Raw genomic sequence first — 98,275 nt, 5'->3', positions numbered from 1 at the left:
CCGATGGCCGCATGCACGCAGTCATGGCGGGACTCGACGACCAGCTCTGGCACAACGAGCAGACGGCCGTCGGCGTCTCGGCGCCGTGGACCGACTGGCATGCGCTGTCCAACCCTGGCAACAAGGCCAAGGCGCTGTCGCTGGCGGCCCATCCCGATGGCCGCATGCACGCAGTCATGGCGGGACTCGACGACCAGCTCTGGCACAACGAGCAGACGGCCGTCGGCGTCTCGGCGCCGTGGACCGACTGGCATGCGCTGTCCAACCCTGGCAACAAGGCAAAGAGACTGGTGTTGGCGGTCCATTCAGACGGACGCATGCACGCGGTGATGGTGGGATGGTAGACATGGGCAGTTGCACTGCGACGCAGGAGATAAGTACCCGCGCAGAAATATATGTGAGATTTTGGCGAACATAGCCGGATGCGATGCAAGGCGCCCGACGCGACGCAGTGCGAGCACTGCAAGCGGAGGGCAACGCCGCAGTGCGCCAGCGATGGAAGACAAAAATCACAGTTATCGCTTGTAGTGGCAGGCTCTGGCCATGGCCTGGTGCCGCCGTCGCCAGAGAGACCACCCAATGACGGCGATCAGGTCGGGGGACATGCCACCATGCCAGGCGCCACAACAGTTTGCGAATCTCCGGCACGGTCAATGAGATGCATGGAGCCGCTGCCGCTTCCATTGCCGCATCGGGCTCGGCGGCAGTTTTTTTTGACCGGCGCCGAAGCGGCATTGGCGCACAGGGCCGCCAGGTACGCATGCGCCAGCATCGCCAGCGTAATGTGCCGGTATCCGGCCATACGTACTGATTTCCGCGCACGGCCAGAACGAAGTGCAGATCCCGCTGTTCAAGCCATACGCGCAGGCTGCGTTTGTCGCCATACACTTCGTCCCCGCTGATCCATGCGAACGGCACCTGTGCCGCCACGGCGCGTTCGATCATGCTTTGCGCCAGTTGCGGCTTGGTGGCAAACGCCACTTCGGCGGGCACCTTCGCCGCCTCGCGCCGTTCCCTGTCCTCCGCCCACTCCTTGGGCAGGTACAGTGCCCGGTCCATCAATGCACGGCCGCGCCCGCTTGCACCTGTCCCCTGATCCGGGACCTGAGGTTGAGCCATCCCCCGTCCTCTCCCTGAAGGCGCATCGCACTGCATGCGGCCAAGGTAGAAATTGTCGTTGAGGTAAAGATCGGGCGCAGTGGATTTTCATGGAAGTTTGAGACGGTCGTCAATGTCGACTGTTCTGCACCCGAGTACGGGCGCCGGATCGTTCGCAGTGATTGTGGGCCGGGACCGGCGTAAAACGCGAGCACGCCATTTTCGAATGCGAGCCGCTACGACTACGCCGTGGTCAACTCCGCCACGAAATCATACATATCCCCCCTGAAATACGAGCGGCAAAACTCCACCGCCCGGCCATCCCGCAAAAACGCCAGCCGTTCCACGCACAATCCCGCATCGCCTTCCTTCGATTGCAGCAGCTTGGCCTGTTCCGCATTGAGCAGCAGCGCCGATAAGCGTTGCAGCGCGCGCGTGGGCCGGTTGCCGGCCGCTTCCAGCGCCTCGTACATCGACACGCCCACCACATCGAGCGACGGCAAACAGGACGCCACGATGGTCGCGTACTCCAGGCACATCGGCAGTTCGTCCGCATAGCGGATCCGGTTGAAACGGTACACCGGCGCCCCCGGCGAGAGGCGCAGGCGCAGGGCTTCGTCCGGCGTCACCGTGCCCTCCGAACGTTTCAGCCACACGCTGCGCGGCGTGCGTCCGCGTGCCCGCATATCCTCCGAAAACGAGGTCAGCTTGGCAAAATTCTTCTCGATCCGCGTATTGATGAAGTTGCCCGAACCGGGCCGCTTGACCAGCAAGCCCTCGCTCACCAGTCCGTCGATGGCCTTGCGCACCGTGATGCGCGAGATCGACAGGTCCAGCGCCAGTTGCCGTTCCGCCGGCAAGGCTTCGTCCGGCCCGAACAGGCGCTGGTCGATCGCTTCGCGCAAGGCGCGCTGCAATTGCTGGTACAGCGGCTGGGAGCTGGTCTGCGCCAGCGTCTGCATGATCTGGGCGAGCGATGTCATACCAATGGCGCTTTCTTCTGTAAGGATGGGACCACTTTTCCCGGTCAATGGCGCAAATCCGCCACATCATGCAGTTGTCGAATTTGCATATAACGATAATACCAAAAAAAGACCGCCGAAATACCCCTCCCTCTCACAACTAGGCCAAATTCCCCGCGGATGACCAGACCACTTGGCCAATTTCCCAGTCCACCCCTGTATTAACGAAACAACATATGAAAAAAATCACTTAACTGGTAGTGTTCTGGTATTAAAGAGGAGTATATTGGCGTTAGATTGGTTTTAGACGTGGTGGTACCCGTAGCACATAAAAAGTCGTTGTTAAAAATGAACTGGCTTACTCACGGAGCCAACATCAAGGGGGAAGTAATGAAGCGCAATCAGTCAGTAGTGAATAAGAACGCAGAGCGTCCTGTATCGACCAGCCTGACGCCGGTAGCGTCGGCGGCAGCTATTCTGGTGTTAAGTATTGCGATGTCGGCCCAGGCCCAAGCGACCGTGCCGGCCGTGGACCCGGAAGCGAAGACCGAAGTAGTGGTCGTGACCGGTATTCGCGCGGCCATGCAGCAGTCGCTGAATCAGAAGCGCAATTCGGACACGATGGTCGAAGTCATTACTGCTGAAGACGTGGGCAAGATGCCCGACAAAAACGTCGCCGACTCCCTGCAACGCCTGCCAGGCGTGAGCGTGGCCGCGGCCGGCGGCTCGGAAGGCAGCTTCGGCGAGAACGACCGCGTGGCCCTGCGCGGCACCCCGTTCGGCCTGACCCTCACCACCCTGAACAGCCACACCGTCTCGAGCGGCGACTGGTTTGCCGATAACATCATCGGCGGCGGGCGCAGCGTCAGCTTCTCCCTGTTCCCGTCCGAACTGATCGGCCGCGTCACGGTGCACAAAGGTTCGCAGGCCAACCTGCTCGAAGGCGGCGCCGTCGGTGTGGTGGACATCGAAACGCGCAAACCGCTGGACTTCAAAAAAGGCATCAGTGCACAGGTCAGCCTGGGCGCTGTCAATTCGCAAAACTCCGGCAAGAACGATGGCCAGTTCAACGGCCTGGTGAACTGGAAGAACGAGGCCGGCAACCTGGCCGTGATGGTCCAGGGTTTCCATGAAAAACGCACCCTGAGCCGGGTCGGCCAGGAAAACGGCCTCTGGTACGATCCGGTCGATCCCGGTTCGTCCATCGACAAGGGCGTGCCCGGTTCCTCGACCGCCATCAAGACCGATCCGGTCAAGGGCGCCAAGGCCAACTACCTGGGCGGCACCGCCTGGTTCGAGCAGGAGCGCACCCGCAAGGGCGGCCTGATCGACGTGCAGTTCAAGCCGACCAGCGACATCACGCTCGACCTGAGCGTGTTCCGTTCGCACCTGGACGCACCGAATATCAACCACAACTTCATGCAGTCGCTGGGCCGCTTCCTGGCGCCCAACTGGACGGCCAAGGATTTCCCGGCCGGTAACGTGAGCGGTACTGTCAACAACGGCGTGCTGACCCAGCTGACCGGCACCGTGCCGGCCAACTGCGGCGCGGTGTGCGGTACGATGTCGAGCGCGGTGCAGGAAGAATTCAGCCGCCCGATCGCCGAAAGCCAATCCAAGTTCGTCAACCTGGACGGCAAATGGCGGGTCAACGACAAGCTGACCCTGGCCGGCAAGGTCGGTTCGACCAAGGGCCTGGGTAATACCAAGAGCGGCGCGCTGGGCATCTGGATGCCGTACGCCGGCGGCAGCTACACCATGAACGGGATCGACAAGGCGGTCACCTACGTGATTCCGGGCGCCGACAAGTTTTCGATCGGCGGCGGCCCTGACGGCAGCGGCAATGTGCCTTACACCTACGGCTCGCACGTGACCGCGATCGACAAGGAAGTCTACGGCCAGATCGACGGCACCTACAAACTCGACCTGGCCAGCGTGCAGTCGATCCAGTTCGGCGTGCGCGGCGCGGAGCACAAGCGCGACCTGACCGCCATCGGCATCAACGCCTTGCCGAGCCTGAGTTTGGTCAGCAACCTGCCGATGGGCGGCCTGACTTCGTTCCCGACCGAGTTCAACGACCTCGACGCCAACGGCGCCGGCTGGTGGACCTTCTCGCGCGAAGCGGTCAACAACTGGCTGAGCACCCATGCCAAGTACGAAGGCCACCTCAAGCAAAACGAATTCAAGATCAAGGAGCCGACCCGCTCGGCCTACGTGATGGCGAACTTCGGCGCCGACGGCATTTCGGGCAATATCGGCGTGCGCGTGGTGCACACCAAGGAAGAAGTCGAACGCAACGAGATCGCGCCGAGCGGCACTTTCGAGCCGCGCCTGTACACCAATACCTACCTCGACTTCCTGCCAAGCGCAAACTTCCGCATGGACCTGTCGAAGAACCTGGTGGCGCGCTTCTCGACCAGCCGCACCATGGCGCGTCCGGAACTGGGCCAGATGGCCGGCACCGACCTGCTCGATGTGCAGGGCACCGGCAAAGCGGGCAATCCGAACCTGCGTCCGATCCGCGCCAATAACTTCGACCTGGGCGTGGAGTGGTACTTTGCCGAGAAGTCGCTGCTGTCGGCCGGCGCGTTCTACTCGGCGCTGGACGGCTACGTGACCTACGGTTCGGGCACGGCGACCTTCTACAACCAGCTGCAGAAGAAGAACACCGAGTACAAGATCGACACCCCGCTCAACACCACGGCGGAAGTGAAGGGCCTGGAGTTCTCGTATCAGCAGGCGCTGCCGGCAGGCTTCGGCGTGAACGCCAACTATACCTACACCCTGGGTAAAGAGACCGGCAAGGCGCCGGGCTCGATGTGCGGCGCGCTCACGTATGCCGATTGCACCCTGATCGGAACGTCCAAGAACGCCTACAACGTCGGCGCTTTCTATGAGCAGAACAAGATCAGCGCGCGGTTGACGTATAGCTGGCGCTCGGGCTTCCTGAATGGCACGAGCCGCAGTTCGGCCTCGTACCAGGCCTCGGTGGGATCGCTGTCGGCATCGCTGGCGTACCAGATCAACGAGAACTTCAGCATCACGCTCGATGGCAAGGATCTGAACAATCCGCTGGTGCGTTCGGTGATTCATACCGCTGGCGCGATGGATGTGCCGGGTTCGCTGTACAAGAACGGCCGCCAGATCTACCTGGCGCTGCACGGCAAATACTAAGCCGATGATGGAGGGACTTCGGTCCCTTTGATAAAAAACGGGACGCTTGTGCGTCCCGTTTCTTTTGAGAGGACATTGTGCTTAATCCTTCCCGGCTTGCATTGGAGAACCGATACCGCGATCTGCGGCAGGTCGCGCGGCAGGCTGTGATGGAGGAGTTCTCCGGAAAGGCCAGCCCGGATATGCGGCTTACAGAAATTGGTGAGGCATCCCTCGTCGCCGTCGCCGGTTGGAAAGATCGCCGCGTAAACTGGGATTGGGAACGGCTTGTGCGAAAATTCAGACGTCGTCACCGACGTGTCGAGCTGGCGATTTGGATAGATCCACTCTTGTGCGGTCTCGTTATCGGCAAAATTAGTGATGGGAGAGTTGTTGCACGAATTGATTTTATAGAGCGTGCTCCAGGCAATCACCCGCTTGTCGGCATGGTCGGAGAGATTGCGACTGTGTATCTGGAAATACTTGGTGGCCTCGCCGGTTGTCGGGAAGCCGTCATTTCCTCCCCAGTCCATGCGCTGCTTGATTTTTACCGCTTGTTGGGCTATACCGAGGTGATTACGAGGCGCGGTAAGATCACTGGCCTCAAAAAATTTTTGCCCGCACCATCTGGGTGGGATGAGGACAGACATGAAAAAACATACACGTGATGGTCATGTTGAGCAGAGTGTCTCGGACACGCCGATTCCGCGCCGGAGCAAGATAGCTCCGGCGGTCGACTTGGAGGTAGAGCTTGCGCGAGCTCGTGCTTATCTTGCGGCAAATCGAGCTGACTTCCTGGTTCGGTCTGCAAAAGCAAGACTTGCATTGCCCGATTGCGAGATAACCGTCATGGCCGGCCCGGTGCCTGAAGAATAGTTCGATAGGAACACATGAAATTCACCGACGACATGGCAGCCGCGTTTCCAAAACGCAATCCGCTGCCGGACGTGTTGCGGCACGCCCTGCAATTCATGGAAGAACACGGCTGCGTCCAGACGCGCCGCGATGGGGTCCGCTATATGACCGTGTACCCTGAGCCCGAATATGACGATGTCACGGCAAACGCCTTCCACGTGCCCGACCCTGCCGCTACCGCCGGCTGGACCCACCGTGATGATCCCGAGGTGAACGACCGGCTGGTGATATTTCTGAGAACCGGCGGCGATGGATCCTGGGCCGGGCTTTGGCTGGACGACGATGGGCACCAGCGAATCGTGCATGTGGGCTCGGGGTCCGGGTCGGTGATGCTTTGTGTGCTGACTGAAAATATGGAGGACCTGTTGCGCCTGCTGGCAATTGGCTACGCCGAACTCTGCTGGCCAGACGATTTCCAGCGAACGCCCGCTGAGGTATTTGAGGAGCATTGCGACGACGAGGACGATGACACTCCACCACCGCTGCTGTTTCAAGACTATGTTGAAGGGACACTTGGACTGAGCATTCCGGAACGGGCATCGGAGATCGTTTCAAGTACTGTCAGCATGGACGACCCGGAATCGCGTGACCCATTCTGGAATTGGATCAAGCGCCTTCAAGATCAGTGATGGGCCTTTGCAGCGGCCAGGAGCGCCATCAACGACTGTCCACCGACCTCGGTCACGCCACTGTTCAACAAGCGGTCGCTCATGAGTGCATTGAAGGGAACCGATGCGGGCCCGACCGATTTGATCAGCATCGTTTCGTATCCGGTACATGGTTCAAGCAAGTGAACGATGGACGAAAACAGGCCATCGCCATCATGGTCCGGAAATCGCTCGAACACGTTCAGCAGGGCACGGCATTCGCGCGGGCCGCAGCCTTCCGTACTCAGGGAAATGATTGAGTTGTGCAGCGCTTTCAATTGATCGTCGTCTGGTGCGCTGAATCGTGCGAGCGCGTCAAGACTGTGTTGGATCATGCCGGATATTCCCGACCTTCAGGTGAGGGGACGGAAACGCGCCATGTTCGCCAGTACTTGGGCTCTGGCCTGACTGCCTTGTCGTGCATGAGGCGCTCGCGCAGATACGCGCGCACGTCTTCAGCATCGTAGCCCAACCCGGTTTCCCGCATGTCGGCGAGCGCAGCTTGGGCCTGCGCAACGAACTCCGCTCGCTGCTCAGCGGCATCTGTAGCTTGCCTGATCGCTCCGACCATGAACGCGTGCGTGCTGATTCCCAATCTTTCGGCTGCCGCAACGACCCGCTCCTTAAGTTGCGCAGAAAGCTCTAGTGATGTGCTTGGCATAAGCAAAAACTCCGTAAAGAGCGTCACTAGGATAGCACCTTTTTTACGTGCGGCTAACCCGCTTCAAGGACCGCGATGACCAAGGTGGCTATCAAGGTCAGATGGCGCCAACAGGCAATTGATTCAACTCACCTTCATCCTGTTTGACTTCAATAATCTCAGGCGGCACCAACGAAAAAGGGCGGGCCCGGCTTGCGCCGGAACCCGCCCGATCAAACAGCGATGCCGTGAATTACTTGGCGACTGGCGCTGCTGCCGCTGCCGTATCGGCAGGACGCTTCAACCACATCACCCAGTAGCGCGCCAGGTCGCCGATGCCGTCGGTGCCCTTGATGCCCTCAAACGTCTTGATCGCATCATCCTTGCGGCCGGCCTTGGCCAGCGCCATGCCCAGCTTGAGCTTGGCTTCTTCAGGACGCTTCAGGCCGCCTTTGGCGATGCCTTTTTCGATCAGGTCGATGCCCTTGTCGAACTCGTCCATGGTCGAGTACGCATAACCCAGGTTGACCAGGCCGGTGCCGTCCTTCAGCTTGGACGCGCTGGCTTCGCCCGAAGCGATGTTCTTGACGTCGTCGGCGGCGTTCTTGTTGGCGCGCTCGCGCAGCGACTTGTGCTTGGCGGCGTTGGCGCCGGTGCCCAGCACGTTGGCGGCGAAACCGGCGTCAACCGCCTTTTTCGCTTCGATCGGGAAACCGGCCAGCAGCGCCAGTTCAGCCATCTCGACGTACTGTTCCGCTTCCATCTGCTTGAGCACGGTCGTCTCGAGACGATACGCGTCCAGTTGCAGTTTGCTGTTGAAGCTGGTCTTGCCGTACATGCGGTGCAGCAGGTCGGCCCACAGTTCTTCGGTCGGATACGAGGCCACCAGCTTCTCGACGGTGGCGGTGTAGGTCGCCATGTCCTTCTGCTTGCCGGCGATCGTGGCCAGCAGGCGCAGGTCGTCCGCAGGCGGCACCTTGCCGGCTTTTTCGGATTCGGCCAGCATGGCCGTCACTTCGGTCTTGGCCGCGGCGAAATCGTTGTTCAGGAAGTAGGCGCGCACGATCGAACCGCGCACGCGGGTCGGCGAACCGCCGTCGCTGATGTAGCGTTTCATCCATTCAATCGCCTTCGGATAGTTCTTGGCGTTGAACTGCATGTTGCCCATCGCCAGGATGAATTCCGGCTTGTCGGCCGCCGGCGTGCTCGGCGAGTTGATGATCGCTTCGAGCGAGCTCATGGCCATGGCATCGTTGCCGCTGGCCGAGGCCAGGGCGAACTTCATGCGTTCGATGACGTAGGTTTCGTACGGCGTGCGGTTGGCGAAGGCTTCGGCGGCGGCGACTTTTTCCTGGACTTCGGCGAATTTCTTGCCGTCGATCAAGCCCTTGATCATGCCCGGTTCGAGCAGTTTGTACAGATCCGGACGAACGGTGTCGGGTTTGGTCGGAGCGGCGCTGGTCGCAGGCGTAGCCGGGGCGGTTTGTGCGCTGGCGCTGGTCATCAGCGCGGGGGCGGCGTTGAGGCCAATGGCGGCCAAGATCAGGCTGATACGAGCAAGACGAAACTGGGACATGGAAAATCCTTCAATCAAAGACATAAAGACAGCCTGACGCTATAACGCATCAGAGCGCCGAACCGTGGACACGTGACCTGCATACGCGACATCCGACGCAGTTGCATCTCAACTGCGAATTTCGGACGAAGCGCATATTGTTACATAAACTTTATCTTTGCACGCTGATTTCCGTGCGGAGCGGTTCATGCACGGGCAAACGCGCGTCCGTGGGCGTCGAAAAGATGGCAATGCGCGGGCGGCAGATGCACCGCGATGCGTTCGCCCGCGCGCAGCGTGGCGCCGCCCTGCGGCTGGCGCAGCGCGATCAGGGCCGGGTCGCCCGGCATGCTGGCATAGACGATGGTCTGGTCGCCCAGGTACTCCACATGGCCGACCACGGCGGCGACCGTATTGGCCTGCTGCGCGGCCTGCGCCAGCACCGTCATGTGCTCGGCGCGGATGCCGAGCGTGAGCTTGTCGCCGATCGTGGCGGCGCCGCCGTCGGCGTCGGCGTCGACCACGGTGCCGTCGGCCAGGCGCACGCGCACGCCGATGGCGCCGATATGCGCCACCTCGGCGGCGATGAAGTTCATCTTCGGCGCACCGAGGAAACCGGCCACGAACAGATTGCCCGGATTGTTATACAGCTCGTAGGGCGTGCCGACCTGCTCGATGCGCCCTCCGTTGATGACCACGATGCGCTCGCCGAGGGTCATCGCCTCGACCTGGTCGTGCGTCACGTAGATCATGGTGGTCTTGAGTTCCTTGTGCAGGCGGCTCAGTTCCACCCGCATCTGCACGCGCAGGCTGGCGTCGAGGTTCGAGAGCGGTTCGTCGAACAGGAACACCTCGGGTTTGCGCACGATGGCGCGCCCGATCGCCACGCGCTGGCGCTGCCCGCCCGATAACTCCTTGGGCCGGCGCTGCAGCAGGTGGGTGATCTGCAAAATGTCGGCGGCGCGCCCGACCTGGGCCTTGAGCTCCTCGCCCTTGTGGCCGGCCAGCTTGAGCGCGAACGCCATGTTCTCGAACACCGTCATGTGCGGATACAGCGCGTACGACTGGAACACCATCGCCAGGCCGCGCCTGGCCGGTGCCACATCGTTGGCCAGCAGGCCGCCGATATGCAGTTCGCCCGCGCTGATCTCTTCCAGCCCGGCGATCATGCGCAGCAGGGTCGACTTGCCGCAGCCGGACGGCCCCACGAAGACCACGAATTCGCCATCGGCGATAGCCAGGTCGATGCCGTGGATGATGGTCTGCTTGTCGTCGTAGCGCTTGACGACGCCCTTGAGGGTCACAGCGGCCATGTCAGCTCGCCGTCGATGGCCGCGCGGCCGCCAGGTCGGCCTGCTGGCGTTCGCTCGCGCTCATCGGAATGATCTGCGACAGGATCGCCACCGGCACGGCGGCGGCCAGCACCCACAGGAAGAAGTTGTGGTAGCCGAGCGCGATCTGGATATCGCCGCTGACCCACTTGAACAGCGAAAAACCGAGCTGCATGATCCCGGTCGCGAACGCGTAGTGCGCGGTCTGGTATTTGCCCGGCGCGACCACCTGCATCATGTACAGGATCAGGCCCACGAAGCCGAAGCCGTAGCCGAACATCTCCAGCGCCAGCGCCGCGCCGATCAGGGTCAGGTCGGTCGGCAGGGTGGTCGACAAGAAGTAGAACACCAGGTTGGGCAGGTTCACCGCCAGGATCAGCACCAGGATGGCGCGCTTGAGGCCCAGCCACGAGGTGAAGTAGCCGCCGGCGATGCTGCCGATGACGAAAGCGACGGTGCCCGCCGTGCCGTATACGGCGCCCACTTCGATCGTCGTCAATCCCAGTCCGCCCAGGTTGCGCGCCTCGCGCAGGAACAGCGGGCCGATGGTCTGCACCTGTGCTTCGCCGGCGCGGAACAGGATGATGAACAGGACCGAGACCCAGATGCCGGGCTTCTTGAAGAAGTCGATGATGACTTCCTTGAGGGTGCGTGCAATCGCGCTTGCGGTGATGTCGGCGCTGACCGGATTTTTTGCCAGCGGCAGCGCCCAGCCGTTGTACAGGCCGAGCGTGACCATCATCAGCGCCAGGATGCAGAACACGATGGTCCAGGCCGAGGTGACGCCCATGGTCTTTTCAAAGTACCCGGCCAGCAGCAGCAGGCCGCCGGACGAGATGAAGCGCCCGGCGTTGAAAAAGGTGCCGGTCCAGCCAGCGTAGGCCGCCTGTTCTTTTTGCGTCAGGCTGGAGATATACAGGCCGTCGCAGGCCACGTCGTGCGTGGCGGACGAAATGGCGACCAGGGTGAGCATGACCACGCAGGCGGCGAACCAGAACGGCATGTGCAGCGCCAGCGCCACCAGGCCGAGGCAGACGCCGCCGATCAGCTGGAAGCTGACCACGACGATCTTTTTGCTGCTCGCCAGTTCCAGGAAGGGACTCCAGAGCGGCTTGAAGATCCAGGCCGACATGATGGCGGCGGTCCAGTGGGCGATGTCGTCGTTGGCCACGCCCATGCTCTTGAACATCTGGCCGGCCACCATCGCCACCGCGAAGAAGGGCAGGCCCTGCGCCAGGTACAAGCTCGGTACCCATGCCAGCGGGCTGCGTTCTTTTTTACTTGTTTTAGTCAGTTCCATCGACATCCTTGGTGAGATACTTAACTACGTTTCTTAACGGCCTTACTTGACTGCGCCGTCCATGCCGCGCATGAAGAAGCGCTGCGTGAACAGGAAGGCGGCCAGCGTGGGCAGGATCGTCAGCACGGTGCCGGCCGCGATCACGCGGGTACTGCTGCCGAAGGTGCCGCGCAAATACAGCACGCCCACCGACAGCGGAAATTCGTCCGGCTTGCTCATCACGATCGACGGCCAGATGTACTCGTTCCAGGCTTCGACCGCGGTCAGGATGCCGACCGTGGCCAGCCACGGCGCGATCAGCGGCAGCATGATCTTGCTGAAGATGATCCATTCCGAGGCGCCATCCACGCGGGCGGCGTCGATCAGGTCTTGCGGCACCTCCTCGAAGGCCTGCTTGAGCAGCAAAATGGCGACGGCGGTCACCACGTTCGGCAAAATCACGCCGGTGTAGGTGTCCACCAGCGAGAGCTTGGTGACGGTGATGAAGTTCACCAGGAAGTTCACTTCGGACGGCAGCACCAGGGTGGCGAGGATGATCCCGAACACCAGTTTGCGGCCACGGAAGTGCATGCGCGCCAGCGGGTACGCCGCCAGCGAACACAATGCCAGCTTCCAGAACACGGTGCACACGGCGATCAGCACCGAGTTCTTGAAGAACGCCAGGATGGGAATCGCGCGGAACACCTCGGCAAAGTTTTCCAGCGACGGCTTGCGCGGCCAGAAGGTGGGCGGGAAGGCGAACACATTACCCTCGGTCGAAATGGCAGTCACCAGGGTCCACCAGAACGGGAACACGCACACCACCGCGAGCACGCACAGGATCAGGTAATGGCCGAACGTGGCCAGCGGACGGGCGCGCATCAGCGGTGCTTCGGCTTGAGGTAGCGCAGGCACACCAGCGCGATGCCGATGCAGATGCTCGACACCACCAGGCTGGCGGCCAGTGCGCGCGGCAGCTTGAGGTGCTTGAGGCCCTGGTCGTAAGCGTAGTACAGGGCGGTAAAGGTCGAATTCATCGGCCCGCCCTGGGTCAGTACATCGACTTCCTGGTAGGCCTTGAGCGCGGCCAGCACCGACAGGATGGTGCAGACGGCAATCGTGGGCCTGAGCATCGGCACGGTGATCTTCCAGAACTGCTGCCAGCGGTTGGCGCCATCGAGCATGGCCGCTTCCTGCATGTCGGACGGGATCGATTGCAGCGCCGCCAGGTACATCACCATGTACCAGCCAAGCCCGCGCCAGAGCGTGACGAACATGACCGCGAACAGGGCCAGGGTGTCGTCGGTCAGCCAGCCGATTGGCGCATTGGCGAGGCGCAGCTGCATGAAGACGTAATTGAGCGTGCCCTGTTCGTGGAACATGAAGCCCCACATGATGCCCACCACCGACACCGTGGTCACCACCGGCACGTAGAAGGCGGCGCGGAACCAGCGGATGCCGGGCAACTGGTTATTGACCAGCACCGCCAGCGCCACCGCGCCGATCTGCACGAACGGCACCATCACCAGGAACAGCAGCGAATTTTTCAGGCCCGTGACGAACATCTCGTTATCGAAGATGTAGCGAAAATTATCCAGTCCGACGAACGAGGTTGGCCGGATCAGCGAGTAGTCGGTGAACGCGAGGAAGGAGCCGTAAGCCACCGGCCAGAACGAAAACACCGCCAGCAGCACCAGGGCCGGTGCCAGGAACATCCATGCCTGCAAGGTGTGGCGCCGTGTCTTCATCAATGCAGCCTCTGTTTGGACAGCTTCTTGTTCCAGATCGCGACCGCCTGGTCGAGCGCTTGTTGCACGTCCTGCTTGCCGGTGACGCCGGCTTCGACCGCCTTGACCAGCGAGCGGCGCAGTTCGTCGTAATCGTCGATGCCGGCCACGTACAGGGTGTGCGAATGCGCCATCGAACGCGCGCCCGCTTCCACGGCCTTTTCGGCTGCGCCGGCGTTGGCTGGCAGCGCCAGAAAATACGGATCGGCGGCCGCCTTGACGGTGGTGGGAAATACGCTGGCCTGCCTGGCAAAGGCGAGCTGGTTGGCGTCGCTGGTCAGGTACAGCGCGAACTTGCCGACCGCGGGCAGCAGCTTTGCATCGACGCCCTTGGGGATCGCAAAGTGAATCAGCCAGCCGCCATCGGCGATGCCGGTGGGGCCGAGCGGCGCCGGCGCTACGCCCGTGATGGCGTAGATGTCTTTTGCGTCGCCCTGGATGCGTTTGAGCGCGGTCGGAGGCGCGAGCAGCATGCCGAGGCGCCCGCCCTTGTAGGCGTCGATCACGGCGGGGAAGTTATCTTCGGCGAACAGGCTTTCTTTCAGCAGCCCGCCGGCCTTGTAGGTGGCCGCGAGTTTTTGCACCAGCGCCACGTGCTGCGCCGAATTGAATACCGCCTTGCCATCCTTGATGACGGCCAGGCCCTGCCACATGAACAGGCCATCGATCTTCGACAGCGCCGGTGCGATGCCGGCCTTGCCGGTGCGCGCCGCGATCTGGCGCGCGAACGCCAGCTGTTCGTCGAAGCTTTGCGGACCGCGCGTCAAGCCCGCATCCTTGAAAATGACCTGGTTGTAGGCGATCACGGCGACATTGCTGTACATCGGGAAGCCGTAGGTCTTGCCCTTGAAGCGCAGGTCTTCCAGCGTGCTGGGGATGTAGCTTGCCCTGGATGCGCCGAGCAGGGCGTCGACGGGCGTGAGCAGTTCGTCGCGCGCGTATTCGTCGGCCCAGGGCACGTTCAGGTTGACCAGCGCCGGCGGCGTGCCGGCCACGATGCGCGTGACCAGCTTGGTCTGGATGACGTCCCACGGAAAATCGATCCACTCGATCTTCACGCCCGGATTGGCCGCCTCGTAATTGCGCGCCACCGACTCGAAAAACGGCGTGAACTTGGGCTTCATGCTGAAGGTCCAGAATTCGATCCTGGTTTCGGCGGCGGCGGCGGAAGCCGCCAGCCCCAGTGCCATCAATGCCGTCAGCAGCGTCTTGAGCTTCAACTTGATCTTCATCGATGGCAGGGGAGGGTCAGTTGGTCTTGGTGACTTTGCTGAGGTGGCGCGGACGGTCCGGGTCCATGCCGCGCGCTTTCGACAGGTTCGCCGCCATCACATAGAAGGCTTGCACGGCGACGATCGGGTCCAGGTCCGGGGTGGCGGCGGTCGGCAGGGTCAGGTCGCGCTCCGCTACGTCTGCGGGCGCGGCCAGCAGCACGCGCGCGCCACGGGTGCGCATTTCCGCCGCCAGTGCGATCAGGCCGGCCTGGGTTGGCCCGCGCGTTGCGAAAATCAGCAGCGGATAGCCGTCTTCGATCAGCGCCATCGGACCGTGCTTGATTTCGGCGCCGCTGAAGGCTTCGGCCTGCAAGGCCGAGGTTTCCTTGAACTTGAGCGCCGATTCGAGCGCGATCGGAAAACTGATGCCGCGTCCGACCACCATGATGTTGCGCGCCGGCGTGAGCACCTCGAGCGCCGGCGACCAGTCCACCTCGGTGGCGCGGCGCAATGCCTCGGGCAGGGCGGCCAGGCCTTCGCTCAGTTCCGGGTCGTTCTGCCACTGCGCCACCAGGCGCGCACCGGCCACCAGGCTGGTGATGAAGCTCTTGGTGGCGGCCACGCTCTGTTCTTTACCTGCGCGCAGCGGCATGGCCCATTCGGCGGCGTTGGCCAGCGGTGAATCGATATCGTTGACCAGCGCGATGGTGGTGGCGCCGCCGTCGCGGAAGTAGCGGATCGGTTCGACCACGTCCGGGCTCTGGCCCGATTGCGAGATGGCGATGGTGAGCGTGTCGCGCGTGACCAGCGGCGACTTGTACAAGGTCACCAGCGACATCGGCAGGGACGCGACGATGCGTCCCATGCGCGCCATGATCAGGTAGGCGCAGTAGTTGGCGGCATGGTCGGAACTGCCGCGCGCCACCGTCAGCGCGGTATTGAAGGTGGTGGTCCTCAGCTTGCGGCCCAGTTCCGCGTAGCGTTCGACGTCGTTTTCCAGCTGCAGGGCGACGCAGTCGGCGGCGGACAGGGCTTCTTTAAGCATCAGTGAGGTCACACTTTTCTCCTTCGATATAGACAGCTTTGATTTTCAAATCGCGGTCCAGCACCACCATGTCGGCAAAGGCGCCCGGCGCCAGGCGTCCGCGTTCGGTTTCGCCGAGGTAGTCGGCGGCATAGGTGGAGACGCGGTGCGAGGCGTCTTCCAGGCTCAGGCCCAGGCTGACCAGGTTGCGCAGCGCCTGGTCCATGGTCAGCGTGCTGCCGGCCAGCGTGCCGTCGGGCAGGCGCACGCCGCCCATGCATTTCTGCACGCTGTGGCGGCCAAGCTTGTAGTCGCCGTCGGGCATGCCGGTGGCGGCGGTGGAATCGGTGACGCAGTACAGATGCGGGATCGCGCGCAGCGCCACCTTGATGGCGCCCGGGTGCACGTGCAGCAGGTCGGGAATCAGTTCGGCGTACTGGGCATGCGCCAGCGCCGCGCCGACCATGCCCGGCTCGCGGTGGTGCAGGCCGCTCATGGCGTTGAACAGGTGCGTGAAACCGGCCGCGCCATGCTCCAGCGCCGCCACGCCATCTTCGTACGATCCGAGCGTGTGCCCGATCTGCACGCGGATGCCGGCGTTACTCAGTTCCCTGACTAAATTGAGGTGGCCGGCGATTTCGGGCGCCACGGTAATCAGGCGCATCGGCGCCAGGGTGCCGAGCTGCTGCACTTCGGCCAGGGTGGCGGCGCGCGCGTAGTTCGGCTGCGCTCCCAGCTTGCCGGAGTTGATGTACGGGCCTTCCAGGTGCACGCCGAGGACGCGCGCGGCGCCTGGCCGGCGGGCGCCGCAGGCCGCGCCGATGGATTTGAGCGCGGCCGTGATTTCGTGCGGCGGCGCCGTCATGGTGGTGGCCAGCAGGCTGGTGGTGCCGTGCCTGGCATGCATGGCGGCGATGATGTGAGGCGCGTCGCCGGCCTCCATGATGTCCTTGCCGCCGCCGCCGTGCACGTGAAGGTCGATGAAGCCGGGGATGACGTAGTCGTCGCCGTTCGTCACTGGATCGACCGCGCCGCCGCTGATGGTGGTGACGCGTTCGCCGAAGCTGATCGCGCCGTTGATCCAGCCGCTGCTGGTCAGGATATTGCCCTTGATTGCATCGTTCATCGGCGCGACTCCGCTACAAATTCATAATAATCGCTGCGGCAGAACGAGTGGGTCAGTTCCACCGCCGCACCGCTGTCCAGGTAACTTACTCGGGTAATGTGCAGCATCGCCGCTCCCGGCGCCAGGCCGGCCAGGCGCGCCTGCTCCGCATTGGCGTTGACGGCGCGGATATGCTGCAGTGCGCGCATCGGAATCGCGCCGCGTGCCTCAAGGTAGCCGTACAGCGAATCGGTCACGCCGTGCGGGTCGGGCATGTGGATCGCCGGGATGGTGGTCGTTTCGATCGCCATCACCACATCGTCGGCGGTACGCAGGCGGCGCAGGCGCGCCACCGGCATGTTGGGCGAGAGCCCGAGCGAGAGCAGTTCGAGCGGCGCGGCCACGCCGATTTCGCGTTCCAGCCAGCGCGAGCCGGCGGTAAAGCCGCGCTGGCTCAGTTCTTCCGAAAAACTGGTCAGGCGCGAGAGCGGCTGTTCCAGCTTGGGCGTGATATAGGTGCCGGAACCGCGCCGGCGCGTCAGCATGCCGCGCTCGCACAGCATGTCGATGGCTTTGCGCGCGGTCACGCGCGAGATGTCGAGCATGTCCGAGAGCATGCGCTCGGACGGCAGCGCTTCGTTGGCGCGCCAGTCGCCGCTGGTGATGCCGGCCGATAGCTTGTTCGCCAGCTGCATGTAGAGCGGGGTGACGCTGTCGGCGTCGGGCTTGAAATCGCTAAGCTGCGCAAGCATGGTTAGTGTCCTCTCACGTGGAGTTCGATCATGCGCAGCGCGCCGCTGGCGGAGTCGCCCAGCGGAGCGACGCTGCGTGCCAGCAGGTCTGGCGGCAGGTAGGCGCGCAGCGGCGCGCCAAGGCCGCCGCACAGGGCCAGCGGCAGTTGGCCGGTCGGGTCGAGCGCGTGCGCCATCAAGGCCACTTCGCGTCCGGCGTCGGCCAGGATGGCGCGCGCGGTGTCGTTCGATTCGGCGTGCGCCACCACCAGCGGCGCCAGCGAGGCGAACACGGTCTGGGTGGCGCCGCCGATCCATACCTGGATGGCATTGCGTTCGCCGCCGCAGGCGTCGATCACCGCTTGCGCAAAGGCGCTGTGCGGCGCGCGGCCGTCAATGACTTTTTCGATATGGGCGATGGCGCGCAGGCCCATCCAGCCGCCGCCGGCTTCGTCACCGGTCGGAAAACCCCAGCCGCCCACTTCGCGACAGCTGCCGTCGGCCAGGATGGCCTGGCCCACGCTGCCGGTGCCGATGGCGACGATGGTGCCCGGTTTGCCGCCGTGCGCGCCGATCAGGGTGGTGTAGCCGTCGTTATCTAAACGCAGGGCGCCGAAGCCGGGATCGGCGGCGATGAATTGTTCGGCCCACAGCGGATTGTGCACGCCCGCCAGTCCCAGTCCGATGGCGATGGCGGTGTTGGCCGGCTGCGCCATGGCGGCCGCGCCGAAGCCCGAGGCGATCGCGTCGGCGACCGCGTTCCACGCCTGCGCAATGCCGAGCGAGAGGCCGGACGGGCCGCCCTGGCCTTGCGCCAGTTCGCTGCCGTCGGCACGCGCCAGGCGCACTCTGGTACCGGTTCCACCGCCATCGACGCCGATGAGATATTCGATCATGTTTGCTGTTGTCCGGGTTCTGAAGTGGGGAAGGTGTGGGCACTATATGATCGACAAACCACCTTGTCAACAGGTATTTAAGTGGTATTATAGAATACCGAATTGGCATGCTGTCACGGATCGCCATTATCCGTTTAACTGATTGTTTTTAAACGATTTTTAAAGTAACGGAAATGGTATTGCGCTGGCTCTGGTTTAGTGCCAATTTGGTATGCAAGGAGGAGGGGCTCCGGCGCCCCGGGCGGGTAGCGGCGTGGTGGGGCGAGCGATCGCTTCAGAGTTCCAGGCCGTTCTCTCGTGCCACCTTGGACGATTTCAGGCACGTTTTTATCGCCAGCTGGAAAGCCGGAGTGGAAACATGCGCACCATAGCGCTGGAAGGCGGGATTTTGATAAATAGACACGACCTCCGCGCGCTCGGCAGGGGTGATTGACGACCAATCCGCAGGCGCAGGCGTGCCTTTCTCGAGACTGTCGATCACCATTGTTTTCGATATGTCGATCACCTTTTTTCCAACGGGTGAGGTGAATATTTGAACAAGGTTCACTGCGTCCGATGACGTCATCGACCCGCTGGCATAGGCCCGGCCCATGCAGCCGCGCATATCGCTCAGGTCAGCGACAGCGACTTTAGCCATGAATGCTGCGTATTGGCTGTCGCTGCCTTGCGCGCGCGCGCCGAAAACGCGCGCCGATACTGCCGCCATTTCCTTGTAATTTGCTAAGAACCGCGTGGCGTCAACGAACTGGAGGAAAGCCGTATCGGGATCGGCCTGGATTGTGCCGGTTTCCGAGCCAAGCGCTGCGTTACCGGCGCTTGTGAGAATCAGGAGGGCGGCAGAGCGCACGGTTGTTTTTAACATGCGCCAATTGTATCCCGCTCGGACTTCCCGGGGGCTTGCGTTAACGCGTTCGCTTCGATGTGGCTTAAGGTGCGCAGGGTGTTACGGGCTGTACCGTCAGCCGCGTGTCGCTTTTGCGCCCTTGCGGTCATAGCGCATCAGCTGCGCGGCGCCATTGCCGGCTTGTTTGACGCGCACTTCCACATTGCCCGAGCCGCGCACGGACACATTGGCCTGTTGCGCCACCAGGTTTTCGGCGTCGATGCTGCCTGAACCGTTCAGGTCGGCGGTGAGGGTGCCGACGCTGCCGTCGATGTCGATTTCGCCGGAACCGGTCACCACCAGGCGTGCCTTGTCGGCCTGCAGTTGCTTGACCGTCAGCTCGCCCGAACCGTGCAGCTCGCCCGAGAATTCCTCGCTGCCGCCGGGGACGCAGATTTCGCCCGATCCGCGCAGCATGGCGCTGGTGCGCTTGACGCCCAGGTTGCAGGCGTCGAAGTCGCCCGAGCCCTCGACGCTGGCCTGCAACACGCCGGCGTTGCCGCCCAGGTCGACGTCGCCCGAGCCTTTCATGGTCAGACTCAGCTTGTCGGTCTTGAGTTGGAACATCTCCACATCGCCGGAGCCGCTCACGTTCAGTGCGAATTGCGCGCTCTCGACATTGCGCGCCGAGACGTCGCCGCTGCCGGACTTGGACAGGCTGCGCAGGCCTGGCGCGGTGATCCTGACGATGATGCGCTCCTTGTTGTTGAAGCTGATGTTGATGCCGCTGGTGGAGCGCGGGCGCACGATCAGGGTGTCGCCCTGGACGACGGTGTCGATGCGGTCGAGTTCCTTGCGCGGACCCGACAGTTCGAGCGCTTGCGTGCCCTGGCCCTGGATCTCAACTGTATAAGGACCGGACACTTCGATCGCGTGGAAGGGCGCGACCTTGCGCACGTCGGACGTGTCCTGGGCGCTGGCGGCCGCTGCGGCGCAGAGGAGGGTGGCGAAAGTAGCTTGCTTGAATAAGGTGGTCATGGCATGTGGCCGCTGGGCGGCGTTGAGTACGGAGCATCAACAATACGGCCACGGACGCGCGCACACGAGCACAAACCGATGGATCGACAATTCAAAGGTTTGAACGGTCGGGATGCGGTGTCGGAAGGAGGGGAGGAGGAGGTCGGAAAACCCGAGGGGGCGTCGGGTTTTCCGGTTTGAACTGTGCTGCGAGGGTGCTGCGCGCGTGCGGCCGGGGGCTGGCCGCTGCGCTTTAGTGCTTGCTTCTTGCTTGCTTAGTTCTTGTACTGTTCCAGCTGGACGGCGAACGCGGTCTTGTAGTTCTTGACGAATTCAACAGCTTCGGCGCTCACGTCGGCGCGGTTGCGGCTGGTCGACTGGCTGATGGTGACTGCTGGCACGCTCAGGCTCGATGCGGCGGCAGCGGAAACAGCGGTGCTGGCGGCAGGGGCGTCGGCGGCGAAGGCCGAACCACTCAGGACCAGGGCTGCTACGGCGGTAAACAATGTCGATGCTTTCATAATATTTCTCCAGTATTAAGTCAACGTCGCATTTGTCTGCGGCGGCAAGAGCGGTGCTCTTTGATTAAGGTCAGTGTAGTCCGACTGATTGATTCGAAAAAGACCGAATGACGCAATGCACAATTGCTAAATTCGGAATAATCAATCTTAGTTCGCGGTCAGGTCGAGCTGGGTGCTCAGGGTTGGCCTGGCATTCTTGGCTGCGGCCAGCGCTTCGGCGCGTACGTCGGCGCGGGTGCGGGTTGATGCCACGGCCAGTTCCGGCACGTTCAGGCGGGTGGCGGTGATGCTGCTGGCCGCCGCGCTGACGCTGGCATTGGCCACGGTGGCATCGGCGGCGACAGCCGAACCAGCGAAGGACGCAACAACGACGGCAACAGCAGCAATGAAGGATGATGATTTCATGGTGTTTCTCCAGTAATTGAGTGGACGTCGCTGGTGGCTGGCGGCGCTGACGAGTTGCTTGTTTGCGTTTGCTCGTCCATGTGAAGCAGTCTATACGTTGCGGTATCCGCAAAAAAGGCGAATAATCGCAATGCAATGTTGCGCCATTTGGGATAATCCAGAATCGGAGGCGGGGATGGACAGGCTTCAATCAATGCGCGTGTTTGCCAAGGTGGTCGAGCAGGGCAGCTTTGCGCGCGCGGCGCAGGCGATGGATATGTCGAATACCGTGGTCACGCGCAATATCGCCGACCTGGAAGCCCATCTCGGCACGCGCTTGCTCAACCGCACCACGCGCAAGCTCTCGCTCACCGAAACGGGCAAGCAATACCTGGAGCGCGTGCGCCAGATCCTGGCCGATATCGACGATGCCGACGCCATCGCGTCCTCGTCCTCGCGCAAGGCGAGCGGCACGCTGCGCATGTATTGCCATCCCGGCTTCGGCCAGTACCAGCTGTCCAGGCTGCTGCCGCTGTACGCGGCCACCGTGCCCGACGTGGTGCTCGACGTCACCATGGCCGACCACGCGGTCGATATCGTCGAGGAAGGTTTCGATGTCGGCATTTTCATGGGCTTGCAAAAATTCGACGCCAGCCTGATCGCGCGCCGCCTGGCCACCTCCAACGTGGTGCTGTGCGCCTCGCCCGAGTACATTGCGCGGCGCGGCGAACCGCTCACGCCGGTCGACGTGTCGTCTCACGACTGCCTCAATTTCGCCTTCGAGCAGTTGCGCCACAGCTGGCCGGTGACGTGGGAGAACAAGCGGGTCGATGTGCCGATCACCGCGCGCGTGATATCGAACAATATCTCGGTGCTGCGCCAGGCGGCTATCGCCGGCATGGGCATCATGGTGCGCTCTTCGCTGACCCTGGAAGACGACCTGAGCAGTGGGCGGCTGGTGCAGCTGCTCAAGGGCCACCACCTGGGGCGCCTGGAAGTCTCGCTGGTCTATCCGAGCCGGCGTTTGCTGTCCTACAAGGTGCGCAGTTTCGTCGATTTCATGACGGCCCAGTTTCCGCGTCCGGAAAGCGATCCGTGGCTGGCGCATGTCTGAGGCGTTTCTTTCTCGCCACACTCGCTGACATTTTGTTCATGTCACGCCGATGTCATGTGCTATATTTCTAGTCGGAATTTAGTGATTCCAGAGTGGCATGAGCGATATGCTTTCTGGCAAATTTTACAAAAGCAAGAAGTTTTACGGGCACTAGCGGCCCAACTCGAAAGCCCGCCTCCGTGCGGGCTTTTTTTCGTCCGCAAAATCGACCTTGGGTAGCGAAATCGCGCCGGGCGGTGTCATAATGTGGCGATGTGAGATAACAGAGGTTATTCGCTCCGCTCACGGATCAAGAGGAGGAATAATGATTCGCTATATTGGCACACGACAGAATGACGATGGTGCCGTCGTATATGTGTTTATTATCAACGGTTTGCAGAAAGAAATCCGCGAGCACGCGCTCAAGCAGTATCCCGGCTGTTACGAGATGCTGCCGGCCTCGGCCAAGCAGAAAATCGCTGCGAACCGCAATTGGCTGTCCAAGCTATAAATCGTTATCAGGAGCCCCCAATGAGTAAAGCGCAAGACAACAAAAAAGAAACGAAAAAAGAGCCCGCCAAGACCTTGAAAGAGAAAAAGGAAGCCAAGAAGGTCAAGAAGGAAGAGCGCGCGCGTCAGTAAGCACGCTCTCCACCGGAGGTCGGATGCGCCTGGCGATCGGATCGAAACAGCTTTCACCTGGTGCAGCGCGCTCGCGTGCACTGCCCGGGCGAAGCTGCGCCATGGCACTGCTCGCGCTGGCCGCCGCCGTCCCCCTGGCCGCGCCGGCCGCACCGTCGACTTTCGGCCCCGTGATCGGCAGCGCCATCCTGTGCCGCAGCCAGCTCGACAATGCTTACTTCCACGATTACCTGGTGAACGCCTTCGGACCGTCCTACAAGCACGAGGGCGGCGCCTACTGGTTCAAGGCCGAGGGCACCCTGTGGGGCGCGCCGGTGACCGACATCATGATCAGCGACGATACCAGCGAGCTGGTGTTCGTGGCCGCCGTGGCCGATACCACGCCCGACAAGCTCGAAGAGTCGATCCGCAACGCCGTGGGCGTGCGCCACCTGTCGGTGGACAACTCGCGCTATCCGGTGCGCGCGTCCAATCCCGGCAGTAAGATCGTCTACTTCAAGACCAGGTCCAAGATTTACTGCGCCAAATACAAGCCGCTGCCCGTCGGCCGCTAGCGCGGGTGATGCACTTCCAGGGAATCCATGTACAAGCAATTCTTCAGCCTGAAGCAATCACCGTTTTCCATCGCCCCCGATCCGCGCTACCTGTTCATGAGCGAACGCCACCGCGAGGCGCTGGCGCACCTGCTGTATGGCGTGGGCAGCGGCGGCGGCTTCGTGCTGCTGACCGGCGAAATCGGCGCAGGCAAGACCACCGTGTGCCGCTGCTTCATCGAGCAGATTCCCCCCGACTGCCGCCTGGCCTACATCTTCAATCCCAAGCTGACGGTCGAGGAATTACTGCTCTCGATCTGCGACGAATTGCGCATCGACCTGCCGCCGGCACCGGCCGGCGCGGTCAGCGTCAAGAGCTATGTGGACGCCATCAACCGCTACCTGCTGGCCAGTCACGCGCAGGGCAAGAACAATGTGCTGATCATCGACGAGGCCCAGAACCTGTCGGCCGACGTGCTTGAGCAGCTGCGCCTGCTGACCAACCTGGAAACCAGCGAGCGCAAGCTGCTGCAGATTATCCTGATCGGCCAGCCGGAGCTGCGCGCGATCCTGGCCCGGCCCGAGCTCGAACAGCTGGCCCAGCGCGTGATCGCGCGCTATCACCTCGGTTCGCTCACCGAAGCCGAAACCGCCAGCTACGTCGCGCACCGGCTGGCGGTGGCCGGGGGCGGGGCGTCGCGGCCATTCCCGCGCTCGCTGATGGGCCAGGTGTTCCAGTTGTCGCAGGGGGTGCCGCGCCGCATCAACCTGCTGTGCGACCGCGCGCTGCTGGGGGCGTATGTCGAAAACAGCCGCGAAGTGACGCGCCAGATCCTGCGCCGCGCCGGCAGCGAAGTGTTCTCCGGCGGCGCCAGGGCGCCCGCGTCCCGCATGCCCTGGCAGTATGTGGCGGCCGGCGTGCTGGGCACCGCTGCGATCGGCGCGGCGGCGGCGTGGCAACTGCGTCCAGCCGCCGAACTGGTGGCGGCGCAGGCTGCGCCAGCGCCGCTCACGGCCGTTGCGCTTGCCGCTGTTGCGCCGCCGGTGGCGCCGGTGCCGCGTGCGCCGGTCGCGCCGCTCACGCACGCCAGCGAAGCAGCTGCGCTGCACGCCTTGTCGGCGCTCTGGGGCGTGGTGCTGCCCGCCGGCGCGAGCTGCGACGATGCGTTGAAACTGAATCTGCGCTGCCATCAGGGCAAGGGTGGGCTGTACGAACTGCGCCTGCTCGACCGTCCGGCCGTGCTGACCTTGCGCGATGGGCCGGTGGTGAGCTACGCGCTGCTGACCGGCATGGACGAGAGCACGGTGCGCCTGAACGTGGACGGCAGGGAGCAGACGCTCGACCTTGGCGCGCTCGCCACCCGTTCGGACGGCAGCTTCGTGACCTTCTGGACCATGCCGCGCTATTTCCGCGACCAGGTCAGCGCGGGCGAGCAGGGCGCCGATGTCGACTGGATCGCGTCGCGCCTGGCCAAGATCAACGGGCTGGTCCCGCCGCCGGCGGACCGTCCGCTGGGCGCGCCCACCCTGGAACTGCTGCGCGCCTTCCAGACCCGTCAACACCTCAAGGCGGACGGCGTGGCCGGTCCGCGCACCTACATGCGCCTGAACCAGCTGACCGGCGTGGCCGAACCGCGCCTGCTGGCGGCTGGCGCAACGGGGAAACCATAAGATGTCCTACATTCTCGAAGCACTCAAAAAGGCGCAGGCCGAACGCCAGCTCGGCAACGCCCCGACCATCCACGCCACGCCGATCCATGCCGCCGAGCCGGAGCGGGCCGGCGCCGGCGGCAAACCGGTCGTGATCGCGCTGGCGCTGCTGGCCTTGGGCGCCACGGGCGCTGCCGTGTATGCCTGGAAGCAGACGGCAACGCCGCCGGCGCCGGTGGTGCAGGCGGCCGCGCCGGCTACCGCGCCGGCTACCGCGCCGGCTACTCCGCTGGCCATGCCTGCGCCCGCACCGGTTCCCGTGCCGGCCCCGCCGCCGGCGCCAGTGGTGGAAGTCGCGCCACCGCCCAAGGCCGAGCCGGTCAGGGTGGCCGAGGTCAAGCCCGAGCCGGTCAAGAAGGAAGCACCGCTCAGGAAGGAAGAGCCGGTCAAGAAAGAGGCGCCGCTCAAGAAAGACGAGCCAGCCAGGACCGACACGGTCAAGGCCGAAAAGCCTGTTCCCTCTCCCGAAGAGAATCTGCGCACCCTGCGCGAGCTGCCAGATGCGCTGCAGCACGAGATTCCGCCGATCGCGGTCGGCGGCTATATCTATTCCAGGAATCCGGCCGACCGTCTCTTGCTCATCGATAAAGTCTTGCGCCGCGAAGGCGATGAAGTGGCACCCGGCCTGATCCTGGAAAAATTGCTGCCCAAGTCTGCCGTGATGAGCTACAAGGGCCAGCGCTACCGCCATCCATACTGATGCGGTCGACCTTTGTATAATTGCAGTCTCACTTCTCGGCGGAAAGGCCGCGCATGCACAACTTACTCGGTGTGATCGGCTGGTCCGGCAGCGGCAAGACGACCTTGCTGGAAACGCTAGTCGGCCAGCTGGCCGCCGACGGCCTGCGCATCAATGTCGTCAAGCACAGCCATCACGATGTGATGCTCGAACCGCCCCACAAGGACAGCGCGCGCCTGCGCACGGCCGGGGCGGCGCAGGTGATGATCGCTTCGCCCTTCCGCGTGGCCATCATTCGCGAACTGCGCGGCGCGCCGGAACCGACCCTGGCCGAGCAGTTGGCACGGCTGGACCCGGCCGACCTGACCCTGGTCGAAGGCTACAAATGGGAAGCCATCCCCAAGCTGGAGGTGCAGCGCCCGTCGCTGGGACATCCGCCGCTGTATCCGAACGATCCGCATATTGTCGCCGTGGCATCGGATGCGCCGCCGCCGGATGACCTTCCCGATAACGTGGCCTGGCTCGACCTGAACGCCCCGGCGACCGTGCTGGCATGGCTCAAGGCCAGAATTAATTCGGCGCCAGCCTAAAGTTCGGGCAAACGGCGTCGTTACCATCGGTGATAGCCAATTAAACGGGAGAACTCTCATGGACGTTTCATCAATTGCATCACTGGCCACCAGCATGGCCGAAACCGGCGTCAAGCAGGAAGTCGGCTATGCCATGTTGAAGAAAGCGCAACAGATGGATGGCCAGGTTGCTGCCCAGCTGATCAACGCGCTGCCGCAGCCGCAGCGCCTGCCGGCCAATCTCGGCAATACGATCAATACGACTGCCTGAACCGGCGCCCAGCCGCGTCCGCGCCGCCCGGTGTCCTCCCGTCGACGGAGGAACCGGGCTTTTTTGCGTTAAAATTCGCGCTGGCACGGAGAAGTTGTAAGGAACTGAAAGCCACGCCGGACAATCGCGTGGCTGGCTTTACAATCGCCTTCAAGCTGGCAGTTCCTGCTTCACTTCAAACACTCTCAAGGAGATTTACGATGAACAAACGTCAAGCCCTGATCGCCGCCGCCCTCGCTGGCGTGTGCGCAGTTTCCTCCGGCATGGCCGCCGCGCATGATGCGCCCATGTCCAAGGGCGATAAATCCGACAAGGAGAAGTGCTACGGCATCGCCAAGGCCGGCCAGAACGATTGCGCCAGCGCGACCGGTTCGCACGGCTGCGCCGGCGCATCGACCGTCGACAAGGCGCCGGAAGAGTGGAAATGGGTCGCCAAGGGCACTTGCGAAAAAGCCGGTGGCAAACTGTCCGGCAAGTAAGTTGAAGTAAGTCCAGGCAAGTCATGACGGGCGGGGCCATACCGGTCGATGCTGTTGCCGGTCCCGCTTCGCCGGGCGCCGGCGTCGGCTTGCGCGCGCCCCATTACCGCCAGTTTCTCGAACAGCGGCCCGCCATCGGCTGGCTCGAAGTGCACACCGAAAATTTCCTCGACCGCGCCGGCTGGGACTGGCATGTGCTGCAAGAACTGCGCCGCGATTATCCCATCAGCCTGCACGGCGTCGGCCTCGGCCTGGGCTCGGCGCGCGGGTTTTCGACTTCCCATCTGGATCGTGTCTGCGCGCTGGTCGAGCGGGTCGAGCCCATGCTCGTGTCCGAACACCTGTGCTGGGGCGCCGTCGCCGACCGCCAGCTGAACGATTTATTGCCGATGCCGCTCAGCCAGGCCGCGCTCGATCTGCTGTGCGCGCGGGTGGAGCAAGTGCAAGACCGGCTGCATCGCCGCATTTTGCTGGAAAATGTCTCCACTTACGTGCGTTTTAACGACGATACGATGAGCGAAGCCGAGTTCATGGCCGAGCTGGCCAGCCGCACCGGCTGCGCCTTGCTGCTCGATGTGAACAATCTCTACGTCAACCAGTGCAACCACGGCGAAGACGCGCTGGCGGCGATCGCGGCCATTGCGCCCGGCAGCGTCGGCGAAATCCACCTGGCCGGCCATCTGGTCACGCCGCAGGCGGTGGTCGATCACCATGGCGACGTGGTGGCCGCGCCGGTCTGGGCCCTGTACCAAGCGGCGCTGGCGCGCTTTGGCCGCCTGCCGACCCTGATCGAATGGGATACCGACGTGCCCGCGCTCGAGGTGCTGCTGGGCGAAGCGCGCAAGGCCCAGCTGATCGCCGGCGCTTACCCGGCGATCAGCGTCGCCAACCCCTGGCGCGGCCGCCACCGCCTAGCGCAGGCTGCGGGCACCCTGGCCGATACCCAGCAATGTTTCGCGCAAGCCCTGTTCGACTACGACAGCGAAGCCGCTGCGCTGGCGCGGTTCAAGGGCGGCGCCAACGCCGACCGTTTCGGCCTGTACCGGGGCAACCTCGGCGTGACCTGGAACAAAGCCCTGTCGGCCGCCTGCCCGGTGCTGCGCCAGCTGGTCGGCGAAGAATTTTTCGGCGCGCTGGCACGGGCCTACGGCATGGCACATCCCTCGCTCGACGCCGACCTGAACCGTTTCGGCGGCAGTTTTGCCCGCTTCCTCGATGGGTTTCCCCACATCGCCGATTATCCTTACCTTCCAGACATGGCGCGCCTGGAATGGGCCGTGCACCGCGCCCATTACGCGCCTGACGCCGACCCCATCGGCGCCGACGCGCTGGCCGCCCTCGCGCCCGACGCGTTCGAGAACGCGCGCTACGCCCTGCATCCGGCCTGCAGCCTGATCGCATCGAGCTGGGCCGTGGTGCCCCTGTGGCAAGCGCACCAGCCGGACAGCGGCGTCGCTTTCCCGGCGGCCATGGATTGCCCCAGCGCAGCACTGGTCGCCCGCCCGCGCTGGAAGGCCGAACTGGTCGCGCTCAGCCCCGCGCACGCAGGCGCGCTCGCCGCGCTGGCCGGGGGATATACAATGGGCGAGGCGCTCGATGCCGCATTCGCCCTCGATGAGCAATTCGACATCGGGGCGCATCTGGCGCAGTGGATCGCGCTGGGCATCCTGCTGGCGCCGGCGGGGCAGGACTGACCGGTTCCTCCCGCCGCGGACTGCCTGTCTTCCTGTGCGGAATCACGCAATTTTTCCCGGGTCTGGCCCTGGTGCAAAAGGCTTGCGTTTTACTCAAGCTATAATCATCTTTTAAATCGATTTCATTCATGTTAATGAGCGCTGATCAAGTTATCGCCGAGTACCAGAGCAATGGCAATGCTGTCTCCCCCGCAATCGCAAGCGCGCTGCTCGCGCCGGAACTGAGGCGGGCGATCTACAAGCAACTGGTCGGCGCGACCCTGGCGCCGTACCGCGCGCTGCTGATCCAGTTGCTCGACGAAGAAATCAACTTGCGCACGGCCCTCTGGGACCACATCGTGCAAGACGAGATGGATTACTACGAAGGCATCTACCAGTGCGCCTTCCTGCTGTACCGCGCCGGCGACGTGGCCGACACCTTGCTGCTGTGGAAAGCCAAGCACATCAACATGGACGTCGGGACCTCGCTGGGGGCCGAGTATTTCGTCGGCGCCGGCCTGGACGCCACCATGGCTTACCTGTCGGCCTCGCCCATGCCCGAAGCGGCCGAGATCGCCGACTACCTCCAGCAATGGTTCGAGAAGCCAGGCGCGATTACCTGGCAGGAAGCCTGGGAGCAGGAGCGCGGCTCCGCCATCGCCAACGCCTGAGCCGGCCATGCTCGACCTCCCCGCACGGCCAACTTTTCTTGACGTCAATGACCGCGCGCTCAGCGCCGCCGACATTGCTTTATTGCTCACCAAGCCTTCGATCCGCGGCCTGACCTTTACCGGCTGCGACATTGGCGACGACGCCGTGCGCGCCCTGTGCGCGCTGCCGAAGCTGGAACGCCTGTGGCTCGACGGCAGCGCCATCACCGACGCCGTGCTGCCCGATATCGCCCGGGTTCCCGCCCTGAACTGGCTGGTGCTGGACAACACCGGCATCGGCGGCACTGGCCTGGCGGCCTTGTCCGGCCATGCCAGGCTGCGCCATCTGTCCCTGCGCAATACCCCGGTCGACGATGCCTGCGTGCGGCATATCGTCGGCATCGCCTCCTTGTCGTATCTGGATGTGAAGGGCAGCGCAATGACGCGCGCCGGCTTGCTGGCGCTGGCGGCCCACCCGACCCTCAAATTATGTGCGGACGACACCCGGCCCGACGGGCTGGACCAGGAGTTCGTGCGCGAACAGCGGCGCCTGGCCAGCCGCACGCCGCCCGGCTTTGTCGCCGGCGCGGGCGAGGAGGCGGCGGCGCTGGGCGTGCTGCATGGCTTCTGGGATGCCATCAGCGCCTGGGAAACCGAACTCGCGCTCGACAGCCAGAAAACCCCGCACCTGAACGACTGGCGCCAGCCGGCCTGCGCCGCGATTTTTCATCAGTTCTGCACGCCCAAGGACCGCAAATTCGGGCGTCCGAACGCGCTCAGCTTCAGCACGCCGCCCGAATACCGCCAACACGCCATCATCGCGGTGGAATGGCTGTCGGCGCGCAAGCTATGCGTGTACACAAGCAATCGCGCACACGCGCAGTGCCGCTTCCTGCTGGTGAAAAAAGGCAGCACCTGGCTGCTCGATCACGTGCAGAACCTGTTCGATGGATGGACCACGGGGTATTTGTAGCAGCCCGAAGAATAGCGCGGGCGGGGACGAAAACAGCGGCGGCCGGGGAAGACGCCGCTGGCTTGGTTTCATCAATGAAACGCACGCATGATGCGCGCTTCGCCGGACAGATCGGCATTTTCCGCATTGGCGGTCCTGGTCGCTTCGATCATGCGTCCGAGTTGCTCGTCCTCGAAGCGGGTGAGTTCTTCGGTGGCCGCGTTCAGCGCCAGCGCCAGCTTGGCGCGGGCACTGCGGTATAACACGCTGGTGTACTGGTCCGTGTTCTTCAGCAATTCTTCCGCATTTTCGATCACGAGCCGCAGGTCGCCGATCAATCGTTCCTGGGTTTGCTGGTTTTCTTCAGGGTTATCCATGGTGGCCACCTTGAATCGGTTAATCACGTCTTAGAATATATACAAAGCATGCAATTTCGTGTTTGTCGCCGCGCAAGAACACCCGCGCCGCCGCCGTCTTCACTCAGCATATTTCTAATATTGCCCGATTACAAGGTGTTTATACTGCGCTGACGCAATCAGGCGCCATCTGTCCCGGAGCTGCGCACACTGATGCGCACGTCGCCGATGCCGACCACCTGGCCATCGCGGATCTTGGCGGTCTTGCGCAATTCCTTTTTGCCATCGACCGATACCACGCCCGTGGCCACCAGGTTCTTGCCCGCGCCGCCGCTGTCGCACAGGCCCGACAGTTTCAATAACTGGTTCAGTTCGACGAACTCGCCTGTGAGGTCAAAAGTGACTTTCTGCATTTACCGCTCGTCCTAAAATAGATGTAAGAACCGCAGTGTGGCGGCATCGGCGCGGCGCGTCAACGTTGCCCGCGCCTCGCATCGGGCGTCGCATAGCGCGCCGCATAGCGCGCCGCATAGCGCCGCTGCCGCACTGCGCCTTGGCGTGGCCTTACAGGCCTGGCCGGGTCATGTCGAGCGGCACGATCCACTCCTCGAACTGTTGTTCCGTCACAAATCCGAGCGCCAGCGCCGCCTGCTTGAGGGTAGTGCCCTCGTGCTGCGCCTTCTTGGCGATCTGGGCCGCGCTGTCGTAGCCGATATGCGGCGCCAGGGCGGTCACCAGCATCAGCGAGCGCTCCATCAGTTCGCCGATGCGTTCGCGGTTTGGCTCGATGCCGTGCGCGCAATGATCGTTAAACGAGCGCATGCCGTCGGCCAGCAGGCGCGCGCTTTGCAAGAAGTTATGCGCGATCATCGGCTTGAACACGTTCAGCTCGAAGTTGCCCGACGCGCCGCCCATGGTAATGGCGACATCGTTGCCGAACACCTGGCAGCACAGCATGGTCAGCGCTTCGCACTGGGTCGGGTTGACCTTGCCCGGCATGATCGAGCTGCCGGGCTCGTTTTCGGGAATGCTGATCTCGCCGAGGCCCGAGCGCGGGCCGGACGCCATCCAGCGCACATCGTTGGCGATCTTCATCAAGGCCGTGGCCAGGGTTTTCAGGGCGCCATGGGAGCCGACCAGCGCATCGTGCCCGGCCAGGGCCGCGAACTTGTTGGGCGCGGTCTTGAAGCCGAGGGCCGTGCGCGAACCGATTTCGGCCGCGATGCGGGCCGCAAAATCGGGGTGCGCGTTCAGGCCGGTGCCGACCGCCGTGCCGCCGGCCGCCAGGTGCAGCAGGCCGGGCAGGGTGGACTTGATCGCATGCTCGGAGTATTCCAGCTGGGCCACATAGCCCGAGAATTCCTGCCCGAGCGTCAGCGGAGTCGCGTCCTGCAAGTGGGTGCGGCCGATCTTGACGATGTCGGCGAACTCGCGCGACTTGATTTCCAGCGTGCCGCGCAGGCGCGCCAGGGCCGGCAGCAGCGACTGCACCACGGCCTGGGCCGCCGCCACGTGCATGGCGGTCGGAAAAATATCGTTGGACGACTGGCCCAGGTTGACATGGTCGTTCGGATGCAGCAGACGGCCTTCGCCGCGCGCGCCGCCGATCAGCTCGGAAGCGCGGTTGGCCAGCACCTCGTTCATGTTCATATTGCTTTGCGTGCCTGAGCCGGTCTGCCACACGACCAGCGGGAATTCCTCCGGATGTTGGCCGTCGAGCACCTCGTCGGCGGCCTTGACGATGGCTTCGGCCTTGTCGTTCGGCAACAGTCCGAGCGAGCGGTTGACGGCGGCGGCGGCGCGCTTGACCTGGGCCAGCGCGGCCACCAGCTCGGGCGCCATGCGCTCGCTCGAAATGGCGAAGTGCTCCAGCGAGCGTTGCGTCTGCGCGCCCCACAAGCGTCCGGCCGGGACCGCGATCGGGCCAAAACTGTCCTTTTCGATTCTTGTTTCCATATTGCTTCCTGTTTATTTGGGAATGCGGTTAAAGAGTTTATCTCTGCGTACGTTAATTACGGCAGGGCTACAGATTTCTCCGCTCCTCCGTCATTAGCTGGACAACATTACCATATATGCACCATTCCCGAATCGCCCGGCTGGTCCGGTCCGGCATTACCCTGATGCTCTGCCTGCTTCTCGGCCCGATACTGGCCGGCGCCCACGCGGCCGAACTGGGCGAGGCCCAGGTGCGCTCCTACATCGGCCAGCCGCTGGTGGCCGATGTGGAACTGACCTCGCTGGCCGAGCCCGGGACCAGCGTGCAGGTACGGCTGGCCGATCCCGATGTGTGGCGCGGCGCCAATGTGCGCATGCATCCGGTGCTGTCGAACCTGACCCTGTCGGTGATGCGGCGCGACGGCCGCCAGTTTTTGCACATCACCTCGGTCAAGCCGGTCGAGGGCGATTATGTGCACCTGTTTCTCACGCTCGGCGAAGGCGGCAAGCGCGAAGTGCGCGCCGTGACCTTGTGGCTGAGCCACGATCCGCAGCCCGCGCCACCACCGCCGCCGCCGGTTGCGCTGCCGGTTCCGGTCCCGGTTCCGGTCCCGGTCCCGGCAGCGCCGCCGGTCTCTCCCGTGCGTGCCGAGCCCGCCAGGGTTGCCGCGCCAGCGCCAGCGCCGCGTCCGGTGCGGGTCTTGCAACTGCCGTCGGCCACCCCGGCATCGTGTCCCCAAATCAGTGAGGATCAGCTCAAGACTTGCGCCGACCTCGACCGCAAGAATGGCGTGCTGTCCGCCCGGATTGTGGAGCTCGAAGAAAAGGTCAAACTGCTGCAACGCGCCATCGAGGGCACGGGTGGCGCGGCCAGCCATGCGGCCGCTTCCGCCGGGCATGAAGCCGCCTCTGGCGGGCATGACGCCGCTGCCGCCAGCCATGCGGCAGCGTCGGCCAGCCATGCGGCCGAGCCGGCGGTGCCGCCGCCGATCCTCTCGCGCGCGGCCCTCGCCAAAAAGAACGCCGCCGCCAAGAAAGGGGAGGGCTTTCCCTGGATGCTGATCGGGGGCGCCGTCGGGGCGACGCTGATGACCGCCCTGGCGGCCTGGTTCCTGCTTCGCCGCCGCAAGCGCAAGGCCGCGCTTGCCGCCGAGACCGCAGCACCCGCCGCACCCGCCGACGCGCCCGCAGCGGCCAAAACAGGCATGTTGGCGAGGCTCGCCGCCCGCTTCAAACGCACGCCGAAAGCGCCCGCGCCGGTGGTGCACGTGGAGCCCGACCCCAGCTGATTTCCTTGCAAATACAAAAATGTTGAAAAAAAGACTCGCACGCACGCAAAGTGGTCTACACAACTTGAAAAACTGCGCTATACTTGTTTCCGTAGTCCTGCGGGACTGCACAAACGGGCCCAGGATCTGGCGCAGCCACCAACGATAGTGTGGCGCGGCAAGCAGATGATCGTTGAAGAAACGCCTGTCCCCGGAAGCGGTCCGCCAGCCAACAATGCGCTTGCGGACGCCGGATGCAACCGGCAAGAGGCGACACCAGGAGATACCTGGTGATCGCTCTCCAGAATTCTTTCCTCCCCCAGCGATCATTTTGCCTTCAAGCTATACTCTACGGTGACCCCAATCACCGAAGGCAAGCACATGACGACGGCAGCAAACCAAGCACAAGCGCAGTACGACCTCTTCCTGCAACGCGGACTCAAGCTCGACATGTCCCGCGGCAAACCCTCTCCCGAACAACTTGACCTGTGCAACGACCTGCTCGACGCCATGCCCGGCTTTAGCGCGGCCGATGGCACCGACGCCCGCAATTACGGTCTGGGCGTGGGCCTGCCCGAAGCGCGCGCGCTGTTCGGCAGCCTGCTCGACGTCCCAGGCGCCCAGGTCGTGGTCGACAGCAGCGCCAGCCTGTCGCTGATGCACGATGTGATCGTGTATGCGCTGTTGAACGGCGTGCCGGGCGGCCAGCCGTGGGTCGGCCAGCAGCCGGTGTTCCTGTGCCCGGTACCGGGCTACGACCGCCATTTTTCGATTTGCGAAGCGCGCGGCATCAAGATGATCAACGTGCCGTTGAACGACGATGGCCCGGATATGGATGTAGTCGAGCGCCTGGTTGCGAATGACGCCAGCATCAAGGGCATGTGGTGCGTGCCGAAGTACAGCAATCCGTCCGGCACGGTGTATTCGGACGAGGTGGTGCGCCGCCTCGCCGCCATGCAAACCGCCGCGCCGGACTTCCGCGTGATGTGGGACGACGCCTATCGCTTCCATCATCTGACCGGTGACAAGGTGCGCGTCGCCGAGATCATTGGCGAATGCGCCAGGGCCGGCAATCCGGACCGGGCGATCATGTTCGCATCGACCTCGAAGGTAAGCTGGGCCGGGTCGGGCATTGCCGCGCTGGCGTCGTCGCCGGCCAATATCGCCTGGTGGACCAGGCATGCGGGCATCCGCAGCATCGGCCCGGACAAGATCAACCAGCTGCGCCACGTGCGCCTGTTGAAAGACACAGCGACCGTCGAGGCGCTGATGACGCGCCACGCGGCGCTGCTCAAGCCCAAGTTCGACGCCGTGCTGGCGCAGTTCGGCGCGCATTTGGGCGATGTGGCGGGCGTCTCGTGGACGGTGCCGAAGGGCGGCTACTTCATCGACCTGGTGACGCCGCCGGGCGCGGCGAAGAAGACGATTGCGCTGGCCAGGCAGGCCGGGATCACGCTCACGCCGGCCGGCGCCGCGTATCCGTACGGGGTCGACCCCGACGACAGCCATATCCGCATCGCCCCGAGTTTTCCATCGCTGCCCGAGATTACCCAGGCGGCGGAGGGGATTGCACTGGCCTTGAAACTGGCCGTGGCCGCTTGACCGGCGCCACGCCAGCAAAAAAGCGCCCTCGGGCGCTTTCATTCACATCCTGTAAGCAGTTCAGTGCGTTGCGCACATCACATCGGATAACTGCCACGGTTCGGTAATCTCGCGCACTGCGCGGTCGTTGGCCATGATCTGCTTGAGCAAGTCGATCTTGCGCATCCTTGGCGCCCCATCGAGTGCCGGCACGCCGGTCTTGACCGCCGCCGCCTGCTGCTTGCACTGCATTTCCAGGTTGGTCAGGCCGTTCCAGTCGCCTGCTTTTGCCGCAACCGCCATCTTGCCAGTCAGGCCAGCAATATTTTCGTACATCGAGAGAACTTCGTTGGAGGTCATGCGCTCACCTGGCCAAAAAATTTATAAAGATTACCGCGTGTCCTTCCATAACGTCGGGATTGCGCGGAACTTTAGGGTTTTTTCAAAAAATCCGGAAATATTTTTAGCCCGGCTCACTGATGACTAATTGATAAGCTCTTCCAGCCCCCCACTGAGCTCCCCGAGCGGTGGAATCCCCATGAACAAGGCATCCGGCGCCACCCCCAGCCCGGTCGCCAGCGCCGGCGTAAAGCACGCCGCCAGTTCCTCGTCGTTCGGCTGGCGCTCCTCGTAGCGCGCGCGCAGCACGGCCAGGTGAATCACGGCGGCCATCCGGTACGACGGCGACTCCGGCGTCGGCTCGGCAAAATGGCGCAGGGTCTGGTGAAACAGGTCCGGGAACTTCCAGCGCAGCGCCAGTTCCGCCCCCACCACGCCGAAGTCGTAGCCGAACAGATCCCGCTCGGCCGCGATCCGGCCGTTCTCGTACGGCCCCACCGTCTGATCGAGTTCGCGCGCCTGCTGCGCCACGCCCGCGTGCATCACCAGCTGCCCGATCCCGTGCATCATCCCGATCGTAAACGCCAGGTCGGTATTGGCGCCGATCTGCTTGGCGATCCACTTGGCCGCCACCGCCGTGTGCAGGCTGTAGCGCCAGAAGCGCTTCAGGTCCAGCCCCGGCACCGTCTTGAAACTGCCCACCAGGCCCGAGCTGATCACCAAGGTGCGCACCGTCACGAAGCCCAGCATGCGCACCGCGTCGCCCACATTGCCGATCCGGCGCGACACATGATAGTAGGCCGAATTGGCCAGCCGCAGCAGCTTGGCGCTCAGGACCGGGTCGAGCGAGAGCTTGCGCGCGATTTCTTCGACCGCCACATCGGGGTCGTCGAAACTGCTGATCAGCTCCGCCACCACTTTCGGCGCGGAGGGCAGGGCGTTCGGATTTTGCAGCAGGGCTTCAAGGGTCATCGTGTCTCCTGGTTGTGGCGGGCGCGGGGCAGGGTGACTATATAGAAAACCCCCGCACGGCGCCACTGGTGCGCCACGGCGCGGGTTTTCCGCACTCTGGCGGCGTATTGTGCGGTTTGTCGCATTTGACGAGCATTTCGCCCGGCGCTCGATTAGAGTGCAGGCTGGGAAAAATGCGCCGGCCCCGGCGCCGCCATGAAAAGAGAACCGACATGACATTATTGAAAGCCCGGCGCCTCGCCGCCGCCATCGCGCTGGCCTGTAGCGCCTTCGCCGCCAACGCCGAAGCGCCGTACGCCTTCGCCACCACGCCGGGCAAGCTGCCCAAGGATATCGTACCGGTGCAATACGCCGCCCACCTGATTCCCGACCTGGCCGCCAACACCTTCCTCGGCTCCCAGACGGTCGAAATCGAAGTCCTCAACACCACCTCGCGCATCATGCTCAACGCCGTCGATATCGAGATCGACGCGGCCAGCCTGTCCGGGAAAAACATCGGCGCCATCAAACTGGCGCCGGTCATCGACAAGGATCAGGAAACGCTCAGCTTCGCGCTGGCGCAGCCGCTGGCGCCGGGGCGCTACAACCTCGCGCTCAAGTTCCATGGCCTGATCAACCGCGAAGCGCGCGGCATGTTCCACATGAAGTACAAGGCCGGCAGCGCCGCCCGCACCATGATCGCCACCAACATGGAGCCGAGCGACACGCGCCGCCTGCTGCCGACCTGGGACGAACCGGCCTTCCGCGCCGCCTTCAAGCTCACCGTCGACCTGCCATCCAACTTCAAGGCGTACTCCAACACCCCGCTCGAACGCCAGGAAAAGCTCGACGGCGGCCTGCAGCGCTTCCACTTCGGCGTCACGCCCAAGATGCCGAGCTACCTGTTCGTGCTGGTCGCGGGCCAGCTGGAACGGGTCAGCGCCAAACAGGATGGGGTCGACATCGGCGTCGTCACCACCGAAGGCAAACTGCCCTCGGCCGCCTATGCGCTGGCCGCCACCAAGGACCTGCTGCGCTACTACAACAACTACTTCGGCGTGCCCTATCCGCTGCCGAAACTCGACCAGATTGCGATCCCCGGCGGCTTTAACGGCGCCATGGAAAACTGGGGCGGCATCGTCTACAACGAATCGACCCTGCTGGTCGACCCGCAAAAAAGTCCCGACAGCGTGCGCCAGACTTCCTTCAGCATCAACGCCCATGAAGTGGCGCACCAGTGGTTCGGCAACCTGGTGACCATGGGCTGGTGGGACAACCTGTGGCTCAACGAAGGTTTCGCCTCGTGGATGGCGACCAAGTCCACCGACCATTTCCATCCCGAGTGGCGGGTGCAGCTGGCCGCCCTGGCCGACCGCGAAAGCGTCATGAACCTCGACGCCCGCAAAACCACGCACCCGATCCAGACCCCGGTGCTGACCGAAGCACAGGCCGCCGACGCCTTCGACGCCATCACCTACGGCAAGGGCCAGGCCTTCCTGCGCATGCTCGAAGCCTACCTGGGCGAAGATCCCTTCCGCAAGGGTATCCGCGCCTACATGGCCAAGCACCAGTATGGCAACACCACCACCGCCGACCTCTGGGCCGCGCTCGAAAAAGCCTCCGGCAAGCCGGTCGAAAAGCTGGCCTCCGACTGGACCACCCAGCCCGGCTTCCCGCTGCTGAAAGTCGAACAAAGCTGCGTCGACGGCAAGCGCATCGTCACTTTGTCGCAGGAGCAGTTCCGCCTCGACGAACCGGCCGTCGAAAAACGCCTCTGGAACGTGCCGGTGCAAGTCGGTACCGTGGGCGGCAAGGCCAGCTACGCCCTGTTCGCCGGCGCCAGCACCACCATCACGCAGCCCTCGTGCGAGGGCGCGCTGGTGCTCGACCCGGCCAGCGTCGGCTACTTCCGCGTCCAGTACGACCAGGCCGGCTTCGACGCGCTGGCCGGGCAGGCCGCCAAACTGCCCGACACCACCCGCCTCAAGCTGCTGGGCGACACCTGGAGCCTGGTCCAGGCCGACCGCCTGCAGCTGGCCAGCTACGTCAAGCTGGTCTCGGCCTACGCGGACGAACCGCGCCTGGCGGTGTGGAACGCCATGCTCGACAACCTCGCCACGCTCGACATCCTGGCCGAAGGCGAACCGGAACGCGCGCTGGTGCGGCGCTACATCACCGGCCTGGCCGCACCCAAGTTCGCGCGCCTCGGCTGGGACGACAAGGCGGGCGAGTCGACCGAAGAGCGCCAGTTGCGCGCCTTGCTGGCCGGCGCGCTGGCCAGGATCGGCGACCCGGCCGTGATCGCCGAAGGGCGTGCGCGTTTTGCACGCTTCCTGAAGGACCCGGCCAGCGTGCCGCCGTCGATGATCGACTTCGTCATGCGCGCGGCCGGCCGCCACGGTGACGGCGCCACCTACGACGCGCTGGCCAGCCGCGTGGCGCAAGCCCAGACCGACGAAGAACGCAACCGCTACGCCCGTTCCATGACGCTGGCGCGCGACCCGGTCCTGGCGCGGCGCACGCTGGCGATGGCGCTCTCGCCCGAACTGCCGGCGCAGCTGACCTCCACCCTGGTGCCGGCCGTGGCGCGCGCCGAACACGTGGAACTGGCGTGGGCCTTCGCCACCGCCAACCGCGCGGCACTGATGAAGGACCAGGAATCGGTTGGCCAGAACCGCTTTTTCCCGAGCGTGGTATCGTCCTCCTCCAATCCGGCCCACGCCGACATGATGGAAGCGTACGTGAAGCAGAACTTCGGCCCCGATGCCCAGGTCGAAGCGCAACGCGTGGCCAATGGCATCCGCACCCGCGCCGCCCAGAAAGCCCGTTTGCTGCCGCAGGTGCGCGCGGCGCTAAAATAATCGAATATCGCAACAAGAAAACCCGCAAGGAGCCACACATGAAAACCCATTGGACACCCATCAAGACCGCCCTGACCCTGGCACTGTGCGGCGCCTCGCTCGCCTTTGCACCGGCGCACGGCGCCGGCAAGGACGCGGCCCCGGCCGCCAAGGCCGTCACCGCCACGGTGCTGCCGGGCGACGACTTCTTCGCCTACGCCAATGGCGACTGGCTCGCCAGGACCGAGATCCCGGCCGACCGCAGCAGCTGGGGCGCGTTTGCCGCCATGGCCGAAACGAGCAACGCGCGCATCGTCAAACTGATCGAGCAAGTCTCGGCCGATAAAACGGCCAAGGGCGACGCCCGCAAGGTCGCCGATTTCTACAATGCCTTCATGGACGAAGCGGCCATCGAAGCCAAAGGCACGGCGCCCCTCAAGCCGCTGCTGGCGAAGATCGACGCCATCAAGGACAAGACGCAGCTCACGCGCGCGCTGGGCCAGTCGCTGCGCGCCGACATCGACCCGCTCAACGCCACCAACTTCTTCACCGAAAACCTGTTTGGCCTGTGGATCGCCCAGGGCCTGAACGACCCGGCCCGCAACACGCCCTACCTGTTGCAGGGTGGCCTGGGCATGCCCGACCGCGCCTACTACCTGACCGACAGCCCGCGCATGGCCGAGCTGCGCACCAAATACAAACAGCACATCGGCGCCATGCTCAAGCTGGCTGGCTACCCCGACGCGGACGCGCGCGCCGCCAGGGTGTTCGACCTCGAAATGAAGATCGCCCGGTCGCACGCCAGCCGTGAAGATTCGGCCGACGTCCTCAAGGCCAACAACAGCTGGACCCAGAAAGACTTCGCCGCCAAAGCGCCGGGCATGGACTGGAACGCATTCTTCAAGAGCGCCGGCCTCTCTGGCGCCCGGGCCTTCATCGTCTGGCACCCGAGCGCCGTGACCGGCGCCGCCGCGCTGGTCGAAAGCACCGACATCGCCACCTGGAAGGATTTCCTCGCCTTCCACCAGGTGAACCACTTCGCCCCGAACTTGCCGAAAGCGTTTGCCGACCAGCGTTTTGAATTTTCCGGCAAAGCCATGAGCGGAACGCCGCAGCAATCGCCGCGCTGGAAGCGCGCGCTGGCCGCCACCAACGACGCGCTCGACGAACCGGTCGGCCGCCTGTACGTCGAACGCCACTTCCCGGCCGAGAACAAGGCGCGCGTGCAGAAAATGGTCGGCAACATCATCGCCGCCTTCAGCAAACGGATCGACCAGCTGGACTGGATGGCCCCGGCCACCCGCGCCCAGGCCCAGGAAAAGCTCAAGACCATGCACGTTGGCGTAGCCTACCCGGACCGCTGGCGCTCTTACGCGGGCCTGAAAGTGCTGCCCGGCGACGCCCTCGGCAACGCCGTGCGCGCCGAACAATTCCACTACGCGCAGGAGATCGCGCGCCTCAAGCAAAAGGTCGACCGCAGCGCGTGGGCGATGCCGCCGCAACTGGTCAACGCGGTCAACCTGCCGCTGCAAAACGCCATGAACTTCCCGGCCGCGATTTTGCAGCCGCCGTTCTTCGACCCGAAGGCGTCCGACGCGGCCAACTACGGCGCCATCGGCTCGATCATCGGCCACGAAATCAGCCACAGCTTCGACGACCAGGGCGCGCAATTCGACGCCCAGGGCCGCCTGCGCGACTGGTGGACCAAGGAAGACATGGCCCACTTCAAGGGCGCCGCCGACAAATTGGTGGCCCAGTTCAACGCCTACAAACCGTTCCCCGACCTGGCGGTCAACGGCCAGCTGACCCTGAGCGAAAACCTGGCCGACCTGGCCGGCGTGGCGGCGGCGTACGACGCCTACAAAGCCTCGCTGTGGCCGGACGCGCCGGCCGACGCCGACAAGCAGTTCTTCCTCGGTTACGCGCAGGCGTGGCAGACCAAGGTGCGCGAAGCGGCCGCGCGCCAGCGCGTCCTGACCGACGGCCACGCACCGGCCGAATACCGCACCGCCATCGTGCGCAATCTGGAGCCCTGGTACAAGGCCTTCGACGTCAAGCCCGGCCAGGCCCTGTACCTGGCGCCGGCCGAGCGCGTGAAGGTGTGGTAGGCGCGCGCGTGCCATGAGCGACGATATCGACGCCATCACGCGCCGCACCCTGGCGCATTACGACAGTACCGCAGAACAGTTCTTCCGCGGTACGCTGGACCACGACGTCAGCCAGAACATCGCCGCGCTGCTGGGCGCCATCGAAGGCGAGGCGCCGTACACCCTGCTCGACCTGGGCTGCGGTCCGGGGCGCGACCTGAAGACCTTCAGCGCCCTTGGCCACCGCGCCATCGGCCTCGATGGCTCGGGCGAGTTCGCGGCCATGGCGCGCGCCTACAGCGGCTGCGAAGTGTGGCACCAGGACTTTGTGCACCTCGATTTACCGGCCGGCCTGTTCGACGGCGTGTATGCCAACGCGGTGCTGTTCCACGTCCCCAGCCGCGCGCTGCCGAAGGTGCTGGACGACCTGTACGCGGCCCTGAAACCGGGCGGCGTGCTGTTTTGCTCCAATCCGCGCGGCGACAACCAGGAAGGCTGGAACGGGCCGCGCTACGGCAGCTACTACGATGTCGACACCTGGCAGGAGTACATGACCGCGGCCAACTTTTCCCCGTTGCATCATTACTATCGTCCGGAAGGGTTGCCGCGCGAGCAGCAGCCCTGGCTGGCGAGTGTCTGGCGCAAGCCGGTAGGTTAAGTAGCGAACGGAACAGTTCAATCGAACGTCGTATTCTGAGTCCGTCGCACATTCCAGTGCGCCCCGCAGTTTCACTCACCATATGAGGTACCGAAAATGAACGAGGACCAAGTTAAAGGCAAAGCGAAAGACATCGGCGGCAAGATTCAGGAAGAAGTCGGCAAGGTCATCGGCAGCAGCGAACAGCAGGCCAAAGGCCTGTCGAAGCAAGTCGAAGGCAAAACCCAGGAAAAATTCGGCGACGCCAAAGAAGTGCTCAAGGACCAAGGAAACCGCTGATCCAGCGCTGATTCCCCCTACAACCGGGGTCAGAGCTCTAAATAGAAATATTTCTGATTAGAGCTCTGACCCCGGTGCCGTTTACCGCTCCAGTTCGGGGTTTCCGTGCGGATGGGCAGAAAATCCAGCGTTTCAGCAGGTCTCGGTGAGGAAAAGTTGTCTAACCGGGGGCAGAGTTCCGAAGCGAAACGGTTTTGTTGCTAGTCAGAGCTCTGACCCCGGTTGGGGAATGGCGGTGGCGGGGAAATGTGGGACTTTGGCGTTTGGAAAATAAATGGTGTCTTATGTGCGGGAGCGAACTGAGCGGTTTTGAACTCAGCAGTAAGATGGCTTCACTACATCGCCACCCTGGCCATGAGCACTTCAAGGAGCCTTACCATGAACAAAGATCAAGTCAACGGCAAACTGCAAGACATCGGCGGCAAAATTCAGGAAGAAGCTGGCAAACTGGTCGGTAGCACCGAGCAGCAAGCAAAGGGCCTGCAAAACCAGGTCGAAGGCAAAACTCAGGAAAAAATCGGCGACCTCAAAGAAGCCGTCAAGGATGCGACCAACTAATTGGTCCGCTCCCTATGAAAAAAGCCGCGAATTTCGCGGCTTTTTTTGGTCTGGCGCTTGCTTCCGCTTCCTTCCGCCTACTTCGGCGCGTCGCCCAGGTTCTTCTTGAAGAACGCTTCGATGGTCCCGTACACGTGGCGCTGCCCCGGCCGCGATGAGATGCCGTGCTTGGCGCCCGGGTAGGTCATCAGGTCGAAACGCACGTTGCGGTTGACCAGGCCATCGATCAGGCGCGTGGTATTGGTGAACAGGACGTTATCGTCGGCCATGCCGTGCACCAGCAGCAGCGGCGATCTCAAGCCGTCCAGGTGCGCGAACACGCCGCTGGTCTTGTAGGCGTCCGGCTGCCCCTTCGGCGTGCCGCCCACATAGCGCTCGGTGTAGTGGGTGTCGTACAGCGCCCAGTCGGTCACCGGCGCGACCGAGACGCCCATCGCGATCTTGTCGGACGCCGCCAGCAGGCGCAGTGTCATGTAGCCGCCGTAGCTCCAGCCGAATACGCCGATCCGCCTGGCGTCGACAAAGCCCTGCTTGCCCAGCCAGTCGATGCCGGTCAGCTGGTCTTCGACTTCGTGCTTGCCCAGGCCATTGTAGATCGCGTCGGTGAAGGCGCGCTCGCGCCGCCAGGAGCCGCGGTTATCGAGGCGGAACACCACGAAGCCCTGCTGCGCCATGTACTGGTCGAAGTAGTTGCCCCACTTGCGCGAGACGTGCTGCGCATGCGGCCCGCCATACGTCGACAGGTACACCGGATACTTTTTCGCGGCGCTGAAATTGGACGGCTTGATCATCGAGTAGTACAAGGTCTGGCCGTCGTTGGCCTTGATGGTGCCGTAGTCGGTGGCCAGGTGGTCGGCCTTGTATTTGGCGTACGGGTGCTCGGCATTGAGCTCGTTCTTCTCCAGCCAGCCGACCATCGACCCGTCCGGACGGCGGATCGATATCTGCGGCGGGGTCGATGGGTCGGAGAAGGTGTCGACGAAGACTTCGCCGTTGCGCGAGAACGCCGCTTCGTGCCAGCCGTCGCCCTTGGTGATGCGCACCGGCTTGTCGGCGCCGCTGCCGTCGAGCGCCAGGGCGTAGGTCTGCTTGTCGATCACCGCGTCGCGGTTCGAGGCGACGTACACGCGGCCGGCCTTTTCGTCCACCGCCAGCACATTGTCGATGCCCCATTCGCCGCTCGACACAGGGTGCAGCAGCTTGCCATCGAGGTCGTACAGGTACAGGTGATTGCGCCCGCTGCGCTCGGACGTCCACAGGAAGGCATTGCGCTTGCCGAGGAAGCGCAGGTCGTCGTGGATGCTGACCCAGGTCCTGGACGTTTCGGTGAGCAGGGTGCGCTGCGCCAGGGTGGCGGCATCGACCGAGATCAGGTCGAGGCGTTTCTGGTCGCGCGACTGCAGTTGATACAGCAGCTGCTTGCTGTTGGCGCTCCAGTCGGCGCGCACCAGGTAGATGTCGCGGTTCGGGCCCAGCTCGACCTTGCGCTGCGCGCCGGTGGCGGGCGAGACGATCATCAGGTCGACCAGCACGTTGGCGTCGCCGGCGGCAGGGTAGCGCTGTTCGACGACGTCGGTGCGGTCGGCAAAAATCTCGAAGCGGCGCACCACCGGCACCGGCGACTCGTCGTAGCGTTTGTAGGCGATGGCCGAATCGTCCGGCGCCCAGTAGTAGCCGGTGCGCTGGCCCATTTCTTCCTGCGCCACGAATTCGGCTTCGCCGTTGAAGATGGTGCCGGCGCCGTCGGTGGTGAGCTGCTTCTCAAGCCCCGAGACCAGGTCGATCACATACAGGTTCTGCTTGCGCACGAAGGAGACGTAGCGGCCCTTGGGCGAAATCTTCGGATCGGCCACATTGCCCGAGGCGACCTTGCGCGCGGCCTCCGGCCTGGCCGCGTCGACCAGGTACAGGTCGCCGGCGATCGGCACCAGCAGCTGTTTGCCGTCCGGCGACCAGCTGTAATTGAGGATGCCGGTCAGGCTGGCGGTGCGCGCGCGCTCGCGCCTGGCCTGTTCTTCGGGCGAGAGGGTCTCGTTCGGAACCAGCAGTTTGGAGTCGACCAGGCGCTTCGAGGTCTTGTCCTTCATGTTGAATTCCCAGAGGTCGAGCTGGAACTGGTTGTCCTGGCGGCCGCGCAGGTAGGTCACGCGCGCGCCGTCGGGCGACACGCGCAGGTTGCGCACGCCTGGTCCCGCCAGCGCCGGGTCGGCGTGGATACGGTCCAGTGTCAGGCGTTCGGCGGATGCGGGAACGCTGGACAATGCGGCGAGAAAGCAGAGAAGAAATCGCATGGATGTCTCGGGTGAGGTGGATGTGGAGAACTCAGGACGATACCAGAGTTCCGCACCGGTGGGCACCCCCGCCGCCCACCCCGGTCTTGCCCGTTCAAGCCTGCGCGCGCGCGTGCGACAGGCGGTGTAAGGACCGCGTGAGCAGCAGCGCGGCCACGGTCAGGCCCAGTACCAGTCCGATCCAGAAGCCGGCGGCTCCCATCGGCGCCGCCGGCGACCAGGCGAACCACGCCGGCGCGATGCCCAGTACATACCCGAGCGGCATGGCGAAGCCCCAGAAGGCGAGCAGCTGGATCTGCATCGGCTGGCGCGTGACCTTGTAGCCGCGGATCGCGCTCGACGTGGCCACCTGGGTGGCGTCCGACAACTGGAACAGCGCCGCGAACAGCAGCAGGTGCGCGCACAGTTCCTGCACCGCCGGGTCGGACGTGTAGGCGCGCGCAATCTCCCAGCGGAACACGGCGATCAGCGCGGCCGAGAGCAGCGCAAAGGCGAGCGACATGCCGACGCCAACCCAGGCCACGAAGCGCGCGCGCACCGCGTTGCCTTCGCCCAGCGCATGGCCGACCCGGGTCATCAGGCCCATGCCGAAACTGAGCGGCACCATGAACACCAGCGACGAAAAATTGAGCGCGATCTGGCTGGCCGAAACCTGCACCACGCCGAAGCGCGCGATCATCAGGCTCACCGCGCCGAACGCGCTCACTTCGGCCAGGTAGGTCACGCCGATCGGCAGGCCAAGGCGCAGCATGGCGCCGATTTCCGGCCAGTTGGGCCATTCCCATTGGGTGAACGGGTAGGTCTGGCGGTAGGCCGGGGCGATGCGGATCCAGGCCAGCATGGCGCCCAGCATGAGCCACAGGCAGATCCCGGTGGCCACCGCGCAGCCAACCCCGCCCAGCTTGGGCATGCCCCAGTTCCCGAACACCAGCAGCCAGTTGACGAAGATGTTAAACAGCAGCCCCAGGACGGCGATCACCATCACGGGCTTGGTCTGGTTGATGCTGGTGGTGTAGCCGTACAGCGCGCGGTAGCAGGCGAAGGCCGGCATGCCGATGCTGATCGCGTGCACGAACATGGCGGCGTTGGCGGCGACATCGGGCGCGAGGCCGATATGGTCGAACACGAGGGTCGACAGGTTGGCTATCAGGCAGGCCACCAGGCCCACGCCGAGACCCGTCCACAGTCCCTGGCGCACCACGTGCGGAATGCGGCCGAACTGCCCGGCCCCGGTTTCGTGGGCGACGACGGTGTTGAGCGCCATCATGGTGCCCATCACGGTCACCAGGATGATCGACCAGACCGACGCGCCGAGCGAGACGGCGGCCAGTTCGCTGGCGCTGACGTGGCCCGTCATCGCCACGTCGGCCACGCCCATGCCCACGCTGGCCAGCTGGCCGACCAGCATGGGCCAGGACAGGCGCCACATGGCGGCGACTTCGGTACGGATGGGGGCGGGCTTGGCGAGTATGGCGGACATGGGGCGGGCGATGGGAGCAAACAGCGATTTTACCGGCTAATGATAAACAGGGTGGAGCGGCCCTTTTGCCGGTAACCTGGAAACCGTCTTTCCCGCCTTCGCGGGAAAGACGGAGCACAAGTTAGCGCAAACAGGGACGCTGCTCACACCGGTCCGCGTAAAGACTTGTTACACATCTTCGGGCCGCGCCACTGGCGCTGCGGCCGCGAGATGGTCACAATCGGGGCATCGCACATCGAGGACCGTCCCATGCTCACATCCCGCATCACCATCGCGCTGCTGTTCGGCGCCGTCTTCTCGCATGCCGTCGCCAGCGCTGGTGAACTGACCTTGTTCTCGCGCGATGGTTTCGACGGCCGCGAGATGACCTTGCGCTCGGCCACCCCCAACCTGGTCGAGAGCGGCTTCAACGACCGCGCTTCGAGCATGATCGTGCGCTCCGGGCGCTGGGAGCTGTGCGAGGACGTCGGCTTCGAAGGCCGCTGCGCGGTGTACGGGCAGGGCGAGTATCCGACCCTGGAGCGCTTCAACGACCGCATTTCATCGGCGCGCGAGATCGTGCCCGAGCGCGCACATGGCGGCGCTCGCCCGCATGGCGGCAAGCGCGGGATGATCGCGCTGTTTTCCGCACGCGCCCTGGACGGCGACGCCAGGCGCCTGCGGCGCGACGCCGACGATTTCAGCGAGATCGATTTCAACGACAGCGCCGCCAGCGCCCAGGTCATCGAAGGCAGCTGGCAGCTGTGCAGCGATGCAGGCTTTCGCGGCACCTGCCGCATCTTCGCGCCGGGCCGTTACGAGGACCTGGGACGCGGCCTGCGCGGGCGGGTATCGTCGGCGCGCCTGGTCGACGAGGATGGCGGCGGCCGGCGCGAGGGCGATGTGGAGCTGTTTTCGTCGAGCGGCTTTTCGGGCCAGCGCCTGGTGCTGCGCGAAGACACGCGCGACCTGACCGACTTCGGTTTCAACGACCGCGCCGACGCCCTGATCGTGCATCGCGGCCAGTGGGAGTTCTGCCAGCACGCCGATTTCGGCGGGCGCTGCATGACCTACGGGCCGGGCCGCTACGAGCGTCTCGGTCCCATGGGCAACATGATTTCATCGCTGCGACGTCTGCGGTAAACGGCTCGAAAGCGGCTTGGTAAATACACAAGGCAAGCGTGCGCTGCGTCGCTCGGGAGCGTTGTAGGATTATCAAAACCGATCCTGGAGCGCCGCCCGTGGAATACAAGGACTACTACAACACCCTCGGTATCGACAAAGGCGCCAGCGCCGAGGAAATCAAGAAGGCGTACCGCAAGCTGGTACGCAAATACCATCCGGATGTAAGCCGCGCGCCCGACGCCGAGCGCATGACCAAGGAAGTGAACGAGGCCTACGGCGTGCTGGGCGACGCCGACAAGCGCGCCGCCTACGATGCGCTGGGCCGCACCCGCCGCGCCGGTGAGCAATTCCGTCCGCCGCCCGACTGGGGCTCCGGCTTCGATAACGGCGGCGCGGGCGATTCCAGCGATTTCTTTTCCGACCTGTTCGCCCACGTCGGGCGCCGCGCGCGTCCCGGCGGGCAAGCCTTCCAGATGCGCGGGGACGATATCCACGCGTCCATCACCATCGACCTGACCGACGCCTATCACGGCTCCACCCGCGCGGTGACCCTGCGCGTGCCCGAACACGATGCGCAGGGCAGGGTGGTCACGCGCGAGCGCACCGTCAACGTCAACATTCCCAAGGGCGTGCTGCCGGGGCAGCAGCTGCGCCTGGCCGGCCAGGGCCATGCGGGCAGCGGCGGCGCCGGCGCCGGCGACCTGTTCCTCGAAATCGGCTTCCATCCCGATCCGCGCTACCGGGTCGAGGGCCGCCACGTGTACACCAGCGTGCCGGTGGCGCCGTGGGAGGCCGCGCTCGGCGCCACCATCCACGTGCCGACGCCGTCCGGCCAGGTCGAGGTGGTCGTGCCGGCCGGCTCGCAAACGGGGCGCAAGCTGCGGCTCAAGGGGCGCGGCATTCCGGGCACGCCGGCGGGCGACCTGTATCTCATGCTCGAAGTGGTGCTGCCGCCGGCCACCAGCGACCGCGCGCGCGAACTGTATCGCACCATGGCGCGCGAGATGGCCTTCAATCCGCGCGCGCAGGCGGGAGCCTAGTGTCTCGAGTTGGAAATTCGTTGATGATTAAATATAGCGAAATCGCACCGAGACAAGGAACAAAGCGCAGACAGGCAAATGCCTGGCGAGCATTTGTGACGCGGTATCGGCGCGATTATCGCCATATTTATTCAACGAATTTCTGACTCGGGACACTTGCCTATGGAAACGACGACCATTGTCGGTGTGCTGCTCGACGACGCGGCGCTCGACCTGCACGAACTGGCGCGCGCCTGCGGCGTCGAGCCGGACTGGGTGGTGCGCCATGTGTGCGACGGCTTGCTGGGCGCCGACGAGATCATCGCCCTGGGCTTCGACGAGCCCGCCCGCGCGCAGTGGCGCTTTCGCAGCGGCGACTTGCAGCGCGCGCGGCGCCTGGTGAACCTGGAGCACGATCTCGATGCCAACGAAGAAATCGCCGCCCTCGTGCTCGACCTGGCCGACGAGGTGAGCCGGCTGCGCACGCGCTTGCGGGTGCTCGGCGCCCTGTAAGGTCAAGGCGGCGACACGTTCTGGCAAGGGCTTCTACAATCCTCCTTCAATATTGACGATAAATTAATGATGCAAAGGAGTTCACATGGAACAAAACAATGGTCAGGCCCTCAAGGGCAAACGCGTCGCTGTACTGATGACCGATGGCGTCGAGCAAATCGAATACACCTCGCCGCGTAGTTTCCTTGAGGAACACGGCGCGACGGTCACCTTGATCTCGCCCAAGGCCAAGGGTGACAAGGTGCAGGGATTCAACCATGCGGACAAGGGCGACAGCTTCGAGGTCGAACTGCACGTCGCGCAAGCCTCGCCGCCCGATTTCGATGCGCTGCTGTTGCCGGGTGGCGTGTCCAACCCCGACGCCTTACGCCTCGACAAGGCGTCGATCGACTTCATCCGCGCCTTCGGCGCCGAAGAAAAGCCGATTGCCGCCATTTGCCACGGTCCCTGGACCCTGATCGACGCCGGCATCGCCAAGGCCAGGCACATGACCAGCTGGCCGAGCCTGCAAAACGATCTGCGCAATGCCGGCGCCGAATGGACCGACGAAGAAGTGGTCATCGACGGCCGCCTGATCACCAGCCGCAAGCCGGACGACCTGCCGGCTTTCAACAAGGCCTTGCTGGAGTCGCTGGCGATCGACCCCGCAGTGGCCGATCGCGGTCTGTCTTCCTGAGCGGCCGGGCGGCGCCGTCATGGCGCCGTTCCGTGGGACTCTGTTACGATGTTCAATTCCATCGACAGCGCTCCACGCATGATCATCCTGATCGCTCTTTCCGGCAGCCTGCGGCGCGACTCGGCCAATACCACGCTGCTGCGCGCGGCCTGCGCCCTGGCGCCCGCCGGGGTGCGCATCGTGCTGTACGAGGGCGTGGGTGAGTTGCCGTTCTTCAATCCCGATAGCGAGTCCGATCCGCCGCCAGCCGTGCGCGAGCTGCGCGGCTTGCTGGGCGCGGCCGATGGCATCATCGTGGCTAGCCCGGAGTACGCGCACGGCGTGCCCGGTGCGTTCAAGAATGCGCTGGATTGGCTGGTTGGCTGCGCCGAGCTGGGCAGCAAGCCGGTGGCGCTGATCAACACCTCGGCGCGGGCGTTGCATGCGCAGGCGGCGCTGGCTGAGATCGTCACGACGATGGGCTGGACCGTGATCGCAGCGGCTTCGCCGTTGATTGCTGTGGCCAACAAGGGATTCGATGCCGCGCGCATGGTGGCTGATCCGGCGCTGGCCGGGCCGTTGCTGGCGGCCATCGAGGCGCTGGTGCTGGCCACTGGAACGGAACTCGCGCCATGATGAATCTCGCGTGTTCCCCTCACATGGCTGCTTGAAAAAAGGGTTAGCATGGACAGCAGCATGGTATTTGCGCAATCGGCCCGCGATTTTTGCCAGTGGGCCGAAGGCGATTTGCAGCCGGGCGAGGCGCAGGTGCCGATCGCCCGCCGGCACCTGGCGCGCTTGTATGCGCAAGCGCTCGATCTGCCGCTGCGCGATTGCGACTGGGGCGATGAGGCAGCCGGGGTGTCGTATGACGCGTGGCAAGCGATGTTCGCGCGCTTCGGAGTGCTTCCGGTCAATTACTACTCGCAGAGCGCCAATACGCTCGATGCCGGGTGCGGCGAAATGATGATCGGCGACCTGGCCGACGACCTGGCCGATATCTGGCGTAACCTCAAGCACGGCCTCAATCTGCTCGATGGCGGCAATCCCGATGCCGCCGTGTTTTATTGGCGCGAGCACTTCAGTATTCATTGGGGCAGCCATGCCGCCAGTGCCTTGCATGTATTGCAGTGCTGGGAACAGGGCCGGCCATGTCCGTCCGCCGCCTGAAAACCGTGTCGTGCCAATCGTCCCCGCCGCTAAAATCCGTTCCCGCGCATGAGCTTGTTGTAAGCCGGCGCGACGCTGTCCGGCGCGCATCGAACACCATGTCCTCGTGTGCAAAGTGCCAGGGGTCGGCCGGGAACGGCGTCGCCGCCCCGGCCTGATCATGCCTTATGGCGCAAGCTGCTCCAGGATCGCGTGTCCGGCTTTGATGCGGTCCGGAATCGGATAGTTCTTGTTGGCCAGGATCACGACGGCAATCTTCTTCGCCGGAACGAATGCAACGTAGTTGCCGAATCCGCCCGTGGAACCGGTCTTGTTGAACAGGGTCGGCGCGGACGGCGCCTTGGGCGCGCCGATGCGCCTGGCGGCGTTGGCTTGGGTGATCATGCTGCGCGAGTTGCCGGCCTGCAGGCGCTTGAGGCTGACGGGCCAGGGATATTGCTCCCAGCCGAGGCCCTGCACCATCGCCCCCACCTTGAAGTAGCCGACATGCGTGCCTTGCACCGCGCGCCGCGCCGGCTCGTCCAGCTGCTCCGGTGCGATGTTGACCTGCATGAAGCCGATCATGTCAGCGCTGCTCGAATGCACGCCGTAGGTTGGCGCCGCCAGTACGCCCGGGTCCATGCGGCGTGCCTGCTTGTCCTCGTCGTAGCCCCAGGCCTGGTTGGCCACCGCGCCCGGCGGCACGCGCAGGTAGCTGCTGCTCAGGCCAAGTTGCGCGAACAGCTGGTTCATCGCCTCGTCAAAATCGCTGCCCAGGGCCAGCGCGGTCACATGCCCGAACAGGCCCAGGCTGGGGTTGGAATAGCGGCGCTGCGTGCCGGGCGCCGCTTGCGCTTGCCATTGCCGGAAGTAGTCGGCCATGTGCGCGTCCTTGACGGCTTCGGGAAACTGCAGCGGCAAGCCGCCGGCGGTGTAGGTTCCCAGGTTGAGCACGCTTGCCTTGTCGATGTCGCTGCCTTTCAGCTGCGCCATGTAGGCGCTCGGATGCGCGTCCAGCGACAGTTTGCCGCTCGCCTGCGCGTACGAGGCCAGCGTTGCCGTCAAGGTCTTGCTGATCGAGCCCAGTTCGAACAGCGTCGTCTCGCTCACCGGCGTCTGGTCCTTGATCGAAGCCAGGCCGTAATTGAAGAAATAGGCCTTGCCGCCCACCGTCACGGCCACCGCCATGCCCGGTACCTCGTGCTCGGCCATGATGGGGCGGATGGCCTGGTCGACCATGGCGCGCAGGCGCGTGCTGTCGTCGGCAGCCTGGCTGGCCAGGGGCGCGCAGCATGCCGCGATGAGGGCCAGGGTGATGATGCTGGTGGATTTTTTCGGCGAAGTGGACAAGGCGGTGCTTCCTTTTCTGATGGCGGTGGTCGCTGCGAAGGGGTTTACTTTTGAGCGGCTTCGGCGGCCAGCTTGCTTGCCAGCCGGTCACGCGCAGCGCCGGCGTAAGCGCGGCAGGCGTTGCGGTCGATAAAGGCGGCGTTGCCCAGCGTGGGCTGTTGCGCCAGGCGCTCCCACAGGCCGCTGCCTTCCGGATGGGCCGACACCAGCACATCGCAATCGAACGCGGCAACGGTGGCGATCGACTTTTCGAGCTCGGCGCGCGCCCGCGGGTAGGTCTTGCTGGCACTGTAGCGGAAGGGGCCGGCGCTGATCGCGTTCAGGCTGTCGGCATACACCATGGCGGCCGTCTTGCCCCCCTCGGACGAGCGCCAGGTCCAGCTGGTGCCGCCCTGCGTGTGGCCCGGCGTGTAGTGCGCGCTGACCGACAGCGGGCCGAGCTTGACGATCTCGCCATCCTTGACGGCGCGCGTCTTGGCCACGGGGGCTTGCGTTGGCGGCAGGTTGGTGTATTGCGGGTCGCCCTTGCTGGTCGCGCCGGTGCGCAGGACTTGCTCGCCGTGCACGCTGGCCAGCACGGTGGCGCCCGACAGACGCTGCAGTTCGGCAATGCCGCCGGCATGGTCGAAGTGCTCGTGCGAATTGAGAATGTATTTCACGTCCGCGATCTTGAATCCCAGCTGGCCGATGTGCTGCACGATCTGGACGGCCGACTTGGGACTGCCGCCGTCAATCAGGATGTGTCCGGCAGGGGAGGTGATCAGCACCGAGCTCAGGCCGCGCACGCCGACGTAGTAGGTGTTGCCGTAGAGGGCGAACGGTTCTTGCGGGTCGTTCCAGTCGGCGCCCAGCGCTGGCGTGAGCGGCGAGGCGGCCAGCAGGGTGGCGATGAGCAGGTGTTTCATGTTGTCTCCGTGATGAGGTGGGTTTAATTGAGCGCGTCCAGGCGGGCGGGCAGGTCGCGCAGGAAGGCTTTTTTGGTTCTGGTGCCGGCGGCGTGCCCTTCCTGGCGCGGATCGAGCACCAGGCGCGCGAAGATCACGGTGCGGCCGCCCTTGCTCGCCCAGCCGACAAACCAGCCGTATTCGTGCTGGGCGTCATCGGGTCCGGCGACGCTGACCGGCGCCGAGGTGCCGGTCTTGCCGTGGATTTCCCAGCCGTTGTGCAGCTTGTCGAGCCGGGTGATGCGGGCGGTCATGTCGTACGCCGCCGGCGCCAGCCCGAGCTCGCGGTTGACCACTTTGCGCAGGAAGGCAAGCTGTTCGACGGGCGAGATGGCCAGGGTCGAACTGATCCACGACAGCGGGAGGGCATTGTCGTCGCCGGCCTCGCCCAGGACCTCGCGGTTACCGTAGTCAAAGTCATTGATGTAGCGCTGAAATTGCGCCGCGCCAAGGTGGGCGCTGACTTGCTGGGCGTACCACACGGTGGAATTGCGCATCCAGCTGGTCGGGTCGGTGCTCGCGCGCCAGGAATCGTTCCAGTCGGCATAGCCCTCCTTGAACGCCAGTACCGGGGCGTGTTCGTCGCGCAAAAAGCCGCTGTCGTAGCCCATCAGGCTGACGGCAATGTTGAAGGTCGACGCCGGCGTCACGCGCTCGTCGCACTGGCCTTCGTGCACCAGCCGCTGGCCGCTGGCGGCGTCGATCATTGCCGTGCAGCTCAGCACGACGGAGGATGTGCTGGCGCTGGCCGGCGATGCCTTCTGTGCCGCATGCGGGGCGGCGTCGATGCGCCAGGCCAGCGCTGGCTGGAAGGCAAGGCTGCCCAGCACGATGCCGGCCAGACTGGCGAGCGCGGCGCAGCGTGCCCACGGGCGACGCGGGGCGCTGGCCGGTTCGCGGATCAGCGCGATGCGCGCCGCCACGCTGCGCTCGCTGACACCGCCGAAGGCCAGCGCCGTCGCGACCGTGTGGTGCTGCAAGCGCAGTTGCGCCACCAGGGCCGCCGCGTAGGCCTTGCGCTGGAGCTGCGGCCGTCCGCGCAACACGTCGCGGTCGCAGCCGAGTTCTTGCGCCCAGGACAGGTTCACCCGCAGCAGGCGCATGAAGGGGTTGAACCAGAGCAGGGTCTGGAGCAGCACGCCGGCGCTCATCCATTGCAGGTCGTGGCGCCGCAGGTGGGTCAGTTCGTGGGCGACGATCAATTGCTGCTGCACCGGCGCCAGGCTGCGCAGGTGGCGCGGCAGCAGCAGGCGCGGTTTGATGAGGCCGAACAGCATGGGCGAGATGGGGGCGTCGACTTCGATCACGTCCGGTGTGCGGGCCGCTTGCGCGGAACCGGCAAAGCCGTCGTGCGGGTGGCGCGCGTCCATCCGCGATCCGGCTGCGGCCAGGCCGTTGAGCATGCGCCGCGCGTGCACCAGCTTGCCGATCGCATAGCCCAGCCCGAGCAGGTAGATCAGCAGCCAGGCTTGCGCGCCGCTGGCCAGCCAGCTTGTCTCGCTGGCCGGCGCGCCGCTGCTGGCCGGGGTGCCGGTGGCCGGCGCCTTGGTTGCCGTGGTGTTGGCGCTGGCCACGCCGCTTTGCGTGGCACTCTCCAGGTCGATCTGCGGAATGATGCGCAGCCGTTCGCTGTGCGGCAGCAGGATCACCAGGAAGGCCGCCACGATCGTGATCTGGCTCAGCAGCCACAGGGAGCGCTGCGCGGCAAAATCGGGCAGCCTGCGCCGGCACAGCGTGGTGACCGCCCACACGGCCAGGCCGGCAGCGAGGCAACCGCCGCTGGCCAGCAGGAAGCGCGACATCAAGAGCTCGGCCGGGCTCATTTGTCGTCACCGTTGTCGTCGGGCCAGTCGTGCAGCAGTTGTTCGAGCCGGGTGAGCTCGGCGTCATCGACGAGCTTGCTGCCGGTGAACATGGTGACCGGCAAAGGCGCGTCCATCTCCATCACCCGTTTGCCGAAGTCGTGCGCGAAGGAGGCGAGGGTGCCGACTTTTTCCAGCACGGCTTCGTAGACTTGCACGCCGTGCAGGGTGGACTGGATGATCGACCCCTTTTCCAGCATGCGTTCGAGGGTCTTGCGCGTCGAGGAGTAGGACCAGCCAAGTTCGGCTTCGACCTGCTGGTGGATTTCGCGCGCGCTCAGGGGCTGCTGCCGCCACAGGGATTTGAGGACGATCAGTTCGGAAATGGAGGGAATGGCCATGGGATCTTTAAAGGTGCGACGAATGCCACCATTATGTGACATCCGTCGCATAAACGTCAAGCGCGATGATGCGGCTCGGCGTTGGGCGAGCGCATCGCGCACTGCCAACAGTCCCCGTCAGGCAGCGCATGATTGGTAAAATGGCGTCCGGACAGAAACCCTCAGCGCACGATGTGGAAGTGGATTGTGAATGGATGAACCCGTGATATTCCCGCACAACGCCGGGCAGGCGCCGCTCGATTTCGGGCCATTCTTCCAGGCGCTTCCAACGCCCTATCTCATCATGCCGGCGGCGCTGATCGTGCTCGCGGCCAATGCGGCGTATGTGCGCATCGTCGGGCGGGTCGCGTCGGATATTCTTGGTTTGCATGTTTTCGATGCGTTTCCCGGCGATCCACAGGATCCGCTTGCGGACGGGGTCGCCAAACTGCGCGCATCGCTGCAACGGGTGCTTGCCGGCGCTTGCGTGGACAGGATGGAGATTCAACGCTATGACGTGGCAATCGAAGCCGGCGGCAGCGTCTTTCTGCCCCGCTACTGGAAGCCGGTCAACATGCCGGTCCTGCATGCCGATGGCACGCTTCTTTACATCATCCACTCGGCCGAGGAAGTGAGCGGCGCCGATGTGTCGCTCAAGGGCTCGCTGCGCGATGTGCTGGCCGCGCTGGCCAACGCCTTGCGCGATCTCAAGGCAGTCGACGATATCGCGGACGCGGCGGCCGCCATCCTCGGCGAGGCGCTCGGCGCCGGCAGGGTCGGCTACGCTACCGTCGACCATGCCGCCGCTACCCTGGACGGGGTGCGCGAGTGGTGCGCGCCGGGCGCCGCCGCGCCGGGCGCCGCCGTTGCGCCAGGCCGGCCAGCGCAAGGATGAATTCCTGGCCATGCTGGCGCATGAGCTGCGCAACCCGCTCGCGCCGATCAGCAGCGCGGCCCAGCTGCTCATCCTGGGCAAGTCCGATCCGCAGCGCGTGCAAAAATCGGGCGAGATCATCTTGCGCCAGGTCGGCCATCTGACCAATCTGGTCGATGATCTGCTCGATGTGTCGCGCGTGACCAGCGGCCTGGTGCAGATCGAGCGCGTGGTGATCGATCTGCATGCGGCGCTGCACAGCGCGGTCGAGCAGGCGCGCCCGGGCATCGAGGCGCGCAGGCATCATTTGACGGTGGCGCTGCCGCCGGAGCACCTGTTCGCGCAGGGCGACAAGACGCGCCTGGTGCAGGCGATCGTCAATCTGCTTAACAATGCCGCCAAGTACACGGCGCCGGGCGGGTAGATCGCCTTGTCCCTGCAGATGCAGGACGGGGCGGCGTGCATCACGGTCACCGACAATGGCATCGGGATCGACGCCGGCCTGCTGCCGCATGTGTTCGACTTGTTTATCCAGGCAGAGCGCACACCCGACCGCATCCAGGGCGGCCTGGGCGTCGGGCTGGCGCTGGTCAAGCGCATCGTCGAGCTGCATCAGGGCAGCGTGCAGGCGATCAGTGATGGGCTCGGCAGGGGTTCGAGTTTTGTTGTCCGCTTGCCGTTGTTGGAGGTGGCGGGCGGGGGTGATCCGGGCGCTGTCTCGTCGGCGCAGGACGGCGCGCTGGCTGGCGCCGTTGAGGCTGCGCCTTTGCATGGGGCAAGCTTGCCGAGGGTGATGATTGTCGACGATAACCGCCGACGGCGCGCAGTCGCTGGCGGCGCTGATCGGCGCCCAGGGGTATCAGGTGCGCGTGGTCGGCGATGGGGACGCTGGCCTGCGCCTGGCGGCGCGGGAGCCGGTCGATGTGTTTATCCTCGATATCGGTTTGCTGGGGATGGATGGCTACGAACTGGCGCGCCGCCTGCGCGCTACCCCTGGCAGGCATACCGCCAAGCTGATCGCGCTGACCGGGTATGGCAAGGAACAGGATCGTTTGCTGGCCAAGTCATCGGGCTTCGATCATCATCTGGTGAAGCCGGTGGATATCGCTGCGCTGACAAAGATACTGCTCAGGGGTTGAGCTTGGAGCCGGTCTGGATGTGAAGGCCGCTGGCTGAAGCTCCGTCATTCCTGTCATTGGCAGAAATGACTTCCCGCGCAGGCGGGAATCCAAGGCACCGTCGCTCAGCACAGATGCCGGGGGCAAAAATTGAATAATTATTGACGTTACGATTCGGACGCGGGACTGCGCTTGTTGTCGTTTTGGTAAAAATAGGATAAGTTGATGGCGATGCCACATGGCGTTGTGCTGCAAACAGTTGATTGCATTGCTGTTGGCAATATCTACTGGCTTGATCGCTTTCTCGCCCATTTTGAATCTCCTTTATAGAGCCGCAGCCGATGCGAATCGTTTTAGCTTGTTTGATTGCCTCCCAGTTTGCCGCGCCCGGCGCGATGGCTTGCCAGCCCCTGGCAGCTGAGTTTTGGGCGGAGACACCGCGCCGGGTGAAGTCCAATTTTGATGGCGCGCAGTTTGTCGTGGCGGCTACCGTGATCGACGTGAAAATGGTGCATGAAGCCAAGCCGCCTTATCCGGACTTCAAGATGAAATTCGAGCGCGCCAGGTTTCGGGTCGACCGGGTGTTCAAGGGAACCTTGAAGGCCGGGGATACGTTTGTGATCGACTCGGGGATCTCCTCATGCGGGCGCGGCGTGGCGCCGGAAACCGTAATGGTTGTTGGCTCCGGCTTTAAGATGGCGCGCTCTCAGGACTATCCGAAGCAGTGGCTGATTTATCACACGAGTCCTCCACATCTTCCCAATTCGCCGATGCAGATGCCCGCGTTTGAAATCGAGGACTCGCCGCTGAGCAGGCCGCTTGAGCGGGCCGCTTATGATTTGACGATACTTGAGAAGTTGCGGGGAGGGTGAGGGCTTGGTCGCGGTGGGGCTATGGGCGCCGAAGGTGTTTCGCTTGGGTTGCTGACCGAGAGGCGAGCACACGCCCGCCGCGACAGAATCGCCGGAGTTCTCGGTTTGGTTTTCTGATGGCTCAGTGATTCTAGAGATCATGATTCACTGAGGAAAAAATCGCCCTTCGGGCGATTTTTCGGACGGGCAGAGGCGAAAGGCAAGAAATCGCGCAGCGATTTCCCTCTAGTCAGGGAATCGGAGAGCCTTGCGCTTGCAAGCGCAAGTCGCTTCGTGGGCGCCGGGCATGCCCGGCGAATTCCCCACTACGCCCCGCGTCCCGCGGCTTCGATTCCCGCCGCCCGCTGGCGCAAGCGAAAAAAAACCGCCCAGTGGGCGGTTTTTTAGGATGCTATGGTGGAGGCGGCGGGAATCGAACCCGCGTCCGCAAGCACTCTACAGACAGTTCTACATACTTAGCACTGCCATTTAATTTAACCGGTACAACGCGGACGTGCACGCTGTGTACAAGCGAGTTACCTATTATTTAGTCCGGAACTAAGTAACCCAGTTCAAGACGAGTCCCTGTAAATGACTCTAGAGCTTTTGACGGCCCACCCCAGGGACGAGGTGTTCTAGAGCTAGCAGCAATTAAGCTGCGAGTGCGTACGAGTTATCGTTTGCAGTTAAGTTTTTCAGGTTGTATTTACGAGGTAGCCCGCCCTCGGTATGCCCTGCGCTGCTTTGCAACCCACGTCGAAACCAGGTCGCCCCCACAGAACAGCCATTGTACCTCAAATCCACATCACTGTGCCACTCTCGTGTCAAGCCAAAACTCGTGGCTAACCTGTCAAAAAATGACCACAAAAGAAAACAAAATTGCTTAAACGCATCAAATAAATTGCCACATGGAACTTTTGCAGCTATTCTCTTGGCTGTGACGATGGCTTCGCAGTCAAGTCAAACCCTCTAACCCATCTCCAGGAGAACAGCATCATGATGACCAAGACGACCTTCCGCCTTTGCGCAGCACTGATCGTAGCAGCCAGCGCCAACGTGGCATTCGCAGCTGACGTACCAGCGGTGTTCGACGCCAAAAGCTGCAAGGCCGACTATCCTAAAGCATCGTTGATGAACGAAGAGCAGGGCGTGGTCAGCATGGCTTTCCTGGTGTCGGCCGAAGGCAAAGTGCTGGAAGCGAAACTGGACAAGACCAGCGGTTTCAAGAGCCTGGACAAGGCTGCAATGAGCGCCATCAGCGCCTGCAAATTCAAGCCGGGCAGCAAAGACGGCCGTCCTGACAGCACCTGGACCAAAGTGGAATACAACTGGACCCTGAGCTGATCGATCAGCGCCGGACCATGCGCCAGTAAGGGCGCATCGTCTCTCGTGGAATCAATAACGCCTGGCCGCTGCTTGAAAAAGCGGGGCCAGGCGTTTTGTTTTGGCGGCGTGCGGCGACACCCGTCAGGACGAAACAGCCCGCCGGCCGCCGCGCTTTACGCCACCAGTGCCGCCGGCGTCGTGGCAGCAACCGTTGTGCGCAGCAATTCCAGCAGATCCTGCGGCGTGTCGAGCAGGTAGTCGGCGCCCCATTGGGTCTGCTCGACCGCGCCGCAGTAGCCCCAGGCACAGGCGACGGTGACCATGCCGGCCGCGCGCCCGGCTTCGATGTCGCGCAAGTCGTCTCCCACATACCAGCACTGTTCCGGCGCCATGCCGAGCCGGCGCGCGCCTTCGAGCAGCGGCGACGGGTGCGGCTTGGCGTGCGCTGTGGTGTCGCCGGAAACGATGCAGCCGGCGTGCGCGAGCCCGATCAGGGGAATCAAGGGGTCGGTGAAGCGCGCCGGTTTGTTGGTGACGATGCCCCACGCCATGCCGGCCTCGCCGATGCCGGCGAGCAGTTCGGGCACGCCGCCGAACAGGGTGCTGTGCGATGCCATGTCGGCCTGGTAGTAGTCGAACCATTTCACCCGCAAGGCTTCGTAGCCGGCATCGCCTGGCGCAAGGCCGAAGGCGGCGCCGATCATGCCGCGCGCGCCGGCCGAGGCGGTCGGGCGCAGCAGGGCGTACGGAGTCGGCTCGAGGCCGCGGTCGGCGCGCAGGCGGTTGACCGCCGCCGCGAGGTCGGGCGCGGTGTCGGCCAGGGTGCCGTCGAGGTCGAACAGGACGGCGCGCGGCGCCGCTGGGGAAGGGGGGAAGGTCATGGCGGCGGCTCGGCGGTCGAGGAGGGCTTTACAGGGGGCGGCTGCAGGCAAGCAGGTAGTTGACGCTGGTGTCCTGGTTCAGGGAGTAGATCTTGGTCAGCGGATTGTAGGTCATGCCCTTGAGGCCGTCTACCTGGAGACCGGCCGCGCGCACGAATTGCGCCAGTTCGGACGGGGTGATGAATTTGCCGTAGTCATGGGTGCCCTTGGGCAGCATGCGCAGCAGGTATTCGGCCCCGACCACGGCGTATAGATAGGCCTTCGGATTGCGGTTGATGGTCGAGAAAAACACATGCCCGCCCGGCTTGACCAGGGTCGCGGCGGCTTTCACGATGGCGCCCGGATCGGGCACGTGCTCGAGCATTTCCATGCAGGTGACGACGTCGTATTGGCCCGCTTCGCGCGCGGCCATGTCTTCGGCGGCGATCAGTTCGTAACGCACCTGCACCCCGGATTCGAGACTGTGCAGGTCGGCGACCTTGAGCGCTTTGTCGGACAGGTCGATGCCGGTGGCGTCGGCGCCTTTGCGCGCCATCGATTCGGTCAGGATGCCGCCACCGCAGCCGATGTCGATCACTTTCTTGCCGGATAGCGCGGCGCGGGCGTTGATCCATTCGAGGCGCAGCGGGTTGATCTCGTGCAAGGGCTTGAACTCGGACGTCGGGTCCCACCAGCGGTGGGCAAGTTCGCTAAATTTCTGGATTTCTAGAGGATCGGCATTCATACGCGGAATAATAGCGGGAAATCGGGGAATGCGACGGACGCATGCACAAAAAAATCCCGCCGCCGCCCTCAGTCATGACCCTTCCCGGCAGCGCTCGCGTCGATGCTGATCTTGCCGCTCTCCTGCTCCACCTTGAGCCGTTCGCCGATGCGGGCGATTTCGTTGATGGCCGGAAGCAGTTCGCGCCCCAGCACGGACAGGCTGTATTCGGCCGAGGGCGGCGAGGTGGCCATCAGGGTGCGGATGACAACGCCTTTCTCTTCCAGGTCTTTCAGCCGGCCCGACAGGACCTTGGCGGAAATGCCGGGAATGTCGGCGCGCAGCTCGCCGAAACGGCGCGCACCGCCGCTCAGGTTCCACAGCAGGGTCGGGGTCCATGCGCCGCCCAGCAGCCACATGCAGGTGCCCACCGCGCAGCGCGGTATCGGCATGACGACTTTACTCTTGCGCATCTTTAAGGCCATCGCGACCGCTCCCCATCAGTGGCTTACCGTGCGGTGACTTAGTTACCAAACGGAAACCGGATTCTTCTTCTTACCTTGGGTTACTTGGTATCCTTTGGTAACCATGGCGGCTATTATACGGATCTTCTTCTGCACCGAAAGGATCGTCCTGATGAAGCTGTATTATTCCCCTGGCGCTTGCTCGCTGGCGCCGCATATCGTGCTGTGCGAGGCGGGTGTGCCTCACCAATTGATCAAGGTCGACCTGCGCCGGCATCGGCTGGCCGACGGCGCCGATTACTATGCCATCAACCCGAAGGGCGGCGTGCCGGCCATCGACATCGGCGATGGGGTGGTGCTGACCGAGGGCGTGGCGGTGCTGCAGTATCTGGCCGAGCGGCACGCGCCCGCGCTGGCGCCGCCCGGCGGCACCCTGGAGCGCGCCCGCCTGCACGAGATATTGAATTATGTGTCGTCCGATTATGCCAAGGCGTATACGCCGCTGTTTTACCTGGCCGAGGGCGCCGGGCGCGTCGATGCGCAGCGTCCGGTGATCGCAAAACTGGGCTATCTCGACAGCCTGCTGGCCGATGGCCGCGCCTTTCTCCTGGGGCCGCGGTTTTCAGTGGCGGATGCGTATGTGTTCGCCGTGACCCGCTGGGCCACCGACTTCGGCATCGGGCTCGACGCCGTGCCGGCATTGAAGGCGTACATGGCGCGGGTGGCGGCGCGCGCGGCGGTGCGGCAGGCACTGCTGGCGGAAGGACTCGCCGTGCCCGGCGCGCAGGGCTGAGGATCGCCGCTGCCGCTGCGCAGCGAGCGGGCAAAAAAACACCCCTGCGCGAGGGGTGTTTTTTTGACGATGCATCGTCGTCCCAGTCAGCTTGCCCGCCCGGCCGAGCGGCCGGGGCGAACAATCTGTCAGGCGCGCAGCTTACTTGGCGCGGGTGCCGACGACTTCAACTTCAACGCGGCGGTTCTTGGCGCGGCCTTCAGCGGACTTGTTGTCTGCCACTGGCTGCGTTTCGCCCTTGCCTTCGGTGTAGATGCGGTTCGCTTCGATGCCTTTGGCTTGCAGGTAAGCCTTGACAGCTTCGGCGCGGCGGATCGACAGCTTCTGGTTGTACGCATCGGTACCGACCGCGTCGGTGTGGCCGACAGCGATGATGACTTCCAGGTTCACGCCTTGCAGTTTCGAGCTCAGGTCGTCCAGCTTGCTCTTGCCTTCGGCTTTCAGGACCGACTTGTCGAAGTCGAACAGCGCGTCAGCGGAGAAACTCACTTTTTCCGATGTCACGACTGGGGTTGGAGGCTGGGCTGGCTTGGCATCCGGGGTGATCGGCGGCTGTACCACGGCCACTGGCGGCGTGACGCATTTGCCGTTTTCCAGTTTCGCCGGCTCGACGCACAGGGGAAGGTCGCAACCTGGAACGGCATCGGCCGGCGTCCAGTAGCCAGTGCGCCAGCACAGGCCGAAAGGATCGCGCGCGATCACGCCACGGGCATCCTGGACATAGGCGCTGTTTGGCTTCGGTGCCATGATGTCGGTGGTTACAGGAGCGAACGGAGGCGACTGTTGTGCCAGTGCGCTGCCTGCAATCGCGGAGGCCGCGAGCATGAGCGAGACGAGTTTTTTCATAGTTTTTCTTCCTTTCGGGGGTGATATCCGCAGCTTTATAGCTGCGCAACTTTTCGAGCGTGGACAAGATAGTAACAGCTTGCCCCAGCCATTACCCGTGACAGTTTCGTGACAGCTTGTGAAACAGGCAATTAACTTCTGGGCCATTTTGCCACAGGCGCTTAATTAGCACGAAGGCTGTTAAAACAATCGTGCCGCAATGTGGTGCATCACGTTGTTTTCGTGCAACATCGTGTCTGGCGAGTCATCATCGGGTTGACAAAATGTGAACGTTTTTATGATTTCGATCACGCTCATTGCATTGCCTACCATTTAGGATTTGCGCAACTGCCATACGGCGCATGCTAAAATCCCACGCTTGTCTGTAGCTAAGTTGGCGGGCGCACCAAGGTTGTGCACCTGCCGCACTGGCGGCATCGAACATGCAGCAGGGGACGTCGAACAGTGCGCTGACATGCCGCTGTCGCTGTCCCAGCATTTGCGTACAGCTAATATAACCACAGCCTGAGATCAGTCCCGCCAATGGATCAATTCGCAAAAGAAACAATCCCCATTTCCCTCGAAGAAGAGATGCGCAAGAGCTACCTCGATTACGCGATGAGCGTGATCGTGGGCCGCGCCTTGCCGGATGTGCGCGACGGCTTGAAGCCGGTGCACCGCCGCGTCTTGTTCGCCATGCACGAAATGAACAACGTGTACAACCGCCCGTACGTCAAGTGCGCGCGCGTGGTCGGCGAAACCATGGGTAAGTACCACCCGCACGGCGACGCGTCGATCTACGACACGCTGGTGCGCATGGCCCAGGATTTCTCCTTGCGCTACACCTTGATCGATGGCCAGGGCAACTTCGGTTCGGTCGATGGCGACAGCGCCGCGGCCATGCGTTACACCGAGTGCCGCCTCGACAAGATCGCCGGCGAGATCCTGGCCGATATCGACAAGGACACGGTCGATTTCCAGCCCAACTACGATGGCAAGGAAAAAGAACCGACGGTGCTGCCGACCCGGATTCCCAACCTGCTGATCAACGGCTCGTCCGGCATCGCGGTCGGCATGGCGACCAACATCCCGCCGCACAACCTGACCGAGATCGTCAACGGCGCCCTGCACGTGCTGCGCAATCCCGACTGCACCATCGACGAGCTGATCGAGATCATCCCGGCGCCTGACTTCCCGACCGCCGGCATCATCTACGGCGTCTCGGGCGTGCGCGACGGCTACCGCACCGGCCGTGGCCGCGTGGTCATGCGCGCCAAGACCCACTTCGAGGAATACGGCAAGGATGGCGGCCGCATCGCGATCATCGTCGACGAGCTGCCGTACCAGGTGAACAAGAAGTCCCTGCTCGAGCGCATCGCCGAGAATGTGCGCGACAAGAAGCTCGAAGGCATTTCCGACATCCGCGACGAGTCCGACAAGTCGGGCATGCGCGTGGTGATCGAACTGAAACGCGGCGAAGTGCCGGAAGTGGTCCTCAACAATCTGTACAAGCAGACCCAGTTGCAGGACACCTTCGGCATGAACATGGTCGCGCTGGTCAACGGCCAGCCGAAACTGCTGAACCTCAAGCAGATGCTGCAGTGCTTCCTGTCGCACCGCCGCGAAGTGGTCACGCGCCGCACCGTGTTCGAACTGCGCAAGGCGCGCGAACGCGGCCACATGCTCGAAGGCCTGGCCGTCGCCCTTGCCAATATCGACGATTTCATCGCCATCATCAAGGCCGCGCCGTCGCCGCCGATCGCCAAGACCGAACTGATGGCGCGCGCCTGGGATTCGTCGCTGGTGCGCGAAATGCTGCTGCGTACCGCCGAAGGCACCACCGTCGGCGGGGTCGAGGCGTTCCGTCCGGAGCACCTGCCGAAGCACTACGGCATGCAGCCCGATGGCCAGTACAAGCTGTCCGACGAACAGGCGCAAGAGATCCTGCAGATGCGCCTGCAGCGCCTGACCGGCCTTGAGCAGGACAAGATCGTCAACGAGTACAAAGACATCATGGCGCACATCGCCGACCTGCTCGACATCCTGGCCAAGCCGGAGCGCGTCACCGTCATCATCACCGACGAAATGACCCTGATCATGAACGAGTACGGCGTCGGCAACAAGGACGTGCGCCGTTCGACCATCGAGCACAATGCCACCGACCTGGAAACCGAAGACCTGATCACGCCGCAGGACATGGTCGTGACCCTGTCGCACACCGGCTACATGAAGTCGCAGCCGATCTCCGAATACCGCGCGCAAAAACGCGGTGGACGCGGCAAGCAGGCCATGGCGACCAAGGAAGAAGACTGGATCGACCAGCTGTTCATCGCCAACACGCACGATTACATCCTGTGCTTCTCGAACCGCGGCCGCATGTACTGGCTCAAGGTGTGGGAAGTGCCGCAAGGCTCGCGCAACTCGCGCGGCAAGCCGATCGTCAACATGTTCCCGCTGCAGGACAACGAGAAGATCACCGTGGTGCTGCCGCTGTCGGGCGTGAACCGCACCTTCCCGGAAGACCACTACGTGTTCATGGCGACCAGCCTCGGTACCGTCAAGAAGACGCCGCTCAAGGACTTCAGCAATCCACGCAAGGCCGGCATCATCGCGGTCGACCTGGACGACGGCGACTTCCTGATCGGCGCCGCGCTGACCGACGGCGAGCACGATGTGATGCTGTTCTCCGATTCCGGCAAGGCGGTGCGCTTCGACGAGAACGACGTGCGTCCGATGGGCCGTACCGCGCGCGGCGTGCGCGGCATGAACCTGGAAGAGGGCCAGAACGTGATCGCCCTGCTGGTGGCCGAGAACGAGCAGCAGTCGGTGCTCACGGCGACCGAAAACGGCTTCGGCAAGCGTACTCCGATCACCGAGTACACCCGCCACGGGCGCGGCACCAAGGGCATGATCGCGATCCAGACCAGCGAGCGTAACGGCCGCGTGGTCGCCGCCACCCTGGTCGAACCGAGCGACGAGATCATGCTGATCACCACCGGCGGCGTGCTGATTCGCACCCGCGTGTCGGAAATCCGCGAAATGGGCCGCGCCACGCAAGGCGTGACCCTGATCGCGGTCGAAGACGGCACCAAGTTGAGCGGCTTGCAGCGCATCGTGGAAACCGACCTCGAAGACGTCGACCTCGAAACGCCGCCGGAGTAAAAACGGCGCGGGGCCGGCCTTGTTTTCGCACTTCGTGCGAGAATGATGCCGGCCCCATTTTTTTTGCTTGCCTTGACCAGGCATGGACAAGGGCATGACACCCTGGCCGACACCCTAGCCCACTTTTTCGCAAGGACCCTCGTGACCCAGATCTACAACTTCTCCGCCGGCCCCGCCGTCCTGCCCAAGGAAGTGCTGCAAGAGGCAGCCGCCGACATGCTCGACTGGCACGGCAGCGGCTTGTCGGTGATGGAGATGAGTCACCGCGGCCCCGAGTTCATCTCGATCTACCAAGCGGCCGTGCGCGACCTGCGCCTGCTGCTGAACGTCCCCGCCAACTACAAGATCCTGTTCCTGCAAGGCGGCGGCCTGGGCGAAAACGCCATCGTGCCGATGAACCTGGTCGGGCGCGTGCCCGCGCCAGCCACCATCGACTTCGTGCACACCGGTTCCTGGTCCGGCAAGTCGGTCAAGGAAGCGGCGCGCTACGCCAGGGTCAACGTGGCCGCCAGCGGCGAGGCGGGGCGCTTTACCACGGTGCCGCCGCAAAGCGAGTGGAAGCTCACGCCAGGCGCGGCCTACCTGCACCTGTGCACCAACGAAACCATCGACGGCGTCGAATACAACTTCGTGCCCGAACTGGCCGGCGACACGCCGATCGTGGCCGACATGTCCTCGCACATTCTGTCGCGCGTGATCGACGTGAGCAAATACGGCGTCATTTTCGCCGGCGCGCAAAAGAACATCGGCCCGGCCGGCCTGACCGTGGTGATCGTGCGCGAAGACCTGCTCGGGCACGCGCTGCCGATCTGCCCGTCCGCGTTCGACTGGAGCATCGTCGCCGCGCACGACTCGATGTACAACACGCCGCCGACCTACGGCATCTACATCGCCGGCCTGGTGTTCGCGCACCTGCTGCGCCAGGGCGGCGTGGCCGCCATGGAGCAGCGCAACATCGCCAAGGCCGGCCTGCTGTACGCGGCGCTCGACGCCGACGATTTTTACCAGAACCGCGTGGCGAAAGACTGCCGCTCGCGCATGAACGTTCCGTTCTACCTGCGCGACGAAGCGCTGAACGACAAATTCCTGGCCGGTGCAAAAGCGCGCGGCCTGCTGCAGCTCAAGGGCCACAAGTCCGTGGGCGGTATGCGCGCATCGCTCTACAACGCGATGCCGATCGAGGGCGTGCAAGCCCTGGTCGATTATCTGAACGAGTTCGCCGGCCGCACCTAGTCACGACACTAGCATGCGGGGCCTGGCGCCCCACGCGAACACCCGATTCACCGCAAACCACGCCGCATCCATGACAGACAAACTCACACCATTGCGCGAACAGATCGATGCGATCGACGCGCAGATTCTCAATTTGCTTAGCCAGCGCGCGCGCCTGGCGCAGGAAGTCGGCCACGTCAAGGCCGAAACCAGCGCCCCCGTGTTTCGTCCCGAACGCGAAGCGCAGGTGCTGCGCGGCGTGGCCGACCGCAACCCGGGCCCGCTCAAGGCGGCCGAAGTGCAGACCATCTTCCGCGAGATCATGTCGGCCTGCCGCTCGCTCGAAAAGCGCGTCACCGTCGCTTACCTGGGGCCGTCCGGCACCTTCACCGAGCAGGCCGCGTTCCAGCAGTTCGGCAGCGCCATCGAAGGGCTGCCGTGCATCTCGATCGATGAAGTGTTCCGCGCAACCGAAGCCGGCACCGCCGATTTCGGCGTGGTCCCGGTCGAAAATTCATCCGAAGGGGCGGTCAACCGCACGCTCGACCTGATGCTCGGCACCACCACCATCATCAGCGGCGAGATTTCGATCCCGGTGCACCACAGCCTCATGACCAAGACCGGCAACATGGACGGCGTGACGGTGGTGTGTGCGCATTCGCAGGCGCTGGCCCAGTGCCAGGTCTGGCTGAACCAGAACTACCCCGGCATCGAACGGCGCGCCGTGGTATCGAACGCCGAAGCGGCCGTCATGGCCAGCAAGGACGAGACCATTGCGGCGATTGCCAGCGAAATGGCGGGCGAACAGTACCGCCTCGGCGTGGTCAAGGGCCACATCCAGGACGACCCGCACAACCGCACCCGCTTCGCCGTCATCGGCCATTTGCAGACCAACCCCTCGGGCAGCGACCAGACCTCGCTGGTGCTGGCGGTGCCGAACAAGGCGGGCGCGGTCTACAACCTGCTCGCGCCGCTGGCCGTGAACGGCGTCTCGATGACCCGTTTCGAATCGCGCCCTGCCCGCATCGGCACCTGGGAATACTACTTCTACGTCGACATCGAAGGCCACGTGCAGGACCCGGCGGTGGCCAAGGCGCTCGACGAACTGCGCGATAACGCCGCCTTCTTCAAGGTGCTCGGCTCGTACCCGCTCAGTCTTTGATTTTCAACGTTCAAGACAACCTTAAAACAACTACAGAGATAACACCATGTCCCAGCAATTCGGTCCAGAATACGTCCGTGCCATCGCTCCCTACCAGGCGGGCAAACCGATCGCCGAAGTCGCGCGCGAGTTCGGCCTCGACGAAGCGAACATCGTCAAACTGGCGTCGAACGAAAACCCGTTCGGCGTGCCCGCATCGAGCCAGCAAGCCATGGCTGCCGCGGTGGCCGACCTGGGACGCTACCCCGACGCCAACGGCTTCGATTTGAAAGCCGCACTCTCGGCACGCTACGAGGTGCCGGCCGACTGGATCACCCTGGGCAACGGCAGCAACGACATCCTCGAAATCGCCGCCCACGCCTTCGTGCAAAAAGGCCAGGCCGTGGTGTACTCGCAGTACTCGTTCGCCGTGTACGCGCTGGCCACCCAGGGCGTGGGCGCGCGCGCCATCGTGGTGCCGGCCAAGGACTACGGCCATGACCTCGACGCCATGGCGGCCGCCATCGACGCCGACACGCGCCTGGTCTTCATCGCCAATCCGAACAACCCGACCGGCACCTTCATCCCGGCCGCGCGCATCGCAGCATTCCTGGACAAGGTGCCGGCCAACGTGGTCGTGGTGCTGGACGAGGCCTACAACGAATTCCTCGCGCCCGAGCACCAGTTCGAGTCAAGCCAGTGGGCGCGCAAATACCCCAACCTGCTGGTCTCGCGCACCTTCTCCAAGGCCTACGGCCTGGCGGGCCTGCGCGTCGGCTTCGCGATTGCGCAGCCGGCCCTGACCGACCTGATGAACCGCATCCGCCAGCCGTTCAACGTCAACTCGCTGGCGCAGGCCGCGGCCATCGCCGCCCTCAACGACAAGCCGTTCCTGGAGCAGGGCGCCAAGAACAACGCCGCCGGCTACGCCCAGTTCGTCGAAGCCTTCGACGAACTGGGACTGCAGTACGTGCCCTCGTTCGGTAACTTCGTGCTGGTCAAGGTCGGCGACGACGACGGCGCGGGCGCGCGCGTGAACCTGGCGCTGCTCAAGCAAGGCGTGATCGTGCGCCCGGTCGGCAACTACGGCTTGCCGCAATGGCTGCGCATCTCGATCGGCCTGCCGGCCGAAAACGCGATCTTCCTCGCCGCCCTCAAGAAAGCGCTGGCCTGACGTGTTCAATAAAGTCGTCATCTTCGGCGTAGGGCTGATCGGCGGCTCGTTCGCGCGCGCGCTGCGCCATGCCGGCGTGGCCGGCACCCTGGTCGGCGTGGGGCGCTCGCCCGAGGCGATGGCGCGCGCGCTGAACTTAAGCATCATCGACCAGGTGGCGGCCTCGGTGCAGGACGCCATGCTTGGCGCCGACCTGGTGCTGATCGCCGCGCCGGTGGCGCAGACCGCGCCGATCCTGGCGTCGCTGCTGCCGTACCTGGAAGCCGGTACGGTCGTTACCGACGCCGGCAGCACCAAGTCCGACGTGGTGGCGGCGGCACGCGCCGTGATGAAAGGCCGGGTCGGCCAGTTCGTGCCGGGGCACCCGATTGCCGGGCGCGAAACCAACGGACCCGATGCCGCCATCGTCGATCTGTACCACGGCAAAAAAACCGTGCTCACGCCGCTGCCCGAGAATGCGCCTGCCGACGTCGAGAAAGTGGCGGCCGCGTGGCGCGCCTGCGGCGCCATCATCCACACCCTCTCGCCGCAGGAACACGACACCGTGTTCGCCTCGGTCAGCCACCTGCCGCATCTGCTGGCGTACGCGCTGGTCGACGACATCGCCCGCAAGCCCCACGCCGGGCTGCTGTTCCAGTACGCCGCCAGCGGCTTTCGCGACTTTACGCGCATCGCCGGCTCCTCGCCCGAGATGTGGCGCGACATCTCGCTGGCCAACCAGCCGGCCCTATTGGGCGAGTTGGACGCATATCTGGCACAATTAACAGCGATACGCGCCATGCTCGCGAGCAGCGACGGCGCGGCCATCGAAGCGGTCTACGCCAACGCCCAGCGGGCGCGCTGCCGCTGGATCGAAGCGATCGAAACGGCCGAAGCGCCGCCGGCGCAGGACAGCAGTCCCGAATAAACCCAGCATTTCAAGGAATCCCAGCATGACCCAGCAGAAGCAGTACCCGCACCATATCGATCTCAAGCCCGTCATGCACGTCGAGGGCGTGGTGCGGCTGCCGGGGTCGAAGAGCATCTCCAACCGCACCTTGCTGCTGGCCGCGCTGGCCGAAGGCAGCACCACCATCATCGGCCTGCTGGCGTCGGACGACACCCTGGTCATGCTCGGCGCGCTGCGCTCGCTGGGCCTGACATGGGAGCAGGTCGACGGGCACACCCACATCGTGCATGGCGGCGGCGGCACCTTGCCGGTGCACGGGGCCGATCTGTTCATGGGTAACGCCGGCACCGCGATCCGCCCGCTGACGGCGGCGCTGGCCGTCATTGGCGGCGACTACACGCTGCACGGCGTCACCCGCATGCACGAGCGTCCGATCGGCGACCTGGTCGACGCCCTGAACGCCATTGGCGCCCAGATCGAATACACCGGCGTCGAAGGTTTTCCGCCGCTGCGCATCCGGCGCGGGCATATCCACGCGCAGCGCATGGCGGTGCGCGGCAACGTCTCGAGCCAGTTCCTGACCGCGCTGCTGATGGCCGCGCCGCTGATGGCGCGCGAGCACCCGGTCACGATTGACGTCGTCGGTGAACTGATCTCCAAGCCGTACATCGAAATTACCCTGAACCTGATGCGGCGCTTCGGCGTGACGGTCGAGCAGGACGGCTGGCAATCGTTCACCGTGCAGCCGGGTCAGCGCTACGCCAGTCCGGGCACGATCCATGTGGAAGGCGACGCCTCGTCGGCCTCGTACTTTTTGGCGGCGGGCGCGATTGGCGGCGGTCCGATCCGGGTTGAAGGAGTAGGGCGCGACAGCATCCAGGGCGACGTGCGCTTTGCCGAAGCGCTCGAGCAGATGGGCGCGACGATCACGCGCGGCGACAACTGGATCGAAGCGCGTTCGAACGGCGTGTTGAAAGCCATCGACGCCGACTTCAACCACATTCCCGACGCGGCGATGACGATTGCGGTGGCCGCGCTGTACGCCGACGGCACCACGACCTTGCGCAACATCGCCAGCTGGCGCGTGAAAGAAACCGACCGCCTGGCCGCGATGGCGACCGAGCTGCGCAAGCTCGGTGCGATCGTGGTGGAGGGGCCGGACTTCATTTCGGTGACCCCGCCCGTCGGCGCGCTGAGCGCCGCGACGATCGACACGTATGATGACCACCGGATGGCGATGTGCTTCTCGCTGGCGAGTCTGGACGGCAAAGCGCGGCGCGGCAACGCGATGCGCATCAACGACCCCAAGTGCGTCGCCAAGACCTTCCCCGACTACTTCGACGCCTTCGCCGGCATCGCCCACGACCAACTGATTTGAGGATGAACTCCTACAACAGAGCTCAACCCACCTACAACCGGGGTCAGAGCTCTAATTAGAAATTGATTGCATCACAGCGACATAAGCCCACGACCGGGGTCTGACCTCCGATTAGAAATTATTGCATACAGCGATAGAATTTTCTTTGGCCACACGTTGCCAGGTCAGTTCTGCCCACGCGGATGCCCGTGGTAGGCAGACATCGGCATAGCGCCGGGCCGGTGCGTGGCGGAAATTGTTTTTTGGCAATAAGTTTCTAATCAGAGGTCGGACCCCGGTTGGGGGGGGGCAATGTTTCGATTTAGAGCTCTGACCCTGGTTGGGGGATATTGCAATGTTTCGAATTAGAGCTCTGACCCCGGTGGTAGGACTTTTGATGCTCATCGTGGGATTTTTCACCTTACCGTTTTTGCACGTTTTATAGTGATTTCACCAGGACACCGTCCCATGCCACATTCGCATATTCCCGTCATCGCCATCGATGGCCCCACCGCTTCCGGCAAGGGGACCGTCGCCCATAAGGTGGCCGATCGCCTCGGCTTCCATTACCTCGATTCCGGCGCACTGTACCGCCTCACCGCGCTGATGGCGCTGCGCCGCGCCACGCCGCTCAGCGACGAACATGGCCTCGCGAAACTCGCCGAACACCTTCCCGCCAGCTTCAGCGGCGGTGAAATCCTGCTGGCGAACGAACATGTCACCCAACTCATCCGCGCGGAAGAAGTTGGCAACATGGCATCGAAAATCGCCGCGCTGCCGGCCGTGCGCCAGGCCCTGTTCGCGCTGCAGCTGGGCTTTCGCCGGGCGCCGGGACTGGTCGCCGATGGCCGCGATATGGGCACGGTCATCTTTCCGCACGCGCAACTGAAGGTGTTTCTCACCGCCAGTACCGAGGCGCGCGCGCAACGCCGATATAAGCAATTGATTGACAAGGGGTTTTCTGCTAATATAGAAGACCTCCTGTCCGATTTGAAGGCGCGCGACGACCGTGATACTTGCCGGGCCATCGCGCCATTGATGCCGGCAGAAGGGGCGCACCTGCTCGACACCTCCAATATGACCGCTGACGAAGCGGTCGAGGAAGTGCTGAAATGGTATGCGCACGCTAAGTAGTAGCAATGGGTGCTTGCAATTGCAATTGTGCCATTGCAGGCGTTGTTTCAACCTATAACCCAGTTTAAGTCGCATGGTGCGATCTCTGCTGGCTAACTCGTGTACAAACTATGTCAACAGCAACAACTGAAGCAACCGGTATGGAAAGTTTTGCAGCGCTCTTCGAGGAATCGTTGTCGCGCCAAGATATGCGCTCCGGCGAAGTTATTTCCGCTGAAGTCGTGCGTCTCGACCACAATTTCGTGATCGTCAACGCTGGCCTCAAATCCGAAGCTTTCATTCCTATCGAAGAATTCAAGAACGACCAGGGCGAACTGGAAGTTCAAGTCGGCGATTTCGTTTCCGTAGCGATTGAGTCGCTGGAAAACGGCTTCGGCGACACCATCCTGTCGCGCGACAAGGCCAAGCGCCTGGCGTCGTGGCTGGCTCTGGAAAAAGCCATGGAATCGGGCGAGATCGTCGTCGGTACCGTCAATGGCAAAGTCAAGGGCGGCCTGACCGTTCTGACCAACGGCATCCGCGCGTTCCTGCCGGGTTCGCTGGTCGACACCCGTCCTGTCAAGGACACCACCCCGTTCGAAGGCAAGACCCTGGAATTCAAGGTCATCAAGCTCGACCGTAAGCGTAACAACGTGGTTCTGTCCCGCCGCGCCGTCATCGAAGCATCGATGGGCGAAGAGCGTCAGAAACTGATGGAAACGCTGAAAGAAGGCACCGTGGTGACCGGCGTCGTCAAAAATATCACCGACTACGGCGCGTTCGTGGATCTGGGCGGTATCGACGGCCTGCTGCACATCACCGATCTGGCATGGCGTCGTGTGCGTCACCCGTCGGAAGTGCTGACCGTTGGCCAGGAAATCACCGCCAAAGTCCTGAAGTACGATCAGGAAAAGAACCGTGTTTCGCTGGGCGTGAAGCAACTGGGCGACGATCCTTGGACCGGTCTGTCCCGTCGTTACCCACAAAGCACCCGTCTGTTCGGCAAAGTAACGAACCTGACCGACTACGGCGCGTTCGTGGAAGTCGAGCAGGGTATCGAAGGTCTGGTTCACGTTTCCGAAATGGACTGGACCAACAAGAACGTGGCACCAAACAAAGTTGTCCAGCTGGGCGACGAAGTGGAAGTCATGGTTCTCGAGATCGACGAAGAGCGTCGCCGTATTTCGCTGGGCATGAAGCAGTGCAAAGCGAATCCATGGGATGACTTCGGCGTTACCCACAAGAAGGGCGACAAAGTCCGCGGCGCGATCAAGTCGATCACCGACTTCGGCGTGTTCATCGGCCTGGCTGGCAACATCGATGGTCTGGTGCACCTGTCCGACCTGTCCTGGACCGAAACCGGCGAAGAAGCTGTGCGCCGTTTCAAAAAGGGCGACGAACTGGAAGCCATCGTTCTGGCAATCGACGTCGAGCGCGAGCGCGTTTCCCTGGGTGTCAAGCAACTCGAAGGCGACCCATTCAACAACTTCGCTGCAATGAACGACAAAGGCTCCCTGGTAACGGGGTCGGTCAAGTCGGTCGAGCCTAAGGGCGCTGTCATCCAGCTGTCCGAAGAAGTTGAAGGCTACCTGCGTGCTTCCGAAATCTCGCGCGACCGCGTTGAAGATGCTGGTACCCACCTGAAGGTTGGCGATTCGGTTGAAGCACTGGTCATCAACATCGACCGCAAAGCGCGCAGCATCCAGCTGTCGATCAAAGCGAAAGACAATGTTGAAACCCAGGAAGCGATGCAGAAAATGGCTTCGTCCTCCGACAACAATGCGGCATCGGGCACCACCAGCCTGGGCGCACTGTTGAAAGCTAAGTTCGACAACAAGAACTAAGACACTCGGAATCGACAGATGACGAAGTCCGAGTTGATTAACCGCCTGGCTGAGCGCTATTCTCAGCTGGTGGCCAAGGATGCGGAGTACGCTGTCAAGACCATTCTCGATGCCATGACCAACGCTTTGGCGACTGGCCAGCGCATCGAGATCCGTGGTTTTGGTAGTTTTGCCCTGAACAGCCGGCCGCCGCGCATCGGACGCAATCCCAAGTCCGGCGACAAGGTGATGGTTCCCGAAAAACGGGTACCGCACTTCAAGCCGGGCAAGCAATTGCGCGAACGGGTAGATGCGATGGTCGGGCAGCCGATTATTGAAGACTGAGTCGTTTGTCGACACAGAAGAACGGCATCCCTGGATGCCGTTTTTTTTCGCCCGCAAAGTTCCGGGGTCAAATCCAAACGTTGAAACTAGGGACAGGCCCCGGTTGTGTCGCCGTCCCCGGCCTCGGCGGCCCCCTTGGCGGGAATCCATATCACCTTTGCTGATAGGTGCCATAGGCCCCCGCCTGCGCGGGGGCGACGGCCGAAAGGCCGTCGTTTTGGTGTAATATGCGACACTTGCGACCTTTTCAGACTGGACCTGGCTGATGAAATTTGTATCCACCATCGTTGGATTTATTCTGTTTATCCTGTTTTTCGGCTTCGCCCTGAAGAACACGCAGGAAGTCGACCTGCACTTTTTCCTCAATTACGAACTGCGCGGCCCGCTGGTGTTGATGCTGCTGGGCTTTTTCGTGGCCGGCGCCGCCCTCGGCATCCTGGCCGTCACGCCCACCGTGTTCCGCCACCGCCGCGAAACCTCGAAGCACAAGAACACCATCGTCGCCCTGCAAACCGTGGCGCGCACCAATGTTGCCCAGCCGCAGCCGGACAGCGTCAGCACGCAGCAGTAAGCCCGCAGTTACCCGGCACTCACCCATCTGAAAAACCAACAAAAAGAACCGCATGGAATTTGAAATCTGGATGTTGCTTGGCATCCCACTGTTTTTCGCCCTAGGATGGATCGCCGCGCGCGTCGACATCAAGCAGCTGCTCTCCGAATCGCGCACTTTGCCGCGTGGATATTTCCGCGGCCTCAACTTCCTGCTCAACGAGCAGCCCGACAAGGCCATCGACGCCTTCATCGACATCGTCAAGCTCGATCCCGAAACGGTCGAGATGCATTTCGCGCTCGGTAACCTGTTCCGCCGCCGCGGCGAGATCGAGCGCGCCATCCGCGTCCACCAGAACCTGCTCTCGCGTCCCGACCTGCCGGCCGACGAAAAGGCCCACGGCCAGTACGAACTGGGCATGGATTACCTCAAGGCCGGCCTGCTCGACCGCGCCGAAGAAACCTTCAACCTGCTGCTCGACACGCCCTACGGCGCCCAGGCGCGCCGCGCCCTGCTCGAAATCTACCAGCGCGAAAAGGAATGGCCGCGCGCCATCGAAGCCGCGCTCGGCCTGCAGGAATCCGGCGCCGGCGCGCGCCAGAAGGAAATCGCCCAGTTCTACTGCGAGCTGGCCCAGGATGCGCTGGTCCACATGCACACCGACGATGCCCTGGCCCTGCTCGACAAAGCCCTGCACGCCGACCGCAAGAACGTGCGCGCCACCTTGCTCACCGGCGACGCCCAGCTGGTCAAGGATGATGTCGAAGGCGCGCTGCTCACCTGGCGCCGCGTCGAGCAGCAAAGCGTGCCGCACGTGGCCCTGGTCGCGCAGCGCCTGATGGACGGCTACCGCAAGGTCGGCCGCCCGCAGGAAGGCGTCAACCTGCTGCGCTCCTACCTGGCCGAAGCCTCCTCGATCGACCTGATCGAAGTGGTGTTCAAGGCCGTCATCGAGCTCGATGGGGTGGACGCGGCCAAGCAGCTGATGATCGAGGAACTGCGCCGCAATCCGACCCTGCTCGGCCTCGACAAACTGCTCGAAGCGCGCCTGATGGACGCACCGGCCGATGTCTGGGAAGAGCTGTCGATGGTGAAGAACCTGGTGCGCGGCTACACCCAGAAGCTGGCGCGCTACCAGTGCAGCCACTGCGGCTTCAAGGCGCGCCAGTTCTACTGGCAGTGCCCGGGATGCAGCCGCTGGGAGACCTACCCGCCGCGCCGCACCGAAGAACTCAATGTCATGAACTAAATCCGAACGATGACCAATCTCAACGCCACACCCGCGCGCCTGCTCAGCGCCGACAGCCATTCCTTCATCGCCGCGCCCGACCTGGCCGCGGTGCGCATCCTGGTCGTCGGCGACGTGATGCTGGACCGTTACTGGTTCGGTGACGTCAGCCGCATCTCGCCCGAAGCGCCGGTGCCGATCGTGCGCATCGAAAAGCGCGAAGAGCGCCTCGGCGGCGCCGCCAACGTGGCGCGCAATGCGGCGGCCCTCGGCGCCCGCTGCGGCTTGCTGGGCGTGGTCGGCGCCGACGAAGCGGGCGAGCAGGTGGCACAGTTGCTGGCCGAGTCGCGCATCGACAGCTACCTGCAGCGCGATGCAGCCATTTCCACCATCATCAAGCTGCGCGTGATCGGCCGCCAGCAGCAGCTGCTGCGCATCGACTTCGAAGACGCGCCGACCGACACGGTCCTGCGCGACAAGCTCACCCAGTTCAACGCGCTGCTGCCCGATTACGACGTGGTGATCCTGTCCGACTACAACAAGGGCAGCCTGGTGAACGTGGCGCACATGATCGAGGCGGGCCGCGCGGCCGGCAAGATCGTCATGGTCGACCCCAAGGGCGACGATTTTTCGCGCTACGCCGGGGCCACCGTGCTCACGCCGAACAAGTCGGAGTTCCGCCGCATCGTGGGCAGCTGGTCGAGCGAAGACCAGCTCACCGCCAAGGCCCAGGCCCTGCGCGCCGAACTGCGCCTGGACGCGCTGCTGCTCACGCGCTCGGAAGAGGGCATGAGTTTGTACACCGGTAGCGAAGTGCTGCACATGCATGCCGACGCGCGCGAAGTGTTCGACGTCTCCGGCGCCGGCGACACCGTGATTGCCACCATGGCCTCGATGCTCGGCGCCGGCATGCCGATGGCCGACGCCATCATGACCGCCAACCGCGCCGGCGGCATCGTCGTCGGCAAGCTCGGCACGGCGACCGTGACGCGCGAGGAACTGTTCGGTCTGTAAAACAGCAGAGTCTGCCTACACGATTGGCATTTTGCTGTTCTGATAACGCTCAATCGGAGCGGTCAACATTGTGCCGGGTCACCCGTTGATTTGATGGGGCCGCAATCGCGTCCCTACAATCTGAAGGAGACACAACATGATCCGACAATTGATGCTGGCAGTAGCAACCCTGGTGGCCACGATGAGCATGGCGTTTGCCCAGGTCGACGTCAACAAGGCCGACGCAGCCGCACTCGACGGCGTGAAGGGCATCGGCCCCTCCACCTCCAAGCTGATCCTGGAAGAACGCACCAAGGGTGGCGAGTTCAAGGACTGGGCCGACTTTTCCAGGCGCGTCAAGGGCGTGGGCGACAAGCGCGCGGTCAAGCTGTCGCAGGCGGGATTGCAGGTAGCGGGCAAGCCGTTCGACGCTGCTGCTCCAGCGCCGGCCACGGCCAGTAAAGCGGCGCCAGCCGTAGCCGGCAAACCGGCCCCAGCCGCCAAGCCGGCGGCGGCCCCGGCCAAAATGTAAACGCCATGCATCTTGCCCAAAAACCCGCCGCCAACGCCGCGGGTTTTTTCATGGGCGCTCGGCTTGCGTGAGTAACGTTTTTTCGCTGTATGGACATACTAGTGCGCGCCGGGTCGTGAGAAGATAACGGCGCTCAATTAACTGTCGCCGTCGCGAAGGACCTCTCATGGCATCTGTCCCGTTCACCAAACCCCTGCTGGCCACCCTGATCGCCGCCGCTGCCGGCGCTTGCACCGCCGCCGTTCCCGCCGCTCCCGCGAGCCCGGACCTTGTCCGTCGCCAGGCCCAGGTCGACAAGATCGTCGGCGACATTTCGCCGCAGCGCATCGAAGCGCATGTGCGCAAACTGGTTGGCTTCAAGACGCGCCACACCATGTCCGATACGGTGTCCGATACGGTCGGCATCGGCGCCGCGCGGCGCTGGATCAAGGCCGAACTGGAGCGCTGCGGAGCCGCCGCCGGCGGGCGTTTGCAGGTGAGCTTCGACAGCCATGTCGCGCCGGTGTCGGCGCGCATTTCACGCCCGACCGAGATCGTCAACGTGGTGGCGACCCTGCCCGGCACGCAGGCTGCGTCGAAAGAGCGCATCTACGTCGTCAGCGGCCATTACGACTCGCGCAATACCGACATCATGGACGCCACCGGCGATTCGCCGGGCGCCAACGACGACGCTTCCGGCACCGCCGCCGTGATGGAAATGGCCTGCGTCATGGCGCGCCACCAGTTCGACGCGACCATCGTCTTCATGGCGGTGGCGGCCGAGGAGCAGGGCTTGCTGGGCGCGGCCCATTGGGCCGAACAGGCCCGCCTCAAGAACCTGAACCTGCAGGGCATGTTCACCAACGATATCATCGGCAGCTCGCGCGCCGAGGATGGCCGCGTCGACGACAGGCAGGTGCGCCTGTTCGCCGAATCGATTCCGGCGACCAGGGAGAACAGCGAAAGCAATCGCGCCCTCTTGGCGACCGGTGGCGAAAACGACTCGACCTCGCGTCAGCTGGCGCGCCATGTGAAGGAAGTGGGAGAGCGCTACGTGCCTGGTTTTACGGTGAACGTGATCCAGCGGCGCGACCGTTATCTGCGCGGGGGCGACCATATGCCGTTCCTGGAGCGCGGCTTTGCGGCGCTGCGCTTCACCGAACCGAACGAAGACTTCGCGCACCAGCACCAGAACGTGCGCAAGGAAGGGGCGATGCAGTATGGCGACCTGCCCGAGTTCAACGACTACAACTACATCGCGAAGGTGGCGCGGGTGAACGCGGCGGCGCTGGCCACGCTGTCATTGGCGCCGGCCGCGCCGCAGAAGGTGCAGATGCGCACCGCGAAGCTCGAAAACGATTCGTCGCTGGTGTGGCAGGCCAATGGCGAGCCCGATCTGGCCGGCTACCGCATTGTCTGGCGCGACACGACCGCCGCGCAGTGGCAGGGCGCTTTGTTTGTGGGGAACGTGACCGAGGCGACCGTCAAGCTGTCGAAGGACAACTACTTCTTCGGCGTGCAGGCGGTGGACAAGGATGGCAATGTGAGCGTGGCGACGTATCCGATGCCGTTGCGCTAAAGATCCCCCGTCGTTCCCGCGAAGGCGGGGACCCAAGTTTGTCGAGCCGCCGATAGCAATGGTACCAACTTGGGTTCCCGCCTCTGCGGGAACGACGTGGTGGTAGCCGCAACGACGGTGGCGGCGGCGCGAACCTCAGAGGCGGCAGACGCAAACGGCAGCGCCTACTTCATCGCCAGATACGCATGCAGCTGCGCCACCACGGCCGCACCTTCTCCCACCGCCGCCGCCACCCGCTTGGTCGACCCGGCCCGCACATCGCCGATCGCAAACACCCCCGGCACGGTAGTCTCCAGGTTCCCGTGCAGCGAACCGTCCGGGTTGAGCATGTGCCCGGTCACCCGGCAGCGCGCCATCATCACATCGGTCCCGGTCATCACGAATCCGCCCTGGTCGACCTGGACGCCGCAGTCGGCCAGCCAGCCCGAATTCGGATCTGCCCCGACGAACAAGAACACACTGCGCACCGCGTGGCTTTGTTCCTGCTCGCCGCGCTGGCGCCAGCGCACGCCGCTCAAGCGCTGCCCGTCGCCTTCCAGCCTGGTCAGGCTGGTATGCGTGTGCAGCACGATGTTCGGCGTCGCCGCAATCCGCTCGATCAGGTAACTCGACATGCTCGCCGCCAGCCCGGCCCCGCGAATGAGCATGTGCACCGTCTTCGCATGGCTTGACAAGAACACCGCCGCCTGGCCGGCCGAATTGCCGCCGCCGACCAGCACCACATCCTCGCCCTGGCACTGGCGTCCTTCCAGCGGCGAAGCCCAGTAGTACACGCCGCAGCCTTCGTATGTGGCCAGGTCGGCCAGGTCCGGCTTGCGGTAGCGCGCCCCGCACGCCAGCACCACCGCGCGCGCCTGTACCTGGCCGCCGTCCGCCAGCGACAGGCGCAGCGGATACTGGTCGCACAGCAGCTTGTCGGCCGCCGCCGGAATGGCCACCTGCGCGCCGAATTTTTGCGATTGCACGAAGGCGCGCCCGGCCAGCGCGCGGCCCGAAATCCCGGTCGGGAAACCGAGGTAGTTTTCGATGCGCGCGCTGGCGCCGGCCTGGCCGCCGAAGGCGCGGTTTTCCACCACCAGCACCGACAGGCCTTCCGAGGCCGCATACACCGCCGTCGCCAGGCCGGACGGCCCGGCGCCGACCACCAGCACGTCGTACACCTTGTCCGGATCGAGGTCGGGCAGCATGCCGAGGCAGTATCCCAGTTCGGCCAGGCTCGGATTCTTCTTGACCACGCCGTCCGGGCACACCACCAGCGGCAGTTCGTGCGGGCCGGGCTGGTACATGCGGATCAGCGCCTCGGCGTTCGGGCTGGTGGCCGGGTCGAGCACCATGTGCGGATGGCCGTTGCTGGTCAAGAAGGTCTGCAGGCGGAACAGGTCGGCGCTGCCGGGCGGGCCGACCAGCACCGGGGCGCTGGTGCCGGCTTCGATCAGTCCCACCCGCCGCAGGATCAGTGCGCGCATGATGCGCTCGCCCAGTTCGGCCTCGGCCACCACCAGCGCGCGCAGCGCTTCCGGCGTGACGATAAGCGCCTCGACCGTGCCGGCCGCGTGCGCGCTTACCAGCGCCGGGCTGCCCGACAACTGGCCCACGTCGGCCGTGAAGTGGCCCGGACCGTGTTCGACAATCGTGTGGCTGTTGCCCATGCCGTCGCACTGGCTGATGCGCACCTGGCCCGAGAGCACGATCATCATGCCCGGATTGCCGCCCCCGGCTTCGAAAATGGCTTGCCCGTCGTCCCAGTGCCCTTCCTTGCCGAAGCGGCGCAGGCGCGCGATTTCGGCCTGTGTCAGGACCGGGAACATCTGGTCGCGGCGCGTGTCGTATTTGCTCAGGGAGCTTTGGGCGCGCTCCTGAATGCTGTTGTCGGGAATGAAGTCGGGGGCGGGCAAAGTGCTCATGGGCGGTCGGCTCTGTGAGGGGATCAGCCCTCAGTCTAGCAGCTGGCTGACCCGTCTCATACGCACAAGGGCATCGTGGATTAGAATGATGTTTTGTTGAACTGCAAAGAGTAAGCCATGCCCTACATGACCATCGAAGATACGATCGGCAATACCCCGCTGGTGCGCCTGGTGCGCCTGCCGGGCGCCGATGCGGCCGCGCGCAACAACATCATCCTCGGCAAAATGGAAGGCGACAATCCGGCCGGCTCGGTCAAGGACCGCGCCGCCATGTCGATGCTGCGCCGCGCCGAAGAACGCGGCCAGATCAAGCCGGGCGATACCCTGATCGAAGCGACCAGCGGCAACACCGGCATCGCGCTGGCGATGGCGGCCGCGATCCGGGGCTACAAGATGCTGCTGCTGATGCCCGAGTACCTGTCGATCGAGCGGCGCCAGAGCATGGCCGCCTACGGCGCCCAGATCATCCTCACGCCCAAGACCGGCGGCATGGAATACGCGCGCGACATGGCCGAGCAGTTGCAGCGCGACGGCAAGGGCATCATCCTCGACCAGTTCGGCAATCCCGACAACCCGCGCGCCCACTACGAGTCGACCGGTCCCGAGATCTGGCGCGACACCAAGGGCGGCATCACCCATTTTGTGAGCGCCATGGGCACCACCGGCACCATCATGGGCGTGTCGCAGTATCTCAAGGAGCAGAACGAAGCGGTCCAGATCATCGGCGCCCAGCCCGAGGACGGCTCGCAGATTCCCGGCATCCGCAAGTGGCCCGAAGCCTACCTGCCGAAGATCTTCGACAAGGCGCGCGTCGACCAGGTCGAGAGCGTGAGCCAGGCCGCGGCCGAGCAGATGGCGCGCCGCATGGCGGCCGAAGAGGGCATCTTCTGCGGCATTTCGGCCGCCGGCGCCTGCGAGATCGCGCTGCGCATCTCGCAGACGGTGGAAAACGCCACCATCGTCTTCATCGTGTGCGACCGCGGCGACCGTTACCTGTCGACCGGGGTGTTCCCGGCATAAGCAGGAACGCGGCCGCAGCGGGGCAACATCGCCGCGCACAAAAACAAACGCCTTCCACCTTGAACGAGTCGGACCCGTTCATGGTGGAAGGCGTTTTTGCATGCTTCCCGTGCGCCGCCCCCCACAGGGCAAGGCACAGGCTTATCCGGCAGCGCCTGTGGGCGCGCGGACCGACCCCGCTATTACGCTGGATCGCCTTCTTTTGGCTTGAACTGTTTGTCGCTGATGCGGAACTTGTTGCGGCGGTCGCCCATCAAGTAGCGCAGGTCGCGGATCGACAGGTCGCTCACTTCGTGCATGCGGATCAGCAGGGAAGCGCCGACCGGCAGGCGGTGATGGCGGATCTTCGAGATCACCGGCGGCGCCACTTCCAGCGCGCGCGACAGGGCCGCATCGTTCTTGAGGCGCAGATTTTCAATCAGCGTGTCCAGTAAACGATTTGGGTTGTATTGCAGCAGATCATCGGAGTCCGAATCGCTGTTCATATCAATGCCGACTTGGTTTGTCATGATGTCAATAATTCCTATTGTGAGTGGTGCTGCTAAGTCAAACACGCGGAGCTCTCGCTGCTGGTCAACCACCGTCGAAGTGCGCTTGCGAATTTATCTTGGGTAACACTTTTTAAAAAATATACACAATTGTACAACGTTTTGTAATCTAATACCGATAAGCAATAACAGATTACAAAATGATGTCGGTCGTGTTGTCTGATCGCAACATAGCCGCATTGCAATTCTCTCACAAAATCACGGAAAAACTAATTGTTTTCCCAGAAAACTTAAGTGTAAGACAATTTAGATGCATCCGCCGCACAATTCTAAAGAGAACTGGCTTATTAGCAACATGTTTCTGAGTATATTAACGCAAGAGGCATTTCTATGGGGCACGAATGGATAGCCGGCGGGACACGTGCGACGCGCGCGGGCCGGGTGCGGCCTCAAAATCAGGCAACAAAAGGTGCTCCAGTCGTTACATTCTTTTACAAAGTTTCCACTGAGGCAAGAGGCTGTCCAGCCCGGTTCTGACGAATTGCACGTCCCAATTCGATCACCGACATGGCGTAGAAGTAAGAGCGGTTGTATTGCGTAATGGCGAAAAAATTATCGGTGGCGATCCGGTACTCGGTCGGATCGGGGCCGTTGGGCAGGTCGATCAGGCCGAAACGCTGGTTCGAAGGCAACACCGCGCTGGTGCTGACACCGCCCGCGCGCAATTCCTCGGCGCGGAACTTGGCCGCCAGGCCCTGGTTGAGCAAGCTTTCCCAGGCCCGGTCGTCGGACACGCTGGCCGGATACACGAGCGGCCCGGCCTGCTTTGCCTGCCAGCCGTGCTGGACCAGGAAGCTGGCCACGCTGCCGATCGCGTCCACCGCCGAGCCGCGCAGGTCGATGCTGCCGTTGTTGTCGTAGTCGACTCCGTAGGCCAGCACGCTGCCCGGCATGAACTGCGGCATGCCGATGGCGCCGGCAAAGGACCCAAGCATCGACAGCGGGTCGATATTCGACTTGCGTGCCAGCACCAGCGCGTTTTCCAGCTCGCCGCGGAAGAAAGCCATGCGCGCGGCCCGGTTGGGCGCCTCGGGATAGGCGAAGGCCAAGGTGGCGAGCACGTCGAGCACGCGGAAGCGCCCGGTCTGGCGTCCGTAGATGGTTTCCACGCCGATGATGCCGACGATGATTTCGGCCGGCACGCCGTATTCGGCCTGGGCGCGCGCCAGCACCGCGGCGTGCTGGTTCCAGAACGCCACGCCGGCCCGGATGCGGATCGGCTCGATCGTCACCCGGCTGTAGTTCTGCCAGTTCTTGGGCTTGCCCTTGGGCGCCGGCTTGACCAGCTGGACCGCGGTCTCGATGTAGCGGATCTGGCCGATCAGCGCAGCGAGCTCGGCGCGCGGAAAGCCGTGCCGCAGCGCCACCTCGTCGGCGAAGGCATTGACCGCCTCCGACTCGCTGAAGACGAGCGCGTCGCCGGCCTGGGCCGCCGTCAGCGCGGCCGCGGCGGCGGCGGGCACGGCCACGGCGGCGGCCTTGCGCGCGGCTTTGGGCTTGGACTGGGCACTTTTCTTGCCGGTTTTTTTGGCAGGCGCAGCCTGGCTCAGGGGACTTGCCGACACGGCAAGTGCCAGCAAGAGAGAAGTAAATTTCATTAAATGTTGTTCAGCAAACTTTTCAGGGTGGAAGCGAGCCCGGAAGCGGGCGGCCGGGCACTGTATTTGTGGGCGCTGTAGAGGGCCAGGAAGCGCTTGGCGGCAGCGATCTTGTCCTGCGCCAGCGTGCCTTGCGCGAGCCTGGCGGCGTAGGCGTTGGGACCCTCGTCGGCGGCGCGCGCCATGCCAAGCTGGCTCATCCTTCGACACAGGGCCGAGTATAGCGCATCGACCGGGTCTGTCCCGCGCCGCAGCCGTAGCGCGCGCCACACCAGCAACAGTGCCCCGATGGCGGCCAGGACGGCGAGCGTGCGCCAGTGCGCCAGGCTGAGCTTGAGGCTGTCGAGCAAGCCGCTCTGGCGGTCCGGCGTGTAGTTCAGCACCCACTGGTTCCAGCCATTGTTGATCGCGTCGAAGCGAAAGCGCAGCTGTTCGAGCAGCGCGTTGCGCTCGCCGCTCAAGCCGAGCAGCCCGCCCAGGCCGGCGAAGGCGGGCGGATTTTGCGTCAGCGCGCTCGCCAGGCCGCGCTGCACCCGTTCCGGCGCCACCGCGCCGGTCGGGTCGACCCGCAGCCAGCCGCGCTCGGCGATCCAGACTTCGGCCCAGGCGTGCGCTTCCGACTGGCGCACCGACAAAAAGCCGTCGATGGGATTGAATTCGCCGCCCTGGTAGCCCATCACCACGCGCGCCGGCACGCCGGCGGCGCGCATCAGCACCACGAAGGCGCTGGCGTAATGTTCGCAAAAGCCGGAGCGCGTCTTGAACAGGAAGTCGTCGACCGAGTTGCGCCCCAGTAGCGGCGGCTGCAGCGTGTACGAAAACGGCTGCTCGGTAAACATGGTCAGGACCGAACGGACGCGTTGTTCCGGATCGGGCATCGTGCGGCCGATGGCGGCGCCGGCTTGCAGCGCCTGCGGGTTGAAGCCGTCGGGCAGGTCCAGCCAGCGCCAGCGCTCCACCAGTTCGGGGGCGGCGCCGAGGCTGTAGTCGATGTGCGAACTGAGGTCGTAGCGCACGCGCTTGTCGAGCGCGTAGTTGGCGAACAGTTCCAGCTCGTTCGAGACGCGCGCCGTATTGTCTTCCAGGTCCGGCAGGCGCTCGGGCAGGTCGAGCGCGAACAGCCAGTTGTTGGACGACGGCTCCAGGGTCAGCTGATAGCGGATCGCCGGTCCGCGCATCTTCATCGAAATCCGTTCGGGCGCGCTGCGCGGCGAGCGCCGCACCTTGGTCCAGGTGCGCCCGTCGAATTCGCCCAGCACCACGCCGCGCCAGTACAGCTGCGCCTTCGATGGCGGCGGATCGAGAAAGCGCACCTGGAACACCGGATCGTCCGATTGCGCCAGGTTCGACATATTCCCCGGCGCCATGCTGTTCGACAGGCCCATGCGCCCGCCCTGGGCGTCGCTCGGCATGCCCCACAGCGGCCCCTGGATGCGCGGGAACAGCACGAACAGCAGCACCGCCAGCGGCGCGGCCATCAGGAACACGCGCGCGCCCATCCACAGGCGCCGGCCCAGCGGCGGCACCGCGCCGGTGAACTGGAACGACAACTGCGCGGTCAGGAGCGCAATGATCGAGGCGATCATCATCAGGGCCGTGAACATGCTCTGCGAGTAGAAGAAATTGGTCAGCACCAGGAAGAACGACAGGAAGATCACCACGAACAGGTCGCGCCGCGCGTGCATCTCCAGCATCTTGAAGGCCACCAGCAGCACCAGCATGGCCACCCCGGCATCGCGTCCGAACAGGGTCTTGTAGCTCATGAACACGCCCGCCATGGCCGCCATCGACAAGGGCAGCAGCAGCAGGGCCGAGGGCATGCGCGTGCCGCGCAGGGTCGCCACGGCGCGCCACAGCAGGGTCAGGCCGCACAGGGCGGACACCCACAGCGGCAGGTGGCCGGCATGGGGCGCCAGCACCATCAACGCCGCCGCCAGCAGCAGCAGGGTGTCGGCCTTGTCGCGCGGGAGCTGGGCGGCCAGGCGCGCCAGGCCGCCCCGGCTGGCTGGCTTGAGCGCGCTCATGGCGCCTCTCCCAGGCCGTGCAGGGCCAGCGCGCGCAGGCAGGCCGCCTGGTGCGCTTCGCCGCTGGACGCCTCGAAATCGATGGCGCCCATGCGGAACGCGTAGGGCAGGGCGCGCTGTTCGGCGTCCAGCACCCAGCGCGTCATGCGCGACAGGCGCAGTTCCAGGTTCATGAAGACCGGCATGGCATTGAAGTCGAGCACCAGCTCGTCGATCGCGCCGCCTTCGAAGTGCTTGGTGACCAGCTGGCCGCCGTCGGCCGGGTCGAGCCGCGCGATCTGGCGCCACGCCATGTGGCGCATCGGGTCGCCCGGCTGGTAGCTGCGGATGCCGGCGAAGTCGTCGTGGCCGGCGTGGCCGTGGCCGTCGGCGCTCTCGACGCCCGACATCGGCAGCGGCGGCGCGTTCTCTTCGGGGAAGGGATAGACCAGGGCCGACAGGTCTGGCTGCCAGTAGCTCCAGGCGCGCAACAAACCAAGCGGAAAACGGGTCGACAGGCGGATGCGCGGCGCCGCCAGCCAGCCGCGTTCGAGGCTCGGCGCCGACAGCGTCAGCGCGCTGCTGGCGCCGGCCGCCACGTCGGTCACGTGGCGCGCCTGCCCGGCCTCGATGAAGTCGATCCACAGCGCGTACCGGTCCAGCTTGGTGCGGTTGACCACGTGCAGTTCGAACTGCGCCACTTCGCCGGCGAACACCGGCTGCGCGCGGCCCGGGCGCAGGTGCAGGTACGCCAGGTTCTTGTAGGTCAGGATGATGTCGACCATGGCGCAGGTGCCCATGGTGAAGGTCAGCGCAAAGCCCAGCCCGAGCGAGTAGTTGATGGAGCCGATCAGCAGGGTCAGGATCAGCGCGGCGAATCCCATGCCGGCGCCGCTGGGCAGGATGAACACGCGGCGCTGGGCCAGGTAGGTTTCGCCAGGATCGATCCCGCGCTTCTGGAACAGCCAGGTATCGGCCTTGGCGCGTACCGCGGCGGGAATCAAACGGACCAGGAAGGAGGGGGCGGAGTCGGACATGCCCGCTTACACCGGCACCGATTTCTGCAGTTGCAGGACCAGGTCGCGGCTGGCCAGCGCCACCCCGTGCGCCGACTTCAAGGGACGCAGGCGGTGCGCGCAGACCGGCACCAGCACCGCCTGGATATCTTCCGGCACCACGTGGTCGCGCCCTTCCATGGCGGCCCAGGCGCGCGCGGCCTGCAGCAGCGCGATCGATGCGCGCGGCGACAAGCCCTCGGCGAACATGCCGTTCTGGCGCGAGGCCTGCGCCAGCGCCTGCACGTAATCGATCAGCGAGGCCGAGGTGTGGATTTCGCGCAGCGCCTTTTGCGCCACCGTCAGTTCGGCTGGCTGCATGGCCGCCGGCAGCGTCTTGAGCATGCTGCGGCGGTCCTCGCCCATCAGCAGCGCGCGTTCGGCGGCGGCGTCGGGGTAGCCGAGCGAAAGGCACATCAGAAAGCGGTCCAGCTGCGACTCGGGCAGGGCGAAGGTGCCCACCTGGTGCAGCGGATTTTGCGTGGCGATGACGAAAAACGGCGCCGGCAGGGCGCGCGTGACGCCGTCGGCGGTCACCTGGCGCTCTTCCATCGCTTCGAGCAGGCCCGATTGGGTCTTCGGCGTGGCGCGGTTGATTTCGTCGGCCAGCAGCACTTGCGTGAAGATCGGGCCGGGATGGAACACGAAGCCGTTCTTTTCGCGTTCGTACACCGAGATGCCGGCCACGTCGGCCGGCAGCAGGTCGCTGGTGAACTGCACGCGGTTGAATTTGAGGCCGAGCGAAATGGCCAGCGCGTGCGCCAGGGTGGTCTTGCCGACGCCCGGCACGTCTTCGATCAGCAGGTGGCCGTTGGCCAGCAGGCAGGTGAGCGCCTGGCGCACCTGCAAATCCTTGCCGACGACAATCTGGCTGACCTGGCGGGCGACGGCGTGCATCTTTTTGAACATGGCGTTGATCTTTACAGTGTGCGGTGGGTGGTCGTGCGCACCGGCGTGGGGCACGGCATGGTAGATTAGCGCCTTCGGCACCACTACTGCGTCATCACGACCCGTTTCTCCAAGATTCTATGCGAGAACGGCGTTTCCGGTGCAACATTGATGACGCCGCTACTGAAATCACGCACATGAGCACAGCCATATACAGCCACCCCGATTGCAGCCGCCACGACATGGGCGAATGGCATCCGGAGTCGCCCGCGCGCCTGCAGGCGATCGAAGACCAGTTGATCCTGGCCCGCATCGACAGCCTGGTCGAACGGCGCGAGGCGCCGCTGGCCGAAATCCCCGCCATCGGCCGCAACCACACGCTCGAAGCCATCGCGCTGGTGCGCGACAATACGCCCACGCGGGAAGGCGAGACCTATCCGCTCGATGCCGATACCACGCTCTGTTCGCACAGCTACCAGGCCGCGCTGCGCGCCGCCGGCGCCGCGCTGGCCGCCACGGACGCCGTCATCGCCGGCAGCATCGACAACGCCTTCTGCGCCATCCGCCCGCCCGGCCACCACGCGCTGCCCACCGAGCCGATGGGCTTTTGCCTGTTCAACAACGTGGCGATCGCCGCGCGCCACGCGCTCGAATCGCACGGGCTGGAACGGGTGGCGATCATCGACTTCGACGTCCATCACGGCAACGGCACCGCCGAATCGTTCCGCGACGATCCGCGCGTGCTGATGGCCAGCTTTTTCCAGCATCCGTTTTATCCGTACACCGAACCGGAGCCGCAAACGGCCACCTGCGTCAACATTCCGGTGCCCGCGCGCAGCGGCGGCGACGTGGTGCGCAAACTGGTCACCGAGCACTGGCTGCCGGCGCTGCACAACTTCAAGCCCGAGATGATCTTCATTTCGGCCGGCTTCGACGCCCACCGCGAAGACGATGTGGGCGGCATGGGCCTGGTCGAAGCCGATTACGCCTGGATCACGCGCGAAATGATGACCGTGGCGCGCCTGTACGCAAGGGGGCGCATCGTCAGCTGCCTGGAAGGCGGCTACAACCTGTCGGCGCTGGGACGCAGCGTGGCGGCGCACATCAAGGTATTGGCCGAGCTGGAGTAGCCGGCGTTCGTCCGTTTTTTCGGCGCACCGGGCCGGCCCCGGTAAAATAGCGCCTTAAACGAGAATTCCGAAAGCACAGCATGTCGATACAATGGTACCCGGGCCACATGAACGCCGCCCGCAAGAAGGCGGCCGAACAGATGGAGAACACCGATCTGGTGATCGAGGTGCTCGATGCGCGCCTGCCCGAGGCGAGCTGCAACCCCATGGTCGAGGAACTGCGCCTGTTCCGCCAGCGCCCCTGCCTCAAGATCCTCAACAAGGTCGACCTGGCCGATCCGGCCGCCACCGCCGCCTGGAGCGCCTACTACAACGCCCAGGAAGGCGTGACCGCCTACGCCATGACCACCAAGAAGCCGGGCGACGTCGCCAAGATCCCGGACCTGTGCCAGTCGCTGGCGCCGCACCGCGGCGTGCCGACCAAGCCGCTGCGCATCATGATCATGGGCATTCCCAACGTCGGCAAGTCGACCCTCATGAACGCGCTGCTGAAAAAGAAGGTGGCCAAGGTGGGCGACGAGCCGGCCGTGACCAAGATGCAGCAGAAGCTTTACCTCGGCAAGAACATCATCCTGGTCGACACCCCCGGCATGCTGTGGCCGAAGATCGCGCTCGCCAGCGATGGCCTGATGCTCGCCGCCAGCCACGCCATCGGCTCGAACGCCCTCATCGAAGATGAAGTGGCGGTGTTCCTGGCCGACGAACTGCTGGCGCGCTACCCGGCGCTCTTGAGTGCGCGCTATGGCTTCAAGACCGAGGGCATGGACGGCATCGCCGTGGTCGAAGGCGTGGCGGCGCGGCGCGGCTACCGCCAGAAGGGCGGCGACCTCGATTTCGAAAAAGCCTCGCATATCTTCCTGCAGGATTACCGCACCGGCGCGCTCGGTCGGATCAGCCTCGAAACGCCGGAAACGCGCGCCGTGCGCATGGCCCAGCACGCGGCCGAGATGGCCGCCAAGGCCGCAAAGGCAGCGGCCATCGCCGCCGAGAAAGCCGCCAATTCGGCACGCGGCAAACGCGGCACCTGAGGACGGGCACAGGGATGCCGCCGATGGCATCCCGGCGGCTATTGCTCAATAATATTTCCCATTTGCCAACATGTTATACTTCATGTCCCTTTGAATGGAGTGTGACATGCACGCATCGCGTCCCCCGACCGTTTATACCGATACCAGGCAGCTTGCGTGGATATTGCTCGTGTCGGCCCCGCTCATGATCGTCTTCGGCGTCATGGCACTCAATCAGGGCGAGAAGGGCATCGCGGCGTTTTTTCTGCTACTCGGCGGATGGGCAGGCGTCATGTGCCTTTGCCAGTTTGCGAGCAATGGCAAGAGCGCCTCGATGACAGTCGGCGACGAAGGCGTCAGCTTTGCCGACGGCACCGTGGTGGCTTTTCGCGATGTCGAGAATATCACCGTCATGGATCAATTCGGCCAGATGCCGGTGCAGTGCCTGTCGATTATCTTCTATGTCCGGCCGGATGTGCAGGTCAAACAGGGTGGACGCAGCGTGCGCAGGTCCTTCATGTTATCGAACGTGTACGGCAATATCAGTTTCGTCGGCAAGCGCAAGATGTTTTGCTTCATGACGCCGGGTTTGCGCATTTGGGGCGGCAAGAAGCAGAACGACGAGCAGGTCGGCGAGGAATTGTTCGCCCGCCTGGAGGCTTTTCAACAGCGCTGAACGGCGCGTCGGAATAAGCGGGCAAATAGGATTTGCGTATTTACTTCCTGACTGTGTGATTTGACTATCCGGGGCTGATGCCGATTATGTAGCTACATCCCCGTATATATCGCGAATCACATCGCGTTCGCGACGGCGGTGTAATTCGGATGAAATACTTTTTGTTGCTCTGAATGCTATACTGCGCTTCATTTTTATTGAGGCCTTTATGAATCAAGCACGTCCACCGATTGCTTACACCGATACCAAATCATACGGCTACTGGGCCATTGTGATGGGCGCCGCGGTTGGCGTCATCGGCATCTTCTCCTTCGTCAAACAGATCAGCGTGGGCCTCGGCGCGTTCATGTTGTTTTGTGCCGTGTATATGTTCGCGACGGTGTTTTTTCATTTAACCATGAACGGCAAGCGCACTGTGCTCACGGTAAGCGACGACGGCGTCGCGTATGAGACCGGCCTGTTTGTGCCGTTCAGCGATGTCGATAAAATCTCGGCGGGCAATCCGTTTCCAACCATTCCCGGCGATATTCTCAATATCGTGCTGCATCTGAAACCCGAGGCACCGGTAAAACAGGCCGGACGCGGATGGAAAGCCGTCTTTTTCCTCACCTATTTCGGCGGCAATATCAGCATGATCGGGAAAAAGAAGATGATCAGCTTCATGACGCCCGGCCTGCTCCCCGTCAACGGCACGAAAATGGACCAGGATGACATCCTCGAAGACCTCTACGAGCGCTTCGACGACTACCAGAACCGCTGAACCGGCGGAAAAAATTGACTTCTGTTCAACTATCAAGCCTAATGCATGGATCGTGCAAACGATTTCAGAGCGGCTGATGGTTGACTGAAGGTGTCCGGAGCACCGGATTCCCGGTTGATGAACTCGTCGCTTGCCCGCGCCAGCCCTGGCGGAAACCGATCACATCAACCGAAATGGAGTCCGAATGCGATTCACGCCGCGTCCCACCCTCATCTGTCAAACCCTCGTCGCCAGCCTGTTCGCCGGCGCCGCCCAGGCGGCAACGCCGGTGTCGCTGACCTACGTCGTCAACAATCCATGGGCGGGCGGTTACTGCGCCATCGTCAAGGTAGTCAATCCGAATGCGGAGGCGGTGCAGTGGAGCGGCTCGCTGCCTGTGCGCGGCACGGTAACGTCGTTATGGAATGCGGTGGGCAAGCAGTCCGGCGGCGCGATCGTCTTCACCGGCGGGCTCGATTGGAACAAAACCATCGCCGGCAAGTCGACGATGGAAGCGGCAGGATTTTGCGCGACGGATGCGGTGACACCGACGCCAACGCCGACGCCAACGCCGACGCCGACGCCGACACCGACACCAACACCAACACCGCCGCCAACACCGACGCCAACGCCAACGCCAACGCCGACAACCGGCGCCCTTTCACCCACCTACAAAGGCGAAGGCACGTTTTACGGCGCAACGGGCGAGGGCAATTGCAGCTACGACGCCAGCCCGAACAACCTGATGGTCGCCGCCATGAACCAGGCCGATTACGCCAACAGCGCGGCGTGCGGCCAGTACGTTGTCGTCACCGGGCCCAAAGGCAAGGTCACGGTGAAAATCACCGACCGCTGCCCCGAGTGCAAACCGGGCGACATCGACCTGAGCGAGCAAGCCTTCGTCAAAGTGGCCGACAAAATCGCGGGCAGGGTGCCGATCAGCTGGTACGTGGTGGCGGGCGAGACCACCGGAACGGTCAGCTACCGCTACAAGGAAGGCAGCACCATCTACTGGCAGGGCATCCAGGTGCTCAACCACCGCCTGCCGATCACGAAGCTGGAAATCCGCCCGAACGGCAGCGCCAGCTGGATCGCCGTCAAGCGCGAGGAATACAACTACTTCGTCTATCCGACCGCGATTGCGCCCGGCCCGATGCAGGTGCGGATCACCGGTCTTGGCGGCGCCACGCTGATGCAAACGCTGCCCGAGCCGCAGGGTGGCCTGGTCGTCAAGGGCAGCAACCAGTTCTGACCCGGCCCGGCCAAGCCGGTGGCGCTGTTACGCCGCCACCGGTTCGCCGAAGCGGAAACTCGACACCGCCAGGTGGCCGAAAAATTCGTCTTCGTGATACACGCATGCCGCATCCTCCGCTTCGGCCGCGCCCAGCGCCACCATCAGGGGCAGCAGGTGTTCTTCGCGCGGGTGGGCATTGCGCGCATACGGCGCCTGGCCCCAGTGCAGCAGGGCGGTGGTGCGCTCCGACGGCGGCAGCTTGAGAACCATCTGCAGCCAGTCGTCGAACTGGTGCGACGCCAGCCTGCCTTCGGGACCGAACTGGCGCAGGTTATGGTAGCTCAGGCCACTGCCGATAATGAGCACGCCCTCGTCGCGCAATGGCGCCAGCGCGCGCCCGATCTTCACGTGCGTGAGCGGATCGAAGCCGTGCTTGAGCGAGAGCTGCACCACCGGCACGTCGGCTTGCGGATACACCGGATACAGCATCGAAAACGTGCCGTGGTCAAAACCGCGCTGCGGATCGAGCGAGACCTCATGCCCGGCAGCCGCCAGCAAATCGGCGGCGCGCTGGGCCAGCTGCGGCGATCCGGGCGCCGGATACTTGATCTGGTAGGTATGCGCCGGAAAGCCGCCGTAATCGTAGATCATCGGCGGCTGCGAGCTAGATGAGAGCATCAGCTCCTGTTCTTCCCAGTGGCCTGAAACGACCAGCACCGCGGCCGGCTTGACGCCGCCGATCTGGCGCCGGATGTCGACCAGCGACGCTTCCAGCACGGCGTAGGTGTCGCCGTATTGTTCCTTCATGAACGGCCACGGACCGCCGCCGTGCGAGACGAAATAGGTTGGCAGGCGATGGTTCATGGCGGGGCTCCGGACGATGGCTTATCCATTCAATATAGGGGCGCTTGCGGGCTTTATCAAGCTGTCCGCCTGCGCCAGCTCGACGAGCGCAAACAGGCGCGCGCTGCGCATCCAGCCGATGGTGACCACCACCGCCTGGGTTAGCAGCAGCGCCCCCGCAAATTCCATCGCATCGACGCCCGCCGTGTTGGCGCGCGCCAGCGACAGCAGGGCGGCCAGCACGAGCCCTGCGATGCTGATGACGATGTAGCCGCCCAGCGCGGCCAGCGGATGCCGCGCCAGCAGCGCGCAGCCCGACAGCCAGGCCGACCAGGCCGAGCGTTTGCCCGGATCGGCCGCCAGGAACGCGCGGCCGGCGTCGAGCGAAGCGGCGACAAGCCCCATCAGCAGCACCATGAGCACCTGCGCGAGCGCCATCGGCAGCGCCGCATCGCCGGCGGCGGTGACGGTGGTGAGGTAGGCCGATGCCGCCCCGCTGGCGGCGTTACCGATCATATAGGCCAGGCCGAGCGGCAGCGCGCCCATTGCCAGCATGCGCAGCATGGGCCAGTAGTAGCCGGCGCCGCCGCGCAGCAGCGCCGCGAAGCCGGGCGCCTGCTGTGCGCGCGCCGCCGTCGCCGCCATCCCCGAGAGCATGGGCGAGATGAGCAGCGTGGCCGTGAGCGCGAGCGCGCCGGCCTGGATGAAGGTTCCCTGCTTGCGCTCCTGGAGGTCCAGCAGGTCGCCGATCGCGGTCATGTCGAGCGCGCGCGCCAGTGCCTGCGCGTGCACCGAGTAGTCGAGGTTCGCGGACAGCAGCTGCCAGGCCGGCAGCGCCAGGATCAGGGTCGGCACCAGCATCCACAAGGCCCACAGCAGCAGCAGGCGCCATTGCAGCGCGGCGCGCGCGGCGCGCGGCACGCAAGCCATCGAAAAGGCGGGCGTCTGGTTCATCACACGGTCGCAATCAGGGAAAAGAGAATGTTGAAAAACGCGGCCAGCTCGCCCGTCCAGCGGCGCGAGGCGCTGCCGTCCGGGGCGAGCGTGCGGCTGTCATCGAGTTTGCTGGCGTCCAGGTAGTGCTGGCGCTTCGGATCGAGTTCGGCCGATACCGCCCTGGCCGGCCTGACCCAGCTGAAGGTGCGCATCTTCTTCTGGTCGTCCCACAGCACCGTCTCGCTGCTGCCGTCGGCGAATTTGACGAGCAGGCTTTGCGCAACCGCCGCGCCGCGCCGCTGCAAGTGGACGCTGGTGCGCCAGGCGCCGGCCTCGGGCTCGCTCGATAAACGCGCGATACGGTCGTCCACGCTGGCCGTGCCGTACACCTGCTGCGCGAACGCGGCATGCACGGCGGCGCGCTGGCCGCTCACTTCGGCCAGCGTGTCGCGCAGGTCGGCGGTGCTTGGATGGCGGAACTTCCAGCGTTTGTAGTATTCCTTGAAGGCGCGCTCGGTCGCCTCCTTGCCGATGCGCTGTTCCAGGTCGCGCAGCATGGTGGCGCCGCGCACGTACACCGGCCCGATGCCCTTCACACGCATATGGGCGTTCTGCCCCAGCGGATCGGCCGCTTCGCCGGGCGCGGCCTCGTGGCGTTCGACGTCGAAGCTCTCGAAGCCGGGCGCGATCCCCAGCTTTGCCAGCAGCGGCGGGCCGCGATACGTCTTGCGTCCGGTGTCGCGCAGCATGCGCTGGTTCCAGTATTCGTTCACGCCTTCGTCGAGCAGCGGTTCTTCGACTTCGTTGGAGGCCAGGATGCCGTAGAAGTAGCTGTGCCCCACCTCGTGGATGGTGACCAGATCGAGATCGAAGGCGTCCGCCGTCTTCGGTACCACCTTCTCATGGCCGGTGACGGTGATGAAAGTCGGGTATTCCATCCCGCCCGCGTTGTCGGCATTGAGCGGCGGGACCACGATGGTGAGCGTCTTGTACGGATACGGCCCGAGCGTCTTCGAAAAATAGCTCAGCGCGTCGGTGGCCGCTTTCAGGGCCGGGGCGGCGCTCGCCGCGCGGTCGGGCGGGAACAGCACCGACAGCTGTACCTGCGCTCCGTCCGGCGCGCTCCAGGTGGCGCGCAGCGGCGGCGCGGTGCGCTGGTCGGCGGTCCAGGCGAAATCGTGGACGTCGCCCTGCACGTAGTGGTGGGTCAGCATGCCGCCGCGTTCGACCGGCGTGCCTTGCAGTTCGCCGGTGGCGCCCACCGTGTAGCCCTTGGGCGCGCTGAGCTTGACGTCGAAGCGGCCGAAGTCGGCGTAGAACTCGGTCTCGTGGTGGTACTCGTGCACGTTCCAGCGCGCCCGCGTGGCCCCGCGTTCGCCCGGCAGCTCCAGCACCCCGATCTTGGGGAACCACTGGCCCACCAGGTGAAAGCTGCCGAAGTAGCCGGTGCTGGCGACCACGCGCGGCAGCTGGGTCAGGAAGGCGATGTCGATGCTGGTCGAGGCGCCCGCCGCCACCGGGGCCGGCAGGTCGAAGCGCACCACCGTCTGGTCGGTGGCCGGGCCGCCGTCCGGTTGGACGAAGGACCAGCCGACTTTGGCCCCGCCCTGGGTCACGCTGCGCAGCGCGATATGGCCCCATTCGCCGGGCGCGATACGGGCGCGGTAGCCGGCCGCGCGCTGCTCGGTGAAGTAGGTGCTGCCCGCGTCCTTGAAGGCGTTCATGTACAGATGCAGGTAGATGCTGCGCACGGTCTGGCCGCTGCGGTTGCGCCAGGTGAGGGTCTGCCTGCCGTCGACCGTATGCTTGACCGGGTCGAGCGTCGCTTCGATGCGGTAGTCGACCACGCGGTCCGACAGGGTCGCCTCGCTGCCGCTGCGCGGGCCGCCCCACGCGTCCGGTGCGCTCGG

The 98,275-nt window shown here is 64.1% G+C and carries 96 protein-coding genes, 1 other RNA gene and 2 pseudogenes (1 of these 99 only partly in view); 55 read left to right on the top strand and 44 right to left on the bottom strand.

Annotated features, from left to right (window positions below; all coding sequences use genetic code 11):
• On the top strand, nt 1-344 hold a 344-nt coding region (locus F2P45_RS36140), incomplete at its 5' end, for a DUF8189 domain-containing protein (protein WP_229505030.1).
• Between the two features lie 409 nt (nt 345-753).
• Here F2P45_RS36140 and F2P45_RS36135 read toward each other — a convergent pair.
• Both F2P45_RS36135 and F2P45_RS11020 read right to left on the bottom strand, forming a co-directional pair.
• Nucleotides 754-1,119: pseudogene (locus tag F2P45_RS36135) on the bottom strand (transposase); the annotation flags it as partial.
• Between the two features lie 221 nt (nt 1,120-1,340).
• Nucleotides 1,341-2,081 carry a GntR family transcriptional regulator gene (locus F2P45_RS11020; protein WP_166874177.1) on the bottom strand — a complete coding sequence of 247 codons (741 nt, stop codon included), beginning with the start codon at nt 2,079-2,081 and terminating at the stop codon, nt 1,341-1,343.
• Between the two features lie 390 nt (nt 2,082-2,471).
• Here F2P45_RS11020 and F2P45_RS11015 point away from each other — a divergent pair, with 390 nt between their 5' ends.
• Nucleotides 2,472-5,234 carry a TonB-dependent receptor gene (locus F2P45_RS11015; protein ID WP_166874175.1) on the top strand — a complete coding sequence of 921 codons (2,763 nt, stop codon included), beginning with the start codon at nt 2,472-2,474 and terminating at the stop codon, nt 5,232-5,234.
• Here F2P45_RS11015 and F2P45_RS11010 read toward each other — a convergent pair.
• Entirely contained in the window at nt 5,231-5,863 is a 633-nt protein-coding gene (locus tag F2P45_RS11010; protein ID WP_166874172.1) for a hypothetical protein, read from the bottom strand. The two genes, F2P45_RS11015 and F2P45_RS11010, sit on opposite strands and share 4 nt — an antisense overlap.
• Between F2P45_RS11010 and F2P45_RS11005 the strand changes: the two genes are divergently transcribed.
• A complete protein-coding gene (locus F2P45_RS11005; RefSeq protein WP_166874169.1) occupies nt 5,862-6,089 on the top strand; it encodes a hypothetical protein in 228 nt (75 codons plus the stop codon). The genes F2P45_RS11010 and F2P45_RS11005 overlap by 2 nt on opposite strands.
• Before the next feature lie 14 nt (nt 6,090-6,103).
• Nucleotides 6,104-6,757 carry a hypothetical protein gene (locus F2P45_RS11000; protein ID WP_166874167.1) on the top strand — a complete coding sequence of 218 codons (654 nt, stop codon included), beginning with the start codon at nt 6,104-6,106 and terminating at the stop codon, nt 6,755-6,757.
• Here F2P45_RS11000 and F2P45_RS10995 read toward each other — a convergent pair.
• The 16 genes from F2P45_RS10995 to F2P45_RS10920 form a co-directional block, all read right to left on the bottom strand.
• The gene (locus F2P45_RS10995; RefSeq protein WP_166874164.1) at nt 6,751-7,110 is read right to left on the bottom strand and encodes a hypothetical protein; all 360 of its coding nucleotides are present in this window, start codon (nt 7,108-7,110) and stop codon (nt 6,751-6,753) included. The genes F2P45_RS11000 and F2P45_RS10995 overlap by 7 nt on opposite strands.
• Entirely contained in the window at nt 7,107-7,463 is a 357-nt protein-coding gene (locus F2P45_RS10990; RefSeq protein ID WP_166874161.1) for a CopG family ribbon-helix-helix protein, read from the bottom strand. Before F2P45_RS10990 ends, F2P45_RS10995 begins: the two co-directional genes overlap by 4 nt.
• Nucleotides 7,464-7,668: 205 nt before the next feature.
• Nucleotides 7,669-8,991, bottom strand: coding sequence for a tetratricopeptide repeat protein (locus F2P45_RS10985; protein ID WP_166874159.1), 1,323 nt, complete (start codon nt 8,989-8,991; stop codon nt 7,669-7,671).
• A gap of 185 nt (nt 8,992-9,176) precedes the next feature.
• On the bottom strand, nt 9,177-10,283 hold the full coding sequence (locus F2P45_RS10980) for an ABC transporter ATP-binding protein (RefSeq protein ID WP_166874156.1): 1,107 nt from the start codon (nt 10,281-10,283) through the stop codon (nt 9,177-9,179).
• A 1-nt stretch (nt 10,284) separates the two neighbouring features.
• On the bottom strand, nt 10,285-11,601 hold the full coding sequence (locus F2P45_RS10975; protein WP_166874154.1) for an MFS transporter: 1,317 nt from the start codon (nt 11,599-11,601) through the stop codon (nt 10,285-10,287).
• Nucleotides 11,602-11,643: 42 nt separating this feature from the next.
• Nucleotides 11,644-12,462: a carbohydrate ABC transporter permease gene (locus F2P45_RS10970; RefSeq protein WP_166874151.1), complete on the bottom strand. Its 819-nt coding sequence runs from the start codon at nt 12,460-12,462 to the stop codon at nt 11,644-11,646.
• Nucleotides 12,462-13,328: a carbohydrate ABC transporter permease gene (locus tag F2P45_RS10965; RefSeq protein WP_166874149.1), complete on the bottom strand. Its 867-nt coding sequence runs from the start codon at nt 13,326-13,328 to the stop codon at nt 12,462-12,464. The genes F2P45_RS10970 and F2P45_RS10965 overlap by 1 nt, the downstream gene beginning before the upstream one ends.
• Nucleotides 13,328-14,599 carry an ABC transporter substrate-binding protein gene (locus F2P45_RS10960; RefSeq protein WP_229505021.1) on the bottom strand — a complete coding sequence of 424 codons (1,272 nt, stop codon included), beginning with the start codon at nt 14,597-14,599 and terminating at the stop codon, nt 13,328-13,330. Before F2P45_RS10960 ends, F2P45_RS10965 begins: the two co-directional genes overlap by 1 nt.
• 16 nt (nt 14,600-14,615) lie before the next feature.
• On the bottom strand, nt 14,616-15,626 hold the full coding sequence (locus F2P45_RS10955) for an SIS domain-containing protein (RefSeq protein WP_187367164.1): 1,011 nt from the start codon (nt 15,624-15,626) through the stop codon (nt 14,616-14,618).
• Nucleotides 15,619-16,731 carry an N-acetylglucosamine-6-phosphate deacetylase gene (gene nagA / locus F2P45_RS10950; protein WP_166874146.1) on the bottom strand — a complete coding sequence of 371 codons (1,113 nt, stop codon included), beginning with the start codon at nt 16,729-16,731 and terminating at the stop codon, nt 15,619-15,621. The genes F2P45_RS10955 and nagA overlap by 8 nt, the downstream gene beginning before the upstream one ends.
• A complete protein-coding gene (locus tag F2P45_RS10945) occupies nt 16,728-17,462 on the bottom strand; it encodes a GntR family transcriptional regulator (RefSeq protein ID WP_166874143.1) in 735 nt (244 codons plus the stop codon). Before F2P45_RS10945 ends, nagA begins: the two co-directional genes overlap by 4 nt.
• A 2-nt stretch (nt 17,463-17,464) precedes the next feature.
• Nucleotides 17,465-18,337: a glucosamine kinase nucleotide-binding domain-containing protein gene (locus F2P45_RS10940; protein WP_166874140.1), complete on the bottom strand. Its 873-nt coding sequence runs from the start codon at nt 18,335-18,337 to the stop codon at nt 17,465-17,467.
• 274 nt (nt 18,338-18,611) lie between these two features.
• Nucleotides 18,612-19,199 carry a hypothetical protein gene (locus F2P45_RS10935; RefSeq protein WP_166874138.1) on the bottom strand — a complete coding sequence of 196 codons (588 nt, stop codon included), beginning with the start codon at nt 19,197-19,199 and terminating at the stop codon, nt 18,612-18,614.
• 96 nt (nt 19,200-19,295) lie between these two features.
• Nucleotides 19,296-20,198 (bottom strand): head GIN domain-containing protein, encoded by a 903-nt coding sequence (locus F2P45_RS10930; RefSeq protein ID WP_166874136.1) that lies wholly within the window; start codon nt 20,196-20,198, stop codon nt 19,296-19,298.
• A 254-nt stretch (nt 20,199-20,452) separates the two neighbouring features.
• Nucleotides 20,453-20,698, bottom strand: coding sequence for a hypothetical protein (locus tag F2P45_RS10925; protein ID WP_166874133.1), 246 nt, complete (start codon nt 20,696-20,698; stop codon nt 20,453-20,455).
• A gap of 147 nt (nt 20,699-20,845) precedes the next feature.
• Nucleotides 20,846-21,103 carry a hypothetical protein gene (locus F2P45_RS10920; RefSeq protein WP_166874131.1) on the bottom strand — a complete coding sequence of 86 codons (258 nt, stop codon included), beginning with the start codon at nt 21,101-21,103 and terminating at the stop codon, nt 20,846-20,848.
• Nucleotides 21,104-21,278: 175 nt separating this feature from the next.
• On the opposite strand from F2P45_RS10920, the gene F2P45_RS10915 reads away from it, so the two are divergent.
• The 11 genes from F2P45_RS10915 (at nt 21,279) to F2P45_RS10865 (ending at nt 30,354) form a co-directional block, all read left to right on the top strand.
• Nucleotides 21,279-22,196, top strand: a complete 918-nt coding sequence (locus F2P45_RS10915; protein WP_166874128.1) for a LysR family transcriptional regulator — start codon at nt 21,279-21,281, stop codon at nt 22,194-22,196.
• A 304-nt stretch (nt 22,197-22,500) separates the two neighbouring features.
• Entirely contained in the window at nt 22,501-22,686 is a 186-nt protein-coding gene (locus F2P45_RS10910; protein ID WP_166874126.1) for a hypothetical protein, read from the top strand.
• Nucleotides 22,687-22,918: 232 nt separating this feature from the next.
• Nucleotides 22,919-23,371 (top strand): hypothetical protein, encoded by a 453-nt coding sequence (locus F2P45_RS10905; protein ID WP_166874123.1) that lies wholly within the window; start codon nt 22,919-22,921, stop codon nt 23,369-23,371.
• Between the two features lie 27 nt (nt 23,372-23,398).
• Nucleotides 23,399-25,021, top strand: a complete 1,623-nt coding sequence (locus F2P45_RS10900; RefSeq protein ID WP_166874121.1) for an ExeA family protein — start codon at nt 23,399-23,401, stop codon at nt 25,019-25,021.
• 1 nt (nt 25,022) lies between these two features.
• The gene (locus F2P45_RS10895) at nt 25,023-25,760 is read left to right on the top strand and encodes a general secretion pathway protein GspB (RefSeq protein ID WP_166874118.1); all 738 of its coding nucleotides are present in this window, start codon (nt 25,023-25,025) and stop codon (nt 25,758-25,760) included.
• Nucleotides 25,761-25,813: 53 nt separating this feature from the next.
• The gene (gene mobB, locus F2P45_RS10890) at nt 25,814-26,329 is read left to right on the top strand and encodes a molybdopterin-guanine dinucleotide biosynthesis protein B (RefSeq protein ID WP_166874116.1); all 516 of its coding nucleotides are present in this window, start codon (nt 25,814-25,816) and stop codon (nt 26,327-26,329) included.
• Nucleotides 26,330-26,387: 58 nt separating this feature from the next.
• Nucleotides 26,388-26,579: a YjfB family protein gene (locus F2P45_RS10885; protein ID WP_166874114.1), complete on the top strand. Its 192-nt coding sequence runs from the start codon at nt 26,388-26,390 to the stop codon at nt 26,577-26,579.
• 200 nt (nt 26,580-26,779) lie between these two features.
• The gene (locus tag F2P45_RS10880; protein WP_166874111.1) at nt 26,780-27,058 is read left to right on the top strand and encodes a BufA1 family periplasmic bufferin-type metallophore; all 279 of its coding nucleotides are present in this window, start codon (nt 26,780-26,782) and stop codon (nt 27,056-27,058) included.
• 23 nt (nt 27,059-27,081) lie between these two features.
• Nucleotides 27,082-28,752, top strand: a complete 1,671-nt coding sequence (gene bufB / locus F2P45_RS10875; RefSeq protein WP_166874108.1) for an MNIO family bufferin maturase — start codon at nt 27,082-27,084, stop codon at nt 28,750-28,752.
• A gap of 128 nt (nt 28,753-28,880) precedes the next feature.
• Nucleotides 28,881-29,402, top strand: a complete 522-nt coding sequence (locus F2P45_RS10870; RefSeq protein ID WP_166874105.1) for a hypothetical protein — start codon at nt 28,881-28,883, stop codon at nt 29,400-29,402.
• Between the two features lie 7 nt (nt 29,403-29,409).
• Nucleotides 29,410-30,354, top strand: a complete 945-nt coding sequence (locus F2P45_RS10865) for an NTF2 fold immunity protein (RefSeq protein ID WP_166874102.1) — start codon at nt 29,410-29,412, stop codon at nt 30,352-30,354.
• Nucleotides 30,355-30,425: 71 nt separating this feature from the next.
• Here F2P45_RS10865 and F2P45_RS10860 read toward each other — a convergent pair whose 3' ends face one another.
• The 3 genes from F2P45_RS10860 to fumC all read right to left on the bottom strand — a co-directional run bounded on the left by F2P45_RS10860 (nt 30,426) and on the right by fumC (nt 32,645).
• Entirely contained in the window at nt 30,426-30,710 is a 285-nt protein-coding gene (locus F2P45_RS10860; protein WP_166874098.1) for a DUF883 family protein, read from the bottom strand.
• 158 nt (nt 30,711-30,868) lie between these two features.
• Nucleotides 30,869-31,102: an RNA-binding S4 domain-containing protein gene (locus F2P45_RS10855; protein ID WP_166874095.1), complete on the bottom strand. Its 234-nt coding sequence runs from the start codon at nt 31,100-31,102 to the stop codon at nt 30,869-30,871.
• A gap of 151 nt (nt 31,103-31,253) precedes the next feature.
• Nucleotides 31,254-32,645 carry a class II fumarate hydratase gene (gene fumC, locus F2P45_RS10850; RefSeq protein WP_166874094.1) on the bottom strand — a complete coding sequence of 464 codons (1,392 nt, stop codon included), beginning with the start codon at nt 32,643-32,645 and terminating at the stop codon, nt 31,254-31,256.
• A gap of 164 nt (nt 32,646-32,809) precedes the next feature.
• Here fumC and F2P45_RS10845 point away from each other — a divergent pair, with 164 nt between their 5' ends.
• Both F2P45_RS10845 and F2P45_RS10840 read left to right on the top strand, forming a co-directional pair.
• Nucleotides 32,810-33,913: a type IV pilus assembly protein FimV gene (locus F2P45_RS10845; RefSeq protein ID WP_223164710.1), complete on the top strand. Its 1,104-nt coding sequence runs from the start codon at nt 32,810-32,812 to the stop codon at nt 33,911-33,913.
• A 360-nt stretch (nt 33,914-34,273) separates the two neighbouring features.
• A complete protein-coding gene (locus F2P45_RS10840; protein WP_166874088.1) occupies nt 34,274-35,494 on the top strand; it encodes an aspartate aminotransferase type Ic in 1,221 nt (406 codons plus the stop codon).
• A 60-nt stretch (nt 35,495-35,554) separates the two neighbouring features.
• On the opposite strand, the gene F2P45_RS10835 is transcribed toward F2P45_RS10840, so the two are convergent.
• Together F2P45_RS10835 and F2P45_RS10830 are read right to left on the bottom strand one after the other, a co-directional pair.
• A complete protein-coding gene (locus F2P45_RS10835) occupies nt 35,555-35,833 on the bottom strand; it encodes a flagellar protein FliT (RefSeq protein WP_166874084.1) in 279 nt (92 codons plus the stop codon).
• A 123-nt stretch (nt 35,834-35,956) separates the two neighbouring features.
• Nucleotides 35,957-36,784, bottom strand: coding sequence for an HDOD domain-containing protein (locus tag F2P45_RS10830; protein WP_166874081.1), 828 nt, complete (start codon nt 36,782-36,784; stop codon nt 35,957-35,959).
• Nucleotides 36,785-36,996: 212 nt separating this feature from the next.
• Between F2P45_RS10830 and F2P45_RS10825 the strand changes: the two genes are divergently transcribed.
• The 5 genes from F2P45_RS10825 (at nt 36,997) to F2P45_RS10805 (ending at nt 43,185) form a co-directional block, all read left to right on the top strand.
• Entirely contained in the window at nt 36,997-39,624 is a 2,628-nt protein-coding gene (locus tag F2P45_RS10825) for a M1 family metallopeptidase (protein WP_166874078.1), read from the top strand.
• A gap of 38 nt (nt 39,625-39,662) precedes the next feature.
• Complete coding sequence (locus F2P45_RS10820) at nt 39,663-41,711, top strand: M13 family metallopeptidase (protein ID WP_166874075.1); 2,049 nt, start codon at nt 39,663-39,665, stop codon at nt 41,709-41,711.
• Between the two features lie 13 nt (nt 41,712-41,724).
• Nucleotides 41,725-42,348 carry a class I SAM-dependent methyltransferase gene (locus F2P45_RS10815; RefSeq protein WP_166874072.1) on the top strand — a complete coding sequence of 208 codons (624 nt, stop codon included), beginning with the start codon at nt 41,725-41,727 and terminating at the stop codon, nt 42,346-42,348.
• A gap of 96 nt (nt 42,349-42,444) precedes the next feature.
• Nucleotides 42,445-42,627: a CsbD family protein gene (locus tag F2P45_RS10810; protein ID WP_166874069.1), complete on the top strand. Its 183-nt coding sequence runs from the start codon at nt 42,445-42,447 to the stop codon at nt 42,625-42,627.
• 378 nt (nt 42,628-43,005) lie between these two features.
• Nucleotides 43,006-43,185, top strand: coding sequence for a CsbD family protein (locus tag F2P45_RS10805; protein WP_126076969.1), 180 nt, complete (start codon nt 43,006-43,008; stop codon nt 43,183-43,185).
• Between the two features lie 77 nt (nt 43,186-43,262).
• Here the strand turns inward: F2P45_RS10805 and F2P45_RS10800 are convergent, their stop codons facing one another.
• Both F2P45_RS10800 and F2P45_RS10795 read right to left on the bottom strand, forming a co-directional pair.
• Nucleotides 43,263-45,476 carry a S9 family peptidase gene (locus F2P45_RS10800; RefSeq protein WP_166874066.1) on the bottom strand — a complete coding sequence of 738 codons (2,214 nt, stop codon included), beginning with the start codon at nt 45,474-45,476 and terminating at the stop codon, nt 43,263-43,265.
• Between the two features lie 94 nt (nt 45,477-45,570).
• Nucleotides 45,571-46,956, bottom strand: a complete 1,386-nt coding sequence (locus tag F2P45_RS10795) for an MATE family efflux transporter (protein ID WP_229505020.1) — start codon at nt 46,954-46,956, stop codon at nt 45,571-45,573.
• Between the two features lie 249 nt (nt 46,957-47,205).
• Here F2P45_RS10795 and F2P45_RS10790 point away from each other — a divergent pair, with 249 nt between their 5' ends.
• From F2P45_RS10790 to F2P45_RS10765, 6 genes are all read left to right on the top strand, one after another.
• Entirely contained in the window at nt 47,206-48,078 is an 873-nt protein-coding gene (locus tag F2P45_RS10790) for a beta/gamma crystallin family protein (RefSeq protein ID WP_166874063.1), read from the top strand.
• A 98-nt stretch (nt 48,079-48,176) separates the two neighbouring features.
• A complete protein-coding gene (locus F2P45_RS10785; protein WP_166874060.1) occupies nt 48,177-49,100 on the top strand; it encodes a DnaJ C-terminal domain-containing protein in 924 nt (307 codons plus the stop codon).
• Nucleotides 49,101-49,262: 162 nt separating this feature from the next.
• Nucleotides 49,263-49,592, top strand: a complete 330-nt coding sequence (locus F2P45_RS10780; RefSeq protein ID WP_166874057.1) for a chaperone modulator CbpM — start codon at nt 49,263-49,265, stop codon at nt 49,590-49,592.
• Nucleotides 49,593-49,677: 85 nt separating this feature from the next.
• Nucleotides 49,678-50,268 (top strand): type 1 glutamine amidotransferase domain-containing protein, encoded by a 591-nt coding sequence (locus F2P45_RS10775; protein WP_166874054.1) that lies wholly within the window; start codon nt 49,678-49,680, stop codon nt 50,266-50,268.
• A 48-nt stretch (nt 50,269-50,316) separates the two neighbouring features.
• Complete coding sequence (locus tag F2P45_RS10770; protein WP_188130130.1) at nt 50,317-50,883, top strand: NADPH-dependent FMN reductase; 567 nt, start codon at nt 50,317-50,319, stop codon at nt 50,881-50,883.
• A gap of 60 nt (nt 50,884-50,943) precedes the next feature.
• Nucleotides 50,944-51,417 carry a DUF5063 domain-containing protein gene (locus F2P45_RS10765; RefSeq protein ID WP_166874052.1) on the top strand — a complete coding sequence of 158 codons (474 nt, stop codon included), beginning with the start codon at nt 50,944-50,946 and terminating at the stop codon, nt 51,415-51,417.
• A 165-nt stretch (nt 51,418-51,582) separates the two neighbouring features.
• Here the strand turns inward: F2P45_RS10765 and ampC are convergent, their stop codons facing one another.
• The 4 genes from ampC to F2P45_RS10745 form a co-directional block, all read right to left on the bottom strand.
• Nucleotides 51,583-52,716 (bottom strand): class C beta-lactamase, encoded by a 1,134-nt coding sequence (ampC, locus tag F2P45_RS10760; protein WP_370663233.1) that lies wholly within the window; start codon nt 52,714-52,716, stop codon nt 51,583-51,585.
• Nucleotides 52,717-52,790: 74 nt separating this feature from the next.
• Nucleotides 52,791-53,651, bottom strand: coding sequence for a subclass B3 metallo-beta-lactamase (gene bla, locus F2P45_RS10755; RefSeq protein WP_166874050.1), 861 nt, complete (start codon nt 53,649-53,651; stop codon nt 52,791-52,793).
• Nucleotides 53,652-53,674: 23 nt separating this feature from the next.
• Complete coding sequence (gene blaOXA / locus F2P45_RS10750) at nt 53,675-55,513, bottom strand: class D beta-lactamase (RefSeq protein ID WP_166874047.1); 1,839 nt, start codon at nt 55,511-55,513, stop codon at nt 53,675-53,677.
• A complete protein-coding gene (locus tag F2P45_RS10745) occupies nt 55,510-55,893 on the bottom strand; it encodes a BlaI/MecI/CopY family transcriptional regulator (protein WP_166874044.1) in 384 nt (127 codons plus the stop codon). The genes blaOXA and F2P45_RS10745 overlap by 4 nt, the downstream gene beginning before the upstream one ends.
• A 190-nt stretch (nt 55,894-56,083) precedes the next feature.
• Here F2P45_RS10745 and F2P45_RS10740 point away from each other — a divergent pair, with 190 nt between their 5' ends.
• The 5 genes and pseudogenes from F2P45_RS10740 to F2P45_RS10720 all read left to right on the top strand — a co-directional run bounded on the left by F2P45_RS10740 (nt 56,084) and on the right by F2P45_RS10720 (nt 58,736).
• Nucleotides 56,084-56,767: a PAS domain-containing protein gene (locus F2P45_RS10740; RefSeq protein ID WP_166874041.1), complete on the top strand. Its 684-nt coding sequence runs from the start codon at nt 56,084-56,086 to the stop codon at nt 56,765-56,767.
• Nucleotides 56,739-57,170, top strand: a complete 432-nt coding sequence (locus tag F2P45_RS10735) for a sensor histidine kinase (RefSeq protein WP_166874038.1) — start codon at nt 56,739-56,741, stop codon at nt 57,168-57,170. The genes F2P45_RS10740 and F2P45_RS10735 overlap by 29 nt, the downstream gene beginning before the upstream one ends.
• A gap of 18 nt (nt 57,171-57,188) precedes the next feature.
• Nucleotides 57,189-57,368 (top strand): annotated as a pseudogene (locus tag F2P45_RS10730) (sensor histidine kinase); the annotation flags it as partial.
• Between the two features lie 175 nt (nt 57,369-57,543).
• On the top strand, nt 57,544-57,885 hold the full coding sequence (locus F2P45_RS10725; protein WP_166874035.1) for a response regulator: 342 nt from the start codon (nt 57,544-57,546) through the stop codon (nt 57,883-57,885).
• A 320-nt stretch (nt 57,886-58,205) separates the two neighbouring features.
• Complete coding sequence (locus F2P45_RS10720) at nt 58,206-58,736, top strand: hypothetical protein (RefSeq protein ID WP_166874032.1); 531 nt, start codon at nt 58,206-58,208, stop codon at nt 58,734-58,736.
• Between the two features lie 394 nt (nt 58,737-59,130).
• Here F2P45_RS10720 and ssrA read toward each other — a convergent pair.
• Nucleotides 59,131-59,490: a transfer-messenger RNA gene (gene ssrA, locus F2P45_RS10715) on the bottom strand.
• 224 nt (nt 59,491-59,714) lie between these two features.
• Between ssrA and F2P45_RS10710 the strand changes: the two genes are divergently transcribed.
• On the top strand, nt 59,715-60,059 hold the full coding sequence (locus tag F2P45_RS10710; protein ID WP_126077019.1) for an energy transducer TonB: 345 nt from the start codon (nt 59,715-59,717) through the stop codon (nt 60,057-60,059).
• Nucleotides 60,060-60,214: 155 nt separating this feature from the next.
• On the opposite strand, the gene F2P45_RS10705 is transcribed toward F2P45_RS10710, so the two are convergent.
• From F2P45_RS10705 to F2P45_RS10695, 3 genes are all read right to left on the bottom strand, one after another.
• Nucleotides 60,215-60,922, bottom strand: a complete 708-nt coding sequence (locus F2P45_RS10705; protein ID WP_166874029.1) for an HAD family hydrolase — start codon at nt 60,920-60,922, stop codon at nt 60,215-60,217.
• A 28-nt stretch (nt 60,923-60,950) separates the two neighbouring features.
• Nucleotides 60,951-61,646, bottom strand: coding sequence for a bifunctional 2-polyprenyl-6-hydroxyphenol methylase/3-demethylubiquinol 3-O-methyltransferase UbiG (gene ubiG / locus F2P45_RS10700; protein ID WP_166874026.1), 696 nt, complete (start codon nt 61,644-61,646; stop codon nt 60,951-60,953).
• A gap of 68 nt (nt 61,647-61,714) precedes the next feature.
• The gene (locus F2P45_RS10695) at nt 61,715-62,098 is read right to left on the bottom strand and encodes a winged helix-turn-helix transcriptional regulator (RefSeq protein WP_229505018.1); all 384 of its coding nucleotides are present in this window, start codon (nt 62,096-62,098) and stop codon (nt 61,715-61,717) included.
• Nucleotides 62,099-62,261: 163 nt separating this feature from the next.
• On the opposite strand from F2P45_RS10695, the gene F2P45_RS10690 reads away from it, so the two are divergent.
• Entirely contained in the window at nt 62,262-62,882 is a 621-nt protein-coding gene (locus F2P45_RS10690) for a glutathione binding-like protein (protein WP_166874021.1), read from the top strand.
• A gap of 141 nt (nt 62,883-63,023) precedes the next feature.
• Here F2P45_RS10690 and ompA read toward each other — a convergent pair whose 3' ends face one another.
• Nucleotides 63,024-63,728 (bottom strand): outer membrane protein OmpA, encoded by a 705-nt coding sequence (gene ompA / locus F2P45_RS10685; protein ID WP_166874018.1) that lies wholly within the window; start codon nt 63,726-63,728, stop codon nt 63,024-63,026.
• A 522-nt stretch (nt 63,729-64,250) separates the two neighbouring features.
• On the opposite strand from ompA, the gene gyrA reads away from it, so the two are divergent.
• The 14 genes from gyrA to F2P45_RS10615 all read left to right on the top strand — a co-directional run bounded on the left by gyrA (nt 64,251) and on the right by F2P45_RS10615 (nt 80,784).
• Entirely contained in the window at nt 64,251-66,869 is a 2,619-nt protein-coding gene (gene gyrA / locus F2P45_RS10680) for a DNA gyrase subunit A (RefSeq protein WP_166874014.1), read from the top strand.
• 141 nt (nt 66,870-67,010) lie between these two features.
• A complete protein-coding gene (gene serC, locus F2P45_RS10675; RefSeq protein WP_166874011.1) occupies nt 67,011-68,102 on the top strand; it encodes a 3-phosphoserine/phosphohydroxythreonine transaminase in 1,092 nt (363 codons plus the stop codon).
• Nucleotides 68,103-68,172: 70 nt separating this feature from the next.
• Nucleotides 68,173-69,243, top strand: coding sequence for a prephenate dehydratase (gene pheA / locus F2P45_RS10670; RefSeq protein ID WP_166874008.1), 1,071 nt, complete (start codon nt 68,173-68,175; stop codon nt 69,241-69,243).
• A 46-nt stretch (nt 69,244-69,289) separates the two neighbouring features.
• Nucleotides 69,290-70,396 (top strand): histidinol-phosphate transaminase, encoded by a 1,107-nt coding sequence (hisC, locus tag F2P45_RS10665; protein WP_166874005.1) that lies wholly within the window; start codon nt 69,290-69,292, stop codon nt 70,394-70,396.
• A 1-nt stretch (nt 70,397) separates the two neighbouring features.
• Nucleotides 70,398-71,303, top strand: coding sequence for a prephenate dehydrogenase (locus tag F2P45_RS10660; protein ID WP_166874002.1), 906 nt, complete (start codon nt 70,398-70,400; stop codon nt 71,301-71,303).
• 25 nt (nt 71,304-71,328) lie between these two features.
• Nucleotides 71,329-72,663, top strand: coding sequence for a 3-phosphoshikimate 1-carboxyvinyltransferase (aroA, locus tag F2P45_RS10655; protein ID WP_166873999.1), 1,335 nt, complete (start codon nt 71,329-71,331; stop codon nt 72,661-72,663).
• Nucleotides 72,664-73,110: 447 nt separating this feature from the next.
• Nucleotides 73,111-73,776, top strand: coding sequence for a (d)CMP kinase (gene cmk / locus F2P45_RS10650; RefSeq protein WP_166873996.1), 666 nt, complete (start codon nt 73,111-73,113; stop codon nt 73,774-73,776).
• A 110-nt stretch (nt 73,777-73,886) separates the two neighbouring features.
• Entirely contained in the window at nt 73,887-75,599 is a 1,713-nt protein-coding gene (gene rpsA / locus F2P45_RS10645) for a 30S ribosomal protein S1 (protein ID WP_267877345.1), read from the top strand.
• An 18-nt stretch (nt 75,600-75,617) separates the two neighbouring features.
• Nucleotides 75,618-75,923, top strand: coding sequence for an integration host factor subunit beta (locus F2P45_RS10640; protein WP_008446215.1), 306 nt, complete (start codon nt 75,618-75,620; stop codon nt 75,921-75,923).
• Between the two features lie 265 nt (nt 75,924-76,188).
• Nucleotides 76,189-76,494: a LapA family protein gene (locus tag F2P45_RS10635; protein ID WP_126075989.1), complete on the top strand. Its 306-nt coding sequence runs from the start codon at nt 76,189-76,191 to the stop codon at nt 76,492-76,494.
• Nucleotides 76,495-76,546: 52 nt separating this feature from the next.
• Nucleotides 76,547-77,722, top strand: coding sequence for a lipopolysaccharide assembly protein LapB (gene lapB, locus F2P45_RS10630; RefSeq protein WP_166873988.1), 1,176 nt, complete (start codon nt 76,547-76,549; stop codon nt 77,720-77,722).
• 117 nt (nt 77,723-77,839) lie between these two features.
• Nucleotides 77,840-78,715 carry a D-glycero-beta-D-manno-heptose-7-phosphate kinase gene (gene rfaE1, locus F2P45_RS10625; RefSeq protein ID WP_229505026.1) on the top strand — a complete coding sequence of 292 codons (876 nt, stop codon included), beginning with the start codon at nt 77,840-77,842 and terminating at the stop codon, nt 78,713-78,715.
• Between the two features lie 136 nt (nt 78,716-78,851).
• Complete coding sequence (locus F2P45_RS10620; RefSeq protein WP_166873982.1) at nt 78,852-79,226, top strand: ComEA family DNA-binding protein; 375 nt, start codon at nt 78,852-78,854, stop codon at nt 79,224-79,226.
• Between the two features lie 166 nt (nt 79,227-79,392).
• Entirely contained in the window at nt 79,393-80,784 is a 1,392-nt protein-coding gene (locus tag F2P45_RS10615; RefSeq protein ID WP_166873979.1) for a M20/M25/M40 family metallo-hydrolase, read from the top strand.
• A 164-nt stretch (nt 80,785-80,948) separates the two neighbouring features.
• Here F2P45_RS10615 and F2P45_RS10610 read toward each other — a convergent pair whose 3' ends face one another.
• Complete coding sequence (locus F2P45_RS10610; RefSeq protein ID WP_166873976.1) at nt 80,949-82,688, bottom strand: FAD-dependent oxidoreductase; 1,740 nt, start codon at nt 82,686-82,688, stop codon at nt 80,949-80,951.
• 117 nt (nt 82,689-82,805) lie between these two features.
• Here F2P45_RS10610 and cysM point away from each other — a divergent pair, with 117 nt between their 5' ends.
• Nucleotides 82,806-83,708, top strand: a complete 903-nt coding sequence (cysM, locus tag F2P45_RS10605) for a cysteine synthase CysM (RefSeq protein ID WP_166873974.1) — start codon at nt 82,806-82,808, stop codon at nt 83,706-83,708.
• 182 nt (nt 83,709-83,890) lie between these two features.
• On the opposite strand, the gene F2P45_RS10600 is transcribed toward cysM, so the two are convergent.
• From F2P45_RS10600 to F2P45_RS10580, 5 genes are all read right to left on the bottom strand, one after another.
• Entirely contained in the window at nt 83,891-84,217 is a 327-nt protein-coding gene (locus F2P45_RS10600; protein WP_054266941.1) for a hypothetical protein, read from the bottom strand.
• A gap of 470 nt (nt 84,218-84,687) precedes the next feature.
• Nucleotides 84,688-85,854: a lytic murein transglycosylase B gene (mltB, locus tag F2P45_RS10595; protein ID WP_166873971.1), complete on the bottom strand. Its 1,167-nt coding sequence runs from the start codon at nt 85,852-85,854 to the stop codon at nt 84,688-84,690.
• Nucleotides 85,854-87,878 carry a transglutaminase TgpA family protein gene (locus F2P45_RS10590; RefSeq protein ID WP_166873968.1) on the bottom strand — a complete coding sequence of 675 codons (2,025 nt, stop codon included), beginning with the start codon at nt 87,876-87,878 and terminating at the stop codon, nt 85,854-85,856. The genes mltB and F2P45_RS10590 overlap by 1 nt, the downstream gene beginning before the upstream one ends.
• Entirely contained in the window at nt 87,875-88,894 is a 1,020-nt protein-coding gene (locus tag F2P45_RS10585; RefSeq protein WP_166873966.1) for a DUF58 domain-containing protein, read from the bottom strand. The genes F2P45_RS10590 and F2P45_RS10585 overlap by 4 nt, the downstream gene beginning before the upstream one ends.
• Before the next feature lie 6 nt (nt 88,895-88,900).
• On the bottom strand, nt 88,901-89,821 hold the full coding sequence (locus F2P45_RS10580) for an AAA family ATPase (RefSeq protein WP_166873963.1): 921 nt from the start codon (nt 89,819-89,821) through the stop codon (nt 88,901-88,903).
• A gap of 176 nt (nt 89,822-89,997) precedes the next feature.
• On the opposite strand from F2P45_RS10580, the gene F2P45_RS10575 reads away from it, so the two are divergent.
• From F2P45_RS10575 to F2P45_RS10555, 5 genes are all read left to right on the top strand, one after another.
• On the top strand, nt 89,998-90,930 hold the full coding sequence (locus tag F2P45_RS10575) for a histone deacetylase family protein (protein ID WP_166873960.1): 933 nt from the start codon (nt 89,998-90,000) through the stop codon (nt 90,928-90,930).
• Between the two features lie 107 nt (nt 90,931-91,037).
• Nucleotides 91,038-91,958 (top strand): ribosome biogenesis GTPase YlqF, encoded by a 921-nt coding sequence (gene ylqF / locus F2P45_RS10570; RefSeq protein ID WP_229505025.1) that lies wholly within the window; start codon nt 91,038-91,040, stop codon nt 91,956-91,958.
• A gap of 106 nt (nt 91,959-92,064) precedes the next feature.
• Nucleotides 92,065-92,613 carry a hypothetical protein gene (locus F2P45_RS10565; protein ID WP_166873954.1) on the top strand — a complete coding sequence of 183 codons (549 nt, stop codon included), beginning with the start codon at nt 92,065-92,067 and terminating at the stop codon, nt 92,611-92,613.
• A gap of 208 nt (nt 92,614-92,821) precedes the next feature.
• Nucleotides 92,822-93,373 (top strand): hypothetical protein, encoded by a 552-nt coding sequence (locus F2P45_RS10560; protein WP_166873951.1) that lies wholly within the window; start codon nt 92,822-92,824, stop codon nt 93,371-93,373.
• Nucleotides 93,374-93,557: 184 nt separating this feature from the next.
• Nucleotides 93,558-94,604: an expansin EXLX1 family cellulose-binding protein gene (locus F2P45_RS10555; protein WP_187367161.1), complete on the top strand. Its 1,047-nt coding sequence runs from the start codon at nt 93,558-93,560 to the stop codon at nt 94,602-94,604.
• A gap of 27 nt (nt 94,605-94,631) precedes the next feature.
• Here F2P45_RS10555 and F2P45_RS10550 read toward each other — a convergent pair whose 3' ends face one another.
• The 3 genes in view from F2P45_RS10550 to F2P45_RS10540 are tightly spaced (at most 21 nt apart) and all read right to left on the bottom strand, a layout consistent with a single transcriptional unit that may run on beyond the window.
• Nucleotides 94,632-95,450, bottom strand: coding sequence for a DODA-type extradiol aromatic ring-opening family dioxygenase (locus F2P45_RS10550; protein ID WP_166873948.1), 819 nt, complete (start codon nt 95,448-95,450; stop codon nt 94,632-94,634).
• 21 nt (nt 95,451-95,471) lie between these two features.
• Nucleotides 95,472-96,383 carry a hypothetical protein gene (locus tag F2P45_RS10545; protein WP_166873946.1) on the bottom strand — a complete coding sequence of 304 codons (912 nt, stop codon included), beginning with the start codon at nt 96,381-96,383 and terminating at the stop codon, nt 95,472-95,474.
• Nucleotides 96,383-98,275 carry the 3' portion of a M1 family metallopeptidase gene (locus F2P45_RS10540; protein WP_166873943.1) on the bottom strand. 171 nt of this gene lie beyond the right edge of the window, so 1,893 of the gene's 2,064 nt are visible here — the last part of the coding sequence; the start codon falls outside the window, past its right edge; the stop codon is at nt 96,383-96,385. Before F2P45_RS10540 ends, F2P45_RS10545 begins: the two co-directional genes overlap by 1 nt.

This window comes from Massilia mucilaginosa (assembly GCF_011682145.1).
GTDB lineage: Bacteria > Pseudomonadota > Gammaproteobacteria > Burkholderiales > Burkholderiaceae_D > Telluria_A > Telluria_A mucilaginosa.
This window is presented reverse-complemented; position numbering and strand designations above follow the sequence as displayed.

What these genes read in the sequence shown, in the direction of transcription:
- F2P45_RS10600 (WP_054266941.1), bottom strand. Translation starts at nt 84,217, where the DNA reads ATGACAAACCAAGTCGGCATTGATATGAACAGCGATTCGGACTCCGAT.
- F2P45_RS10980 (WP_166874156.1), bottom strand. Translation starts at nt 10,283, where the DNA reads ATGGCCGCTGTGACCCTCAAGGGCGTCGTCAAGCGCTACGACGACAAG.
- F2P45_RS10995 (WP_166874164.1), bottom strand. Translation starts at nt 7,110, where the DNA reads ATGATCCAACACAGTCTTGACGCGCTCGCACGATTCAGCGCACCAGAC.
- F2P45_RS11010 (WP_166874172.1), bottom strand. Translation starts at nt 5,863, where the DNA reads ATGTCTGTCCTCATCCCACCCAGATGGTGCGGGCAAAAATTTTTTGAG.
- F2P45_RS10925 (WP_166874133.1), bottom strand. Translation starts at nt 20,698, where the DNA reads ATGAAAGCATCGACATTGTTTACCGCCGTAGCAGCCCTGGTCCTGAGT.
- F2P45_RS10555 (WP_187367161.1), top strand. Translation starts at nt 93,558, where the DNA reads ATGCGATTCACGCCGCGTCCCACCCTCATCTGTCAAACCCTCGTCGCC.
- F2P45_RS10880 (WP_166874111.1), top strand. Translation starts at nt 26,780, where the DNA reads ATGAACAAACGTCAAGCCCTGATCGCCGCCGCCCTCGCTGGCGTGTGC.
- F2P45_RS10940 (WP_166874140.1), bottom strand. Translation starts at nt 18,337, where the DNA reads ATGATCGAATATCTCATCGGCGTCGATGGCGGTGGAACCGGTACCAGA.
- F2P45_RS10635 (WP_126075989.1), top strand. Translation starts at nt 76,189, where the DNA reads ATGAAATTTGTATCCACCATCGTTGGATTTATTCTGTTTATCCTGTTT.
- F2P45_RS10840 (WP_166874088.1), top strand. Translation starts at nt 34,274, where the DNA reads ATGACGACGGCAGCAAACCAAGCACAAGCGCAGTACGACCTCTTCCTG.
- F2P45_RS10985 (WP_166874159.1), bottom strand. Translation starts at nt 8,991, where the DNA reads ATGTCCCAGTTTCGTCTTGCTCGTATCAGCCTGATCTTGGCCGCCATT.
- F2P45_RS11000 (WP_166874167.1), top strand. Translation starts at nt 6,104, where the DNA reads ATGAAATTCACCGACGACATGGCAGCCGCGTTTCCAAAACGCAATCCG.
- F2P45_RS10860 (WP_166874098.1), bottom strand. Translation starts at nt 30,710, where the DNA reads ATGGATAACCCTGAAGAAAACCAGCAAACCCAGGAACGATTGATCGGC.
- F2P45_RS10810 (WP_166874069.1), top strand. Translation starts at nt 42,445, where the DNA reads ATGAACGAGGACCAAGTTAAAGGCAAAGCGAAAGACATCGGCGGCAAG.
- F2P45_RS10580 (WP_166873963.1), bottom strand. Translation starts at nt 89,821, where the DNA reads ATGTTCAAAAAGATGCACGCCGTCGCCCGCCAGGTCAGCCAGATTGTC.
- F2P45_RS10740 (WP_166874041.1), top strand. Translation starts at nt 56,084, where the DNA reads ATGGATGAACCCGTGATATTCCCGCACAACGCCGGGCAGGCGCCGCTC.
- F2P45_RS10975 (WP_166874154.1), bottom strand. Translation starts at nt 11,601, where the DNA reads ATGGAACTGACTAAAACAAGTAAAAAAGAACGCAGCCCGCTGGCATGG.
- F2P45_RS10775 (WP_166874054.1), top strand. Translation starts at nt 49,678, where the DNA reads ATGGAACAAAACAATGGTCAGGCCCTCAAGGGCAAACGCGTCGCTGTA.
- F2P45_RS10910 (WP_166874126.1), top strand. Translation starts at nt 22,501, where the DNA reads ATGATTCGCTATATTGGCACACGACAGAATGACGATGGTGCCGTCGTA.
- mltB (WP_166873971.1), bottom strand. Translation starts at nt 85,854, where the DNA reads ATGAAATTTACTTCTCTCTTGCTGGCACTTGCCGTGTCGGCAAGTCCC.
- F2P45_RS10610 (WP_166873976.1), bottom strand. Translation starts at nt 82,688, where the DNA reads ATGAGCACTTTGCCCGCCCCCGACTTCATTCCCGACAACAGCATTCAG.
- mobB (WP_166874116.1), top strand. Translation starts at nt 25,814, where the DNA reads ATGCACAACTTACTCGGTGTGATCGGCTGGTCCGGCAGCGGCAAGACG.
- F2P45_RS10770 (WP_188130130.1), top strand. Translation starts at nt 50,317, where the DNA reads ATGTTCAATTCCATCGACAGCGCTCCACGCATGATCATCCTGATCGCT.
- aroA (WP_166873999.1), top strand. Translation starts at nt 71,329, where the DNA reads ATGACCCAGCAGAAGCAGTACCCGCACCATATCGATCTCAAGCCCGTC.
- gyrA (WP_166874014.1), top strand. Translation starts at nt 64,251, where the DNA reads ATGGATCAATTCGCAAAAGAAACAATCCCCATTTCCCTCGAAGAAGAG.
- F2P45_RS10710 (WP_126077019.1), top strand. Translation starts at nt 59,715, where the DNA reads ATGACCAAGACGACCTTCCGCCTTTGCGCAGCACTGATCGTAGCAGCC.
- cmk (WP_166873996.1), top strand. Translation starts at nt 73,111, where the DNA reads ATGCCACATTCGCATATTCCCGTCATCGCCATCGATGGCCCCACCGCT.
- F2P45_RS10945 (WP_166874143.1), bottom strand. Translation starts at nt 17,462, where the DNA reads ATGCTTGCGCAGCTTAGCGATTTCAAGCCCGACGCCGACAGCGTCACC.
- F2P45_RS10915 (WP_166874128.1), top strand. Translation starts at nt 21,279, where the DNA reads ATGGACAGGCTTCAATCAATGCGCGTGTTTGCCAAGGTGGTCGAGCAG.
- F2P45_RS10575 (WP_166873960.1), top strand. Translation starts at nt 89,998, where the DNA reads ATGAGCACAGCCATATACAGCCACCCCGATTGCAGCCGCCACGACATG.
- F2P45_RS10695 (WP_229505018.1), bottom strand. Translation starts at nt 62,098, where the DNA reads ATGCGCAAGAGTAAAGTCGTCATGCCGATACCGCGCTGCGCGGTGGGC.
- F2P45_RS10780 (WP_166874057.1), top strand. Translation starts at nt 49,263, where the DNA reads ATGGAAACGACGACCATTGTCGGTGTGCTGCTCGACGACGCGGCGCTC.
- fumC (WP_166874094.1), bottom strand. Translation starts at nt 32,645, where the DNA reads ATGGAAACAAGAATCGAAAAGGACAGTTTTGGCCCGATCGCGGTCCCG.
- ubiG (WP_166874026.1), bottom strand. Translation starts at nt 61,646, where the DNA reads ATGAATGCCGATCCTCTAGAAATCCAGAAATTTAGCGAACTTGCCCAC.
- F2P45_RS10835 (WP_166874084.1), bottom strand. Translation starts at nt 35,833, where the DNA reads ATGACCTCCAACGAAGTTCTCTCGATGTACGAAAATATTGCTGGCCTG.
- bufB (WP_166874108.1), top strand. Translation starts at nt 27,082, where the DNA reads ATGACGGGCGGGGCCATACCGGTCGATGCTGTTGCCGGTCCCGCTTCG.
- F2P45_RS10720 (WP_166874032.1), top strand. Translation starts at nt 58,206, where the DNA reads ATGCGAATCGTTTTAGCTTGTTTGATTGCCTCCCAGTTTGCCGCGCCC.
- F2P45_RS10565 (WP_166873954.1), top strand. Translation starts at nt 92,065, where the DNA reads ATGCACGCATCGCGTCCCCCGACCGTTTATACCGATACCAGGCAGCTT.
- cysM (WP_166873974.1), top strand. Translation starts at nt 82,806, where the DNA reads ATGCCCTACATGACCATCGAAGATACGATCGGCAATACCCCGCTGGTG.
- F2P45_RS10865 (WP_166874102.1), top strand. Translation starts at nt 29,410, where the DNA reads ATGCTCGACCTCCCCGCACGGCCAACTTTTCTTGACGTCAATGACCGC.
- F2P45_RS11020 (WP_166874177.1), bottom strand. Translation starts at nt 2,081, where the DNA reads ATGACATCGCTCGCCCAGATCATGCAGACGCTGGCGCAGACCAGCTCC.
- F2P45_RS10615 (WP_166873979.1), top strand. Translation starts at nt 79,393, where the DNA reads ATGGCATCTGTCCCGTTCACCAAACCCCTGCTGGCCACCCTGATCGCC.
- F2P45_RS10965 (WP_166874149.1), bottom strand. Translation starts at nt 13,328, where the DNA reads ATGAAGACACGGCGCCACACCTTGCAGGCATGGATGTTCCTGGCACCG.
- F2P45_RS10900 (WP_166874121.1), top strand. Translation starts at nt 23,399, where the DNA reads ATGTACAAGCAATTCTTCAGCCTGAAGCAATCACCGTTTTCCATCGCC.
- pheA (WP_166874008.1), top strand. Translation starts at nt 68,173, where the DNA reads ATGACAGACAAACTCACACCATTGCGCGAACAGATCGATGCGATCGAC.
- F2P45_RS10745 (WP_166874044.1), bottom strand. Translation starts at nt 55,893, where the DNA reads ATGGCCATTCCCTCCATTTCCGAACTGATCGTCCTCAAATCCCTGTGG.
- blaOXA (WP_166874047.1), bottom strand. Translation starts at nt 55,513, where the DNA reads ATGAGCCCGGCCGAGCTCTTGATGTCGCGCTTCCTGCTGGCCAGCGGC.
- F2P45_RS10640 (WP_008446215.1), top strand. Translation starts at nt 75,618, where the DNA reads ATGACGAAGTCCGAGTTGATTAACCGCCTGGCTGAGCGCTATTCTCAG.
- F2P45_RS10935 (WP_166874138.1), bottom strand. Translation starts at nt 19,199, where the DNA reads ATGTTAAAAACAACCGTGCGCTCTGCCGCCCTCCTGATTCTCACAAGC.
- ompA (WP_166874018.1), bottom strand. Translation starts at nt 63,728, where the DNA reads ATGAAAAAACTCGTCTCGCTCATGCTCGCGGCCTCCGCGATTGCAGGC.
- F2P45_RS10855 (WP_166874095.1), bottom strand. Translation starts at nt 31,102, where the DNA reads ATGCAGAAAGTCACTTTTGACCTCACAGGCGAGTTCGTCGAACTGAAC.
- nagA (WP_166874146.1), bottom strand. Translation starts at nt 16,731, where the DNA reads ATGAACGATGCAATCAAGGGCAATATCCTGACCAGCAGCGGCTGGATC.
- F2P45_RS10765 (WP_166874052.1), top strand. Translation starts at nt 50,944, where the DNA reads ATGGTATTTGCGCAATCGGCCCGCGATTTTTGCCAGTGGGCCGAAGGC.
- F2P45_RS10870 (WP_166874105.1), top strand. Translation starts at nt 28,881, where the DNA reads ATGTTAATGAGCGCTGATCAAGTTATCGCCGAGTACCAGAGCAATGGC.
- hisC (WP_166874005.1), top strand. Translation starts at nt 69,290, where the DNA reads ATGTCCCAGCAATTCGGTCCAGAATACGTCCGTGCCATCGCTCCCTAC.
- F2P45_RS10970 (WP_166874151.1), bottom strand. Translation starts at nt 12,462, where the DNA reads ATGCGCGCCCGTCCGCTGGCCACGTTCGGCCATTACCTGATCCTGTGC.
- F2P45_RS10585 (WP_166873966.1), bottom strand. Translation starts at nt 88,894, where the DNA reads ATGTCCGACTCCGCCCCCTCCTTCCTGGTCCGTTTGATTCCCGCCGCG.
- F2P45_RS10795 (WP_229505020.1), bottom strand. Translation starts at nt 46,956, where the DNA reads ATGTCCGCCATACTCGCCAAGCCCGCCCCCATCCGTACCGAAGTCGCC.
- bla (WP_166874050.1), bottom strand. Translation starts at nt 53,651, where the DNA reads ATGAAACACCTGCTCATCGCCACCCTGCTGGCCGCCTCGCCGCTCACG.
- F2P45_RS10930 (WP_166874136.1), bottom strand. Translation starts at nt 20,198, where the DNA reads ATGACCACCTTATTCAAGCAAGCTACTTTCGCCACCCTCCTCTGCGCC.
- F2P45_RS10790 (WP_166874063.1), top strand. Translation starts at nt 47,206, where the DNA reads ATGCTCACATCCCGCATCACCATCGCGCTGCTGTTCGGCGCCGTCTTC.
- F2P45_RS10895 (WP_166874118.1), top strand. Translation starts at nt 25,023, where the DNA reads ATGTCCTACATTCTCGAAGCACTCAAAAAGGCGCAGGCCGAACGCCAG.
- F2P45_RS10805 (WP_126076969.1), top strand. Translation starts at nt 43,006, where the DNA reads ATGAACAAAGATCAAGTCAACGGCAAACTGCAAGACATCGGCGGCAAA.
- F2P45_RS10550 (WP_166873948.1), bottom strand. Translation starts at nt 95,450, where the DNA reads ATGAACCATCGCCTGCCAACCTATTTCGTCTCGCACGGCGGCGGTCCG.
- F2P45_RS10885 (WP_166874114.1), top strand. Translation starts at nt 26,388, where the DNA reads ATGGACGTTTCATCAATTGCATCACTGGCCACCAGCATGGCCGAAACC.
- F2P45_RS10820 (WP_166874075.1), top strand. Translation starts at nt 39,663, where the DNA reads ATGAAAACCCATTGGACACCCATCAAGACCGCCCTGACCCTGGCACTG.
- ylqF (WP_229505025.1), top strand. Translation starts at nt 91,038, where the DNA reads ATGAACGCCGCCCGCAAGAAGGCGGCCGAACAGATGGAGAACACCGAT.
- F2P45_RS10560 (WP_166873951.1), top strand. Translation starts at nt 92,822, where the DNA reads ATGAATCAAGCACGTCCACCGATTGCTTACACCGATACCAAATCATAC.
- F2P45_RS10825 (WP_166874078.1), top strand. Translation starts at nt 36,997, where the DNA reads ATGACATTATTGAAAGCCCGGCGCCTCGCCGCCGCCATCGCGCTGGCC.
- F2P45_RS10830 (WP_166874081.1), bottom strand. Translation starts at nt 36,784, where the DNA reads ATGACCCTTGAAGCCCTGCTGCAAAATCCGAACGCCCTGCCCTCCGCG.
- F2P45_RS11005 (WP_166874169.1), top strand. Translation starts at nt 5,862, where the DNA reads ATGAAAAAACATACACGTGATGGTCATGTTGAGCAGAGTGTCTCGGAC.
- F2P45_RS10620 (WP_166873982.1), top strand. Translation starts at nt 78,852, where the DNA reads ATGATCCGACAATTGATGCTGGCAGTAGCAACCCTGGTGGCCACGATG.
- F2P45_RS10955 (WP_187367164.1), bottom strand. Translation starts at nt 15,626, where the DNA reads ATGCTTAAAGAAGCCCTGTCCGCCGCCGACTGCGTCGCCCTGCAGCTG.
- F2P45_RS10905 (WP_166874123.1), top strand. Translation starts at nt 22,919, where the DNA reads ATGGCACTGCTCGCGCTGGCCGCCGCCGTCCCCCTGGCCGCGCCGGCC.
- F2P45_RS10800 (WP_166874066.1), bottom strand. Translation starts at nt 45,476, where the DNA reads ATGCGATTTCTTCTCTGCTTTCTCGCCGCATTGTCCAGCGTTCCCGCA.
- F2P45_RS10705 (WP_166874029.1), bottom strand. Translation starts at nt 60,922, where the DNA reads ATGACCTTCCCCCCTTCCCCAGCGGCGCCGCGCGCCGTCCTGTTCGAC.
- F2P45_RS10960 (WP_229505021.1), bottom strand. Translation starts at nt 14,599, where the DNA reads ATGAAGATCAAGTTGAAGCTCAAGACGCTGCTGACGGCATTGATGGCA.
- F2P45_RS10690 (WP_166874021.1), top strand. Translation starts at nt 62,262, where the DNA reads ATGAAGCTGTATTATTCCCCTGGCGCTTGCTCGCTGGCGCCGCATATC.
- F2P45_RS10920 (WP_166874131.1), bottom strand. Translation starts at nt 21,103, where the DNA reads ATGAAATCATCATCCTTCATTGCTGCTGTTGCCGTCGTTGTTGCGTCC.
- F2P45_RS10590 (WP_166873968.1), bottom strand. Translation starts at nt 87,878, where the DNA reads ATGAGCGCGCTCAAGCCAGCCAGCCGGGGCGGCCTGGCGCGCCTGGCC.
- lapB (WP_166873988.1), top strand. Translation starts at nt 76,547, where the DNA reads ATGGAATTTGAAATCTGGATGTTGCTTGGCATCCCACTGTTTTTCGCC.
- rpsA (WP_267877345.1), top strand. Translation starts at nt 73,887, where the DNA reads ATGTCAACAGCAACAACTGAAGCAACCGGTATGGAAAGTTTTGCAGCG.
- rfaE1 (WP_229505026.1), top strand. Translation starts at nt 77,840, where the DNA reads ATGCTGGACCGTTACTGGTTCGGTGACGTCAGCCGCATCTCGCCCGAA.
- F2P45_RS10545 (WP_166873946.1), bottom strand. Translation starts at nt 96,383, where the DNA reads ATGAACCAGACGCCCGCCTTTTCGATGGCTTGCGTGCCGCGCGCCGCG.
- F2P45_RS10845 (WP_223164710.1), top strand. Translation starts at nt 32,810, where the DNA reads ATGCTCTGCCTGCTTCTCGGCCCGATACTGGCCGGCGCCCACGCGGCC.
- F2P45_RS10815 (WP_166874072.1), top strand. Translation starts at nt 41,725, where the DNA reads ATGAGCGACGATATCGACGCCATCACGCGCCGCACCCTGGCGCATTAC.